This is a genomic window from Chryseobacterium taeanense (assembly GCF_900099685.1).
GTDB classification, from domain to species: domain Bacteria; phylum Bacteroidota; class Bacteroidia; order Flavobacteriales; family Weeksellaceae; genus Chryseobacterium; species Chryseobacterium taeanense.
The window spans coordinates 230,685-346,027 of record NZ_FNDW01000002.1 but is presented as its reverse complement, the minus strand read 5'-3'; the positions used below and the strand labels follow the sequence as shown (position 1 = coordinate 346,027).

Below are 115,343 nucleotides of genomic sequence, written 5' to 3'. Positions count from 1 at the left end.
CCTGTGTATCTATAAGCAATTCTCTCTGCCCGATTCCCACCATGGCATCAGTAATAGAAGCATCGCCGTGCGGGTGATATTTCATCGTGTTTCCTACAATATTGGCTACTTTATTGTAACGTCCGTCCTCCAGCTCTCGCATAGAATGCATTATTCTTCGCTGAACGGGTTTAAAACCATCATATACAGACGGGATCGCACGGTCTAAAATTACATAAGAAGCATAATCCAGGAACCAGTCTTTGTACAGGCCGGAAACTTTTTTTAAGCTCTCCCCTTCATGCGGGTGTTCTTCTGTTATCATTTATATATTAACGCTTTTCTCTTTATTAGTTTTGATGACCTTATTCAAGGAAAATCTCAAATCTTTGATTTCTTTTCTTGTAAGGTAGGAAATTTCATATTTCAGCAATGTCATCCCATTGTTTTTACTGGAAATCTTAATATACAGTCTTTTCATAAAAAACATATTAATGATCTCGAATTTAAGCAACTTATATTTTGGAAACTCATCACTCAGCGGTTTCTGCAGAAAAGGAATAATATTTCTGTTTCTGAAATGAAGAGCTTCGCCATCACTGTCGTATTCAAAAATCTGCCTTCCGTTAAGATAAAACAACAGTATCAAAAAAGCCGGTACTGCAATTAATAAAAACCTTTCTTTTCCTAAAATATTAAATCTGTATTTCTCTAAAAAATAGGCTCCAACTCCTGCTATAAGGAAAAAAATTAGCAGTGTGTTGATAAACCCGTAAACAGATGTTTTATTACGGTTGCTAAGTCTCATAATTTTTTTTTATTGTGTTTTTTTAATTCAATTAATTTTCATCTGTTATTTCACTCAGTACTTCTTTTTTATTAATATCAGGGTCTTCCACTACAAGATTTTCAAGAATAAATACCTGGCGGTCAGGAGTATTTTTACCCATATAAAACTCCAGCAGCTGATCTATCGTCTGATCTTTTCCTACTACTACCGGCTCCAGGCGGATATCTTTACCAATAAAATGTTTAAATTCATCCGGTGAAATCTCTCCCAACCCTTTAAATCGGGTAATCTCAGGATTTTTCCCCAGTTCATTCAGAGCTTTTATTCTTTCAGCCTCAGAATAGCAGTATCTGGTTTCTTTTTTATTTCTTACCCTGAACAAAGGAGTCTGAAGAATATACAAGTGTCCGTTTTTAATAAGATCCGGGAAAAACTGTAAAAAGAAAGTAATCATCAACAGGCGGATGTGCATTCCGTCAACATCGGCATCGGTTGCGATAATGACCTGATTATACCTGAGATCTTCGAGACTTTCTTCAATATTCAGAGCAGCCTGAAGGAGATTAAATTCTTCATTTTCGTAGACTACTTTTTTTGTTAATCCATAGCAATTCAAAGGCTTACCTTTTAATGAAAATACAGCCTGCGTTTCTACATCCCTCGATTTCGTGATAGATCCGGATGCCGAATCTCCCTCTGTGATAAAGATCTGGGTTTCTCCTTTTCTTTCATTTTTCTGATCGTTGTAATGCTGCCTGCAGTCACGAAGCTTTTTGTTATGAAGAGATACTTTTTTGGCTCTTTCTCTTGCCAGCTTCTGGATTCCGGAAAGCTCTTTTCTTTCTCTTTCTGAAATTAAAATTTTCCTCTGAATGGCTTCAGCAACTTCAGGATTTTTATGTAGAAAATTATCTAATTTGCTTTTCAGGAAATCGATTACGAAAGTTCTCACTGTTGGCCCATTCGGCCCGATGTCATTAGATCCTAGTTTGGTCTTGGTCTGAGACTCAAAGACAGGTTCTTCAACATTAATGGAAATGGCTGCAACAATAGATTTCCTTACATCTGAAGCATCGAAGTTTTTATTGAAAAATTCACGGATTGTTTTTACATATGCTTCGCGGAAGGCATTAAGATGTGTTCCTCCCTGTGTTGTATTTTGTCCGTTTACGAAAGAAAAATACGTTTCGGTCTGCGATTTATCCGTATGCGTAATTGCAACTTCAATATCATTGTCCTTTAAATGAACAATCGGATATAAGGTTTCATTTTCAAGTTCTTCATCAAGCAAATCCTTTAATCCGTTTTCGGAAAAGAAAGTTTCACCGTTGAAAAAGATTTTCAACCCGGGGTTAAGATATGCATAATTGCGGAGCATTCTTTCGATATACTCTTTTCTGAATTTAAAATTGAGAAAAATATCAGCATCGGGAATGAAAGAAATTTCAGTTCCGTTTCGGTCTGAAGTATCTTTTTCATCATAGTTTTCTGTAATAATTCCTCTTGAAAACTCAGCCACCTTCATCCTGCCGTCACGAAACGAACGAACACGGAAATAGTCTGAAAGCGCATTTACCGCCTTCGTACCAACCCCATTCAGACCGACGGACTTCTTAAAGGCTTTACTGTCGTACTTTCCACCGGTATTCATTTTCGAAACAGCATCCACCACTTTCCCAAGCGGAATACCACGGCCAAAATCACGGATCGTAACTTTGCCGTCATCGAGTTTTATTTCAATTCTTTTACCTGATTTCATTCTGAACTCATCAATGGAGTTGTCCAGAATTTCTTTAAGTAAAATATAGATCCCGTCGTCAGCGGAAGATCCGTCTCCCAGCTTCCCGATGTACATTCCGGGTCGCAAACGGATGTGCTCCTGCCAATCGAGGGTTCTGATATTATCTTCGGAATAGATTGGATTTATTTCTTGTGACATATATTATTTCAGCAAACATACAAAAATACGAAATTGAGCAAAATTATCCGAATGTTTTTAGTTCATTTTTTATTAATATTATATCGGGTATTGGATTATCAGACCTGAAATTTTATATTTACATTATTCAATACAAAGTGAAAATAATTGCTTATTTTTAACATTAACTAAGTGAAATTCAATTATTGATAAATTATTTTTAAATAAAATATCTAAAATTAGCATTATGATGACAGTCTACTAAATAAAAACTGAAACTAAAAACCAAACTCACACCATGAAAAATAAATTGCATGCCTGCATCATTGATGACAATGACAGCGAATCCATTTCCCTATTATTAAAAAAAGAATTTCCTGAATTCGAAATTGATTTTCAAACGAACAACATTCAGTTTGCTTCCGATTATCTCAGTAAAAACTCGGCGGATATCTTATTTGTTGATATCCAGCTTTCCGATGAAACTGCGCTGAATACGTTGTCTAAATTCAGACAAAATCCCTATTCTCCTATTATTTTTATTGCCGATTCTGAAATATCTGCCATTCGAGCCATAAAAGAAGGGATTACAGACTATCTACTCAAACCGGTTACAAATCTTGAGTTTGTGCTTACCGTTAATAAAGCTATTGAAAAGTTTAAGAAAAACAAACTCAACCTTATTCACCACTACCAGAACAAAATTAACCTTCCTACTTTACAGGGTTTTAAAAGGGTAAATGTTGATGAAATTATCCGTTGTGAGGCAGATTCTAATTATACCTTCATATACCTGTTGGACAAAACTAAAGTTATGGTTTCCAAGACACTTTATGATTTTGAAAAGAATCTTTCAGAATATAATTTTTTCAGAATCCATCACAAGCATCTTATTAATCTTGAACATTTAAAAGAATATATTAAAGGAAAAGGCGGACAGGTAATAATGACCGACAATTCTGTACTGGATGTTTCCATACGTCGTAAAAATGAATTTTTACATAAAATGATTTAGTAATTCACATTTATTTGAAATAGCAATACACTTACTCATTTATTACCTTCGTTTAATCATTATTAATAGACTGGTATTGAATACTTTGATACTTTTGGAAAACAACAATCCAAAAATTTATTATGAAATCAAAAGTATTATCTTTGAAAAGTATCGTTGCAGCTGCGATGATTTTTTCAGCAGCAGAAGCAAATGCTCAGTCATGGCAAGTGTTAGGGAACGGTGGCATTACATCATCCAATTATGCAGGAACGGTAAATGCCGTACCTTTCTATCTTAGAACAAACGGCTCCAGCAGCAATCCCGGGCAGGCAATTTTGAACGAGGTGGGATCGTTCTTAGTAGAAAGTGTAAATAATTCTAATGTTGCAAAAACAAAAGGAAGTATCATTGCCGGGTCAAGCAATATTTTAGGCAGTAATGCCAACAGTTGTATGGTGAGCGGATGGCAGAATGATTTATCGGATGCAGGAGGTGCTAATATTGTGGCCGGGCAGGCAAACCGTGTGTTTAAACAGGCAAGCAAATCGGTCGCTTTGGGATGGGCCAATACAATTACAGCTTCTAATCAGTTTGCCGTCGGAGTAGGTGTTGAACTGTCATCTGAATATTCGGGAGGCTTCGGAATAGATCTTATTGCAACAGGAAATCGTTCATTTGTATTCGGCGCTGGAACAGGAGGAGGGTCGAAACTAACCAACAACATTCCTTCGTCGCTGATGTTCGGAGTTTCTTCAACACCGACGATGCTTATCCAGGATCAACGCGTCGGTATCGGTACTGTTGCTCCTACCGCAATCCTTCATACAAACGGAAGAGTGAGAATGCAAAATCTCCCGAGTGGAAGCGGAAGGGCTTTGGTAGTGGATGCTAATGGAAATGTAATGGTGGCTAACACTGTCATCACAAAAATGGCAGCAGAAAAAGAAACAGATTTTCAGAATCAGATTGATGAGCTTAAAAATGAAATCACGGAACTTAAAGAATTATTAAAACAAAATAAAATAACCATTGACCTGAGTTCAGATAGCAGCTCTCCGAAATTATACCAGAACACTCCAAATCCGGGAAGAGGAGAAACAACCATTAAATATTACCTTCCAAAAGATGTAAAGGATGCTTCAATCGGAATTTATAATATTTCAGGGCAATTAATTAAAACAGTTTCTTTAAAAGAAAAAGGAAACGGCAGTATAAATATTTCAGGCATAAGAGGAGGCAGCTATGTGTATAACCTGAATATTGACGGTAAAAATATTGATTCAAAAAAAATGCTGATTCAGGATTAACAGAACTTGATTTTCAATAATTTGATATTTTTCGCAGCTTTCATTCAATATAAGCTCACATATCCCAAAGACCATCCGAAATCGGATGGTTTTTTTATGAATATTTTTACCCAAAATTAATTACATCAAAAATTTTATGATTGCAGAAAATAATCTAAATTCGATATTTCAAAACTCTTTTAATGATACAACTTCCTTTATCTAAACTTTCCAATGTCGGAACTACCATTTTCAGTCAGATGACGCAGCTGGCCAATGAAAACGAAGCCATTAATTTATCTCAGGGATTTCCAGATTTTATGCCGGATTCCGAACTGCTGGATCATGTTAATCATTTCATTAAAAAAGGATTTAACCAATATGCTCCCATGGCAGGAATGATGGTTTTAAAGGAACAAATTGCCGAAAAAATCGAAAATTCCCACCAGGCAATTTATCATCCAGATTCTGAAATTACTATTACTGCAGGCGGTACACAGGCGATTTTTACTGCTATTGCCAGTTTTATAAAGAAAGACGATGAAGTAATTATTTTTGAACCTGCTTACGATTGCTACGAACCGACAGTCGAACTTTTCGGAGGAATTGTAAAACGTTTTGAAATGAAAGCTCCCGATTATGAAATTGACTGGAATATTGTAAAAAGTTTAGTTTCAGATAAAACCAAAATGATTATTCTTAACAACCCGAATAATCCTGCTGGAAAGGTTTTAAAGGAAAATGATATGGAGGAACTGATTAAGATTGTAAAAGGGACTTCCATCCTTATTTTGAGTGACGAAGTATATGAAAATATTGTTTTTGACGGAAGAAGACATTTAAGCATCTGCAGATATCCTGAATTAAAAGAGAGAAGTCTTCTTGTGGCATCTTTCGGAAAATTATTTCATGTGACCGGCTGGAAGATTGGTTATTGCGCTGCTCCTGAGAATTTAACCCATGAATTCAGGAAAGTTCACCAGTTCAATGTTTTTTCGGTGAATACGCCAATGCAACTTGCTTTGGCAGAATACATGAAAAATCCCGATCATTACAATTATCTAAATTCCTTTTTCCAGGAAAAGAGAGATTTTTTAAGACAAGGACTCTCAAATACTTCCTTTGAATTGCTGGATTGTGAAGGAACTTATTTTCAGGCATTAAAATACGATAAGATATCCGATAAGAGTGATCTTGACTTTGCACGTGAACTTACCATTTCCCATAAAGTTGCGAGTGTTCCTTTTTCATCGTTTTATAAAAATAAACTTAATGAAAATGTGATCCGTCTGTGCTTTGCCAAAAAACAGGAAACCCTGGAAAAAGCGATTGAAAATTTGTCTAAAATATAAAATAAATCCCGGTGGCTGAGCGGAGCCGAAGCCACCGGGATTTATATCCTGTACATATCAGTTTAAAATAGTGTTGCAATTATTATAAAAACATTCCGCCGGAAGCTTCAATCCTTTGTCCGTTGATCCAACCTGCATCTTCTGTACAAAGGAAAGCAACAATACCACCGATATCATCCGGAAGTCCTGCCCTTCCTAAAGCTGTACTGCCTGCCACCATCGCATTGATATGCTCATCATCTCTGGTTCTTCCTCCACCAAAATCCGTTTCTATTGCGCCGGGCGCAATTACATTGGCTTTGATTTTTCTTGGACCTAATTCTTTTGCCATATACCGGGTAAGCATTTCCACTCCTGCTTTGATCGATCCATATACTGAAGATCCTGGTAATGCAAACCTTGCCAATCCTGAGGAAATATTAATAATTCCGCCATTGTCATTGATAAACGGCAGGAATTTCTGAGTCAGGAAAAAAACTCCTTTAAAATGAATATCTACCACATCATCAAGTTGCTCTTCCGTAACATCGGGAATCGGCGCATACAGTGCGGTTCCTGCATTATTGATAAGATAATCAATATTTCTGCTACCGGTATTTTCTTCCAAATGATCTCCTACTGTTTTTACAAAAGCATCAAAGCTTCCCGTTTCTTTTGTATTAAGCTGATAAGCAATCGCCTTTCTTCCCAATGCTTGGATTTCAGCTACAACTTTATCGGCTTCTTCTTTATTGCTGTTGTAGGTGATGATTACATCCAGTCCTTTCTGTGCAATTTTCATTGCTGCGTTTTTTCCTAAACCACGGCTTCCGCCTGTAATTAATGCAATTTTTGTTCTTGCTTCCATTTTTTCTGTTTTTTAATGAAGCAAAGTTCATCTATTATCAGTCATTAATGTTTGCTATAATCAAACCTAAATTTGCAAAATTCAAATCAAGCACGAAATTCCAAAGGAGCGAGCGATGTCTTTTTCTTAAAAAAATTAGAGAAATGGGCAATCTCTTCAAATCCCAAGGCGTATGATATTTCAGAGATATTCCATTTTGTTTGCCTGAGTAAAATTTTTGCTTCCTGTACAATTCTTTCCGCAATAATTTCCGTAGTGGTTTTCCCGGTACTTTCTTTGAGCTTTTTATTAAGATAATTCACATGAACTGCTAATCTATCTGCATAATCTTTTGCTGTTTTCATTTGTAATCTCTGTTCAACAGATTCTATCGGGAACTGCCGTTCCAACAATTCAATAAACAAAGAAACAACGCGCAGAGAAGCATCATTGGAAGCAGAGAGTTTAGATGCAGGCTGCAATTTCTGTCCGTAATGAATAAGTTCGAGAACATAATTTCTAATGAGATCATATTTAAAAACATAATCTGAATTGATTTCTTTGTTGATTTTACGGTAAAGCTGCTCTATTTCGTCAGCAAGCTCATCGTCAATTTCAAATAAAGGAATATTACCCGGCTGGAAAATAGGCAAGTCTTCAAGACTGTTATACGACTTGTCCCGGATTAAAAAATCTTCTGTAAACACGCAGAAACTCCCCGACTGATTCGGTTCCTCGGGAATCCAGTGGTAAGGAACTTTAGGCGTGGCAAAGAGCAGCGCATTCTTCTGTATCTGGATAATTTTATCGGCATATTCAGCTCTGTTGCGTCCTCTTATCAGACTGATTTTATAATACTTTCTCCTGTTGTACGGCATTTCGTCCGTCAGTTTAGCTTTTTCTATAGTCTGCGCAATATCGAATACATTAAAATGTCCGATGTCTTTATGCAGTCCTTTGGGAAAGATGCTTTCAATATCGGTTCCGAGCTTGGAAGTCATTTCGCGGTAGAAATCTTCCAGTGATGAATAGGAAGTATGTGTTGTTTTTTCCATACCTAAGTTTGTAAAATTCAAATGTACGACTTTTGCTAATCTGAGTTAATAAAATTTTTATCAAAACCATGTGATTTATTAAAAAATATTTTATAACTTAGTATATATCAAATCAAAAAATTAGTATTATGAAAAATTTAAATCTGAACAACGGAAGAAAATTGAACAAAAAACAGTTGAGATCGGTGACAGGAGGTAAAGAAATCTGTGTTGATCCTGGAACTGGTGAATGCAGAAAATTTGGGATAGGCTGTGTGGAATTAAAATGCCAGCTTATTGATTAAGTTTAAGTAGTAAACATTTTATATATTATTTCAAAAAGCGCTCCCAAAATCAATCGGGAGCGCTTTTCTATTACAACTAACTTTAATATTTTTCTTATACGTTGAATCTGAAGTGCATGATGTCGCCATCTTTTACTATATATTCCTTACCTTCTACAGAAAGTTTTCCGGCTTCTTTTACCTTCGCTTCGGAACCGTAGTGGATATAATCATCATATCTGATTACTTCCGCACGGATGAATCCTTTTTCAAAATCGGTGTGGATTACTCCTGCAGCCTGAGGTGCCGTCCAGCCCTGCCCGATTGTCCAGGCTCTTACTTCTTTAACACCAGCAGTGAAATAAGTCTGAAGCTTCAAGAGGTCATAAGCCTTTCTGATAAGACGATTTACTCCCGGTTCTGTAAGCCCAAGTTCTTCAAGGAAAATTTCTCTTTCTTCAAAAGTTTCAAGTTCATTGATATCCGCCTCGATCTGAGCTGCTAAAACAACCACTTCTGCTCCTTCATTTTGAGCCATTTCCTCGATTTTACCTATCCATTCGTTGCCGTTTTTAATGGAGTTTTCATCAACATTACAAACATACAATACCGGCTTGTTGGTCAATAGCTGTACGTCACTGATAATAGATTTCGTAGTATCATCTGTTGCAAATTCTCTTGCATTTTTACCGTCTTCCAGGAACTTCTGAAGATTCTGAAGAGTCTCATATGTAAGAATATCTTCTTTTTTGCCAGATTTAATGAACTTCTTTGCTTTTTCCACTGCTTTACCTACAGTTTCCAAATCTTTCAGCTGAAGTTCGATATCAATAATTTCTTTATCTCTTAAAGGATCTACTGAACCTTCAACGTGAACAATGTTTCCGTTATCAAAACATCTTAAAACATGGATGATCGCCTCGCACTCGCGGATATTCGCTAGAAACTGATTTCCCAATCCTTCTCCTTTGCTAGCCCCTTTCACAAGACCTGCAATATCAACAATTTCTACAACCGCAGGCAAAACCCTCTCCGGTTTTACTATTTTTTCCAGCTCAAAAAGTCGCTGATCCGGTACAGAAACCGTTCCCAAATTGGGTTCGATGGTACAGAAAGGATAGTTGGCAGACTGTGCTTTTGCGTTGCTCAGGCAATTAAAAAGAGTTGATTTACCTACATTCGGTAAGCCTACGATTCCACATTTCATAACGTTAGATTCAAAGTTTAATGTTTATTGTTCAAAGTCTGATTATGATTAGAACCCTGAACTTTCAGCGTGCAAAGATAGTGATTTTAAAGAGAGTTTCATAATAAAAAAAATCTGCCAAATATAGCAGATTTCTAATAATTCAATTCAGCGAACTGGGTTTTTATGGGTTGTCTCCTGTGGCTTCCTGCGCCAGAGGAACATCGTTAGGTGTATTTTCTAATGTTTTATCTAAAGTAAATAACGACTCATCTGTCGCTCTGTCGCCTCCTGCAATTTTCAGTTTGTCAAGTAGATCCATCGCAAGTGTTTCTTCTTCTATCTGTTCCTGTACGAACCACTGCATGAAATTCCATGTTGCCCAGTCTTTCTCTTCAAGTGCCATATCTACCAGTTTGTAAATGGCAGTTGTATTATCCACTTCGTGTTTAAACACCCCTTCAAAGCAGGCAGTCAGAGATTCAGGATCGGCGGGTGGTGCTGGTATCGCTTCCACTTTTGGTTTGCCTCCCCTATTCAGAACATATTCCATAAATTTAATTGAATGGTTTCTTTCTTCCTGAGCGTGTCTGTATAGAAAGTTGGCAATTCCCTGATATCCTTTATCATCTGCCCATATTCCATAAGATAAAAAAACGTGTGCAGCGTGAATTTCTTTATTCATCTGGTCACTGAGCGCTTTTTCCATCGCTTCGGAAAGTCTTTTGGTATTCATAATTGATATTTTTTAGTGATTATGGTTGAATAAGATGCAAAAATGATTCCGAGAAGATTTTTAATACGAGTTCTTGAAATCAGCCAATTTATAAGCGACTGAAATTCTTTATTTTAAGTTGATAATTTATAGTTATTCTAAACTTCTATACTCATAAAACAGCAGTTTAAACTCAAAGGATATTCAATTTTTCAGAAGCTTTTTGACTATGTCGAATTGCTTCTATTTATTTTTTATAAGAAGCAATTTCCCGCTTTCCGTTGCAATCTTTTTTCTCCGCACCTAAATCCCTCTCTTCGGGAGAGGGATTTTCAACAGCAAAAAAAGGATTTTCACTGCAATCGGGGCTAGGGGTGACAGTCTTTCATTTAAAAGTGAGACAAAGTTTTCACTATTGACTATCTATAAACCACCCCGTCTAAATTTTCCCTGAAAATTTATCCACCCCTCCAAAGGAGGGGAATTTATTCAAGTTAAGGAATCAATACATTGATTTTTATTAAATGTTGTAAGTTAAGGTGCTTAATTTCTTAATGCTAAAAATACATTATAAATTTAAGATAGATTACTTTACCTTTTTTGCCATATAATCACTTTCGTTTCCTAATCTGTCGATGGCTTTGATGGCAACTGCATTCAGAGTTCTTCCGTCTTTATATTTCGGAATTTCTTTTGAAAGCTGATCCAGTGTAAGGATTTCAGTTTCCCAAACCCCGTTATACTGCGTGAAAAGCACCCACTGAAAAACCTCTCCTATATTTTTGGTGCTCCAGCTTATCTGTGCAAAACTTCCGTTATCATTAATAAATAAAGTCGGGGTTTGCAGAGTTGCAGCTTTTATCCAGGGCGTTTTAGGCACTAATGCTTTTTCTTTATAAGGTCCATTTTTTAAAGTAGGAAGCATCGCTGCATTTTTTGTTAGTCCTGCAATACTCCAGTGTATTTCTCCAGCATCATTTCCCAGAATCTGTCTCGAAATCTCAATCTGACTTCTGATTTCTGAAGGGCGGTCTGAAACTCTTATTTCAACCGTATTTAATCCTGGCCACAGATGACGATTTAAGGTATTTTCAGATTTCCACCAACGAAGCAGGGATTCAAAAGGTTGTCCTTTAGACTCCACAGGCCAGTATAATTGTGGCGAAAAATAATCTACCCAACCCTTATTTAACCATAATTTTGCATCGGCATACAATTCGTCATACTGCGAAGACCCCACCACTCCCTGCGGATAACCCGGTTTCCAGATCCCGAACGGGCTGATTCCAAAGCGTACATAATTTTTCTCTGCATGGATTTCTTTGTAAATTCTTTCTACAAATCTATTGACGTTATCTCTTCGCCAGTCTGCTCTGGAAAGCGTTCCTCCATTTCTCTGGTATTCATTCCATGTGGCATTATCAGGAAAATCAGCACCTCTGTTGTAAGTGGCATACGGATAGAAATAGTCATCAAAATGTACTGCGTCTATATCATAACGTTTCACAATGTCTTTAACCACATTAGAAACGTGTCCCTGTGTTTTAGGGTTGGCAGGATCAAACCAGTACATTCCGTTTTTTAATCTCACCACAATATCAGAAAGTTTATTTACCATCGACAATTTGTTTGGTGAGCCTCCGTTGGAATGATGTGCACGGTAAGGATTCAGCCATACGTGAAGTTCCAGTCCTCTTTTGTGTGCTTCATCGATCCAGAACTGGAGCGGATCATAATTCGGATAAGGAGCGGAACCGGTCTGCCCGGTCAGAAAATATGACCAGGGTTCTATATTGCTTGTGTATAAGGCATCAGCAGATGGCCGTACCTGAAAGATTACGGCATTGAAATTATTATCTTTTAGCATATCAAGCATGGAGATGGCTTCGGCTTTTTGCTGCTGAACGGATAAGTTGTTTCTTGAAGGCCAATTGATATTGGCTACGCTGGCAACCCAAGCTCCGCGAAATTCTCTTTTAATCTCGGGAAGATCTGTTCTGAAAGTTTCTTCGGGCGGAATCATAGCAATAGGTTTTGGACCCGGCGGCGGCGTTGTATTATTGTTGGTCTTTGCTGTGTTTTTTGTGGGGGTGGAAGCTTTTACGGCATTGCCTTGGGTTGAACAGGAAATGAATGATGTAAAAGCTCCTGATAATATGATTAGTTTTAAGTAATTTATTCTCATAGCTGCAAAACTACATTAATTTATTTTGTTGATTTAAATTACGAGAATAAAATGAAATAAAGTAATATTTTCACGCAAAGGTCGCGAAGATTTTTTTTAATTACTAGCTGTTTTTTAAGTTCGCAAAGGTGAAAAGGCTGAATGGAGTAATGTAATGCTTTTTTTACATATTATATCTTATCATGAGGTTGTCATGCTGAAAGCATCTTCATATCAAATTATATTTTTAGCGCAAAGACCGCGAAGATTTTTTAAATACTAAGTGTTTTTTTAAGTTAGCTAAGGCGTTTCACTCAGCGAAAAGTTGGATTAATCAAGGTAATTCTCTTTTTACTTTTTTAACGAAAAGCTTTGTTTATCATGAGTTTGTCATGTTGGAAACATCTCGATACCGCAATATATTCTTAAACGCAAAGAACACTAAGAGTTTTTTGAATACTGCTGATTTTAAGTTCGCTAAGACATTTCATTAGCCAAGCTCACAAAGAATTTCTATGAAGTCATGTTTTATTCTCTCGCTGATTTCACGGATAGTGCAGATCTCATTCTGCAAACTGTTTCAAGGTTTGTATATATTATTTAAACACAAAAAGCTCCGAATGATCGGAGCTTTGTATTTATAAAGGGTTGATTACGCTTTCGCTGATCTTTCCACTCTTTTTCTTTCTTCTTCGGAAAGGATTTTCTTTCTCATACGGATAAAGTTCGGGGTTACCTCAATGGCTTCATCACCCTGGATATACTCCATACATTCTTCAAGAGAGAATAAGATCTTCGGTGCTACACCTGTATCTTTATCTTTTCCTGCAGCTCTCATATTGTTCAGCTGTTTTGCTTCAACGATGTTTACAACAAGATCTCCAGGTTTATTCTGCTCACCAATAATCATCCCTGCATAGATTTCTTCTCCCGGATCTACGAAGAACTTACCTCTGTCCTGTAGTTTGTTGATTGAATATTCCGTAGCAGGTCCCTGAGTTTTACTGATTAATACCCCATTGTTTCTTCCCGGAATAGCTCCTTTGAAAGGCTTATATTCTGTGAAACGGTGTGCCATGATCGCTTCTCCCGCAGTAGCTGTCAACATCTGAGAACGCAATCCGATCAAACCTCTTGAAGGAATCTCGAATTCCATGTGCTGCATTTCTCCTTTGGTTTCCATGATGTGAAGGTCTCCTTTTCTCTGCGTTGCCAAATCGATTACTCTTGAAGCAAATTCTTCAGGAACGTCAACAACCAAAGATTCATAAGGCTCTAATTTCTCCCCGTTTTCATCTTCTCTCAAGATAACCTGTGGCTGACCGATTGTCATTTCATATCCTTCTCTTCTCATCGTTTCAATTAGAACTGACAAGTGAAGAATACCTCTACCGAAAACCAAGAAAGTATTAGCATCATCTGTCTGCTGAACTCTTAATGCTAAGTTTTTCTCTAATTCTTTGGTTAATCTTTCTTTCAGGTGGTTTGAAGTTACATATTTTCCGTCTTTCCCGAAGAAAGGTGAATTGTTGATCGAGAACGTCATGTTCAGCGTAGGCTCATCAATTGCCGTTCTTTCCAATGGTTCAGGATTTTCAAGATCTACGAAAGAATCTCCGATCTGGAAAGCATCGAAACCTACTACAGCACAGATATCACCTGCCTGAACTTCAGTTACTTTTTTCTTTCCTAATCCTTCGAATACGTATAATTCTTTTACTTTTCCTTTTACAATTTTACCGTCTGCCTGAGCAAGTCCGATCCATTGAGATTCTTTAAGTTCACCTCTTGTTACTTTTCCGATAGCGATTCTTCCTAAGAAAGAAGAATAATCTAGGGAAGTAATCTGCATCTGAAGATTACCCTCTGTTACTTTAGGTGCCGGAACGTATTGTAAGATACCATCCAATAACGGTAAAATATCTTCAGTCTGTTCCAAAGAAGTGTTGAACCAACCTTGTTTTGAAGATCCGTAGAACGTAGGGAAATCCAATTGCTCTTCGGTAGCTTCAAGGTTGAAGAACAAATCAAATACCTGATCGTGAACTTCATCCGGACGACAATTTGGTTTGTCTACTTTATTGATAACCACCAATGGTCTTAGTCCCAGCTCCAAAGCTTTCTGAAGTACGAATCTGGTCTGTGGCATTGGTCCTTCGAAGGCATCTACCAGAAGGATTACCCCGTCTGCCATTTTCAGTACTCTTTCTACTTCCCCACCGAAATCGGCGTGACCTGGTGTATCGATTACGTTAATTTTCGTGTCTTTATAAGTAACAGAAATATTCTTGGATAAGATCGTGATCCCTCTTTCTCTTTCAAGATCGTTATTATCCATAATTAATTCTCCACTCTCCTGATTTTCTCTGAAAATATTGGTAGCGTGAATGATCTTGTCAACCAGAGTCGTCTTACCGTGGTCAACGTGTGCGATGATCGCAATATTTCTAATGTTTTGCATAAAAGATTTTTACGGGTGCAAAAGTAATGATTTTTAATGAAATACTCACCAATAAGTTTTGTTAATTAACAAATTCATAATGAGAGTTTTAAATAAAAACTTAGAATAAACCTTTATCATTGAGACAATTGTCCTGAATATCTAAACAAAAACTTCCAAATAACTGTTTTGTGTTTAAACAATATTTTTAAGAGTATTTTCCATACAGATAAATGAAAGCAGCCTGAATCAAAACAATGAATCCGAACTTTATTAAAAAGTTTCTTTTTGATATTTTATGCCTGAACACAATCATTCCCAGCAAAGCTCCCAGAGTTCCGCCTAAGAAGGTAAATGATAACAGAGTAGATTCGGGAATTCTTCGCTGGTGTTTTACCGCCTTACGCTTATCAATCCTGAAGAGAATAAAGTTGATGATGTTGATGAATGCTATTACATAAAACATAACCGAAAATCTAACACAAAAAAATGATCCGGAATTTTTACCTTTGCGGTAAATATCATCCATGACCATACAGGATCTCGCAGGAAGCTATGCCATTCAGGGCAGCAATCAGGAAGAAAATGACAACATTTCTTATCAGGGAATCCTGACCTTATCTCTTGACGAAAATAACCGCATTATCGCCGAATGGTTGATCGGTGATCACGAACAGCGCGGCACCGGCTTTTATAAAGACGGCATTTTGGTCATCAACTTCCGGTATGAAGGCGGCGATCAGGAAATTTATAAAGGCGTTGCCGTCTACCGCTGGATCAGCAAAGATGTACTTGATGGCTTCTGGTCCGAGAAGCACGGAGATCCGAGGTTTTTAGGGAGTGAGTATGCGGTGAGGATTTCTGGTGGCGGAGTGGTGAATTGAAAAGTCATTGCGAGCGAAGCGAAGCAATCTCAAATAAATATTTTCAATATTCTATCTACTTTATAGTCGGTAAACTTATCCCTATTTTATAAACTTTATGATAGACACTAACTTCATCCCATTTTAATTCACCTAGATTTAAATTATTATTACAAATACCATCAATTGGTTTTGGATAAATAATCAGGCATTCTATTTCTTCATTTAATTGAGGAGATTGATTTTTTACTTTTTTTAATCTTGCATAACCTGCAACCTGTCTTATATCATTATGAACCTGACTGTAATTATAATGCAGTTTATATTTAGCGTCCACCACAATTTTTTTATCACCGCTGCAAATCAAAAAATCCAAAGCATTCCCATGGGTTGAAAACTGATAATTGAAGTTCTCTGCTTTAAGTTCAGGATTATCTTTCAATAATTGGGCATAGACATACAGCTCGAACATTTTCGGCATATCAATCCAAAACGGAGGAGTAGAGATTTTTTCTTCAGTCGTTTTGGTAATATTGTAAGAAAACCTTTTTAAAATCTGTTGCCCGACTTTGATGGCATCTTTGTATTCTTTGAAAAAAGGATTATGCTTATAATTTTTGATCTCATGAATATTAATCTCTGATCCAATATGCTCGAACGACGGACGAATATAATTGATTAACCAAAAAATTTCATTTTCGTCTTTAAAATAAATCTTATTGTTCTCCACATAATTGGTACAAAAAATAAATACTTTATTCAGAAAACGATTTTCAAGCGAATCTTCTCCGAAAACCTGGTATTCGCAAAATGTGTTTGTCAGTCTGTTTTTAAAAACGTTCTGTCTGATCTGTTGCCCGACTAAAATTTTACCTTTAACTCTGTTTCTGAGATTTTTCTGTTCTTTATAGTATGATTTTTTTAAACCTTTTCTAGTGATGTCTTTTAACAGATTAAGAAATTTAACCACCAGAAAAGGAGTTAATAAATCCTGCTTCTGATTAATTAAAATCTCATGATCCTCCCAATCGACAAGTAATAAATTTTCAGTATGTCTGGATACTTCGGAGTGAGACATGATCTGCATGAGCATTTCGATTACATTTACTTCGTATTCATTACCTGAAGTCTCAATCTCATCTTTAGTTTCTTTATCCCATTGTTCTATTTCTTTTTCAGAAATATCTTCATTTTCGATATCAGAAACTTTTTCAAAAGATTCTACAACTTTGTCATTAAGCTTTGGTTCTACCTGAATAAAGCGGCTTTTGTCTGTAGTGAGCCAGTCAATCCCCACAAAATAATCAGAGCTAATCTTAATTTCTTTTTCGGAAATATTCTGCTTTTTAAAACACAGGTATTCTTTGCCACGCTCTTTTTTAAAGACACGTGGCAAGATTTCCGGTAAGTGTTTTGGAGAAGCAAGCAAATGCTCTTTTTTATTTAAATTAAATTTTTTTTCTTCTTCAGTAATAATTAATTTATACTCAATATGTTCTTTCAGAATGATGCCCATCGTTACTCAATTTTTAAAGTAAATTGATTTTCAATTTCATTAATTTGTCCCAAAGCATCAGCTTTTAAAACTCCATCTCTTACATACTCCAGAAGGATAGGTTTAATTTCGTAATTCCAGCGTACTTTCATCTCTCCTCCTTCTTCTGATTTATCAATAAAGTAAGAGTGTCCTAAAGCCACATCTTTTGGTTCAAATTCCTGAGAAATAAAATCTGATTTAGTCTCATACTCATTTTCTGTGAAAAGTGCTTTTACAGCAGAAAACAGATCTGTATAAAATTTTCCTTCTTCCATTTCTGATGTTAAATCTTTTGGTATAATATCCACAAAAGCAAACCTTCTTCTGATGGCATAATCAATATGTCCTACACTTCGGTCTGCGGTGTTCATGGTTCCAATGATGTATAGGTTTGGCGGAAGGATCAGTTTATTTTTCGTTAATGAATCATCTACCGAATACATGCTTTCAACTTCTTCTCCACGATATTCTAATGCGTAAATTAATTCGCCTAAGACTGATGAGAGATTGGCACGGTTGATTTCGTCGATGATAAGAATGTAGTTTTTTTTCTCTATTTTTTTAGTCTCGTTTGTAGTACTATACTGCAAATTGTTTTCATCCAGATATTTTTTAAACTTTTCTACCAGGTTTTGGTAAAGATAATACATTCCGCTTCTTGCAGATTTAGACAACAATTCATTGTTTCTGATCTTACTTGTCATTTCGGATAAATACAACCCTATATAACCATTAATAATATCCGAATCCTTAACCAGAACAGAATCGTTTTCGTTACTGTAACGATTCACTCTCAGGGAATCATCTTCAACAAAAGTAATCTTTGGTTTTGTTCCTTCTTTAATCAATACTTCATTATCCGTCTCAATTTCTTTCTGTATACTTTCTTTAAATTTAACATACTGAGTATTTACCCAGTTTTCTTTTGAAACCTGTTCCGGGATTTTCTTTGAATCTAAATAATTTTTTAACGCTGCATCAGCAAACTCCCCTAAAATTTTATTTACATTTTTATATTCAATTTTATCACCTTTTGATTCTGCAACAATTCCTCTAACAAAATCTTCATAGGTGTAGCTCGGGTGAAACTGGATGATTTTAAATTGTTCGCTTTTTTGAAGTTCCTTTTCATCAAGTCCTAACATATTTTGTGCAATTGATTTTGCTTCTCTTGTTTTTCCCGTTCCGGGAGGCCCCTGTAAGATGATTTGCTTTTTGTATTGCAGCAAATTTATAATATGCTCATTTTCATACTTTGTTAAATTGTTATCCATCATTGAAAGTAAATATTCATAATATTTTTTGCCATCATCTAACCCGGAGTCGTAACCAGTAATATCAGTTAGCGTTTTTACAACCATGTGTTGATCTATATTCCATTCTCCTTTCTTTTTCCATTCAACTTTTCTGGCGTGTTTATAATCTTCTCTGTCTGCATCATAATAGTAATCTGAACTAACCTCTCCAAATCCCATCAGTTGTTTTCTTCCTTTTTTAACGATAATGATATCACCGATATTCATCGAGTTGATAAATTCATCATTTGCAATGGTAGCATTAGACTTATTTTCATTACCTCCGTAGGCATCATACAAAGCTTTTTTAATTTCATCTCCATTTGAATAGCTGTTCAGATCCTGGAGTTCATCCCATCCTAAAGCCATAATTCCGAGATCATAAAATTCATCCCATTTATAAGCAGATTCTCCCGGGGAATAGAGCCAATATCTTTTTTCGGAAGTATGATTGTAAGTAACCGAACAATACATGAAATCCTGAATCAGCAAATGCAAAGATTCATCTGTATAAAGATTGTTTTCGGTATTGTATTGCCGATACTGCTGAATGAATGGATCAGAAAGTATTATTTCTTTAATCTGATTGAGAATTTCAAGATAGATGATATAATTATGGTTTTGTCCTTTTCTTATAAAGCCCATACCCAACTGATCTGCAAAATTTTTAACAAAGCTGAATTTAAAAAGTGAATACTTTGATGGGTTTTGCAAAAACAGATAAAGCGACATTGACCGGATGTCCTGACTGTGATAATTGAGTTTTTTATCCGGATATTTATCCTGAAGTAATGTAAGCTGATTATCAAAATACTTTTTGAAATCATTCAGACGTGTAAGCAGGTCTGTCTCTTCATTAAACAGGTTTTCAAAGGCGGCCAATGTTTCATCCGGAAAGTCATTGAAAAACCAGGTAGCCATTGTGGTCGGGTAATAGTTGATACTTGTCCACAGATTATTCCTGCCCTTTACTTCAAAAGCTTCTTTAAACATTGTGATTTTATCATCAACATTCCAATTCCATTTATCTGAAACCTGCTTTAAAACGTCCCATTTGTATTTTTCGTCGTATATCGAAGAATCTTTAAAAAATTCTTCTTTGTATTGATTCCATTTTTTTTGAAAAAGTTCTTGGTTCATAGGTTATAGTTATTAATTTTTTTATAGTTAGTTTTTTATTCCACCTTTACCTGCCCATTCATCAGCATGGGCAAGAGCCAGTCTCGTAAGGCAGAGAGTTCTTGGTTTTGTTTTTCAAGATTATTAATTTTTTTGAAAATTATATCTATTTTTCTATTAAATGCTGATAATATACTTTTTTCAGGAATGCTAATTATTAAATTATTTAGTAATTGTTGATTAACATTTTTCATAATTGTTCCTCCTGAACCATTTTTAATTAATTCTTCTAAAGATTTCAAATAAAAAAAGACTTTATTTTTGAATAATGGATTATAAATTTCATAATGAATTGCAAAACCACAGTAAAGTGTATTTTCTGAAAAATCCGATATTAATCTCGTAGCTCCAGGAATTCCACTTCTTGCCACTATAATACTATTTTCATTTACAGAATATTTTTTAACATCATTTTCATTTAAATATATAATATCTAAATCTTCATTCTTAATAAAATAACTGGAACCACTAATATTTCTTACATTAATTATAGGACACGGTATATTACCCGGATTTGATGGATTGTAATTAACTCCATTTTTAAAATTACCTAATTCTTCAAGCTTTTTCACCTCCCACCCTTCAGGGATTTCTCTTTTTAGCGTTTCGTTGTACACCATCTTTCCACCGGAAGATTTGTAGCCTCGACTCCGCTCGGCTACCATAACTCCTTTACGCTCGACTACATTATTTCTTTCACGCTCGGCTACCGATTGTTGGCTGAGCGGAGTCGAAGCCAAGGTACCGGAAACCGGAAAATCAAACTGTACAAACCAATAATCATATAGTGTTTTTGCCATCGCTTCCAATTCTGTATTAATGCGGTCGTTGAGTTCTATTTTATCATCTAAAGCGGATAAGACAGATGCTATTTTTTGTTGGGTGATTAAATCAGGTAATTCAACTGGAACTTTTCTAATAAAATTCATTGGAGGAAAGTTAGGAATTGTTGAATCTCCACTACCTCCTATGATTCTTTTAGAAATAAGATTTTCAAATAAATATATAAAATATTTATCATCAACAATATCTGTATTTAATCTAATTCTTAACAGTGCTTGATTTATTACACCAACTTCAGAATTTTCAGGTAACTGGTATATTGCTCCATAATTAACACCTGAGCAGGACACTAAAATATCTTTTGGATTAGCAACAAATCTATACATAGACTTATCAAAATATTCTTTAGTAATATAATAATTACCTAATCTTGAATCTTTGTTTAGAATGACTCCTTGTTCATATACTTTATAAGTATTTGAAGATTTATCAACAAAGATGTCCTTTTTTAATGCTCCTCCAAAAGGTCCTCTTAAAAAACCATCATTTTTACTAACAATATCTTCAAAAAAATACTTAATCATACTTCAACCCTTTTAAGTTCTCCAAAATCTTTTTGTCCAACTCATTTCCTTCTGCAAACAATTGACTCAAATTGCTTTCGTAAGTTTGCATTTTCTGCGCAAATTCTTCTGCGGTAATTTCTACATATTCTATCTTCACTTCAAAATATTGCCCCGCAGAAAAGCTGTAATTTTTGGCGATTACCTCTTCTTTGGTTACCAATACAGAAAAATCGTCCTCTGCATTCTTTTGGTTCATGGCATCAATAATGCGTTGTTCTTCTAATGGAGTAAGGACGGTTTTTTGGTTTTTGCCTTCTTTAATGTTTTTTCCCAGTTTAGAAGCATCTACCAAGACTATCTTTTCGCTGTCGGCTTCTTTGTCTATAAATACAATAGAAACATTGGTTCCTGTACTCGCAAAAATATTGCTCGGCATACTTACCACGCCACGCAGCCAGTTGCGTTGTATTAATGCTTCCCTTATTTTTCTTTCGATCCCGCTTTGTGCCGTGATAAATCCTGTAGGAACAACAATTGCGGCTTTACCTTTGGTATCCAAACTGTACATAATGTGCTGAATAAACAAGAGGTAAATCGCCATTTTATCTTTATCCTTGTTTGGAATCTTAGGAACGCCTGCAAAAAATCTTTCTTTAAAACTGTCTTTGGTAAGGTCTGCCTGATAATCTGAAAAATCCAGTTTAAACGGAGGATTGGAAACAATATAATCAAACTTCCGGTCAAGATGGGCCGGCTGTAAAATGGTGTTTCCTTTAATGATATTCGGGATCGAGTGCTGAAGGTTATTCAGAATTAAATTTAATCTCAGCATATTTGCAGACTTTTGAGAAATATCTTCCGAATAAATGGTACAGTTTTTTTCACCAATGGCGTGGGCGATATTCATCAGCAATGTTCCGGATCCCGCACTGGGGTCATAAACTTTGGCATTATTCGCCTCACCGTTTACCAAAATCGCCGCCATAATTCTTGCTACCGCATGAGGCGTATAATATTCGGCATACTTACCGCCACTGTCGCTGTTGTAATCTTTAATCAGATATTCAAAAATCGTGGCAAAGAAATCGTATTTCTCAGTGAACATTTTTTCAAAACTTACGTTCACCAGTTTGTTGAGTAAAGCACGACAAAAAGCATCACGCTGCGAAGCATCTCTGATAAAAAGACTGATATCATCAAACATTTTATCTTTTACGCCGGTTGCAGAACTCACCGAATAAATATCTATGTTTTCTGCGCTGATGGTTCTTAACGTACCGTCAAAAATGGCTTCTCCGAAATTGGGCTGGTTAGAATTGTTGAACAGGTAAGCAATCAGCTGATCCGGTTTAAGTTTTGCTGCTTTGTTTCCTATTCTTGCCAGAAGAAACTGTTTTTTATCATCCGGAAGGTTTTCATAGGCCGACTGAAAATCTTCTGCCTGAGACAATTCAGGTTCTATTTTTTTGGCTTCGTATATAAATTTGTCATTGAGGTATTTGTAAAGAAATACCTGTGAAATAATATTGAATTCGCTGGCATCATTTCCTAATCCGTAGTTTGCGCAAACACTTTTTAGTCCGTCTATTAAGGTTTTGGTCTGCGTGATAAACTGTATCTCCGTCATTTCTGTTTAACTGTGGGTATATTGTTGTTTATATTCTTTTACAATAAGATCATTAATATTTTTCGTAGTGTCAAAATCCAGGTTCATGCGTTGGGAATCTATGAATTGCTGGATCACAATACTCATCACTTCCTGATTGAAATAGGTTTCATTTTTCACCAGTTCTATATTGCGGAGGCAAATATCGTCTATTACCGTTTTAGTTCCCAATAAAGCTTCATAAATTTGTATTTCTTTAGCATTGAGGGCCGGATTATCTACCAATCTTTTATGGATTCTGGTGTACTTTTCGTCGTTTTCATATTTTGCTCTCAGCAAAGCATTTCTACGGTTAAGTTCCTTTACCTCACTGTAGATTCTGCTTAAAATATGGATGTTATCCCGCATATCTTCCTGGTTGACTTCGTCCAGATTTTTATTTTTAAAAATACGCTCCAGTTCTTCCCGTAAAGTAACAAATTCAGGATCTGCAGGATCAATATTCCGCTGCAGTTCTTCACGCGTTTGTCTCAACTGATTTCTGAGCTGATCTGCCAAAATCATTTCCTCTTCGGAAATTTTGGTAAATTGGAAGAAAATATCTTCCAACGCAGTATTGATGAGGTTGGTATTATCCGTTTCATCGTTGATGCTCTCAATCAAATTTAAGGTATCCAGCCTTCTCTGAACTTCTTTCAGTAATTGATTAAGTTTGTAGAAATCTAAAAGATCAAGCAATTCATCATCTCCCTGCAAACGAATGATATTTTTCAGTTCTCTGGCATTTTGTAATGCTTTGATGAGTTCCGTCAAATGCTTTTTATCTTTAATTTCATCCATTTGCAGACGGAAGTTTTCAGCATTTTTTATATCATACTGAAATAGCTTTTCCTTGATTTCCAGTACATCATGTTCTATTTCTTCTCTGGATTTGAAAAGGTTGCTGTAATTCTGCATTTCATCACCCAATTCCTGTTGCAACTCCTGGAAATAGTTTTCGTTGGTTTCTTTAAACTCTTTGGTGATGTCTGCAAAATCGACTACAAACCCGAAACGGTGTTTTTTATACGGCCGGTTTACCCGTGTCAGAGTCTGTAATAAATTGTGATTCTTCACGACTCTTGCCAGATATAATTTTTTAAGACGAGGCGCGTCAAAACCTGTAAGCAACATATTGTACACAAATAACAGGTCGATATCTCCGTTTTTAAAAGCTTCAATCTCCTGTTTTCTGATGTCCTTAGAGTTGACATCATGTAAAATAAGACTGGCCTTTAAAGGAGTTTTGTTTCCATATTTAGCTCTTTCTTCGCGTACTACTGCATAATCGAATTCCTGTTTTCCATAGATTTTTTCAAACTGATGAAAGAGTTCCTTCGCCTGTTCCGATGTATCGCAAACTACCATTCCGCCAATAGCGTCGTCTTTTTTCCTGAAATCTTTTAAGTCATTCAGAATGTATTCAAGCATTGGTTCGGCAAATTTAGGATGAGCAAAGATTTCGCTTTTGGATATTTCACCTTTTAGTATTTTTATCTGCTCCATTACATCCTGCATCTGCATTTTGTATGTGGTGGCAATACCTTCTCTGATAAGCCTCAATGTATAACCATCGGCAATAGAACGGTTGTAATAATATTTATGAATATATTCTCCAAATAAAGCTTTGGAATCATAATCTTTGGCAACTTCTTTTAATAGAGGAGTTCCGGTTAAGGCAATTTTTACTGCATCTTTATCTGAACGCAGGAGGTTGATTAAATAATTCCCTTTAGGATTGTAGCTTCTGTGCGCTTCATCGATAAAATAAATTCTCTGAATGTTTAAATCGTAGTCGAAAGATTCTAAAACGGTGCTGTCATCAGAAAACTTTTGAATATTCACTATTGTTATTTCCTGCTCTCCGCTACTGTTTAAAATGGCACTTGCTTTTTTAATATCCTGAATAAATTCGGTTCTGGAATTAACCATTTTCACTGATAATCCTCTTGAACGGAACTCCGTTTGTGACTGTATTGCCAAATCTATCCGGTCTACAATAAAATAAAATTTAGCAATTGTATTTTTCTTCTGGTAATAATCAGTAAGATATTTTACATTATAAAATGCCAATGCCGTTTTACCGCTACCTTGTGTATGCCAAATGATTCCTTTTTTTATTCCTTCATCCAATTTCTGTGCAATAGCCTTCGAAGCAAAAAACTGGGGATAACGCATAATGTGTTTTTCAATAATAATTTTGCCTTCTCTATTAGTCCGCTCAACGTAGGTAATCCCGAATTGTAAAAAGAAAGCCAACCGTTCTCTTAAAAGCAGAGAAGTAATAATTCGGTTGGTCGGGGTTTCGTAATTCTTATTGATTTTAAATTCGTCTGTATATTTGATCGCAACGATATTATTGTCTTTAAGAATGAAATTTTCTAATTCTTCACTCTCAGATTTAAGAAGACGGGTGTAATTCAGCAGTTCTTCTTCACGGAAATAATTGAACATGACTCCATCCTTAGAAGGTGTTGCATAATAAGCTCCCATCACAGGCTCAACTACTCCATCTTCATACTCCATATTATTTGAAAATAACATGAGTTGAGTGATGTTGGTAAATGCTCTGAAATCTTTTAAAGCAAATCTTTTATTGATTCTATTTCTCTCTGCGATTACGCCTTCTCTATTGTTTGGTTTTTTAACCTCAATAAAAACCAATGGCATTCCATTAATTAAAATCGTGATATCCGGTCTGAATTCTTCATCACCCTTTCGATAAGTCAGTTCTGTAGTAACATGAAATTCATTATTACTGAAATTCTCAAAATCAATAAGTCTTAGTCCTGAAGTATTTATTAAGCTTCTGAAGAATTCCCTCCCTAAATCATCATCTTTAAGTTTTAAAGAAACATCAATTAATAAACGGTCTATATCATCTTTTGATATCCCATTATTAATCTTAGAAACGGAACGTTTAAAAATTTCAGTAAATATATTATTTTCTTCCAGTCTTTCCTGCTTACTTTTTGGAATATAGATATACCCCAATCTGCACAAATGTAATATTGCCGGAATTTTAACCCTCGAATCTTCGTTGAACATTATTAGTTTGTTATAGTTTTCAAAGATAGTTAAAAATGCTTCAGCAGTTTTTATTCAATTGAAATTTCAATATAAAATTCAATTAAATATCAAAATTCGGTACAAACACCTACACCCCATTTTGGTCATTTTTACGGATTCGAAAATCACCATTTATCCCGAACTTTACTTTGTTTTTGAAGAGACAAACAATCAGCACTTTTCCTGCAAAAACACGCCAACAACCAATAACTATAACACACCATGAACAATCCAAGTTTAGATGCTTATCAGCAGGTATTCGGAATGGCCTGCCTCGTAGGCCGCGCCGGCGGCTACAAAGGTACTGCCAGTGAATTGCAGGAACAGCTGCAGTATGACCTTTCTTTCTATCTGAATAATGTTCCGCCAGTGGCGGTGATGGGGCAGACCCAATCTTCAACCGCCGATCCTTCCGTGACACCGGTATTGGGAAACTGGAACCTGGTCTGGGGACCGGCTTTAGTGGAAATGAATCAGGATGGCGTTGCCGACAACACCGTATTTGTAGCGCAGTGTGATACCGTAGCATTTCCGGGAGGACCCGTGATGCCTGCTTATGTTGTAGCCATTGCTGCCACCAACCCAGATTCACTGTACGATTGGGAATCAGAAGACTTTGCCGTTTCCGAAGTCGTGAACTGGACGACTTATAATCCGTCAAGCTTCACGCCGGAGCCTTATCAAAACAATGTACCGTTTATTTCCAAAGGGACTGCGACAGGAATCAGCAACCTTATGGGACTCATCGCACCGGGAACAGCCGCCGCACCGGGCACGTCCCTCGAACACTTCCTGGGCAGCCTGAAACCTGATCCCAATACCGCAATCATTTTCTGCGGTCACAGCCTTGCCGGAGCCTTATCTCCTACCCTTGCGCTTTACCTGAAAGAGCAGAAAACGCTGAATGCTTTCGCTCTTACCCTGGTCTATCCTACCGCCGGGCCAACACCGGGAGAAGTTAATTTCGCCAATCTTTTCAATCAGACATTTCCGGCATTGCCATCCGGTTGGGAGCCACAGTCTCTCCCATATCAAAGCTGGAACACCATGCACTGGAATGATCTTGATGTCGTACCTCATGCATGGCAGAAGCAAGACCTGCAGATGGTTGCCAACCTGTACGGACATTCTCCGGATCGGTGGACGGCCTTTGCTTTAAATGCTCTTCAAACTTTTGCTCTTTATGATGCTTCAAAATCAGGGGCACCTTATACCAGAGTTCAAAATGCCTCGTTACCGGGAAAACTTCAGCATTCTAGTGGAACTTCTACCATCAACGTTCCTCCGCAGTCCATGCAGGATTATGTAGAGCAGCTTTTCATCCAGCATGTTGAAATTTACTCCGGGATTCCGGCCAATGGTTCAACCCCTGCTGTTACCGGACTTATCCTTCCGCAGCCTTTACCTAAAACGACGTTAGACAGGCTGGTACCGGGAGTATCCAAAATCACCAGAGATGAAATGATTGCAAGAATCATCGTGCAGATCATCAGCTGGATTTCGTCCCGTGCTTTAAGCGCCATGAAACCTATAATGGAGGAATAAAAAACAAAAGATATTTGATTTCATATAAAAACCACCTGTTGCAGCGCTGCTGGGGCAGGTGGTTTGGTGGCTTCGACTCCGCTCAGCCACCAATAATCATATGCCTTTTAAAGAACCTAACCTAATAATTCAAAACAGTTAGGAAACCATTGTCATATATAATGACTTTATCAATCAAAGATACACTGTTTAAACAACCCAGGTGGCTAAACAGAGCCGATTGGTAACTAGACAGAGTCGCTTGGTGGCTGAGCGGAGTCGAAGCCACATCACCCGCAAGCAGTCACCTAAGGCTCTTTTTTTAAAAACCGCGAATGCGTTTCATTTATACATTCTGCTGCTTTTTTAAGGGCTTCATCCCAGCCATTTATCAACGCTTCCTTCTTTTTCCGGCTCCAGCCCTGTACCTGTTTTTCACGGTAGAAAGCAAGATCGATACGGGGATATTCTTCATAATAGATGAGTTTTACAGGAAGCCGTTTTTTCGTGTGATTGGCTCCTTCGCCTATTTGGTGCTGGGCAATTCTGCGTTCGAGATTATTGGTACTTCCGGTGTAGTAACTGCCGTCGGCACAGAGGAGAATATACATCCATCCTTTCATCATTTGTATTATTTTAAAATTTAAAGATAAAAACTTTTTGGAATATTATGGGTTGCTCCGCCTTCGAGAGCCTCAGGCATCACTTTAATACAACTTAATATCCTCAAAGGTGGCTTCGACTCCGCTCAGCCACCAAGCGACTCCGCTCAGCCACCAACCGACTCAGCGCTCAGCCACCAATTGGTTACGCTCAACCACCACTGTCGGAATCTTGTTTAAATCACCCCGCTAAAAATTCAAAGAATTTGTCATTCCTCTGGAAGAGGAGATTTTACTTACTATTTTATCACCGGACTTTTGAGGTTGCCTTAACGGAGGAAGTTGAAGACCTCCGGTCAATGTTGGCTAAACAGAGTCGCTTGGTGGCTGAGCGGAGTCGAAGCCACCGGTTACAAAAAATCTCCACCGATATGGTGGAGATTACATAACATCAAATCATGGTGTGGGTACCGAGGTGGGCGCTGTTGGAGGCTGAGGTTCCCTTTTCATTATGAAGGTAGCTCCAGACCTGAACCTCTTTTCCCATGTACGCTGCGGGAAGTATTACATCTTTCGTCAGATCGGCGCGGATCGCTACGGATTCGAAGATTTCAAAGCGGTCAAGCTCTTCGCAATAGCAGATCACATTGACCTGGTCGGTTTCGGAAGCGTTCCCCTGCGTGGAATTATTCTCCCAGCTCAGCCGGATGATATTTCCCGTTTGCGGAACTGCTGCCACATTCTGAAAACCGGTAAGATCTCCTTTGGTAATCAACACCTTATTGTACATCAATTCGGGAACATCGCCTGTCATCTGTATCGCCTCACTAATGGTGTAGGATACCGCCATATTCACCCTGGATTTTGAACCGCTCCCCGATCCGAAATACTTCGTCTGAATACTTTTGAGCGGCTGGAGAAAGGCGATGACTGTTTTAAATTTCTCCTGCTGAAGCTGCTGCTTCTCACTCGGCGGCCTGTTGCTTGGTTTAGGAATGCTCCTGATGATGTCCTGTCCGCGCCAGTTGGCCCCTACGATTGTTCCTACTTTTCCTGAAAATCCTCCCAAGATTCCTTTGGTTATTCTTGCCATTTCTTTGCATTTTTAAAATTAACAAAACGAAGATAGAACGGAATTTTCCATTTTCAAGCACCTGTGAAAACTGTGACGTGATTTGACGCGTTTTGACGGGATTTGACGGGATTCCGGGGTACTTTCTTCGGGTCTTCTTCGGATCACCTTCGGGTCGGCTTCGGAAAAACGGTACTTTTTCTGAAGAGCTTCCGAAGAACGCTCGAAGGATTCTGGGAAAAAATGACGGGTTTTGACGGATATTTTTTTAGAATTTCGCTAACAGGCATAAAAAATGCTTTCATTTTCTGAAAGCATTCTTAGAACCTGTTTAAGTGTGCAATTTATTTCTAACATTAAGAAATTAAGCATCTAAACTTAAGATACTTAATAAAAATAAATGTATTGATTTCTTAATTAAAGCAGAGTTTAATTAACTGAAATTGACTACGCCGAACCTTCTGTTTGCGGTTATGTAAAAAGTTCAAAGACTTATTGTTGAAAGATATAAAAAAATGCTTTCATTTTCTGAAAGCATTTCTGAATTGAGCATCAATAACCCATTTGGGATAAAATATCTTCCGTCCGATCCTGATATGCGGAATTTCCTCTGATCGCCTGATTCGCAGCAACGTGCTGTCACTGATGTTCAGTATTCTTTTGAGATCCGCATTGTCGTAGTACGGCGATTCATGGGTGCCGGATTTCTGAAGGTGAAACAGGATTTCTGAGAAAATGTCGAAAATAGCCCTCAGGAGCTGCTCCTCGTTCATCGGAGCGTTTGATTTTTTTTTCATATTGCGCTTAGTTGGTTATAAAATAAATTTTGTCTTTTTTTAACTCAAACGTACGGGAGATATTTTTATTATCTGATGCTCGTTATGGATGGAATGACAGAAAAAAAATGCGTTTTTTAAATTTAACCTGTTCCTTTTTATGCCAGATTTATTTTCGTTAAAAATCCTTGTATTCATAATAAAAATAACCGTAATGTTTTATATTGGAAATATTATTCACGATCATTTTTTTACTGTTTTTTTTGATAATATTAATTTTTAACAATGTATCATTGTTTTTTGATTTTTTTTCCTAATTTCGCGGCAGATGTAGAGAAAAACGTTTCATTTTGAAAAAAAACGGATCTCTGAAAATTATACGACACGGTTTGTCGTCTTTGAGGAGTAGTTTTGCCAAGATTGAATCTGATCTTTACCTCTGAACATTTAAAAAAATTAAACCATGACCATAATTCCTTTTCAGGCAATTCCTCAATATGAATACAGACATCTTTTAAAGATGTGGTTTTCCTTATTTTCTTAAGATAAAACCTTTCTATTTTCGCCAAAATAATTACAACAATAATCATTCAACACTACGTATGAAAAGACTCTATTCCAGCGCATTGGCATTATGCGCCATTCTGAGCGTTTCTGCCCAGGAAGTAATCTGGCAGAAAGACATTAAATCTTCCACGCAGGATTTTTTAAGCCAGATTACCACAACCATCGACGGACAATATCTGATAACCGGAAGCACTATCCAGTCCAACAACAAACAACCGTCAACCATCAACCAAAATAACGGCTACGACTATCATTTGATTAAGTTAAACCAGCAGGGTGAAGAGGTTTGGGAAAAATATTTCTCGGGACAGAATCATGATTTTCTCTCCGCTACGGTGAATACGCAGGAAGGAGGGTTTTTATTAGCCGGAACCTCATTCAGCGCAAAAGGTTTGGATAAAAAGGAGGATTCCAAAGGAGGATCTGATATCTGGCTCATTAGAATCAATGAATTTGGGGATGAATTGTGGCAAAAGACGATTGGCAGCACTTCGGATGAAGAAGCCAAAGCGGTAATTCAGACGACGGATATGGGATTTTTTGTGGCGGGGAATGTTGCCTTCGGCTCTCTTCCCTTCGACTCCGCTCAGGGAACGAGAGGTTACGGATCGAAAGATGTTCTGGTAGTCCGGCTGGATAAAAACGGAAAGGAATTATCACAACTGGTGTTGGGAGGAAAAGGCTTGGATGAGGTGGAAAAGATGATTCCGACGAAAGACGGCGGAGCGTTACTGGGCGTATATTCGAGAAGTTCTGAGGTAAAGGCTGGAAGCTTGAAGCAGGAAGCCGGAAGTGGTAAAACCATCAACTATCAACCAAAAACCACCAACAACTACGGGGAGGGTGATTACTGGATCATCAAGCTGAATAAAGACGGAAAGGTGGAATGGGAAAAGAATTTCGGAGGTAAAGGAGACGATCATTTGAGAACGCTGGCGTTGACTTCTACAGGCTATTTAATCGGTGGAGAATCAAGATCGGAAAGATCAGGAAATAAAACCGTCGGCATCGAAGAAGGAACGGATCTGTGGTTGATATCCATCGATGAAAGAGGCGAAGAGATCTGGCAGAAGTCTTACAACTTTAAAAACAGAGATGTGTTGATGGGGATGAGTGTGATATCCTCCCCTAACCCCTCCAAAGGAGGGGGATCCGGCAACCTGACCAAAGGCATTTTGCTCGGAGGATACACGCAGGCGGAAGGACGAATTGAAGCAGATGATGAGACGTTTTGGATGCTGTACCTGGATCAGAACGGTAATGAGCAGTGGAGAAAACACGTTGCTGGAGACAAGAGACAAAGAGAAGAGAGACTTTCGGATATTAAGCTGAACAGAGACGGATCAATTGTATTGGCGGGAACGAGTGCTGAGGAACTGGGAAAAGAGAACTGGAAGATTGTGAAGTTGGGCGATAAGCAGATTGATCAGCTAATTGAGAAACAGGATATTAAGATTTATCCGAACCCGGTGAGTGATTATGCGTATGTGGAGTTAGGGTTGATATCCTCCCCCAACCCCTCCAAGGGAGGGGAGCCTTTTGAGGCGGAAATTACGATGTATGATATGGGTGGAAGGCAGCTGCAGAGTGTGAAAACGAAGAATAAAGTGACGAAGATTAATACGCAGGCTTTGGTGCAGGGGGCGTATCTGGTGAGCGTGAAAACTAATGATAATAAAACGGCGAGTGCTAAATTAATTAAGAAATAAAATTACAATAATGAAAAAAGTAATAGTAAGCTCTTTATTATTGACTGCTTTTGTAGCAAGCATCAATATTTCAGGACAAGATAAAGTAGGACTTTCAAAATATGATTACGTTACCAATGGTGATGCTAATATGTTTCAGGGAATTCCCAACATTTCTTTTCCATTATTTAATGTAGGAGTTCCTACAACAGGTGTCAATATTATCATATCTTTAAGCTATACTTCTGAAAGTGCTTCTGCATTTAGCCTTATCAGTGATATAGGAAAAGGTTGGAATCTTTCTAATATAGGAAGTATTGTCAGAAGTAAAACAAGATTCGAAAATGATTATTATACAGTAGGTTCGGAAGAAGCCTTTTCGGATGTTTATTACTATAGTTATCCGGGTGGAAGCGGGAAATTTTATATCGGAATGGATACTGTACATCATGATCTTTTAGGCGTTCATGTCTCTCCTTCTAATGATAAAATTTTCATTATCAAAGATGATACAAAACCAGGTAAAGTAAAATCATTTACCATTGTGGATACAAAAGGAAACCACTATGTATTTGATAAGATAAATATTAATAAAATCTATATTGGAGATGATCCTTTGGGAAGCAGTGCAGTGCAAATAGCTCAGCATACCAAATTTATAAACAGTGCATTTTATTTATCTAAAATTTTAAATGTAAAAAATGAAGTGGTCGCTTCAGTGGAATATACTACAACAACTCAGAACATTACCCAACCAAATGGAGTTCTACAAAATCAAAAAATAGGTAAAATACATGTAAACGGTATTGGTAGCATTGAGTACATATATGCCGGTAATCCTAATCCTATAAATCTTAATAATTCGGGAAATAATGATTGGTATACGCTAAATAAACTGATTCTTAAAAACACACAAAATCAGATTATTGATCAATACGCATTTACTCGTACAGGCAATCTAAAAGAACTTATCAACCAGGATAAATATAATATAACCATTCAGAAATTTTCATTTGAATATAAAAATGAAGACATTTCTCAAAATAATATGTACAATGATGGTTATGGATATCCTTGTCATTTTGAACCCTGTAATATTGATGAAGGAGAATTACGCACTCCTTTTCATACCGACCGAAACTCAGTAAGTAACGGAGCATTACAAAGAATCATTCTTCCTTCTGGAGGAGTAACGGAATACGAATTTGAGTCTCATTCAGTTCCATCCAATCCCTATGCGACTTGCGTAGGAGCCAATTGCTATTATGACAATTATGATTTTGATAAAATTTATACCTTAAATTTTGATACAAATATCTCCAGCCAATATACAGTTAATTTACCGACCGGATATCAGAGTGATTTATTTGTAAAATATAACTATACCCTCCATCCGGCACCTCCGGGAAATCCGGGAAGCTCCAACGAAATTAAATATACGATCAACAATCAGTCAGGAAATCCGTTTTTAAATCCCTTGAACAACGAGCAAGAATGCACCAATGGCATCAAAAGATTTGTAGCACAAGGAACCATTAATATTAAATTTACAGGATTAAAAAAGGGGTATGGTACCGTAGAAATATATGCGACCAAACAACAAAAAAGAGATAAGAATGATTATGGATACGGATTGAGATTGAAAAGCATGAAAAACTTCAATCCTGGTTCTACGACTCCTGTGAGTTATACTCAATATAATTACGATTCATTTACCGATTCTTTATTATCGAGTGGTGAAAATTTGGATTATTCAGAAAAAATATTATATACAGATTACTCTCCAAGGCCAAATGAACCTATTGGCTATAGCAATATTAAAGTGACCAATATGATTGATGGAAGCTACTCTAAATACTATTATAAACCATCGACTGATATAGTTTCGATAGGGAATTCTACTTTTCCGTTTTTAGACGATAGAAATATGAGCAATTACTTGATTTCATCAGGATTATTACAAAGAAAAGAAGACTATAGCTCTAATAATCAACTTTTGCAAAAATCTGAAATAAGTTATGTATTTAAAGAAGTTCCTTTACCAAATTTATCTTATAATGGAAATCCTGTAAAAAAGATGAATATTTCTAAACAGGTTACCAAAACAGAAACTTATATTAACGGAACATCTAAAAAGCTTGTCACAAGTTCTGAAAGTAATTTCGACGATACCTATGGACATATGACCTTTTCAAAAGAAACAACAGCAGACGGAACTGTTTTCGAGAAAACGTTGCTTTATCCTTCAGATAAAGAAAATCAAAAACTTTTAACAGCCAATATGGTAGATGTTCTTTTGGAATCAACAACCAAAAGAAACGGAAAACTGGTCGGAAAAGTAGAAACGAAATTCGATGATGTATCTCATATTTATCCTACCTCAGTTATTTCGTACGGGATGCAGACCCAGACTCCTGTTACTGCTACAACACTGGATATTTATGATTCTAAAGGAAATTTGCTACAGAGTACTTCCAAGAATGGAATTCCCACCACAACAATCTGGGGATATTATCAAACAAAACCGATTGCCGTAATTTCGGGGGCATCGTATGCTCAAGTTTCGTCACTGGCTTCAGTTAACGGGGCTATTGCAGCATCCAATGCAGATCATGATAATCCGGCAATGGAAACTCAGTTGTTAACTGCTTTGGAAAACCTTAGAAAAGATCCGGCATTGCAGAATTATACTATTACAGTAACCACCTATGACCCGATGATTGGCGTTACCAATTCTATTTCAGCCAATGGAATAAGAACGGTAAATGTATATGATACTGCCAACAGGCTGATTAAGATAACAGACGCAGCCGGAAAAACTTTACAGGAATACAAATACAACTATAAAAACTAGAAGGAATGAATGATGGAGAATTAAAAATGAAAAATGAGCATAAGAATGTGCTTAAAGAGAAGAGCTTTACTTTCAGAATAAATATTGTTGAGCTGAATAAGAAATTGGTTAATAACAAATTTGTCATGTCTAAGCAGCTTCTTCGAATCGGAATGGCCGTGGAAGCCATGATAAGAGAAGCCGAATTTGCACAAAGCAGACGTGATTTTATCAGTAAACTATACATTGCGTTGAAGGAATGCAATGAGTCTTATTATTGGCTGGAACTTTTACACCGCACGGGTTATACGGATGCGGCGAGCTTCAAAACACATTCGGATCAAAGCAATGATCTTATCAGTATGCTTGTGAACAGTATTAAAACCTCAAAAAAAACTAAACAAACATGGATAATGACAAATTAAGAACTAAAAATGAAAAAGAAAGAGGACAAAAATATTTTTCACTCTTCACTCTTCATTTTTCACTTTTCTGCCTTTTTTTTTCCGTAGCTGCTTTCGCGCAGACCAATTTAAGTGCGGATAAGAACTATATCTACACCAAGACCTGCCTGGATGCAGACTGTGTGAAAAAGGCAGAAATAGTGCAGTATTTTGACGGCCTGGGAAGGCCTGTGCAGTCCGTAGCCATCAAAGCTACCCCTCTCGGAAGAGATATGGTAACCCCGGTGGAATATAATAGTGTAGGGAAACAGGTGAAAGATTACCTTCCGATACCCCAGGCGGGGACATCGGGCGGAGCTTTTTACGATGCTCCTTTTGACGGAGTTCCAGCAGCATACGGAACCGAAAGGATCTACTCCGAAAAGATCTATGACAATGTCTATACCTACCGGGTAAAACAAGTGGTGTCCTTAGGAAATGCATGGACGCAGAAACCCGTTAACCTGGGGTATGATACCAACATCGCCGGTGAAGTAAAAAAATACGACATTATCACTGGCTGGGTAGACAAAAGAACCGACTCCCAGATCTTAGTTTCAGCACCCTACCCAGCCAATCAGCTGATGAAATCTTCCGTAATGGATCCCGATGGAAATACCACCACAGAATTCCAAAACGGCCAGGGACAAACCATCCTGGTAAGGAAAAATGACGGTTTACAGAATGTTGATACTTATTACCTGTACAACGAATACGGTCAGCTTGCCTATGTGATCCCGCCATTGGCTGTGAATACCACATTGGATCAGACCACCCTGGACAGCCTCTGCTACCAGTACCGTTATGATGAAATGGGAAAACTGGTAGAAAAGAAAATTCCGGGAAAAGGATGGGAATATTTTATATACGACCAACAAGACAGGCTTATCATGACTCAGGATGCCAACATGAGAAATAATACCAATACACTCTTGCCTCCAAGGTGGATGTTTACCAAATATGATAAATATGGAAGAGTGGTTTACACAGGCTTTTATAATTCGTCAAACAACAGGGCTGAATTACAAACCAATGTTAACAGCATTTCTGTAAATCCTGAAAACAATGAAGCCAGAACTTCAGATTCGTTTTCTGCAAATGGAATGGAGAACATATTTTACACTCAAAACGCATTTCCTTCAGAAAATATTACGGTATTAAGTGTTAATTATTATGACACATATCCAGCCTATGATTTCAATCCCGGTTTTCCGACATCAGTTTTCGGAAAACCTGTGATTACAGATGCGCAGAATGCTTCAATCAACACAAAAGCTTTGCCTACCATGAGCCTTGTAAAAAATATTGAAGATGATAACTGGACGAAAAGCTATATTTTCTATGACGAAAAAGCAAGACCCATTTCTACTTATTCCATCAATCATTTGGGAGGGTACACGAAAACGGAGTCTGATCTGGATTTTGCAGGCGTAGTAAAACAAACAAAGGCTTATCATAAAAGATTAAACTCAGATACAGAACATATCATTATACAGACTTTTGAATACGACAGCCAAAACAGATTAAAAAAACAGTGGCATCAGGTAGACAGCAGTCCTCAAGAATTGTTATCTGAAAATTCGTACAACGAACTTTCTCAGCTTTCTAATAAAAAGGTAGGAAATAGTCTTCAAAGTATTGATTATACTTATAATGTTCATGGATCATTAATTAAAGTTAATGATCCGGCAGATCTGGGAGCAAAACTTTTTGGATATGAGATTAAATATTTTAATCCGGAAAATACATCGGCTTCTACCGGAAAATATAACGGAAACATTGCTGAAGTAACCTGGAAAACAGCTGCAGATAACGTCAAAAAAAGATACAATTATCAGTATGATGCCCTGAACAGGCTCATAAAAGGCATCTATTCTGAGCCGGAAGTTTCTGTTCCCAACAATAATCTTTATAACGAAACGGTGAGCTATGATATCAACTCCAATATCATCTCGATGCAAAGGAATGCAAAAGGCTTTTCTGAAACAGCGGAACTCATCGACAATCTTGCTTACACGTATGCAGGAAACCAACTGATTTCCGTAAAAGACGAATCCGGAAATTATGCAGGATATCCTGATACTTCTGCAATGGAAATTTTGTATGACGACAATGGCAATATGAAGGATCATAAAGACAAGGGAATTCTGCAGATCGACTACAACATCCTTAATTTACCGGATCTGGTGAAGTTTGACCAGACTTATGTCCCAAGAGATGAAGACGGCATAAATGTAAACACAAAATATCTATACAGGGCAGACGGCACAAAACTGAAAAAAGTCTATACCTATGGCTTGGGAAAAGCTAATACACAGGCAAGTACCACTACAGATTATCTTGACGGGTTTCAGTATGAAACAAAATATTCCGGAAGTTTATCGAATCCGGTATTAAAATTTGTACCTACTTCCGAAGGGTATTACAATTTTGAAAATAATAAGTATATTTACAGCTACACGGATCATTTGGGAAATGTGCGTTTAAACTATACCAAAAATGGTTCGGGAACAGAGATCATTGAAGAAAACAACTACTATCCTTTCGGGATGAAGCATGATGCCAATTTTATTTCATCGGGAAATCCTTCTTCTTATAACTATCAGTACAACGGAAAAGAGTTTCAAAAAGAAACGGGCTGGAGCGATTACGGGGCAAGGATGTATATGGCTGATATCGGAAGATGGGGCGTTATCGACCCTTTAGCAGAGCAGTATAGAAGACTTACACCTTATAACTATGCAGCAAATAATCCGATTATGTTTATAGATCCCGATGGTAGAAAAATAAAAGCAGCAGGAGGTGAAGATATTGGAATGGGTGCCTATGCAGGAAGCAATGATAATGGAATGATGAGCTATATCGGACCAGGAAACAGAGCAGGGATTTTAGCTTTCCTGGGAATGGAAGACAGAATGGGTGAACTCAATGTTCTGTTAGAAAAAAGACGAGAAGATCAAAGTGGAGGCGGTGGTGGAAGTGGACCTACTCCAAAAAGCAGCACAGGAATCCAATTAGGACAAATACTTTCAAACTTTTTTGCTCGACTTTTTGGAACGGCTAAAAGCGATGCAAAGATCTCAACATTTTTGCCCGGTGCAGCAATAACAAGAGTATCACCTGTACAAGTAGGAACATTGGAAGGATCATTTGAAACAGCTCTAAAATGGGAACAAATTGCAGTAACTATAGGAGCAATTGCAAGAGCAGGACAATGGGGAATACCTCTTATGTTAAATGGTGACAGTTCTCATGCCCGTGGGTATGATATACCTATTACAGGAGCAACCGATATGCCGGCGGATGAACCTGAACAAAATTTATATTTATATAGAATTATGAGAAATGTAAACGGTCTACCTATGGTTGGAGCTGGTTTAGATAAACTAGGCTTAAGAGATAGGGATGTTAATAACCTTTCTAACTCTAGTAGAATAACAAATGTATTTGAGAATGGGTTATCTGTAACTGCAGGCTATGGTAATGTTATACCACCTAATGTTCCTGATTTTTCAGGAGGGAAAGGAACACTTTTTAGAATACAAGCAAGCTCTTTAATATCTTATGGTTTAGTAGGACTACCTGTTCCCAATTCTAATATTCCAAATTATGGACAAATACGACCTGCAGTTCCTATGACTGTAGGAGCATTTAGAGCATTAATTCAAATTACCGCGCCAGCTTGGCAACCTGTAAAATAATTAGATATATGGAAGAAAGAAATATTATTATAAAAAAAATTTTAGAAAAATTGTATATTGAATTCAATCCTGAGAATCTGTGTAAGTTAACTCTAGATCAATATAAAGATTTTTTCTTTTCAATATTTGAATATATAAACTTGTATAAAAATAAATATCATTTGATTGAAGAAGATTTTGTGGAATTTAGCAAAAATATTCATCATAAATATAATTATGATGAATATCAAGATAATTGTTGGGAAAGAGTAGCTTTTTTTATGGATGAGTTAATATTTCGTTTTTCTACACCTCCTCCATATTTTTTTCATTCCAATTTTGAAGATTTTAAAAATAAATTGAAAAGAGATTTTACAGAAGGTAATGGTTTGTAAGATGGTAATTTTGCAGACATCTTGATGTCTTTATTGATCGACATTAACGGAGAAAATCTTAAATAAGAAGATAATAAAAGGCAGATGGTCATTTAGATCATCTGTTTTATTTTATGTTAATACGAAAATCTTAAAATAATCTATATATTTACAGCTATACAGACCATTTGGATAGACAAGTAAAAGAAAAGCTTTTACGAAGGCTACGAACGTAGTTCAGTGCGTTTAAGCTACTTTAAAAACTCAAATGGCAGCGTAGAAGTTCTTGAAGAAAACAACTACTACCCTTTCGGGATGAAGCATGATGCCAATTTTATTTCATCGGGTAACTCGTCCTACAAATACCAGTATAACGGCAAGGAGTACCAGACAGAAACCGGATGGAGTGATTATGGAGCCAGAATGTACATGAGTGATATCGCAAGATGGGGAGTGATAGATCCATTGGCTGAAACGTCTACAAGGTTTAATCCTTATAATTATGCGTACAATAACCCTGTAATGTTTATTGACCCTGACGGAAGAAAGGCCATGGCTCCCGATACCTGGGAATGGAATATTTCAATGAGCGGAGCCTGGGGATATATGCTAGGTGGCGGATCAGCTACTTTTGGGTCATACTCGGAGTTTTTAGGAGAGGAAAACCCGTTGGCTAAGTTTAATAAGCAGGGAAGCAACGGCGGCGGCGGTGGTGGAAGTAGCATAAGCAGTGCAGCCCTAATGAACACCATGCTTAGCTTAGGAGAGGTCACATGGACAAACACCGGATACGGTTTTGAAAGTGGCAGCCACATCGCTCTAGGCTATGACGGAAGTTATCAAAGTCTGAATACAGCATTAGATATACTCATCCCTGAAATAATTATGAAAGGGGAAGGATCTGAATGGAATGGATCTTCTTATAACAAAGCTGTACTGAGCAGTAGAATTACAGGAGCATTAGGAAACTGGAACTATGATGTGAATAGTGGTAACATGGCTCAGTACATTATGAACTCCAAAGCATCTATGGAAGTTGCAGAGTTTGAAAAATTCCTGTTCTTAGAACTTCCTGCTTCTTTTGCCGGTGGAGAATTTATAAGCGCAGGTTGGAGAGCAGCAGGAGTTACCGGACGAATTGGTAATGCTTTGAGTAAAATTACAACTGCTGATGGATTTATGGGAGGCTCTATTGGATTTAAATTGCCATTTAATCTTAGAGTAGGCTTATATGCCTCTGAAAATACATTAAAATATGAAACCTTTAAATGGAGCACAATTGCTCCTAAAGCTTTAACAAAATATGAATGGTTTGGAAGAAATATGTTACAAATTACTCCAGAATTTCAATCAACATTGGGAAACTGGAGCACACAAGTCATTCCAAAAGGAACATATATCAGGATAGGACTTGTAGGACAACAGCCAGGCAATGCTTTGGGTACTTGGCTTCAATTTCATGCACCGGGAAGAGTACCCTTCGTTCCTTAATATTTTAAGAAAATGGAAAATATACAATTTAAAAACGCTGATCAAATAATTAATATGGGAGGACCCTGGATAGGAGAACTAACTATTGATGGAATTAAGATTGATGATAATATAATAATTGATAATTACGTGGAAAAAAAGGATTTCTATTATTTTATAAAATATTTTGAAATATCTAAAAAACAAAAAGATAGTTTTTTTTCAGTACTGCGTATTAATAAAAATAATATGAGTCATCAAATTTCAAAAGAAAAGTTTGAAAAAATATTTATTAAAAAAATAGAAAATGACACACTTTATTACTGTAAAGGATTTCATGGACAATTGCCAATATATAACATTCAAATAGAATTTGTGTGATATAAACAAATAATTAATAGAAAAATACATTAGATCATTAACTGATAGACATTAACGGAGAAAATTTAAAAACAGATGGTCATTTAGATCATCTGTTTTATTTTATGTTAATATAAAAATCTTAAAATAATCAATATATTTACAGCTATACAGACCATTTGGATACACGAGTAAAAGAGACGCTTTTACGAAGGCTACGAACGTAGTTCAGTTCGTTTAATCTACTTTAAAAACTCAAATGGCAGCGCAGAAGTTCTTGAAGAAAACAACTACTACCCTTTCGGGATGAAGCACGGTGCTAATTTCATTTCATCGGGTAATTCTTCTTACAAACACCGGTTGAAATGACTACAAAGCAAAGTAAACGGTATTGGCAAAAATATTCAAAACGTTTGTCCTTACTGTTTTCAAACCATCATATTCAAAATATCGGGATTGTCATTAAGATAAGATTTAAAATAGCCCAATTCCTGCATCCTTTGTTGTAAACCAGAAAATTCGGATGGGTCTGGTAATTCTATTCCGACAATTGCTAAAGCAGTTTCCCTGGAATTCTTCTTGGTGTATTCAAAATGAGTGATATCATCATTAGGGCCCAGTACATTCAATACAAAATCTTTTAAAGAACCCGGTCGTTGTGGAAACTTTACCATAAAATAGTGCTTCAGTCCATTGTAAAGCAAAGCACGCTCTTTAATTTCTTCCATCCTTGTAATATCATTATTACTGCCGCTAACGATACAAACTACATTTTTCCCTTTAATCTGATTCCTATATTGCTCCAGCGCTGAAATCGATAAAGCGCCTGCCGGTTCCAAAACTATCGCATCTTTATTGTACAACTGAAGAATCGTATCACAGACTCTGCCTTCATCTACAGGAATACAGCCGCTAAGTGCATTCTTACAAATCTCAAAAGTCAAATCCCCTACTCTTTTTACTGCGGCACCATCCACAAAACCATCGACTTCAGGCAATTCCGTATTAAGATTATTATCAATCGAAATTTTCATAGAAGGCGCACCTTTCGGCTCTACTCCGATCAATTGAGTATCTTTTGATAATTCCTGAAAAACCGTGGCAATTCCGGAAGCCAAGCCTCCTCCACCGATTGGCATAAAAATATAATCCAACATTTCCTTCTGCTGCTCAAGAATTTCCAGTGCCAGAGTCCCCTGCCCTTCAATAATCTGAACATCATCAAAAGGATGGATAAAAGCCGCTCCGAAAGCTTTCGCAAAGTCAAGAGCAGCATTTTTTGAGGCATCAAATGTGTCTCCCACCAGCCTGATTTCCATAAAGTTTCCGCCAAACATCTCCACCTGCTCAAGTTTTTGTTTTGGGGTTGTTACCGGCATAAAAACCGTTCCCTTTATCTGAAGCTGTCTGCACGAAAAAGCCACTCCCTGAGCATGATTCCCGGCACTGGCACAGACAATTCCGGCAGAAATTTCACCCTGGTCAAAAAGACTTTTGATTTTATTATAAGCCCCTCTTAATTTATAAGATCTCACCGGTTGCAGATCTTCTCTTTTAAGAAAAATATGGGCTTCGTACTTTTCTGACAGCCTTTGATTATACTGTAAAGGAGTGTAATTTACAACATCTTCAATATTTTTCCTAGCCTCTTTTACTGCTTCTAAGTTTGGGAATGTTAGGGTTTCGTTCATCTACATATATATTTACAGATTGGTTAATTTTTATTCTATTGATCCCTTCGGATAGATTTCATCGCTGTCATAGCTTTACGAAGTTTATGACCTACAATTTCTACAGGATGATTTCTCAAAATATCATTTACATAAACCAATTGTGCATTATCAGCCGAAGCATCTTTTCCTTCATTAAAATTTTTACCTGCTACATCAACATCCACTTTTTTCATAAAATCTGCCAGCAAAGGTTTACAGGCCTGATCGAAAAGATAGCAGCCATATTCAGCGGTATCGGAAATCACACGATTCATCTCAAACAGCTTTTTTCTCGCGATGGTGTTTGCGATCAGCGGAGTTTCGTGAAGAGATTCATAATAAGCTGATTCTGCTTTGATGCCTGCTTCTACCATCGTTTCAAAGGCTAACTCTACTCCAGCTCTGATAAATGCTGACATCAGAAGGTAATTGTCAAAATATTCCTGTTCTGCAATTTTTATATCGCCTGCCGGCGTTTTTTCAAAAGCCGTTTCACCTGTTTCAGCACGCCATTTTAAAAGGTTGGCATCGCCGTTTGCCCAGTCTTCCATCATGGTTTTGGAGAATTCGCCGGAGATAATATCATCCTGATGTTTTTGAAAAAGCGGACGCATAATATTTTTTAATTCCTCAGAAAGTTCAAAAGCTTTCAGTTTGGCAGGGTTCGAAAGTCTGTCCAGCATTCCGCTTACACCGCCGTGCTTCAAAGCCTCTGTGATAACCTCTACCCCATATTGAACCAGTTTGGAAGCGTAACCTGCATCAATTCCTTTTTCCACCATTTTATCAAACGAAAGAATAGAACCGGTTTGCAAAAGTCCACACAAAATCGTCTGTTCGCCCATCAAATCAGACTTCACTTCTGCCACGAAAGAGGATTTCAAAACACCTGCCCTGTGGCCGCCAGTACCAGCACAATATGCCTTTGCTTCTGTCCAGCCTTTTCCCTGAGGATCATTTTCGGGATGAACAGCAATCAGTGTAGGCACCCCAAAACCACGCAGATATTCGGCACGAACTTCAGAACCCGGACACTTTGGAGCGACCATAATCACTGTAAGATCTTTACGGATCTGCATTCCTTCTTCCACGATATTGAATCCGTGAGAATAGGATAATGTTGCCCCTTCTTTCATCAAAGGCTGAACCGCATTGATTACCGAAGTGTGTTGCTTGTCAGGCGTTAAATTGATGACCAAATCCGCAGTGGGAATCAGTTCTTCATAAGTTCCGACCCTGAAATTATTTTCGGTTGCGTTTTTCCAGGAATCTCTCTTTTGGTCGATTGCCTTCTGACGTAATGCATAAGAAACGTCCAATCCGCTGTCTCTGAGATTAAGTCCCTGGTTAAGTCCCTGCGCGCCGCAACCTACAATTACGATTTTCTTTCCTTTTAGTGCAGAAACACCGTCAGAAAACTCTGAACTATCCATAAATTCCGCCTGTCCTAACTGATGCAACTGGTCTCTGAGTGATAAGGTATTGAAATAATTTGCCATTATATTATAATTGATAAATGATTATTGATAATTGATTTTGTTTGAATTTTGAATATTTGCTCAAAACTATTTTGAATTATTTAATAATTACATTGTGAAAACGTCTTCCCGTTTATTGAGATATTCGTTTTCTACTATTTCAGCGGAAGGTTCTCTTCTTTCGAATTCGAGAACTTTTTCATGGATTCCGGCACTGTTTTTAATAATTGCGATTCGTGCTCCCCGTACAAATTCGATGAGTCCATATTTATTAAGTTCTTCAGTCAACCGGTCAATTTCTTCACGGTGTCCTGCTGTTTCAAAAACGATATAATCCTGACGAATCACCACCGTAGAAGCGCCGTACTGACGGAGTAATCTTTCTACATAAACTTTTTCTGTCACGACATTTGCCGGAACTTTATAAAGAGCCTGCTCCTGCCATACAATCTCATCATCGGTATTGAAATAGGCTTTCAGAACATCAATTTGTTTTTCTAATTGACGGCAGAGTTTTTTTACAACTTCTTCAGTTTCATTAATAAGAATTGTAAACCTGTGAATACCTTCCACTTCGGAAGGTGACGTGTTCAAACTCTCGATATTAATTTTTCTCCGTGAGAAAATTCCTGATATTCTGCCGATTAATCCGACTGAATTTTCGGTGTATAAGGTGATGGTAAATTCTTGTTTTTCCATAAATGTTTAAGTAAAAAGTTATAAGTAAAAATTCAAAATTTATAAATCTGAGCTTTTGTTCTTTATTATGCGTGCATAATCTATCTCTTGTATAAGAAAAATGATTTGTTTTGAAAACTGAAATGTTCTCTCTTTAATATCAAATATTTTATTACTCATTATTAATTTTGAATTATAACTTTTGAATTTTGAATTAAAATTATTTTAATCGAATTTCTGAAACCGAAGTTCCTTGGGCCACCATCGGAAAAACGTTATTTTCTTTTCCAACCATTACTTCCAACAGATAAGCACCATCATGCTTGAGCATTGTCTCTAAAGCCGATTTTAAATCTTTTCTTTCTGAGATTTTCTGTCCGTCGATGTAATAACCTTTTGCAACGGCTACAAAATCCGGGCTTGTGATATTTACAAAAGAGTAACGCCTGTCGTGGAACAGCTGTTGCCATTGTCTTACCATTCCGAGAAATTCATTATTGAGAATCAGAATTTTGACTTTAGCTCCGAATTGCATTATTGTTCCTAATTCCTGTAATGTCATTTGGAATCCACCATCACCAATGATCGCAACCACCGTTTTTTCCGGTGCGCCATACCAGGCTCCAATCGCAGCCGGCAAACCAAACCCCATTGTTCCCAACCCTCCTGATGTAACGCTGGATTTAGAATTATTGAATTGAGCATATCGACAAGCAACCATCTGATGCTGCCCAACATCGGTTGTGATAATGGCATCGCCATTTGTCAGCTCATTAAGAACTTTGATGACTTCTCCCATTTTCATTACATCAGTCGTAGGATTCAGTTCTTCTGTAATCACTTCTTTGATTTCTTCTTTTTCCAATTCCCGGAATTTTTCCAACCATTCTGAATGGTCATTTTCCTTAAGAAGAGCCGTTAACAATGGAAGTGTCTTTTTACAATTTCCCCAAACCGGAATGGTGGTTTTCACATTTTTATCAATTTCGGCCGGATCAATATCAAGATGAATAATTTTTGCCTGTTTCGCATATTTATCCAAACGACCTGTAACCCTGTCATCGAAACGCATTCCGACAGCAATCAAAACATCGCATTCGTTCGTCATTACATTTGGTGCGTAATTGCCGTGCATTCCCAGCATTCCGACGTGTAGTTTGTGGCTAGTTGGAAGTGCGCTCAATCCCATTACAGTCGCTGCAGCAGGAAGATTGATTTTCTCAATAAAAGCTTTGAATTCTTCTTCTGCTTTTCCTAAAATTATACCTTGCCCGAAAAGAACAAAAGGTTTTTTTGCCTGATTAATGAGTTCTGCGGCCTGCTCGATATATTCATTCCTGATTTCCGGTTCCGGACGATAACTTCTGATATGATTACATTTTTTATAACCGGAATACTCAAATAATTGTAACTGGGCATTTTTGGTAATGTCAATTAAAACCGGACCAGGACGACCTGTACTGGCAATATGAAAAGCTTTCGCAATTGCTTCCGGGATTTCCGTTGCATCAGTGACCTGATAATTCCATTTGGTAACCGGGGTTGTGATATTGATGACATCGGTTTCCTGGAAAGCATCGGTTCCCAAAAGCGAGGCAAAAACCTGACCTGTAATACAGACAATCGGGTTACTATCTATCATTGCGTCTGCTAAACCCGTTACCAAATTAGTTGCTCCCGGACCACTAGTTGCAAATACAACGCCTGTTTTTCCGGAAGTTCTCGCAAATCCCTGGGCCGCATGGATTGCGCCCTGCTCGTGTCGAACCAAAATATGTTTCAGCTTTTCAGAATAATCGTACAAAGCGTCATAAATTGGCATAATTGCGCCACCTGGATAACCGAAAACTGTGTCTACATTTTCCTGTAACAAGGCTTCTAAAACGGCTTTTGAACCGGATATTTCTACCGCTTTCTGCTTTTCAGCATCTTTATTTTTCTTTATTTCAAGCGTATTCATATTATTTTTCAATTTTACTTTTTAATTACAAATCAGTTACACAACCTTGTGATGCATCTGCCACAGATTTCGCGTATTTATACAACACACCGCTTTTTACTTTGTATTCAGGTTGTTGGAACTCAGCTTTTCTTTTGGTAATTTCTTCGTCTGACAACAATGCGTTAATGGTATTTTTTTCTGCATCTAACTCAATTACATCGCCATCTTTTATTAAACCAATCAAACCTCCGGCAAAGGCTTCCGGTGTGATATGACCGACCACGAAACCGTGTGTTCCACCGGAAAACCTTCCGTCTGTAATCAACGCAACATTTTTTCCTAAACCTGAGCCCATTAAAGCGGAAGTCGGTTTCAGCATTTCCGGCATTCCGGGTGCGCCTTTTGGACCTTCGTTTTTAATAACAACTACATTTCCTTCCTGTATTTTTTTATCTTCTATGCCTTTGATGAATTCTTTTTCACCATCAAAAACAATCGCTGTTCCTTTGAAATAAGCGCCTTCTTTCCCGGTAATCTTAGCCACAGAACCTTTCTCCGCAAGATTTCCATACATAATTCTGATATGTCCGGTTTCTTTGATTGGATTTTTGATATCGTGAATGATATTCTGCTGTCTGTCGATAATAGAAGTGACGTGTTCCAGATTTTCCGCAATTGTTTTTCCTGTAACCGTCAAACAATCACCGTGAAGCAAACCTAAATCTAACAGATATTTCATCACCGCTGGAACTCCGCCCACTTTGTGAAGGTCTTCCATCTGATATTTACCACTTGGTTTGAGGTCGGCTAAAAACGGTGTTTCGTCGCTGATTCTCTGGAAATCATCTAAAGTCAAATCGTAGCCGATGGATTTTGCAATGGCTATAAAATGGAGAACCGCATTGGTACTTCCACCCAGAATCATAATCAGCCTCAAAGCATTTTCGAAAGCTTTTGGCGTCATGATATCCGATGGTTTAATGTCTTTTTCTAAAAGAATTTTAATGTAATGCCCGGCAAACTGACATTCTTCTTTTTTTTCACGACTGAGAGCCGGATAAGATGAAGAATAGGGCAAACTCATTCCAAGCGCTTCGATTGCGGAAGCCATTGTATTGGCTGTGTACATTCCGCCACACGCACCCGCGCTCGGACAAGAATTCTGAATCACTCCCTGAAAATCTTCCTCGGAAATTTTGCCTGCGATTTTATTTCCCAACGCTTCGAAGGCTGAAACAATGTTCAAATCTTCACCTTTGTAATGTCCCGGCGCAATACTTCCGCCGTAAACCATTATCGAAGGTCGGTCGAGACGAGCCATCGCCATCAGAGAACCCGGCATATTTTTGTCGCAGCCTGGAACGGTAATCAGTCCGTCATAATATTGTCCTGCACAGACGGCTTCGATAGAATCTGCAATGATGTCGCGGCTTATGAGAGAATAGCGCATTCCGTCGGTTCCGTTGGTCATTCCATCACTGATCCCGATGGTGTGGAACATTAATCCCACCAAATTCTGGTCTTTAACTCCTTTTTTTACAATCTCGGCAAGTCCATTAAGGTGCATATTGCAAGTATTGCCGTCGTAGCCCATACTTGCGATTCCAATCTGTGCTTTGTCGAAATCTTCTTTCTGAAAGCCAATCCCATAAAACATAGCCTGCGTTGCGGGCTGTGTCGGGTCTTTGGTAAGCGTTTTGGAGTATTTATTTAAATTACTACACATATTTTTTCTGTGATATTTTTTGATAGGATTTCATCCTATCCTTTAGTAAGTCGTCCCTTCGGGACTCCATATTTATTTTTCTAAGATTAAATTTTCGGATTTCAGGTATAAATAATCTTCTTCCAGCACCAAATGACGATACGCTGTTTGAACTTTTGATGATAAACTGTCTTCCCAATTCAGTTTGAAAGGAATGTTATCCAAAGAATCCAATGCTACAATTTCGGCCGCGGTTCCACAGAAAAATCCGGCATCTGCGCCCTGCATTTCTTCTGGTTTGAAGAATTTTTCTTCATAAGAGATTCCAAGATTATCACAGATTTCAAAAACGGTTGCTCTGGTAATTCCTGGGAGAATATTGCCTTTTGCCGGTGTGAAAAGCTTACCATCTTGTTCGAAGAAGACATTAGCTCCGGAACTTTCTGCAACATTTTCATTTACATCCAGGACTAAGGCTTCATCAAAGCCTTTGTCTTTTGCTTCCTGACAAGCCAAAATGGAATTTACATAATGACCGCTCACTTTTGCTTCAACCTTGAACGCTTTTGGATTCGGGCGCTGGAAAGACGAAGTCATGATTCTCATTTTGTTGGTGAGATAGCCATTATCCCAGTTCCATACTTCGATTACCAGATAGCTTTTCTGTCCTTTTGAAAGGGACATATTCGGAGAAGAAATAACAATCGGACGAATATAAGCATTGCTTAGACGATTAATCTCTAAAAGTTTGTAGGTTGCTTCCACCATATCTTTAGTAGAATAGTCAAAAGGCATCATCATACTTTCGGCTGATTTACGAAGCCTGTCGTAGTGTTCCTCTGCTTTGAAAATTTTTATTCCGTTGGCTGTTTTATAAGATTTAATTCCTTCAAAAACCGAATATCCGTAATGTAAAGATTGACTGTACAAATCGGTTTTGGCATCTTTTGCTTTCACATATTCCCCATCAAAGAAGAGAACACTGTCGTCATTATAATACATTCTATAGTTATTTTAATTTTGTTCAGATTAGAAAATAAAAAAACCATTCCTTGATGAGAATGGTCTGTATTTTTTCATTACTTATCACAAGCCATACTCATCATCGGTAGCCGATAATAATAGAAATGACAATAATGATAATTGGGTTGTTCATTTTTTTATTTTACTATACAAATATATAAACTTTATTAACGGAATTTCAAAAAACAAGACGTAACTATACTGAATATTTAAAATATACGCATCATTTAACGATATCCAATAAAATAAAAACAATATGTAAAGTATTGATTATCAAATTATATAATTTGAAATAAATACGATGTCTAAAATTGTGTCTAAAGCTTTAATTTATATTTGCCAGCAGAGAAAAAAATGATAAAATCGATACGAATTTGTTGATTTAAACAAAAGAAATAAATCGAAATGTTAAAAGTTTTACAACTGAAGTAAAAAAATACGTCAAATGAAAGGTATCATTCGACGTATTTACGATAGAGAAAATCAATACTAAATCTATTCGACTCTGCCACCTAAAGCCTTAAACAGCAATACATTATTCCTTGTATTTTCATGCTGAAATTCTAGTAATGCCAGTTCTGCCTGAATCTTACTCTTCTGGGTATTAATTAATTCAAAATAATTGGCATACCCCGTAATGTAAAGATCATTGGAAACTTCTATTCCTTTATCCAGGAACTTTACTTCTTCCTGTTTCAAATCCAACACACGATGAAAAATTTTAGTTTGCTTCAGGATCGACTGAAGTTCATTGAATGCTGTGGTCACGCTTTTCTGATAGTTCAGAAATGCAATTTCCTGTTCGCTGTTGGCAATATTAAAATCATATTTCAATTGTCCTTTATTAAAAACAGGAACCATCAATCCTCCCAAAAGCTGTCCCGCCAAAGATGCCGGCTTAAACAGAGTTTCCGCAGAAAAAGAATTTAGCCCGAAGGTAGCGCCTACATCTATTCTCGGATAAAATGCTGCTCTTGCTGCTTTTGCATCTGCATGTGAAGCCTGTAAAGTATAATAATTTGAAACCACATCCGGCCTGGAATGGATTACGGCATCTACATCGATGTTTTTGTTGAGTATATCATAATTGGTATCCAAGAGTTTTTCACTTCTTTTGATATCATCTCCATAAACCCCTGTAAGCGTAGAAATTGCCTGCTTTACAGTCACAATCTCTACTTTTATATGTTCAATTTCCGCCAGCCAGTTGTTATTCTGTGCTTTAAACTGCTGTACTGCCAACTCGGTTACTTTTCCTACTTCTCTCTGCGCTTTGATGATTTCAAAGGCTCTTTTCTGCAAATTGTAATTATCCTGATAAATTTTAAGGCGCTTATCCAAAGTAATTAAATCATAATACAAATTGGCAATATCTGTAAAGAGGTCTGTCTGAATTAATTTTAGTCCTTCTTTTGAGGCTAAAAATTTGTTCTGTGCCGAAAGCTTTTTGTTTTTCAGTTTTCCCCATGCATCGATTTCCCAGTTACTTCTTGCGCCCATCCAGTAATTTGGCGTAAAATCCGTATTGATTTTCTGTTGTTCGGTAATGTTTGAGGAAAGGTTGGTATCATAGTTCCCCACTCCTTCCATTGTATATTTCCCGTAACGGTCGCCCGATATTACTGCGCCGACTTCCATCGAAGGCAGCAGCTGTGTTTTGGAACGTTTCAGGAAACTGTTGGCCATTTCAACTCTTTGCCGGGCAATTTTGAAATCAGGGTTTGCCCGTTTTACCTGTTCAAAAAGTTCCAGAAGATTCTCATCTGTGAAATATGTATTCAGATTAATTCCGGTAAAATCGCCATTACTGGGAATAGTTTCTGAAATATTAAGTGACGGAATTTCTTTTACTTCTTTTATAGTGGTTACTTTTGGAACGGCACAAGATGCTAATACTATTATTGCAGCACTCCAAAATACCGGTTTAAGTTTATTTCGTTTCATTCTTCTTTTTGTTTTCAAGGGTTGCGAAAAAAATATATAATCCTGGAATGATAATCAATCCGAAAACGGTTCCTATCAACATTCCTCCTGCAGCTGCAGTTCCGATGGATCGATTTCCAACCGCTCCGGCTCCTGAAGCAACACACAGCGGAATTAATCCTGCGATAAATGCAAATGAAGTCATCAAAATCGGACGAAGACGTTGTTTTGCTCCTTCAATGGCCGCGGGGATAATTTCATTTCCGTCTCTGTGGCTTGCGACGGCAAATTCTACGATCAGAATGGCATTTTTAGCCAGTAAACCAATCAACATCACCAATGCTACCTGTGCATAAATATTATTGTCTAATCCACAAACCAGTAATGCAAGGTAAGACCCGAAAATTCCTGTCGGAAGGCTTAATAAAACAGGTAGTGGAAGCAGGAAACTTTCGTATTGTGCCGCCAGCAGAAGGTAAACGAAAACCAGGCAGACCATGAAAATATAGACGGTCTGATTCCCTGAAAGGATTTCTTCTCTCGTCATTCCGGACCATTCAATTTCAAATCCTTTTGGCAGGCTTTGTTTTGCTACTCTTTCCACTGCTGCAATAGCATCCCCGGAACTGTAACCATCAGAAGCTTCACCATTAATCATTGCAGACATGTACATATTATACCGTGTTAATACCTCCGGTCCGTAAACTCTTTCGATGGTAATAAATGTTGAAAACGGAACCATTTCTCCTTTATCATTTTTTAAATATAAATTCAAAATGCTTTCAGGAGTGTCCCGATATTCCGGGCTGGCCTGAACCATCACTTTATACATCTGTCTGAATCTTATAAAATTGGTTGCATAATAAGAGCCCAACATTGTCTGTAGCGTCGACATCGCATTATCAACAGAAATGCCCTTTTTTGCTGCCATATCATAATCTATGTTCACCATATACTGGGGAAAAGTGGCATCGAAACTTGTAAAACTATTTTTCAGCTCAGGCGTTTCATTGAGTTTTTTTACAAAATCTTTCGTGATTTTATCTGTATTTTCGATAGTTCCTCCTGTCTTATCCAAAAGACGAAGCTCAAAACCACTTGTATTTCCAAATCCGGGAACCGTTGGTGGAGCAAAGACTTCAATTTCCGCATCTGAAATACCCTGAGTTTTTGCCGTCAGCTCTCTGATAAATTCATTTACAGATTTATTCCTTTCTTTCCAGTCTTTAAGATTAATCATGGCCATACCGTACGAGGATCCAGCAATTTCTGTTACCACACTGTACCCTGCAAGTGTTGTCACATTTTCTACTCCGTCTATTTTTTGAGCGATGGCTGTAATCTGATCAAGCACTTTTTCAGTACGCTCCACAGTTGCGCCTTGTGGCGTTGTCACACTTACATAAGCCATTCCCTGATCTTCCATAGGAATAAATCCTGAGGGCAAAAATTTGGATGCTCCCCAGGTTAATACAATAAATAATATCAGTAAACCAAAAGTTACGGTCGTTCTTGTCGCAAAGGTTGATAAAATTTTCACGTACCCTTTAGTTACTTTATCAAGTGAAGCATTGAATTTAATGAAAAACTTATCAGCAAGATTTTTCTTTTTATGATGTTTGAGAGGTTTTAAAAGTAATGCACACAAAGCCGGAGTAAGGGTTAATGCATTAATACCGGAAATCACAATACTGATGGCGAGGGTAAGTGAAAACTGGCGATAAAAAACGCCTACAGGACCATTCAGAAAGGCAACAGGTATGAATACTGCAGACATTACCAATGTAATCGCAACAACAGCTCCTGCAATTTCTTTTGTTGCAATGACCGTTGACTGTAAAGGGGTGAAACCTTCTTCCATTTTTACATGAACGGCCTCAACGACGACAATTGCATTATCTACAACAATACCAATAGCCAAAACTAAAGCGAAAAGCGTTAATAAATTTACCGAGAAATCAAGCATATTCATGAAGGCAAATGTTCCTATCAACGCAACCGGAACTGCTAAAACAGGAATTAATGTAGAGCGCCAGTCCTGAAGGAAAAGGAAAACTACGATCGCTACCAAAATGAACGCCTCGATTAATGTATGTAAAACCGCACTGATTGAAGCATCTAAAAACCTGGAAACATCGTACGCCAGATTGTAATTCATTCCGGGCGGAAAAGAATTTGCTTTTAGTTCAGCCATCTTATCTTTTACACTCTGAATAACTTCAGAAGCGTTGGAACCTGGCCGCTGTTTCAGCATAATAGAAGCGGAAGGCCTGCCATCGGTTTTTGAAACCATTCCGTATGTCATGGCACCAAATTCTACTTTTGCAATATCTTTCAGCTTTAAAATTGTTCCCTGCTCGTCTGCACGAATCGGTATTTCTTCATATTGTTTGGGTTCGAAAAATTTGCCTTTGTATTTTACAACATATTGCAGTTGTCCTGCTTTTTTTCCTGAAGATTCTCCTACTTTTCCCGGAGCGGCCGATATATTCTGCTTTTGAAGTGAAGTCACGATTTCATCTGCTGAAATATTGTACACTGCCATTTTCTGAGGGTCTAGCCAGACGCGCATTGAATATTCTTTCTGTCCCATAATTTCCGCCCGGCCTACTCCATCGAGACGTTTAAGCTCCTGCAGAACATTAATATCTGTAAAGTTGTAAATAAACTGCTCATCCTGACTGGTGTCTGCACTTGTAATGTTCAGATACATCAGCATACTGTTTACTTCCTTTTCGGTGGTTACTCCTGCTCTGATTACTTCTTCCGGCAGCTCATCCAGAATTGTTGTCACCCTGTTCTGAACATTCACTGCAGCTAAATCAGGATCGGTTCCTACTTCAAAGAATACCTGAATTAAAGTTAACCCGTCATTTGAAGTTACAGTCGACATATAGGTCATTCCCGGAACACCGTTGATGGCACGTTCCAATGGCAAAGCAACAGCATCTGCTGAAACTTCTGCATTGGCTCCTGTATATTTTGCGGTAACGGTTACTGATGGAGGAACTATATCGGGGAATTGTGTGATGGGCATTTTCGTAAGCGCCATAATTCCTACCAAAACAAAGACAATGGAAATTACCAACGAAAGTACCTTCCGCTTTATAAACATTTCTACCATAATTTGATTATCTAAGAATTAAAGCCTGTTTTTAATTTTGATTTCGTCACCATCTTTAAGCGATTGTGTCCCTTCATAAATGATAAGATCACCTTTTTTGAGTCCGCTTTCCACCAGATAAGAATCCTTAAGAGCGGTTCCTACCTTAATATTGGTCATTTTAACTTTATTATTTTTATCGACCAGGAAGATGTATGTTTTGTCCTGAATAGAAAAAGTAGATTTCTGTGGAATCATCAGTGCATTATTCTGCATTTCAGAGATTGTTAGTTTTCCGGAAGCACCGTGCTTAATTAAATGATCCGGGTTTGGAAACAGCACTTTATAACGGATTGAGCCTGTTTTTCTGTCAATCTCACTTTCAGCTGATTTTAATTTACCTTTATATTGATAAGCGACTCCATTGGGAAGTGTCAATTCAATTTTCTGGTGTTTTCCTAATTTATCATGAGCTATAAGTTCAAAATAGACATTCTCCGGGATTGAAAAATAGGCATACACTTCATCTAGCTGCGATAAAGTGGTAAGAAGAGTTCCGTTTGTCACGAGGCTTCCGTCTTTGTGCGGGATAACATCGAGAACACCATCAAATGGTGCTGTGACTGTTGTGAAACTTATCTTCTGCAGAACCGCTTTTCTTTCTGCATCTGCAAAGGCATTTTTAGCTTTCGCGGATGATAATTTTGCTTTTACAAGTTCAAGTTCATTATTAGCGACGAATTTTTTAGCATGAAGGCTTTCTATTTGTCTTAATTCAACCTCGGCTATCCGAACATCGGCCTGAGTCTGTTTAAGGGTAGCATTTGCTTTAAGAAGATCCATCTGTAATTCGGCATCATTAATCTTAAATAATGGCTGCCCTTTTCTTACCGACTGTCCTTCATTGACATATATTTTCTGGATAATTCCGTTCAGTCTTGAGCGGATTTCGACATTTCTTTTGGCTTGTATATCGGTAACAAACTGGTTGCTTACTGAAGTATTTTCTTGTTTGACTATATAAACGGGAACTTCTTTGCTGGTCTTATTTTTATTCTGTGTGTTTTTGCCACATGACATTGCGCATACTAATGCAAAAATGCACCAGATGGTACTTTTAATATTCATTATAGGGGATTTTATTACTAAAGGTTGACGAAAAATAAACTGAATATGGATCGTCTGATTTTAGAATAACTGAAGGAGATGGAGATAAGACTTTACAAAGCAATAAATTGTTTTAGAAAAAAAGTTCTTAACAATTATAAAGCTTTCAAAATAATGTCTGGAAGTTCTTTGACCGGTTTCTCCAATATCTGCGTGATTAAAAAACTTAGAAAAATTTTTGATATTGACCTGAACAGCCTTTACATTTTTGTAAGCTTTTGAAATAATATTATAGCCTTCCTGTGTTGAATATCTGGTAATCAGTACCTCCGCAATAGACATTTTAGTCCATTTCGAATTAAAAAGTGTAAAAAGTGTAAAAATATAAACAAATACTGAAGACCTAAATAATAACATTATACAGGATTTTGAAAGCTTTTTCTTTAAAAATGTGGATTTATACAAAGATAATAGGTTTAAATTTAATTTTTTTTTTATTAAAGTTAAATTTTTACTAAAATGTTTATTTGGTTTTTCTTGGAGAAAGTCAATTTAATCACATTGTATATTTTTAGACCAAAATATTCAGGAAAACATTGTTATGGTAAAACACCGATGCAGACGTTTCTAGATAGTAAACCTATGGCAAAAGAGAAATTATTAGAAACTCTTGCAGAGGAACAAAAAATCCTTACTTTTGGAAGTAAGGGAAATATTGGATAACGGACAATTATGACACTACCACAATTATTTTTAAACTTTAACTGTCAGATAAAGTCGTGGCTATTACATCTTATTCATATCATTATTTTATAGTACAATCATGAAGTTTGCACCAGCTAAGGATTTGATCGTTCAAAAAATAATGTTTTGAAAATTCTTCATAATCCATTACCTTATCTCCAGAATATATATGTTTCTCATCCATGCCGATTGAAGCCTGCCATTCAGATTTATTTCTTTGAACATTAACAACTTTAAATGAATTTATATCTGCGTTTAAAACTTCAATTCCTCTCCAATAAATTTTTTTGTTTATTTTCACATATGCTCCTCCAAGTATTTTATATTCATTTGCTTTTCCAATTTGAAAGAATTCTGGGGTTGGCAAATCATCTCTATATATATATATGTAGTTTCTATCTTTGAAATAATTATAAAAAGGATTGCTCAGATAATAAGGATTATTTATTTCTTTTTTTTCCCTTATATTAATTGGAATGAGAGCAAACGTTTCAATATCAATACTATTTTTAATTTCTGTCTCAATGTCATTAATTTTCACCGTTTTGAAAAAGACGGTATCATTTTTAACAAAAAAATTTTTCTCTCTTCTTTCTCCCAATAAAGATGGTAATTTAACAAAAACATTGTTGTTCTGTTTTAGAATAAAGTCATTTTTTTCTTGTCCTTTACAAGAAAAAATTAGAATTAGTAACACAAAATAAAATATTACTTTCTTTGAATTTTCCATAATATTGTTTTAGTGGAATCCCATTGTGTAGATTTTCCTGATTTAAACCTATTTAGACAAGTATTAGCAAAAGTCCAACTGGTTTGTTTTCTAAACCCTTCTGCAATATCACCGAACTTTCCATAAGAAGATGTAATGCCATGTTGGTCATAAATAGAATATTTGGCATCACAAGGGTTGGAATTGTCAATTAATAAAAGTAAAGTATGAAACCCATTAGTAACGGTAAAATAAAAAACATGAAATCCTATTTTATTACTAATAATATTTTCAAAATAACTGAATAACTTATTTTTACCGTCTGTATTAAAATTGATGATATCATATTTTACTTTACCATAACTTGCTGAATCTATAATTGATTTTCTTTTTGTATGATCAATAGAATAATCATTAAACTCAAGCTGACTTGAAACAAAACCATTTGCTTTGATTTTATTTCCCCTGTCTATAGCTGTTAAACTAGAAAAACCGATTCTATTTCTATGCTTATCCGTTCCTCTTTCTACGGAATAAAAGTCGGTATAATTTTTTAATAATTCTGATATTCCTCTCTCTGCCGCTTGCATACAATAATTCTCATCATATTCAGGAGCTGTTTCTGCATCAGCTTTTGGTTTTATATAATCTATCTCATCAATCAATCTTTTCGCTTCTGTATTAGAAAACACATCTTTATAATTTATGCATTTTACTTTAATTGTGTTAAGTGCTTTCCCTTCTACTTTTACCGTAATTATGGTATCTCCAATTTTTTTTCCTGTAATTTTAGTTTTTAACATCCATTCATTTTCAGCACTCCAGCTTGATGTAGACAAAGAAATATTAGAATTATTTAGTTCAAATTTTATATCCCTCTTTTCATCATCATTTTTTCCACCTACTTTAAATTTAACCTCTCTTGTTTCATTAAGAGCAATATTATACTCTACAATTTTAAAGCATTCAAAATTTACAGAAGTAGGAAATATTTCTCTTTTAACTGAAAACCAATTACCATAACTAACCCCGCCCATCTGCTTTTATCTTTTTTATAGAGTTAAACTCCAAATTATCTTCAATGGCATCAAAAATCATTTTTTTTTGAGTATTTATACTCAACTTCCCTATAATAACAACATCTTTTTTAGATGTTATTATTTTTATGTTTTTTGCTTGTTTTATAATAGCCATAATATTCTTGGTTAATGGTTAGTTCCTTTTTCTCCACTATTCATATGTACAGTTTTTGCACTCTGTATCAAAATATCTTCTTCAGAACTAATAGCTGTTATCTTTTTAGCAAAGATATCTGAAGTATCGGACTGTCTGGTGTAATCTTTTTGTACTATTTCTGTTCTATTATCCGAAATTTCCATTCTATTTCCCGTTGCGGTCTCCGTAATATCATTACCAGCAGTAACGCTAATGTTATTTCCTGCACTTGTAGAAATATTTTCTCCCACATTAATGTTCATATTTTTACAATTGAAAGTCATCGTTTCACGTGCGGTAATGGTAATGTTGCTTCCTGCCGTATCAAAAATCATCATATTTCCGCTTTTGTCTGTTAGGATAATGCTTTCGTCTTCTGTAAATTTCAAAATATGTCCGCTTCTCGTGTGGATGGCTTTTATGCTGTTATCAGACGTTCCGTACCCACTCAACTCACTTCCATTATAGTGCGCTCCCATTACAAAAGGTTTTTCTGCATTTCTACCTTCAAAACCAACCAAAACCTCTTCACCAATTTCAGGAATAAAATAAAATCCTTTTCCCGCTCCGGAATGTGGCTGTATAAGCCTTATCCAAGGTGTTTTATCTCCCCTTTCCTGCTGCCACGGAAATTGCACTCTTAGTCTTCCCATTCCCAGAGGATCGTTATTATCAACTATTCTAGCTGGCTGTTCTTCACCTTTGGGAGCAGCTTCCGTATCAATATAATGAGCAGCATTAAATAAATCCGGAATTCCGATAAATTCATTATAATAATCGTCACCGCCTTCATGTATGTGTCTGATCTCAATAATTCTGTATGTTTCCATAGCTTTGCCATTGATATCCGAAAGTTTTACCCTTCCTCCTATCTTCAGATCGGGATCTTTACTTTTACCTTTCACCTGTATTAAGTTCTCACGACGTTCTTTCTCCAGACGCACAGCTTCTTCCAGTTCTCTCTCAGCATCATTGCTGATTCCGGTATGATTAAAATGCATCTTAGGTTTGTTTGAAAAGATTTGCTTTGAAGTGTTAATTCCAATGGACTGGAAAAGATTTACCTTAAATTCAGATTGCTGTCTGCTGCTGTCTTTTTCTATTTTGGATCCGCTTTGGGCATCATATGAGGTATAAATAAAATCCTGAGCGCTCATTTTCATTTCAAATTCTACATCAATTAAATCAATATTTTCCTCAAGATTGACGAGTTGCTGAGTCATTGATCCGAAAATAAGATTTTCACCATCATAATAGAAAAACTCTCCATAACGTACTGCCAGTCTCCTGATTAGCTGATAATCAGATTCTTTATACTGTACAGTATAAGCTAAAATATGTTTAGTATTAAGAATATCCGTTTTTACTTTAGCTTCCTGAGGATAATTTTCGGTGACTTCTGCAATGATATCTTCCAGGGTTTTATCTTCAAAGCTTCGGCAGCACTTTCCGCTTTCCAGTAAAATACTCGGAGCATATCCTGTGATGGATAAAGTTCCGTAACCTCCGCCTTCATCTTTTCTGTTCCGGATACACCCCACGATTCCGGAAAACATCTGACAGAGTTTACCAAACCGCCAATAGGAAATATTGATATTTTTACCCAAAAGATTTTTAGAATGTTCCATCACATAACCTTCAAAACTATCCAAGGCATCGTCCGGAACTGTAATGGTAAAACAATCGTGATCTGCTGTTTTTTGATGAAGCTCTACAGTATAACTGTTTTTTGTAAGAAATTCCTTCCCATCAAGAGTTAGAATGCAATAAACCAAGGGATTTGCAGGATCATGAAGCCAGTCTTTGAAAGAGCGTGAAGTCCCGAAGACTGAATAATCTTGATTTTTCATATTTCATCATTTGTAAGTATGTTAAACGTACTGTAGGTGTAACTTATTTATAGAATTGTAAAATAAAATTCGACTTTCAGACAAATAGCTACAGGACAAATGTAAAAATATTTTTTTATCCCGAAAACAATTACAGAATCATAAGTTGCAATAAATCAAATTATTATAAATTTAAAATTTAATAATAAATCAAAAATAGAATTGAATTGCCTACATAAGATAAATATCTCTACATATTTCGCCATAATATATTATTACCATTACCATATTTACAAGCGAAAATTTCCAATAGAATTCTCACATTTAAAAATTTGCCATTAAAAATTCTAGTTCAACATTAAAATACTTGTAAAAACATTAACTGTAATTATTTCTAATAAGTTTTGAATTTTGATACTTAAAGGTTTTTACACTCATGAAAATTTAAAATTTATTAAAAATATATTCTTATAAAAACGAGTAAAATTCATTAATATTTAAGATATAAAAATATTCTGATTTTTATTAAAAAATCAAAAATTATACGAAATAACAAGCTAAAGTATGAAATGAGTATCTAATTTTCCATTAAATAACCAAATAAATTACCTTTTATTCAAACCAATCTATAAATTTGTTAAAGCTTTTTAAAATATTAAAATCACAATATAATTTAAATTCAATTAAAATTATAATTCAAAAAACTAACATTCATTAAACATTATAAAACTATGGTAAAAAACTCTTATTTTAATTTTAAAAAAGCTATTATTTTATTCGGACTAGGGCTAAATCTTTTTGCAAATGCCCAGTCATGGGATAATGTAGGTTCTTCGACAGTTGTTTCAGCAGGAAATTCAAGTTTTAATAACTTGTCAATTGATGCTTCCGGGAATTATTATATTTCATATTATGATGTATCTGTAACGAAAGGATCTGTGCAGAAATTCGACGGAACTTCTTGGTCATATCTGGGAGGATCACCGGGAATTACAACCAGCTTTGCAACTTATAGCGCATTGGCTTCTGATAATCAGGGGAACGTCTATTACAGCAATCAGGCCAGCTATCCGTCTACCGGTATGGAAGTCAGAAAATACAGCGCGGGATCATGGAGTTCTATGCCATCTTCTACCACTTCTAGTTTAACGTATCAGGCTTTGGCGGTTTCAGCTTCTAATACGCTTTTTGCCTATGGAGCAGACGGTTCCGGAACGGTAAGAAGATATAATAACGGTGTATGGGAACAGGTAGGAAATGCAGGTTTTGCAGGTGGAGCATTGTTTGCAGAAATGGCTATAGGCACAGACAATAAAATTTACACATGCCAGATAAGCAATGGTGGTGTAAATGTTTACAGCATAAATGCCAACGCCAGCTCTTCAGATTCATGGACTCAGGTTGGTGGTGCAAATGTAGGAAATGCTTATAGTTCAGACAATTCTTATTCGGATATTGCTTTATACAACAGTACGCCTTATGTAGTGTATGTATCAAGCACAGCTGAAGGAAGAAAATTAAATGTAAAGAAATTTGACGGTACGTCCTGGGTACAGGTTGGGAATGCAAACTTTTCTGATACTGTGGTCAACAATACAGCCATTGCTGTTTCGCCAAACGGAACTCCATATATAGTTGCCTGTATTTGGGACAGTTCTTTTTCGGATCATGGAAGAAACACTGTATATACATTAAATGCTTCTACAGGAAACTGGGAAAAGGTAGGTGGCGATTTTGTATCATCTGGAGTTTGTACTTATAACGATATCGCTATAGACCCAGTTAACAATTATCTTGTTCTTGCCTACTCTCAAAACGGAACTATTGTAAAAAGAATTTCATTGAATGCTTTAGCTGTAAATGATGTTAAAAACAACGATACATTCAGTGTATATCCAAATCCTACCCATGGAATTGTTACTATTAAAAGTGATAAAAAAATAAAAGCCGTTGAGGTTACAAGCATTTCAGGACAGGCTGTAAATTCAAAAATTATAGATCAGGGTGTTGATATCTCTGATGCTCCAACAGGTGCTTACTTGCTTAAAGCAACTTTCGACAATGGAAAAACTTCAGTAAAAAAGATTATAAAGCAGTAAGAAATTGATTAAATAAAAAAGTAAAAATTAGTAAAGATTAGTAAATTAGTAGATTGTCTGGGGACTTCGGAGAAGTTCTCAGGTTTTCTATTTTAGAATATAAATGATCTTTCATTTACATTCAATTAATTATAAATGAATTTATTATGATTCTACTCATAGCAGATCATGACTAAAGAGGTTATCTTTGTTTAACACCACAATATAAAACATATGAAACCGAAAAATATTCAGGGAATTCCACATCAGAAAAGCGGCGGATTCCATGATACTGAAAGCATAAGACAATATAATATCAATGAAATAGATGCTAAATTTAGTATTCTCAAAGAGCGTCTGTTCTCCATTAATAAATGGAAAAAATATTGTGGCAAAACATCATCCGAATTCAGACATTTCAGTAAATCCGGAGAGCCAATCGATAGAATTCCTCAAATGGGGGATCTTATAAGAATCGGAATTCCCGGTCCGGGTTCAAAAGAAGCTAACGGATACGACTGGGTAAAGATTACCAATATAATGCACAGGAAAAGAGATCAATACGAATCATATCTTATATTATGTCGCCCCACAAAAGTACCCGGTCAGCATGCAAGACATATTGCCCATTTTTACAGCCATTCTGCAACATCTGCTTTTATGATCGAAAAAGACGGAAACATGTTAAAAGCTGGAATTTATGGCCGTAATGAAAAACCTAATTTCAATGCCACTTTTATCGACAAAATCAGAAACTTAATAATTGCTTTGGGTGGAATATTCGGGTTTTCAAAAATACAATGGAAGGTGCTTACCGAAGGACTACTGGATTTCAAATAGATACATTCTTTAAATTTAATTCCGTAAGATTAATCTTTACATACCACATATAAACATTTTCGGGCAAGATGGTCTTATAGTTGTACATTCATTATCAAATCAAAAATCACTAAATATAATTTAATATGGAAACTAAAACACCAGCAAAAAAAGCAACAACTAAAACAAAATCATCTAAAACTACCGCAAAAACTCCTGCTAAAAAAAACGCAGCGAAAGAACTGAAAGATCTTTTTGAAGATTCATTGAAAGATATCTATTGGGCAGAAAAAGCATTGGTAAAAGCATTACCGACTATGATGAAAAATGCCACGGACGAAAAGCTGAAATCTGCCATTGAAGATCATCTCGGACAAACAGAAACCCATGTAGAGAGGCTTGAAGACTGTTTTAAAGCATTAGGTAAAAAAGCGCAGGCAAAAAAATGTGATGCCATGCAGGGACTTCTTGATGAAGGAAAAAGCATTATCGAAGAAACTGAACCGGGAACGGTAAGAGATGCAGGAATTATCGCAGCAGCACAAAAAGTAGAACATTATGAAATTGCTACGTACGGAACACTTGCCGCATTTGCAAAAGTCCTAAAAGAAGAAGAATGCCTGAAACATCTTCTGGAAACACTAAAAGAAGAGAAAAAATGTGACGAACTGCTAACAAAAGTAGCGGATACCAACCTTAACAGTAAGGCAATGTAAAAGACCATTGATATAATAAATTAAGGAAGCCGGTAAAGGCTTCCTTTTTTGTATCCGGTAATGAACTTATATTGAATTGATTTAACTATTCTAAATGGTCAGTCCGTATGTATTTTTTACCTGAGCCATCACAAAAGTACTGTGAGTGCTTCCGATGGAGGGAACCGCACCAAGGATATTGAAAACAAAGTTCTGATACTGCTTCATATCACGCACATAGACTTTAAGAAGGAAATCAAAATCTCCGGAAATACTGTAGCATTCAGCCACTTCTTCAATTTCCAGAATTTCACGTTCAAATTCTACGGCAAGATAGCTGTCGTTGCTTTTTAATTTCAGCTGACAATATACAGTAAATCCGAGGTTAAGTTTTTCAGCATCCAACACAGCTGCATATTTTTTTATATACCCTTCCTGTTCAAGTCTTTTCACTCTTTCAAAAACAGGTGATGGAGAAAGATTTACCTCTTTTGCCAGTTCTTTTACCGTTAATTTTGAGTCGTTTTGAAGCAATCTGAGAAGCTGTAAATCTTTGTCGTCAAGATGATCCATAGAATAATATTCTTTACATGTTATTAATAATTCAAATATAAAGTATTTTATTCTTTTATTGTAGTATTTTAAAGAATTATCCGCTTATTTTATAGCAAAATATTAATATAATTTTCTTTATCTCTATCTTTACTTAAAATAAAACGCTAAAAAACAATTCTATATTGTCTAAGCACTAATAAAAAGTAAAGGGAATATTTTATATGAGAGATGCTCCTATTTTGGGGCTCTCTTTTTTCAAAGAAGATATTAATACACGATAAAAATTTTTACAAATTAGTAAATTAATCTTAGGGGAAAACAGCTTTACAATATTTTGTTCAGCTGTTTTTTTATAATTAAATTTTTATCATTAAATCATTTTGGTAATTCCGGCAGAGAAATTTTCTTTGGTTTCGTAGATAAAGTTCTCAGGAAAGCTTCCAATTGATAGACCTCCTCATCAGACAGCTCGAGCATTCTTACCATTCCTGATTTTTCAGACCTTAATGTTACTTCTTCATATACTGTCAAACGTTTCTGAGCATATTCCGGATTACCTTTACTGTAGAATATTATCACTTCGTCAAGGGTTGTCATTGATCCATTGTGAAAGTAAGGTCCTGTACGGGAAACTTCTCTCAATCCAGGAACACGAAATTTCCCTGCATCTTCAGGATTTTTTGTAAAGAGATATCTTCCGGGATCCTGTCCTTTTTCACCCAGCAAAGCCGTCCCAATATTTTCAAATTTATTATTGGAAAAGTATCCCGAATTGTGGCAATTCATACACTGTGCCTTGGTTCTGAAAAGGTGAAGGCCCATCAATTCATCATCGGTATAAGCATCTGATTTGCCATCAATAAATAAGTCAAACTTACTGGCAGAACTTTTCACGGTTCTTTCAAAAGTGGCTATTGCTTTTGATATACGGTCTTTTGTAACGGTTTTATCCCCGAATGCTTGTTCAAACAACGCCTGATATCCTTTAATTCCGGCAATTTTCCCGGCTGCTACATCCATATGTTCACCCATTTCTCGCTGATCTTCAATCGGCATTCGTGACTGCTCTTCCAGCGATGCAGCCCTGCCGTCCCAAAACAAAGCTTTTGCATAAGCTACATTAAAAATACTAATTGCATTACGCGATCCTAGCTGCCGATCATGGCCGAAAGAGAACGTTCTGTTGTCGCACCATCCCAGTTCCGGATCATGGCAGGATGCACAGGCAATCTGGTTAGATTTTGAAAGACGAGGATCAAAAAAAAGTGTTTTGCCTAATAATTCTTTCTCAGCGGAGTATGGATTGTCTTCAGGAAAAGAAATATCGGGCAGATGACCGATTTCGGAAAATGTTGACAACGATTCGGGATCTAAAATAGGTTTAGGCCACTTTGAAGCATCACCTGAGGAATATAGTTTTCTCAGATGACTCATAAAATCAGTTTTTTTATTAATTTCTTTCTGAACCGAACTGTTCAGGCAATTATTCAAAACTGAAACAAGAATAAATAAAATAAGAATCCAGCTTAAGGTATTCTTCATCGTCACTTTAATTTCAACAAAAATATGATTTTTTAATTTTTGATGATTAAGCCTTTTATTTTACTTTAAAGATAATTAAGCCCTTTATAAATCAAGTGTTAATAAAAAAATGTTGTAGAATTAATTCTACAGATGTAACAATACAACACACTCAGGTGTCTTATACATAAAACTTAGTTGTAAATGAAAACCATTTTAACACCCATTGTCCTTTTAGCAGGCATTCTGACATTTGCTCAAACAGAAAAAGATACTATAAAATCTAAAGAGAAAGAAATAGAAGGAGTAACCGTAACTGTAAGAAAGCCTACGGTAGAATCTAAGGTTGACCGTACTGTATTTAATGTTTCCAACAGCTCGATACTGGCAGGGAATACAACCTGGGATGTTCTGAGAATGACCCCGCTGGTGAGTATCGATAATAATGATGCGATAAAAGCAGAAGGAGAATCAGTAACCGTATATATCAACGACAGAAAGTCTGTTTTTACAGGCAAGGAACTAAAAGAATATCTAAAAACAATTCCTGCTGATAATCTCATGAAAATAGAAGTGATTACCAGCCCGTCTTCACGTTATGAAGCTACAGGAAGCGTCATTAATATTGTTCTGAAAAAACGTGATGATGAAGGGCTAAAAGGAAGCGTAACTCTTAACAACAGGCAAAATACTAAAAATTCCCAGTACACAAATTTAAACCTGAATTATCATAAAAAAAACTTTACCCAAACACTTATCGGCAGCTATAGTGACAACACAAATGTGCAGAAAGACTCAAGTTTTTATTCTTGGTATGCCGATAGTTCTACCAATCAGATTGATAGCTATAACATAAGCAGGAGCAAAAATCCTTCGTTATCTTCGACATCAGAATTTGAGATTGACAATAAAAATACAATAGGTTTAATTCTTGAATATTATCAAAGCAATTATACTTCAGATGCCGAAGCCAACGGAAGCGATTATCTTAATAATGTTTTTAAGAGTTCTTTTGATCAGAACCAGAATTCAAACGGTCTCAACCGTAATTTGGGCACCAATATTTTTTATAAATGGTATGATAAAGAGAAAAATAGAATTCTGGATGTAAATCTTGGATCCAATTATTATGGGCAGTCAGAAGACAGTTATTTTATCAGAAACATCTTGTCGGCATCAGAGGGTCCGTCGAATCAGAATCTCGGTGTACTTACAGATACCGAAAACCGGAACTATTATGCAAAGATCGATTACACCCAGCCTTTAGGAAAATCGGGAGGAAACTTTGAAGTAGGAGCAAAAATAAATTTTAACAATAATGTTGTTCCTAATAATTTATATGGAAATATGCTGAGTGGCCTAAGTGACCATGATATTTTCCATTATGAAGATAATATTACATCTGTATATGCCAACTACAGCCGGACATTTTTTAAAAAGCTTGAAACGAGAATCGGACTTCGGTACGAGTATATTGATTACAAAATGCGCCAGGATATTGCAGGCGCTTCCAGAAAAGATTCTTATGGAAATTTCTTACCCAATATTTTGCTAAAATATACATTCTCCGATAAATATGATTTAAGCTTAACTTATAACCGTAATTTATGGAGACCGTGGTACGCAGAATTCAATCCTTTTATGACCCCGAATTCTAATGGTATTTACAGCCGTGGAAATATCGACTTAAATCCTAATCCCAGCGACAGATTATACATGAAGCTCGGTATTTTGAAGAAATATTTTATCTCCGCAAGATATATGTACACAGATCAGGATTATTGGACGGATTATCTGCAGGAAGAAATACCTGATGGCACCAAAACAAAAACAATTAATATTACCCAGCCTTCAAATTTCAACGGTAAAGTTCATAAATATTATCTTTACGCCAATACCAATCAGACGTTCTTTAAGAATAAATTCACAGTGAATCTAGGGCTTGGATGGTATTATATTGATAACAGTGATTTTAATGCAAAAAATAAAATTGAGGGTAATGCTTACATCAGCTATTTAAGTGCATCCACCAATCTTTCTTATACCAATCTTTTCAATAAAAACATCAATGTAAGTGCGTGGGTGGAAGTTTCTAATCAGAATAACGGAAATTCTACCACCAATAAAGCCAATGTATTTCATAATATTTCGGTGACGAAGATATTCCCTAAAACACAGATGGAGGTCAGCCTACAGCTGATGAATATTTTCCAGAGGCCAAATTACGATGCAACTACTTACAATCAACAGGGCTTTAAACGAAGTGTATCGACCTGGGACTGGTATGGGGCTTCCATATCTTTCGTAAAACGTTTCGGAAACCAGAAGGTAAAAGAAAATACAAAAACCGACGTTGAGAAAAACGGAGGTGGCGGTAAGTAAAATTTAACATTACTCATTAGCAAACGGATGATGAACATTCTATTTCATCATCCGTTTTTTTTATTTAATTAGAATAAATAATGATAAAATAGTAAAAAAAATCAGTTTTAAGTTAGTCATGGCACAATATTTTATGCTTATGAATAAATATTAATGATGATGCAAAATCAGGAAATTAAAAAATTGATCAGAAACTATTTAACCTCATGTGTTAAATCACAATTCGACATCGATATAGATTTAGAAAAAGAATATATGCTTACGGAAAATTTAGTTTCAAAAAAGACAATTATTGCACCTACTTTTACTGATGAAATATTGTCTAACGCAAATTTGAAATTATTTTTGACCTCGCTTGTTACCGAAATAAATAATGAAAAATGCAGTATCGAATTTATTAAAGAAAAGATGAGGTCTGCAAAAGAATCTGATTCTCAACAGATGGAAATGATATAACGAATCCCGGAAATAATAGCTCCGGGATTTTATTTTAAATAACGATAATTGTTTTATTTTAAAAACTTTGCCACCTTGTCTTCAAGATCTACGAGATTAAAAGGTTTGGCAACATAATCATCCGCCTGGGCTTGTTTTGCTAAAGCCACAATATCATTATTCGCCGTAACGTAGATAACGGGGATGTGTTTAAATTCTTCATGACTTTTCAGAAGTTTTGTCGCTTCCACTCCACCGATTTTAGGAATCCAGTTATCCATAAGAATAACATCAGGCTTGTAGTTCGCTACTCTTTCCAAAATATCGTGAGAGGTTTCCGAAATTTCTACCTGATAACCATTTTCTTCAAAAATGATGCTGATTACTTCGAGAATTGTTGTATCGTCATCAAAAATCAGGATTTTCTTTTTATTCATATTCTTATGTATTGTTAGGGATTTTCTTTATTTATTATAATTGGTTTATGTATTTCGGGAGATCTTCGGGTTTAATAATAAGATCATATTCTACGCTTTCAATAGCGTGTTTCGGCATATAATCGACCTCTGCAGTTTCGGGATCCTGAATCCAGACGGTTCCATTATTTTTTTTAATATAGGATAAACCTTCCACTCCGTCGGCATTTGCCCCCGAGAGAAGCACACCAATAAGGTTTTCGCCATAAATTTCGGCTGCCGATTTGAAAGTAACATCTATTGACGGCCGGGAATAATTCATCTTTTCGGAACTGTCTAATGACATTGTTTTTTTATCTTCAAAAAGTAAATGATAATCTGCAGGCGTAATATAGATTTTATTGGGTTCAATTTCCGTTTTATCATCTATTTCGACAACTTCCAAAGGCGAAAGCTGCTGAAGTAAAGCCTGAAGAACGTTATTGGAATGCGCCTTACGATGCAAAACCAGTAAAATAGGCGCGGCAATTTTATCATTCAGTTTTTTAATCATTTCAAGAATTACCTGAAGGCTTCCCGCGGAACCTCCGATAACGATTAACTCAATTGCTATGTTTCTTTCATTTAATATCATTAATTCCGATCCAGTTTTTTCCAGATTCTCTGATCGTCGATCTGGTGATAATTTTCATCTAATTTAGAAAATCTTAATGTTTCTTTCGCACCTAAAGCCAAAAAACCTAAATTTTCAAGGCTATTATCGAATAAACGAAAAACTCTTTCCTGAAGTCCACGGTCAAAATAGATCAGAACATTTCTGCATATAATCAGTTGAAAACTATTGAAAGAACTGTCTGAAACCAAATTGTGTGTAGACAGAATAAGCTTTTCCTGTAAGCTTTTATCAAATTTTACACTGTCATAATTGGCGGTATAATAATCTGAAAAATCTTTTTTTCCACCTGATAAAATATAATTCTCAGAATATAATTTCATCTGCTGCAGCGGGAAAACTCCTGACCTTGCCTTTTCTAAGACGGAAGGATTAAGGTCAGTACCGTAGATCAATGATTTATGATATAAGTTGGCTTCCTTCAGCAAAATAGCTATTGAGTAAGCCTCTTCTCCTGTGGAACAACCTGCCACCCAGATTCTTATCAATGGATACGTACCCAACTGAGGCAGTATTTTGTCTCTTAATGTTTTGAAAAACAGAGGGTCACGAAACATTTCTGTGACGTTGACCGTAATTTCCTCAATAAAACGTTTCAGGTATTCCGGATCGTTCACAATGGTATATCGCAGTTCGGCAAAGCTCGTAAAACGGTCTATGAGGCAGATGCGATTCACCCTGCGTTTAAACGATGCCCTGCTGTACTCGGAAAAATCGTAGCCATACATTTCATAAACATCTTTAATCAAGTATTCTACCTCTTCATCTTTTATGATACTAGGCTCCAGCATTTTACGTTAGTTTTTCAATAGCATTTATTAATTGGTCTACATCTATCGGCTTCGACACATAATCCTGTGCGCCGGCATCCAGACATTTCTGACGGTCTTCAGGCATAGCCTGTGCAGTAACTGAGATTACCGGAACTTCGCTGATAGAAGGTATACTTCTTATTATTTTTATCGCTTCATAGCCATCCATCTCCGGCATCATCATATCCATGAGAACGGCGGTGAACTGATTATCTTTCTTGAGAATATCAATAGCCTCCTGAGCCATTGTACAGCTTTCGATCTGATAGCCCCTGGATTTCAGTGTCAGTTTCAGGGCAAATATATTTCGCGGATCATCGTCCACAATTAAAACTTTTTTATTCATCAGAATTTTAGCTGTTTAAATTTCATATAACCAAACTCTAAGTAAGGATAATAGCTGATCTATATCTACAGGTTTCGAGATATAATCCGATGCTCCTGCGGTAATGCATTTTTCGCGCTCACCAATCATCGATTTTGCCGTAACCGCAATGATAGGAAGTCTTGTAAACATCGGCATTTTCCTAATCTGCTTTATTGTTTCGTAGCCATCCATTTCCGGCATCATCATATCCATCAGGATAACGTCTACATCTGGATGTTCTTTGATCTGCTGTAGCGCATGTTTTCCGTCCATGGCCACCACAACTTCAACTTTATATTTTTCCAATGCTTTTGTAAGAGAGAAAATATTACGCACATCGTCATCGGTAATCAGTATTTTTTTACCGCTTAAGACTTCGGTTAAAGATCCTAATGTTTTATTTCTTACCGTTTCAATAGAATTATTTTTCTCTTCCACAAGATGTAAAAACAAGCCTACTTCATCCAGAATTCTCTGATAGGAATGTGCGGTTTTCACAACGATGGAATCTGCATATTGTTTTATTTTTAATTCTTCTGATTTAGACAAATTTCGTTCCGTAAATATGATAATCGGAAGATTTTCCAAACCTTCATAACTCTTAATAGATTCAACGATCTGATATTCATCTCCTTTTAAAGATCCTATATCAAGGATAACACAATCTATATGATCCGTAGTCAGTGCTTTTACACTGTCTTCCACGTTATTTTCTACAGACAATGATATATTAAAATTACCCAGGAAGTAAGAAAGTGCGCTGGCATGCTTGGCATTTTCTTCAACAATTAAAACTTTCTGAGGCGATTTGCTGAGCACTTCTTCAATCTTTCTGAATACTTCAGTCATCTGATCCAGCGCTACAGGCTTGTTGATGAAGTCAATAGCACCTTTCATAAGACTTTCTTTCTTTACGTGCAGTACAGACATCATATGTACCGGAATATGTTTAGTTTCCGGGTTTGATTTAAGCTCATCCATAACCTGCCATCCGTCTTTTACCGGAAGCTGTACATCCAGCAGAATAGCGTGCGGACGGTACTGCAATGCAGCTGAAATCCCATGATCTCCTCTTACTGCTACTACTGCCTTATAATTCTGCATATGAGCATATTTTAATAAAGCTTTAGCAAAGTTGGTGTCATCTTCGATAATTAAAATCACTTTGTCACCGGCCTGAATATTCTTTCTGTCATCATCTACATCTTCAGGGATTTTCAGGTTATTGATGGTATTATAATACTCCTCTTCCCCGTCATCAAGAATATTTTTGATCTCCACTACATCTTCACGGATAATCTCCACGATATCCTGATCTGTTTCGATCTGCTCAATTTCCAAAACTGCCTTTACCGGAATAGTAAGACTGAATTCACTTCCTTCATCCACTTTACTTTCTAGGGTAAGCTCTCCTCCTAAAAGTCTCGCAATTTCCCTGCTGATAGACAATCCAAGACCTGTTCCTCCAAATTTTCTTCTCGTGGAACCATCTGCCTGCTGAAAAGCTTCAAAAATAATTTTCTGCTTATCTTCTGCAATACCAATTCCAGTATCTTTTACAGAGAAAATAATAAAATCTCTCTTGTTTGGATCTTTCTTAATGTTTAAGTTAATGCTTCCTTCCGTTGTAAATTTCAGAGCATTAGACAGTAAATTTCTTAATACTTGGTCTACTCTCAAACGATCGGTTTCGATGGCTTTTTGTAAATCTTTTTCGATCTCTACATTAAACTGAAGCCTTTTTTCCTGGAATACAGGATTGAAGAGGTTTTTTAAATCTTTTACAATATCTTCAACGAAAACCTGCTGATATTCTAAAGTCATTTTACCAGATTCAATTTTGGCAAGATCAAGAATTTCATCGATTAACGTCAGCAAACTGCTTCCCGAGCTCTGGATTACTTTCGCTGATTCTATCTGGTCTTCATTTAAATTTTCTTCCGGATTTTCGGCCATCAGACGAGATAAAAGTAAAATAGAATTGAGTGGTGTACGAAGCTCATGAGACATATTCGCCAGGAACTCTGATTTGTATTTTGTACTTAAAGCGAGTTCTTCTACTTTTTTCTGAATTTCATTATTTCTTTCGGCAATCAGGTGATTTTTTTCTTCCAGCAGCCTTGACCGCTCTTCGAGTTCAGCATTCGCCTGCATCAGTTCTTCCTGTTGTACTTTAAGTTCTTCCTCGGAAGCCTGTAGTTTCTGGGTCTGCGCTTCAAGCTCTGTGTTAAGGTTTTCAAGTTCAGAATGTTGTACCTGTAACTCTTCAGATTGAGCCTGGGTTTCTTCTAAAAGCTGCTGCTCTTTTTCACGGCCTTTGGCTGCACTTAATGCAACGCCTATATTTCGGGTACATTCAACAAAATAGTTTATCCTATTCTCATCAAAATTATTAGTAGATCCTAATTCCAGAACACCTATGATTTTTCCATCTGCAAAAACAGGGAGCAGTAATATTCCATAAATTTTTATCGTGCTGCTGGCAAATGTTACGACAAAATCGTCTTCATGAAGATTGTTATAAACCTGTGTTTTTTCGGTAATGAAGGTTTGTCCAACCATTCCTTCGCCAGGCTCAAAAATTCTTTTCATGTTGTTTTCCAGACCTAAAGCTGCTTTTAGTTTAAGCAATCCTTCATCGTAAAGGTAAATCGATCCGTTAATACATTTTCCATATTCAATAATCTGTTCCAAAGCATTATCTGAAACCTCCTGCACAGTCTTATTTCCCATCATTGATTCATTAAGTAGAGCAAGCCCTTTCTGGCGCCAATCGCTGGCATTAATTTTATCAAATGAAGTTTTAAGAGATTCCGTCATATTATTTAGAGATTCTGCAAGATCTCCAAGGTCATCCTCAGAATGGTCTACCGCTCTCTGGTCATAGTCTCCGTGGGCCACTCTGTTGGCTATATGCCTTATAGCACTTACCCTTCTGCTGATCTCAATATCTTTGGCCTGAAGTGCTTTTTCTAATTTATCTCTACGGATAAGGTCAGCTCTTAGTTTGTAGTAGAAATAAGCGGTCACAACAATCGCTCCGATCGCTGAAATAATAATAAATAGAACAGTCATATTGGAAGAACTGTTCAGATCATTGTTTTTCTTAGCAAGCTGAACTTCTTCATACTGCACAAATTCCTGAACGAGCTTACGGCATCTGTCCATATATCCCTTGCTCATAAGAACCTGTTGCTGGGTCATTGAAATGCCTTTCTTTCTATTGTCTACAAAATGTTTCAGATTTGAAATGTTCGTATTTACATTTCTTTCGAGTTCCTGTAACCGACTAATCTGATTTTTATCTGTAATATCTAAGTTTTTGGCTCCTTCAATCGCTTTGGGAAACTCAACAAGGCTTCTGTTAAAAGGCTCCAGAAAGCTTTCTCTGCCTGTAAGCTGATATCCTCTGTTACCTGTTTCTGCATCCAGCAAGGAGACTAAAACATCTTTTACTGCGGTAATGGCTCTACGGCTTTTTGAAAGGTTTTCACGGTTTTCCATCTGCTTCTGTATGCTGACATAAGATGCAATTGAACTCGCGATCAATATTATTAAAGAAAGCCCAACTCCAAACTGAAGATTTCGTATAATTTTTTTCGGCATTGAAAATTAATTTAATGGTAATGTGAAATAAAATGTAGATCCTTCGTCTACTTTGCTCGAAACACCAATGTTTCCGTGATGCTGTTTGATGATTTCTGAGCATATGAATAAACCTATACCCATTCCCTGAAACTGAAGAGAAGACTCTTCAACACGGTAAAATTTACGAAAAACAGCTTCCTGCTTAAAATCCGGAATGCCAATCCCAAAGTCGGTAACATTTACTCTTACTTCCTGTTCTTCTTCGTCAACAAAAGTAGTAACTACCACCTGGTTATTTTTAGGGGAATATTTAATAGCGTTTGTTAAAAAATTAATTAAAACCTGCTCAATACGAATTTCATCAAGCGGGATAAGAATATCCGGCTTCACGCCGTCCCTTTTTATTTTTACACGATTTTCATCATGAGTCTGAAGAATGGTATCAATTGCATTGCTGATAACATTTTCAAGATTGGTAGGTTTTTTATTGATTTTCAGTTTTCCGTTTTCTATTTTGGAAACATCAAGCAGATCTGTAATGAGTGTATTAAGCTTCTCGATCTGATCCTGTACTTTAGTCACAAATCCAGCCTCAGCACTTTCTTTATCCAACTTCAATTTCCTTTCCAAAAGCTGAACATAAGCTTTAATACTCGTTAAAGGAGTTTTGAGTTCATGACTTGCAATACTCAGGAATTCATCCTTTTCCTTTTCTACTTTTTTCTGGTCGTCGATATCTGTAAAAGTTCCGACCCAGTTTTTAATAGCATCTCCGTCATACACCGGAGTAACGCGAAGCAGATGATATCGGTAATTTCCGGATTCTATATTTTTAATTCTTACTTCAAGTTCCAGAGCAGTTCCTTTTTTTCTACACCGCTCAAATTCCTCCTGAATATTGAAGTCATCAGGATGAGTTTCCGGGAATTGTTTTGCAGATTTGCAATACTGATACCATTTACAGTTAACAAAATCTACAACTCCTTCTTTAGTCAATGTAAAAGCTATCTGCGGTAACGATTCCAGCATAAGATGAAAATGATCGATCTGAGATTTCAGTGTTACCTGAGATTCTCTTCTACCTTTCACTTCGAGTTCAAGGCTTTGCTGCGTTTTTTTCAGTGCAATATTCTGCTCCTGGAGGCTGTAAAAAGTTTTTACTTTGAGTAAAAGAATTTCCGGGTCTACGGGTTTTGTTACGTAATCTTTACCTCCTGATGCATAACCTCTTGTTATAAATCGTTTTTCGGTATTTACCGCAGACAAGAATATAATGGGAACTTCCTTCGTTTTACTATATCCTGCAAGGGTTTCCGCAACTTCAAAGCCATCCATATCAGGCATTTGCACATCTAAAATAATTAAAGCATAATCATTTTTCAATGCTTTCCCCAATGCTTCTTCTCCAGAACCTGCTGTATCTACCTGAAAGTCTTTAGATTCCAGCAATTTTTTAAGCGAATAGAGATTGCTTTGGTTATCATCAACAATTAAGATCATAAAAATATAGAATCAATAATTAATTATATTTAGTTTAACCTCAAAAATACTTACAAAATTCCGAAAATCCACTAATATTTTAATGATTATCAGCGTACATACCACATTAATGCAAATATATTTTTAAGGTGAAAAAAAATCTCTGAATACGTAGCAATATTTATTCCAGTAAATCAATGTATTAGAAATTAAATTAATAAAAAGGCGAATTTCGCAAATAAATTTTCTGCAAAATTCATAATTCACGGCACAGTGTTTGAATAATAGGAGACAACACTTTTTCACTTAAATATATACTTTCAATTTTTTAAACCCCTGTATTTTCGGGGGTTTATTGTTTTTATAAGGGAAATATCATTAAAGTGTACGGATTTTGCAAGGATGATTTTATCATAATACATTAAACGTTTATTATCAATATCGAAATTAAAATTTTACTATATGTTAATTGAAGAAAATCTCCTGCTATCCTACGGAGCACAACTGGAAAACTTTAAACCCTCTCATATTATATTTGAAGAAAGCAGTGTTCCCAAATATTATTATCAGATTGTAAAGGGAAGAATAAAACTTAATCATTATAATGAAGATGGAAAGGAGCTTATCCTCGCCATTTTGAATAAAGGGCTTAGTGTATGTGAATTATTATTATTTATTGATGAAACATATCCTGTAAATGCAATAGCTTTCGAGGAAACGACCGTACTGAAATTATCGAAAAGCAGTTTTGTAAAATTATTGGATGAGAATCAGGAGATCTCAAGAGATATCAATAAATTCTTATCAGAACGTCTTTATCAGAAGTATATCATGCTTGAAAATAATACTTCATTACGCCCCGACATTCGAATAAAGGGAGCTCTTAACTATCAGAAAAGCTTTAGCGACGACGAATCAAAATTCTCTTTCGAAGTCCCGCTTACGAGACAGCAGATCGCATCTATAACAGCTTTGAGGGTAGAAACTGTAATTCGTACCATTAAAAAACTTGAAAAAGAAGATTTTCTGAAAATCATCAACAGGAAAATTTATATATAAAACCTGAACAGACTTATTTTAAAATGTCCGGAAGTTTTAAGGTTGTAAAAGTAAAATTTGATTTTAAATTCTGAACTTTGCACCAGAAAATAAAAAATGAACTGGATTATCTTAATTATCGCTGGATTATTTGAAGTCGCCTTCGCGTCTTGTTTGGGCAAAGTGAAAGAAACAACGGGAACAGCCATGTATTTATGGTTTGCCGGGTTTCTAATTTCCCTTACAATAAGTATGCTTCTGCTCATTAAAGCAACGGAAACACTTCCTATCGGCACAGCATATGCAGTCTGGACGGGTATTGGTGCAGTGGGAACAGCGCTGGTAGGTATTTTTTTCTTTAAAGATCCCGTAACCTTTTGGAGAATTTTCTTTATTGTAACATTAATAGGCTCGGTTATTGGGCTGAAAGCTGTTTCTTCACATTAATTCGATCATACTAACAACAAAATAACAGAAATTTATAAAAGAATAATTGAATAAAAAGTAAAAACATCTCCTTATCTGAAGATGTTTTTTACTTACTTATTTGTAGACCAAAGGCAGAATTTCATTTTTCCGCAGTCCGTATTTTATAATTTCTTCATCAGAAAACACTTGAGAATAGAAATTTGCGTCTGTTCTAAAACCTGCTTTCTGAAGCCTGTCGAAATAATCCATTCCATACCAGCGAACGTGATCGTATTGCCCGAAATGTTTTTGACGTTCTTTAGGATCTTTAATTGTAAAATCTTCATAGGTTTTTTCCAGAGAATTCTTCATAGGAACCTGTAAAATCCCCCATCCTCTTGGTCGCAAGACCCTGTACAATTCACTCATCGCCTTTGAATCGTCTTCAATATGCTCCAGCACATGATTGCAGAAAATAATATCAAAACTTTCATCTTCAAAAGGAAGATCCAGAATATCCGCTTTTACATCCACAATCGGAGAAAACAAATCGGCAGAAATGTAATTCAGATTTCTCATCCGCTTAAATTTTCTGAGAAATTCCTGCTCAGGAGCAATATGCAGAACTTTATAATTCTTGATAAAAAAATCAGTTTCATTCTGAAGATACAGCCACATCTGGCGATGTCTTTCAAGACTTAAAGTTCCTGGCGATAAAGCATTTTCACGCTGTTTACCATAGCCATAAGGAAGAAATTTCCTGTAAGATCTTCCGTCAATAGGATCAACGAAACGGTCTCCTTTAAAGAGTTGATAAATAAGAGGTCTCGCCCAGATGCTTATCTTAATCAGCATAGGACGTGGAATTTTATTCAATAAAAGTTTGGCAACCTTTTTCATTAAAAATCCAATTGGAAAGCTTTTTCTTCATCACTTTCAATACCTAAAGCATCATAAATATACTGAAAAGTAGAAAGCAATACAGGTTTACCATTGATTACGGCAACGTCGTGTTCAAAATGCGCAGAAGGCTGATTGTCAAGAGTAGTCACCGTCCAGCCATCATTATGAAATTTCACTTTCTCTGTACCTAGATTAATCATCGGCTCAATGGCAATTGTCAGACCGTCTTTAATTACCTTTCCGCTTCCTTGTCTTCCGTAATTAGGAACCTGTGGATCTTCATGCATTTGCCTTCCGACACCATGCCCTACAAGTTCTCTTACAACACCATATCCTTCTTTTTCGCAGTGAGCCTGGATCGCATGAGAAATATCGCCTATTCTCTTCCCTCTGACGCATTGCTCAATTCCCTTGTAAAGAGATTCTTTAGCTACTTTCAGAAGTTTTTTGGTTTCAGGTTTTACTTCACCGATCTCAAATGTATAGGCATGATCTCCTACAAAACCGTTTAAAATTGCTCCGCAATCTACGGAAAGAACATCACCTTCCTTAATTTCCTCCTTACTTGGGAAACCGTGAACCACTTGCTCATTCGGTGAAATACATAAAGAATAGGGAAAACCTCCGTACCCTAAAAATGCAGGTTCAGCACCATGATCTTTAATAAAATCGTGTGCCAGTTTATCTAAATACAAAGTAGTAATTCCCGGTTTGATTTCTTTTGCCAGCATTCCTAATGTTCTGGAAACCAACTGAGCACTTTGCTTCATAAGACGTAACTCGTCTATTGTTTTTAATTGAATCATTTTTTATATAGATGTTAGATATTAGATGTTAGAAATTAGATTTACAATTAAATGAATACATTTTCCAATTCTAAACATCTTTACTTTTCTGGATAAAATGATTAAAAGTGATATTAGACTAATTTCTAATATCCAACTTCTAATTCCTATAATTCTACCAGAATAATCCTTTTTTCTTTTCTTTTTTAAGTTTTGAGTACGCCAAAACCTCTTTTCCTTCCACACGGAATTCTATTCTTTCCTGAATAATGTTATAGATCTCACCCCATCCCGGAAAGCCTCCTAAATTCCTGTCATCGATAAACCAATCTGCATCTATTTTTCTTGATTGGGTTTCAGAATCAAAAACTTCACCTTCAAAACTTGAATTTACGGCGTAAAATTCAATACCGTTCTTTTTACAAAATTCAACAGCTTCGTCCAGCGATTTCCCGTGACGATATGTCCAGAGAATCAATCGGTATCCTTGTGACTGAAGTTTCTTTAAAGTCTCAAAAGCAAAAATTTTTGCTTTACCTATCGCCGGATAAGCATCATCAACAATAGTTCCGTCGAAATCAACAGCAATTTTCTTATTATTCATTATGTGAATTTCTTTTTAAAAATGCAAAGATACAAATAAAAAGAGTGCCAGAAAATGTGGCACTCCTTACTTTTATAATTTCTTTGTTGTCATTTAACTTTTAACCCAACTAAACTGAAACTGCAGGTCAGGTGTTGAAATTCTGTCAGTAATTTTCTGAAGTCTTGACGGAAGTTTCATCAGGTATTCCTGTGCTTTCTCAGCTTTTTCATTAAGACCTTTTATATGTTCAATTTTCCATTCATCCAGAAGATCTTTCAGGATATTGATATAATCCTGTCCTGTGTACACCATGCATCTCTGTGCAGCATCAGAAAAATGTCCCCAAAGTTCTCCTGCTTTCTGGCCAGACTGTCTCATCATGTGAGCAGGCATTACGATTTTCTTACGCATCATATCCTCAAAGGCGAGAATCATTTCAGACGGATCAATCTCAAGGATTTTAGTTACAAAATGTTTATATGCTTTGGCATGTCTTGCTTCGTCTGCAGCGATTACACCACACATCTTAGCCAGCTTTCCGTTTCCGGACTGTTTTGCCAGCGTTCCTACTCTCCTGTGAGAAACATTAGTAGCGGTCTCCTGGAAGCTTGTGTAAACGAAATTTCTGTAAGGATCCATGCTTGTACCTAGATCAAAACCGTCATTGATAAGATATTGTGTTGTTACTTCCACCTCTCTCATATTCACTCTACCACACAGGTAAAGATATTTGCTTAAAAGATCACCGTGTCTGTTTTCCTCAGCTGTCCAGGCTCTTACCCAGTTGGCCCAGCCAATCTCTTTCTGTTCCTGATCTACTCCATCCACACCCATTAACCAGGATTCGTAAGAAGGTAAGGCTTCTTCTGTAATACAATCGCCGATCAATGTTACGAAAAGATCGTAAGGCATTTCGCGTGCAAAAGTTTGAATTTCTTCTAAATCATATTTAAAATCTGAGCTTGACGGATCCGGAAGATAATCTGAAGGCTGCCAAATTTTTTCAATTGGCGTTAAAAATTTATCCAGAAAAGAGCCTACTTCCTTTTCCAAAATTCCCATTACTTCTTTTCTTACAAGCTTTTGATACATTCTTTAAATTTAGGATTAATTTGCAAATTTAGAGTTTTATTTATTATTTAAAACATAATAACCTGTTAATTCTTCTGATATTCATCATAAAAAATTGCCGCTGTATAAAATACAACGGCAATTTTTACGTAATATTATTATTTTAGCTGATTAATATATCTCCTGTCATCATCTCAGGAATCTCTATATTCATTGCTTTTAAAATAGTCGGCGCTACATCTCCCAGTTTGCCAGGCTTTAAATTCCAGGTATGATCTTTATCCATTACAATGAAAGGAACCAGGTTGGTGGAATGCTGTGTGTTTGGTGTGCCGTCCGGATTTATCATGACATCAGAATTTCCGTGATCTGCAAGAATGAAAACCGCATAGCCGTGTTCGTAAGCAGTTGTTGCTACTTTTTCAATACATTTATCTACCGTTTCCGCAGCTTTTACAGCGGCTTCGAAAACACCAGTATGTCCTACCATATCCGTGTTGGCGAAATTTAAACAGATAAAGTCGGCAGTTTCATTTTCGAGTTCCGGAACAATAGCATTCGTAATATCGTAAGCAGACATTTCAGGTTTAAGGTCGTACGTCGGAACATCTTTCGGACTCGGGCAAAGCAATCTTTTTTCTCCGTTAAATGGTTCTTCCCTTCCTCCTGAAAAGAAGAATGTTACGTGAGGGTATTTTTCCGTTTCTGCAATTCTGATTTGGGTTTTCCCGTTTTTTTCCAGAATCTCGCCCATTGTTTCGTGCAGTACCTCTTCATCAAAAACTACGTGTACATTCTGGAAAGTTTTATCATAATTTGTAAGCGTAACGTAATACAATGGCAACTTTCTCATGAAAAATTCCGGGAAGTCTTTCTGAGAAAGAACTTCTGTAATTTCACGCCCCCTGTCTGTTCGGAAATTAAAACAGATGACCACGTCATTATCAACGATTTTAGCAACGGGAACAACATTTCCTGTTTGTGTAGAATCGATCATGACGATTGGCTTGATGAACTCATCCGTCACCTTATTATCATATGATTTCTGAATTGATGCCAGTGCATCTGTAGACTGTTCTCCTACTCCTTCTACCATGGCATCATAAGCCAGCTTTACACGTTCCCATCTTTTATCCCTGTCCATTGCGTAATATCTTCCGACAACTGTTGCCAATTTTCCGACAGTTTTTTCCATGTGATCCTGAAGATCTTCTATAAAACCTTTTCCGGAAAGCGGATCACAATCACGGCCATCTGTAAAGGCATGAACAAACACATTTTCATGTAAACCGAAGTCGTGAGCAGCTGTTAAAAGACCTTTTAGATGATTGATGTGTGAATGTACCCCACCATCAGAAACCAAACCGATAAAATGAACTTTTTTATTTTCTCTTTTAGCGTAATCAAATGCATCCTGAATGACTTTCTGTTGACCCAATGAACCATTTTCAACAGCCATATTCAGCTTCACAAGATTCTGATACACAACTCTTCCTGCCCCCAGATTCATGTGTCCTACTTCAGAATTTCCCATTTGCCCCGCAGGTAATCCTACTGCTAAGCCACTCGCTTCAAGCGTTGTATGTGGAAAGTTTTTAAGACAGTTATCTATAAATGGAGTGTTTGCTTTGTCAATGGCTGAAACGTCAGGATTCATTCCCAATCCCCATCCGTCAAGGATGGCCAATATTGCTTTTTTCGACATTTTGTATAAACTTTTGTATTACAAATTTATTTATTTTCAAATGAATTCGAGAACTTGCAGACTTAAAATTTGTTTAAAATTAAATTTTAGGTCTGAAGATTTAAAAATTTTGGAAAAATATTTTATTAATTTTGCTGTATGGATTTAAGAGATCAATTGAAAAACCTTTTTCCTGACCATGAAGAGCAGGATTTTGAAATACCCGAAGAAAAATTTAAGCAGAAAGAACCTTTACTATGCAAATTTGAAAAGAAAGGCAGAAATGGTAAACCCGTAACTATTGTTGAAGGCTGGGAAGGTAATGAGGAAGATCTTAAGAAGATATCAAAAAAAATAAAAACCACCTTAGGAATCGGCGGCTCTGAAAAGGATGGAACAATCATTATTCAGGGAGATAATCGTGATAAAATAATGAATATCCTCAAAGAAATGGGCTATAAAACCAAAAGAGTCGGCGGATAGTTCCCCTTAAATATTGATATTTTAAAACCTTAAATTTTAAAGTTTCTCTATCATTTGCTGAAATTCAAGTGATGAATTTGAATTGAATACTGTTTACCTTTTATATAAAAGAATTTTTATTAATTTTAAAACCCGAAATCATATTCATGACAAGCGGTCAGTTTCTTTTTCTGATCTTTTTAAATGATGAAGGATATTTGGGAAGGATTTAATACAAACTTTAATTCAAATAAAAACATAGTATGCTCAATAAACTTGCTGCTTCAGAACTTGTTCTGAACGAAGACGGAAGCGTTTACCATCTTAATCTTTTACCTGAAGATATCGCTGAAAAAATTATTCTTGTAGGAGATCCGGACCGTGTAGCGAAGGTTTCAAAATATTTCGACACTGTAGAAGTACGGAAAAATAAACGGGAATTCTATACCCATACAGGAACGTTACGCGGTGAAAGAATCACCGTGATGTCTACGGGGATCGGTACTGAAAATATTGACATTGTTATGAACGAGCTTGATGCTCTGGTAAATATCGATCTCAAAAATAAGGAGTTTAAAAAAGAACATTCGACGCTTCAACTGTTCAGAATGGGAACCTGCGGAAGTGTAAATCCGGATGTGCAGGTTGACAATATGCTGGTAACACAAAATGTGGTAGGACTTGACGGGTTGATGCATTTTTATCCTGATTATGAATTTGAGAACGATTTTTCAAAAAACTTTCTGGAAAAATTTCCATATTCTAAAATCAAACCTATGCTTTATTTTTCAGAATGGTCTGAAGAACTGGGAAACTTGTATAAGGATGCAAAATATCACGGGAATACCGCAACTTTCCCTGGATTTTATGCGCCACAGGGAAGACAATTACGTTTAAAATCTTTAGATGATAAATTCCTTGAGACTTTAAATGATCTTGGCGTAACCAATTTTGAGATGGAGACATCTGCAATTTATGCTTTTTCTAAGCTTTTAGGGCATAAAGCGATTACTGTAAATAATGTGATTGCCAACAGAAGACGCGGAGAATTTTCTGCCGATCATCATGCTTCTGAAAAGAAATTGATTGATTGGGTTTTGGATAGAATTATTAAATAAGTTTTACATTTACATATAAAGTAATAATGAAAAAGGATTTCAAATTGAAATCCTTTTTCTATTAACAACAAAACAAAAACAATTATTAACAGTAATCCTTCTAAAATTCATTGATTGTTATATAAAAATGTGCTGAATTTAAACTTTGTGCGTTGCCAGCAATATTTGTAAGATTAATGGTAATGTTGGAAGTCGATGTCAATCTTGGATTTGATATTGAAAAGGTAGAATTTCCGGCAAAGTCACTCGCAGGCGTTACAATAATTGTAGCTCTCGTAGAAGAAGGCGTAAAACCTGTCGGAACAGGAATATTCATCGTTGTTGTATTGCCCGCCGGGAGATTATTAATTGAAACACTTGGCCAAACTTCAAAACTGATCTGACTTTTCTGCACTGATCCGTTTATCCCTAATTTATATTGACCATTCACATCCAGCTTTACCGTAGTGTTTGGCGTACTGGTACCGATGCCAACATTGGCGTTGTTATCCCCTAAGACTATTGCATTAGATTGTGAGGTTGATGCATTATAGCCAATTGCTGTCGAGAATTGCGCCTGAGCTTTTGCCCCTGAACCTAAAGCGGTGGAGTTTTGTCCTGAAGTTTTAGTCTGAAAACCAACAGCAGTTTCATTATTAAAAGTCGTTTCCGCTTCAAAGCCTACTGCAAGAGACTGATAGCCATTTGCTTTTGCATTATTTCCCATGGCAGCAGCGCTTTGTGCTGCACCAGAAGATGAGCCGATTGAAACACCGTCCTGTCCGGCATTAGATAATTTGCCGAAACTTACAGAATTATTAACCCCCAACCCTCCTACAGTAGTAGAATTTACTTTAAAAATAAGATCATCATAAGCTGAAGTTCCAAGCGATAAATTAGTTCCGGAACCACTGTAATTTCCTATATTATTTCCAGAAGTGCTCCAGCTGCCGGAACTTGGCAATGCGGTAGAAACGGTAGCAATTTGATTCCATTTGGAATTACTCCAGAAATAAAATCCTGCTGCTGACAACCCTCCAAGTCCATTATTCCATATCAATAATCCGTTGGCAGGTGAAGGGATTGTAACTACGTCGGTTATGGAAGTCAAAGCTACTCTTGGAATAAGAATCCCTTTACTGCCCGAACTAATCTCAAGCATAGCTGAAGTGTTGGGAGATGAAGTACCTATTCCGACCTGGGCGAAATTAAGACTAAAATTAAATAATAAAACGGAAACAAATAATATCCGAAACTTGGTCTGTTTTTTCATCTTATTGTGTTTATAAGTATTTGTTTGTTTAGCAAATATAATAATTTCAATTAATTTCTAATCCTTTTTAAATCAATTATAATGGTAAGATAATTTAAAGTTTATTCATGAACTTATTTTTATGAAAATTTTAACATTGTTTTATTGTTTTAGGAATAGTTATTGGTTAATTACAACTATCACTAAAATATATATTATGAACAATTCAGAATACAACAAAGCAGAAAATGCAGTAGATAATACTGAGAACTCATTGAAAAATGCAGCCGACAAAACAAAGTGGAAAGTTGAAGAGCTTGCAGACAGAGCAAAAGATTATATCAACGAAAAAAGAGCTAATGATGAAGAAGCCAGACATGAAGATTGGCTGGACAGAGCAAAAAACAATGTATCTGACACTTGGGAAAATGTAAAAGATAAAGCCAATGATGCATGGGAAAAAACCAAAGATGCAGCAGAAGATGTAAAAGCAGAATGGAAGAAAAAAACGAATTAAGTTTCAGTCATATAAATATTTTCAAGAAAAACGGAGTCTTTTTATGGAAGGCTCTGTTTTTTATTATGTAATAAACACAAATATTGCTACATTTGTACATTAATAAACATTAAAAAATTATGTCATACGGTTTACTTAAAGGCAAAAAGGGAATTATATTTGGAGCCCTTAATGAACAATCGATCGCTTGGAAAGTGGCAGAAAGATGTCATGAAGAGGGTGCTGAATTCATCTTGTCTAATGCTCCTATTGCTCTTAGAATGGGAGAACTAAACGAATTAGCAGAAAAAACAGGTTCTGAAGTAATCGGTGCAGATGCAACTTCTGTGGAAGATCTTGAAAAACTTTTTGATGCTGCTGTTGCAAAATTTGGGAAAATCGATTTCATTCTTCATTCTATCGGAATGTCTATCAACGTAAGAAAAGGAAAACATTATACAGAAATGAACTATGACTGGTTGGAGAAAGGCTGGGATATTTCCGCGGTTTCTTTCCACAAAGTAATGCGCGTGGCATGGGAAAAAGACTGTATGAATGAATGGGGAAGTATTCTTGCACTTAGTTATATTGCAGCTCAAAGAACATTCCCTGACTATAATGATATGTCGGACAATAAAGCTTATCTTGAAAGTATCGCAAGAACTTTTGGAGGTTATTGGGGAGAAAGAAAAGTTCGTGTAAATACGGTATCCCAGTCTCCTACCATGACTACTGCAGGTAGCGGTGTGAAAGGTTTCGGAGGTTTCCTTGGATATGCTGAAGATATGTCTCCGCTAGGAAATGCTACGGCTTTGGAGTGCGCAAATTATTGTGTAACATTATTCTCTGATCTTACAAGAAAAGTAACGATGCAAAATCTTTTCCACGACGGAGGTTTCAGCAGTTCGGGTGTAACGCAGAAAGTAATCAGTAAATATGATTCTGAAAACAATTAAAAGTTGTTCTTAAAAATATTATAAACCGGAATGTTCTTCCGGTTTTTTTATTGTTTTAAATATAAAATAGTTTCGGCGGCATCTTCGATGCCGCCGAAACTTAAAAAAATAATGTTAATATGAAGTTTATAAAATTACAGTCTGTATGGAGTGTGCTGGAGCATTCAATTTAGCCGCCATACCCTCAATCCAGAGATTGGCATTAATATCAGTATCAGTATCATTCATAATTACCGTTACCAACTGCCCGTTTTCATTCATGAATGTGGTAGAGGTAAGTGCTATTCTGTTGGATGAGCTGCCGATTCTTTGCGCATTAGGCTTAATGAATTTTGAAACATGTCCCACATAATAATATTCATAGGTATAATGAACTTCGCCTGTTTTGGTATCGGCAATAATAGGAGCGAAACAGAAATTCCCGACGTGATTCGGTCCGCCGGTTTCGTCAAGAAGAACATTCCAGTCGGTCCATAGAGCAGTTCCTTTGTTGAAATCATTAATCATATTTCTACCATACAGTTCACCCAGTTTTACATCATAAATTCTAGACATATCAAACTGCTCTTTACAGCCTTCTGTAAATGCAAGGAATTTATCAGGGAAAGCTCTCTGTGTTTCCGCCAGATTATCAAAAAGCTGTGTTTTATTATTCCAGGTTTCATACCAGTGGTAACCTATTCCTGAAGCGTATTTAGATGTTTCAGGATCACTTAAAGTAGTGGTCGCTCTTTGATAAATCAGGTCACGGTTGTGATCCCAAATCATTACTTTTTTATCTTTAAATCCATTCTTCCAAAGTGTCGGACCTAAATTATTTTTAAGAAAATCTCCTTCTTCTTCCGCAGTATAAATACACGATTCCCAAGTTTGAGTGGCCATTGGCTCATTCTGAACAGTTAATCCCCAAACATTAATTCCTCTTTTTTCATATTCTTTTATGAATTTAACATAATAATCTGCCCAGGTCTGGTAAAAAGCATTTTCAAGCCTTCCGCCCTTCAGCATACTTTTATTCGATTTCATCCATGCAGGTGGACTCCACGGTGAAAAATAAAAGGTAAAATCCTTCCCTATTGCTTTCTGTGCTTCTTTAATCATTGGGATTTTATACTTTTCATCATGTGAGATATTAAAGGTTTTTAAAGAAGTATCATTATCCTGCACATAAGTGTACGAATCGCTTGAAAAATCACACGAATTCATATTAGTTCGTACAACAGTATAGCCCAGTCCATTCTTTCCGTAATAGGCATCAATGATTTCTTTCTGTTTATTTTTCGGAAGTTTATACAAAGTTTCTGCTGCTGCATCTGTAATGGCTCCACCGATACCGATGAGCTTCTGATATTTAAAATCAGGATCGACAAAAATACATGCATCAGTTTCTTTAGGCTGAACCATTTTTTCAAACTTCACGGTTCCTTTATCAATCATTTTTTCGTTGGACGATGCACTGGTGAAAATTATTTTTGCTGTTTTACCTGCATTTTTTTTCCAGTAATTTTGCGCATTTGCATTGAAAACAACTCCTACTACAAAACAACTTACAATTAATCTCTTCATTATTCTTTTCTATTTTATTTAAATTTTTCTCATCAAAAATTCTAAAGAATTTTATCCGTTAAAATTTGATTTGTCTTATTTATTTTGATAGACTCTAACGTAATCTATCTCGAACTTCTGAGGAAAAATGGTGTCGTCGATTCCTTCTTTTCCACCCCAAAATCCACCAACGGCAAGATTTAAAATAATAAAATAAGGTTGGTCAAAAGGCCACGCACCATAGGTTTTTTCTTTATTTTCATAAGTGAAAAATTTCTTATCATCAACATATATTTCAATCTTTTCAGGTGTCCAGTTTGCTTTGTAAACATGAAAGTTTTCACTGACATCTTTCACGAATATAGTATCCGTTTTCTGAGTATTAATCTTGTGATTATAATTCTTAGTGTGAGCGGAGGCGTGAATGAACCCTTGATTATAGCCAACATGCTCCATGATATCCATTTCACCGTCATCCGGCCATTTTTTCATATTTTCACTCATCATCCAGATGGCCGGCCAGGTACCGCGACCTTTAGGAAGTTTTGCCCTGACTTCAACAGTTCCGTATTCGAAAGAGAATTTACCTTTTGTGAGAAGTCTGGCAGAAGTATATTTACTTTCTTTCCAGTTTTCTTTTTTAGCTTCAATAACAAGATTTCCTTTTTCTACTCTCGCGTTTTGCAGACGATTTTTGGTATAAAACTGCGATTCTTCATTGCCAAAACCGTGGCCTCCAACGTCGTAATTCCATTTGGTAGAATCGGGTAATCCTTTATAATTAAATTCATCCGACCATATCAATTTCTGGCCAGTATGCTTGTTAGCAGTACAATTTAATAAAGAGAAAGCAAGACTTCCTCCAATGGCTACATTAAAAATATATTGAAGTTTAATTTTCATATTAAAAGTTTTGGTACAACATGATGCCTTTTACCACCAAAAGCGGGTTTTATCCCGCTATCAGTTTAGTAAACTTGTATTATTTAGACCAATTAATTCTTTTTGTCTGAACATCCTGTGAATTGGTTCCGGTCATAATGTCGAAGTCGCCACCTTCCCAGTCAAAATTTAATTCATCGTCATAAAACTTCAGATTTTCAGGAGTTAAAGTGAAATTTACCATTTTACTTTCCCCTTTTTTAATGAAAACTTTCTGAAAGCCTTTGAGTTCTTTCACCGGTCTCACCACTTTTCCAACCAAATCTCTTATGTATAACTGAACCACCTCTTCCCCATCGTAATTTCCGGTATTAGAAATTTTTACGCTGACATTTAAAGTCTGATTACCTTTAAGATTTGTTGAACTCAAATTCATATCTGAATAGACAAATTTTGTATAGCTCAAACCGTATCCAAATGGATATTTCGGGTCGTTATCCAAATCAATATAGGCCGAAACATAATTTCTGTCTGTATTGTTCTTCGCAGGTCGTCCTGTATTATAATGATTGTAATACACAGGAATCTGTCCTTCTGTTCTCGGAAAACTCATGGGAAGTTTTCCTCCTGGATTCACTGCTCCGAAAAGAACATCCGCAATAGAGTTTCCTGCTTCCGTTCCCAGCCACCACGTGTACACGATTGCCGGAATATTATCTGCAGCCCAGTCAAAAACCAAAGGCCTACCTGCATTAATCATTAAAACAATAGGTTTCCCTGTTTTAGCAATTTCTTTTAAAAGATCTTCCTGAACTCCTGAGAAATGGATATTGCTTCTGCTTTTTGCTTCACCGCTCATCGCATGCCCTTCCCCTAAAGTCATAATCACAACGTCTGCTTTTTTGGCAGTTTCTACAGCTTCTGCAAACATTGATTTGTCCTGATCATCAACATTCGCACCTTTTGCATATAATAATGTTGAATTTTTATCCAATTGATTTTTAATCCCGTCAAACTGCGTTACAATTCTTTGATTATCATCTTTAAATGCAACTGACCAGAACCCGTGATTGGCCGTAGTTTCTTTGCCGAAAGGGCCAATAAGAGCAATCGTTTTTGTTGATCTGGAAAGAGGTAGAATATTTTTCTCATTCTTTAATAAAACGATACTTTTAGAGCCAAATTCTCTTCCGAATTTTCTATTTTCACTATTGTTGGTCTGCTCTTTTTGTCTTTTTTCGTTGCTGAAACGGTAAGGATCATCAAATAATCCCATTTCAAATTTCTTAACTAAAATTCTTCTTGCGGCATCATCAATAAACTTAGGATCAACTTTTCCTTCCTGAACTAATTTTGGAAGTTCAGCCATATAAGCACGACTTTCCATATCCATATCGCTGCCTGCGGTAATTGCTTTTTTAGCAGCTTCTTTATTATTCTTTACATATCCGTGGTTCACCATTTCGCCAATGCTTCCCCAGTCAGAAACGACAAATCCCTGAAAGTTCCATTTTCCTTTCAATAAATCTCTTAAAATATACTTGTTGGCCGTTGCCGGTATTCCGTTAATATCATTAAAAGAGTTCATGAACGTTGCAACACCCGCTTCTGCTGCCGCTTTGAAAGGTGGTAAATAGGTTTCGTTTAATTGTCTTAAGCTCATATCTACCGAGTTGTAATCTCTTCCGCCCACAGCTGCTCCGTATGCAGCGAAATGCTTTGCGCAAGCCATGATGGCATCAAGATTTCCCAATCCTTTTCCCTGAAAACCCCGAATTCTTGCCAAACCGATCTGTGTTCCCAGATAAGTATCTTCTCCAGAGCCTTCCATTACTCTTCCCCATCTCGGATCTCTTGCAATGTCTACCATCGGCGCAAAAGTCCAGTGGATTCCGTATGCAGAGGCTTCGGTTGCAGCAATTCTTTCTGATTTTTCAATTAAATTTAAATCCCAGCTTGCCGCCTGTCCAATATTTACAGGAAATGTTGTTCTGTAGCCATGAATAACATCTAAACCAAATAACAATGGAATTTTCAATCTTGATTTTAATGCTAATTCCTGGAATTTTCTTGTTTCTTCTGCTCCCGCTACGTTGAGCATTGATCCTACTTTCCCTTGTTTTATTTCATTTAAAACATTTGCAGAGTTGGAATTCTGTGGCCCCGTCGCATATTCAAATCCGCTGTATTGAACCAACTGTCCCACTTTTTCTTCCAGCGTCATTTTCGACAATAAGTCAGAAACTTTCTGATCGATTGTCTTTTGTCCGAATGCATTGACTCCAAAAGCTGTCATTGCCAATAGGAAATAAACTCTTTTCATTTATAATTTTATTTTTGATTATCTGCTGTTTGCAAGTGTTTGAACGTGAAAATTGAGATAATCATATTAAACTTAAAAAACATAAGTCGCCGTTGAACTTGCCGGAATTGTAACCGGAGCTGTTTTCTGATTATATTTAATATTAAATGCTTTATCCGTTGAATTGCCATTTTGAACGATTAACACAGTTTTTCCTGCCGGCGTTTTGAAAGCTACTGTTGAAAGATTTCCTACTTGTGTAGATTCAATTCTCTGGGAATTTGCCGGTACAAATTTCGAAGCATGAGCAATGATATAATATGCAACATTTTTTTCATAATTACCAGATCCGTTTATGGTTACAGCGCCCTTACATTGTGTACATCCTCCAGGTGTATGTGGTCCGAATGATGCGTCATTTGCTACATTCCATTCTAATGCTGTACGGCTCCAGTTTCTCATTGATCCAATAATAACGTTTTTGGTGTGCCAATCCAAATCTCCACCGAAATTTCCTGTAGAACTTGTCCATTGTTCAGTAAAATATACATTCTTATTAGGGAATAAATTATGAACTGTACTTAAAGCCGAAATATCTCCTGCATACAAATGAAAAGCAGATCCGTCAACATATGGATTTGCAGCAGAATCATTTAAAACCGCCAATGGATAAGCCGGATTGTCGCAATTGTGATCGTAAGCGATGATCTTTGTGGTAATATTTGCAGCCTGAAAAGCAGGGCCCAAATTATTTTTAATAAAAGTTGCCTGCTGTGTAGCTGTCATATACATACTCGGATTATTTCCCGGATGCAAAGGTTCGTTTTGAGGCGTAATCGCATCAATTTTAATTCCCTGCGCCTGCATTGCCTGAATATATTTTACAAAATATTGTGCATAAGCACCGTAAAATTCAGATTTTAGGCTTCCTCCAACACTGTTTCCGTTATCTTTCATCCAAACCGGTGGCGACCACGGTGTTGCTAATATTTTAATATTTGGATTAATCAATAAAATATCTTTCAACATCTGAATTACCGCCTGATCTTTAGTTAAACTGAATTGAGCTAATGTAGGATCCGTTTGCCCCGCCGGCATATCATCGTAAGAGAAAACTTCACTGTTAAGATCGGAAGCTCCTATACTTATCCTCAGATAGCTGACACCAATACCTGAACTGCTGAACAGGTCGTTTAATAATTCTTGTTTTTTTACAGCACTTAACTGATTTATTACCTGTACACTTCCACCTGTCAGAGTATATCCGAAACCATCAATGGTCTGGAAAACTTGTGAAGCATTCACTTCAATGGATGTTCCAGAAACTGAATTGCCTGAAAAATATGCTGCATTCTGTAGTTGCAATTTTACGGACTGATCTCCTTTCGTAACCCAAACCTCTACAGGATCTCCGGAAGTATTTCCACTTCCATTATTTCCTGAATTATCGTTGCCCGCTAAGTCGGAAGATGTACTGCTGCAGTTTAAAAAAGAAAGAAGCGCTACACCGCAAAGTGCAGCACTTCTAAGTACGAAACTATATGAATATTGTGAATATTTTAATTTCATTAATTTAATTTAGGTTGATTAAGTAGTTTTTCTTATTTCAACTTTATCAACACTTAAGCTGTTGACTGTTTTTCCACCACATTTAATTACTAAATAGACGGTTCCAGTAGTTGTTGCAGTATAAACACCGCCGTTCTTACTGGCATTACAACCTATTGCAGAAACTTTCCCTCCAAATGCTGTTTTGCCACAACCATCCCAAGTATTAATATTTCTGTATACACTACCGCTCACATCATTTCCAGGTGCAGGTAAGCTGTTTAACATATAAACTTCAAACCATGTATCTTCCAAGCCTGTTGCAGATGAAGCTACCATATCTATAGCATACTTTTGTCCTGCTTCAACATTTACAGCCTGATAAAAAGCTTGCTGTTTACTATCTGAGGCAACAATTGTAGCTTTTCCATTGGCAAAAACCCATTGTGCACCGGTAGAGCTTATTGGAAAAATAGTCCATTTGGAAATTTCATCAGGAGTATCAAATCTTCCACCTTGAATAATATTTCCTGCAACAGGATCAGAAGTAGGAACGACGATGGTTTGACTTGTCATACCACCAGACTGTCCACCAATACCCACAGCACTATGCTGAATTACATAAGTACCGGCATCCGGCAGGAAAATATCCATTTCATTTTTTCCATTTACAAAACCATCACCATCAATATTCCATTGAGAATTTATAAAACCAACATTATTATCATTCACTCTTTTTAAATGATAGTGGTTTTCGCTTGTTTTAGTAATTGTAAACTTTGCATCAACGGCTGGCTGTGTCAATCCGTTTCCCTCTTCTACCGAATCAGGAGTACAAGCCGCCAGAAAAAAAGCTGCAGAACTTAGTAAAAGTCCTTTGTTGATATATTTAGTTATCATGTTTTTAATTTTATTAAATTAATATCCAGGATTTTGTTTTAAAATTGTTCCTGTTAGCTCCGTAAGAGGGATAGGCATAATTTCATTTTTTCCCGCTACAAAACCTTTTGAAGCTAGTTTTGTAGAAGCATCTCCCCATCTTACAAGATCAAAAAATCTGTGACCTTCACCTGCTAGCTCTCTTCTTCTTTCATCCTTGATAGCCTGTAAACTTACCGGTATAGATGCTAAACCAACTCTTGCTCTTACTGCATCTAACAAGGCTTGTGCCCTAGAGCCCGTACCATTAAGTGCTTCAGCTTCCATCAAATATGTATCTGCTAATCTTATAACAATATAATTTTGACGATAATTCAGTTCGGTAACGCCTAAAGTTGATTTTTTATCTGATGTAGGCATAAATTTATTAAGAAAATATCCAGTATCCTTATAAGCCGGTGCATAATCTGCTTTACCCTGCGCCTTTAATGCATTCATATTCAGAATAGTAGCGTTTACACGCGGATCACTCTGCATAAAGTTAAACAGATCTGTTGTAACTGTATTAAATGCCCAACCTGAGACGATATCTGGAGCATTATCAGCAGGATTTGTCTGACTAATTCTGTTATAAGATCTTGGTGCAGTCATCACGCAAATAGAATTCCCTTCATCTTTGCCTTGTCCCCAAAAGCCCCAATCAGATTTTCCCTGGTCACTATGGGATGCTTCAATAATAGATTCTGATGTAAACTCGTAAGGATCCGCAGTCCCACCTAGTGCTACTCCCGCTTTCCAAAGATCATCATAATTTGCCAATAGTTTATATCCGTATTGACTGGTTCCGCCGGGAGTTCCATTTACATCCGCAAATTGTGCAGCAGCTTCTGATTTTTTATTTTGATATAAATACACTTTGCCTAAAAGAGCTTTTGCCGCTCCTTGCGTTAATCTACCTTTTTCCTCTCCGCTTACGGTCATAGGAAGATTTGGCAAGGCTTCCGTCAGATCTTTTTCTATTTGAGCATATACTTGTGCAGGTGTAACTTGCGGAACATTATAAAAATCGTCTGTTGCTTCAAAAGGTTTTAAAATAAGAGGAATATTTCCGAAAACCCTCAGCAAATCAAAATAATATAGTGCGCGAAGAGTTTTTGCTTCCGAAATGAAGCGTTGCTTCAAAGTTTCATCCATTGATGCATTAGGAGCATTTAATATAAGGGCATTTGCTCTTGCTATACCTTGATAATAATCTTTCCAGTAACTTGCAGGCATTGTATTTGGATTAATTTGAAAACTTGATGCCCCTTGAATACCAGCTCCATCTGTAGCACTACCGCCTCCCGCATAGAAATCATCTGAAGCTGCATTGAAAAAAGTTACCATATTTTCAAATCCGCCTGCATATTTTCTCATAACGTCATACGTACCCACAAGACCAAAAAAGCATTCTTGCTCATTTCTGAAAAAGTTATCTCCGGCAAACGCTCCTTTGTATTCTTTTTCTTCTAAAGTGTCATTATTACAAGCTACATTAAGAGTGGATACACTCACTAAAAATGAAGCTGCTATTGATATTTTTAAAAATTTATTTTTCATTGTACTAAAATTAGAAAGTTATATTAGCTCCCAACATAAAAGTTCTTGCTTGTGGATAAAATGCTCTGTCTATTCCAAAAGAATCTCCAGCTGCAATTTCCGGGTCGTACCCGGTATATTTTGTAAAAGTAACCAGGTTTTCAGCAGTGATATAAAAGCGTAGTTTGTTAACTCCAAAATTTTGGGTAACATCTTGTGGAAGCGTATAGCCTAACTGAATCAATTTAATTCTAAAGTAGTCTCCTTTTTGTAGATACCAGTCAGATAACCTTGAATAATTTTTGTTTCCGTCTGCCCTTGTTAATCTTGGATTTTCGTTAGTAGAACCTTCTCCCGTCCACCTGTCTAAGATTTTAGTTTGATAATTAGCATCTAACATATCTAGTCTTCTTAAACCTTGGAAGATTTTATTTCCTCCAGCACCTTGTCCAAATACCATAAAATCCCAGTTTTTATAGCTTAAGTTTAGTGTAGCTCCGAAATTATATTTAGGAATTGAACTTCCCAAATTCACTTTATCTAAATCATCAATCACACCATCACCATTAGAGTCTGCCCAGATAAAATCCCCCGGTTTTGCATCTGTTTGAAGCATTTGCCCCTTAGAATTTACATAAGCATTAATCTGCGCTTGATTTTGGAAAACACCCAAAGTTTTAAAGCCATAGAAAGAATTATAAGAATCACCTACTACGATTCTCTGTATTGGTCCCATAGATTGGAAGCCAGCTCCATCCAAGTACTTCGTTCCTTGCTCAAGTGATAAAACTTCGTTTTTATTGTAAGCAAAATTAGTATTTACAGAAAATGTGAAATCATTCCATGTTTTTTTATAGCCTAATTCTACTTCTATCCCCTTATTGCTCATATCTCCAATATTGGCTATATAAGATCCTGTAACTCCTACATAACCCGGAATTTGAACAGGTCGTAGAATATCTGATGTTTTTTTGTCATAAACATCAACCGTTAAAGTAAAATTTTTGAAAAGTCTTAAATCTGCTGCAATATTGGTTTGTGTTGTCGTTTCCCATTTCAAATCTTTATTTTCCAGACCATTTTGCAAATACCCAATTAATACACCTCCTGATCCACTAGTATAGTTGGCTCCAGAAATATAGAATTTTGAAAATTTATAAGCTTCAATACCATCATTTCCTAAAGTTCCGTAACCTCCACGAAATTTTAAACTATTTATAACATTATTTTCCGGCCAGAAGTTTTCTTTATCTACATTCCACCCTAAAGAGAATGATGGGAATATCCCCCAATGATTATCTGCTCCGAACAATGATGATCCATCATATCTTAAGGTTCCTGTAAATAAGTATTTATTTTTAAAATCATAAATTAAACGCCCAAAATAAGAAGCTTTATTCCATTCCTGATTATCCCACGCTGAGGAAGTTTGGTTGGCCAAAGGAACTTCGAAGTTAAAAGATGCATCTTCATAATTACTGATTGGTAGCCCTTTATGTGTAACACTTTGCCCATCTCCAATATTGTAATCATAGTATCCTGTTCCTAAAAGCACATTCAAGCTGTGATCTCCAAATTTATTTTGATAATTCAACGTGTTTTCAAAACTCCATTCAAATTTGTTTTGAGTAGTGCGGCTCAAACTGTTTAGAAGTAAATTGCTGTACGTAGCACTTAAATAGAAAAGTGGAGTGAAATTTTGGTTTCCCCAATATGCTTTTTTACCATTTAGTGAAGATTTAAACGTAAAATGATCTAAAAATTTCACTTCCGCAAAAACATTGCCAATAAAATCGTCTGACCAGTTAGAGTTTCCTAACTGTGTATATCTAAAAGCTCTTGGATTAGACATTTCCTGATTTACATAAGGTGAAATTCCATATGGATTTCCATTTTCATCTCTTACAATATGCTCATTGGTATATAAGGCAGGATTTACCTGTGACCAATCTGTTACGACAACAGGGGTAATAGGATCCAAATTCACGGCAGAGCTTAACGGACCGCCAAACTCACCATTAGCATTAATCCCCTGATTTTTTTGATGGGTATACGCAAAAGTTTGTCCTACAGTCAACCAGTCCGTCACTTTATGAGTTGAATTTAAACGCCCTGTTAATCTTTTATAATAAGAAATATCACTCATTACAATACCTGTCTGATCGTAATATCCAAATGAAGCAAAATAAGTAGATTTTTCGTTTCCACCTTGTATACTGATCTCATGGTTCTGTCTTTCTCCTGTTCCGAAAATTTCATCCTGCCAATCAGTTCCTTTTCCAAACGATGCAGGATTTTGAAATCTTATAGCTTGTCCGTCATTTGCAAAACCTTCATTGATAACGGTAGCATATTCTGTAGCATCAAGAAGATCTAATTTTCTCGCAGCATTACTCACCCCGAAGAAACCGTTGTAGGATAAACTAAGTTTTCCCCTTTTACCTTTTTTAGTAGTTACCAAAATAACCCCTCGTGCTGCGGAAACTCCATAAATAGCAGAAGAAGCACCATCTTTCAAAACTTCAATGCTTTCAATATCACTTTGGCTTAACCAACCGATACCATCAACTACGATACCATCAACTACCCAAAGTGGATCATTGTTTGATGAATAACTGGTAACACCTCTTACCCTAATAGTTGCGTTTGATCCAGGTTGTCCCGAATTCGAAATAACATTGACACCGGCAGCTCTACCTTGTAATACCTGTTCCGGTTTTCCGGCTGGTATCGCTTCGATGTCACTGGCTTTAATACTTGAAATAGCTCCCGTCACATTACTCTTCTTCTGAGTACCGTAGCCGATCATTACCACTTCCTCGATTTTTTGCTCTTTCGGAAGGGTGTCACTCTTTGTGTTCTGGGCATTGAAGTTTGCAGTAAAATAAAGTACTGCAACCATACCCAAACTTCTAGATATTCTTACATTCATATACAGTTAGTTTTTTAATTCTCAAATTGAGACAATAAAAATATATTTTTTTTCTTTTATTTAACATTTTATTAATAATTATTTTAATTTTTCGTTTATTTTTGGGGGTTTAAAGGCATATTTTTTATCTTTATAACGGCTATTTTTCCTCAAAATTTAATGATAAGAGTCCCCGAAATGACAACCAAACTTTCAAAAATATCACTTCCCCTAAAACTTACTTTTCTTATTTTCTCAATGGTCTTAAATTGCATGGGCATTGTAATCCTTCAACTTTCGGAGGCAAAAATCACTTATGAAAAGCTTGGTTTTTTAGAATCATTTAAGGATATTCCGATTGCATTTATTTCACTTTTTGCGGTGAATTTTATTAGCAGATTCGGAACAAAAAAATCACTAATTCTGGCTTTAACAATTGTTGGGATTTGTTCACTTATTTTACCATTCGTTAAAGTTTTCTGGTTTTACAAATTATGGTTTGCTATTATCGGAACGTGTTTCGCCATAGGGAAAATTTGTGTTTTTGGAATTATCAGAAATAATATTTCCGACGAAAAAGCATTGGCAAAAACCATGAATAGTGTAGAAGCCTCTTTCATGATAGGAATTTTCGTTGTGAATATAGGTTTTGGATGGCTGATCTCAAGCCAATTCTCTGAATTCTGGAAATTTGGATTTCTATCAATTACAGTTTTGTCGGCAATAACAATTTTTCTGTTCTCAAAGCTTGTCATTTCAGAACCGGTAAAAAATAATGATGAAAATATTTTAAAAGATTTATCAATTCTTTTTAATCCTTTGTTAATCATTTTTTTAGCCATCATTTTCTCAATTGTTTTTGTAGAACAAAGTTTCAATTCATGGTTACCTTCTTTTTATAAAAATCATTTAAAGGTTAATTCATTTTTTGCATTGCAGGCATCTTCATTTTTAGCCCTATTTTCATATGTTGGAAGAACAATTACAGCAAACGTGATTCATCGGTTTTCATTATCGAAATACTATATATTCTGTCTGTCGCTCATTGTATTGGCGTTGGCGATCATCATTGGAATTCAGTTTTTTGATACCGACGACTCCAAATCACTGTTGTTTTTATTCCCGGTGATCGGTTTATTTCTGTCGCCACTTTACCCTGTCATCAATTCAAAAATGATTGCCAAGATTGATAAGGCAAAAGCAAACCTTTTTACATCACTTATTGTTATTTTCTCTTCACTGGGCAGTTCTGTAAGTTCAATTCTTATGGCAATCATATTCGGAAAACAACTTTTAAGTTTTTATCCAGTCTACATTTTATGTGCTGTTATTGTGATGTTTACAATAAGTTTAATTTATTTTAAATTTGCCGATAAAAAATTTAGAAAATAATTTTATTTTTACTGCCATGAAAATCAATACCGATAAAAATAAGGGAACACTACAGGAACTCATTGATACAAAAGACTTTGTAGCGCACGTATCTGTTGACTGCACCATATTTGGTTTTCATGACAATATCCTGAAAGTTCTGCTTTTAAAGTACCATGACCTGAATTTATGGTCTCTTCCGGGAGGTTTTGTATTCAACGATGAAGATCTGCGTGAAGCTGCCGCACGCGTTTTATACGAAAGAACCCATCTTAAAGATATTTTTCTTAAGCAGTTTCATACTTTTGGAAGAATTGACAGAACAGAAAATAATGTTCACCAGATTCTACTAAAAAATAAAGGCATTGAAGTTCCCAAAGATCACTGGATATTTCAGCGATTCATTACAGTGGGATACTGTAGTCTCATCGATTTTTCAATTGCCAATACTTTTCCTGATGCTTTTAATGAAACCTGTGAATGGGTTGAAGTCAACAAATTACCGAATATGGCTTTCGATCACGACAGAATTATTGAAACCGGTTTGGAGTATTTGAGAATGAACATCAATACAGAAGTTGCAGCCAGTAATCTTCTTCCGGAAAAATTTACAATGAAAGACCTTCAGTGTCTCTACGAGACGATTTTAGGAGAAAAATTCAGGAGAAATAATTTTCAGCGCAAAATATTAAGCTTAAATATTTTAGACAGACTAGAAAAACTGTATGACGGATCTGCCAATAAAGCGCCGTACTTATATAAGTTTAAAAACAGAATGTACAATCCAACCAATCAATACCCTATTTCAAGCGAAGACAATGAAAACTGATTTTGTTGTTTTGTCTTTTAGATTTTATTTAAAATATTAGAAATCAGCAGATAAAAAGACATTCAAAAAAATTTCTCTGAAATACTTTAAAAGTCTTATTTTTAGAAAAATTAAAATATAATGTCATATTATTCCCTTACAAGCATTCCCGATTATTACGGGATTGATTCCTTACTCACCGAAGAACATAAACTTATCCGTCAGTCTGTAAGAGATTGGGTAGAAAGTTTTGTGATGCCACAGATAGATCATGCAGCACAAAACCATACCGATATTCCTAATTTAATGAAAGAATTAGGACAGATCGGAGCTTTAGGTCCTTATATTCCTGTTGAATACGGAGGCTCAGGGCTGGATCAGATCTCTTACGGACTCATCATGCAGGAACTGGAAAGAGGTGATTCTGCAGTTCGTTCTGCCGCTTCTGTACAGAGTTCTCTGGTAATGTTTCCTATCAATGAATTTGGTTCTGAAGAACAGAAAAGAAAATACTTACCGAAACTCGCTGCCGGAGAAATGATCGGATCTTTTGGCTTAACTGAACCTAACCACGGATCAGATCCCGGATCTATGGAAACCAATTTCAAGGATATGGGAGATCATTATCTTCTGAATGGTGCCAAAATGTGGATTACAAACTCTCCGCTTTGCGATATTGCGGTAGTTTGGGCTAAAAATGAGGAAGGAAAAGTTCAGGGATTAATTGTTGAAAGAGGGATGGATGGTTTTACCACTCCTGAAACTCATAACAAATGGAGCTTAAGAGCCTCAAAAACAGGAGAATTGGTATTTAATGATGTGAAAGTTCCTAAGGAAAATCTGCTTCCTGGTGTTACAGGATTAAAAGGACCTTTATCTTGTTTAAATTCAGCCAGATACGGAATTTCTTGGGGAGTAATCGGAGCTGCAATTGACTGTTATTGCACTGCGGTTCAATATGCTAAAGAAAGAAAGCAATTCGGAAAACCGATCGGATCTTATCAACTTCAACAGAAAAAACTGGCAGAATTTTTAACTGAAATCACTAAAGCTCAATTACTTTGCTTACAGTTAGGTAACCTTAAAAATGCACATAAAGCAACACCTGCGCAAATTTCTATGGCTAAAAGGAACAATGTGAAAATGGCGATTGATATTGCGAGAGAATCTCGTCAAATCCTTGGTGGAATGGGAATTATGGGTGAATTCCCGATGATGCGCCACGCTGCAAACCTTGAATCTGTGATTACTTACGAAGGAACACACGATGTTCATTTATTGATTACCGGTTTAGATATTACCGGAATAAACGCATTTTAATATAAAATAATGGTGATTTCGAGAACGTTAATTGCCATTTAAATATATATGTGTATGAAAAAATTACAGAAAAGTGGCTTTGGAAACTTAGCCACTTTTTAATTGGAATATACTTTAATCTCTTCAATAAAATTAATATCAGGATTAAGGATTTCCTCAATCAGACTTTTGATAGATTTCATAGCATCCTCGATATTTCCTTTTTCAAATTGTAAAGAAACAACGCCTTTTTTTGCCTCTGCAAAGCTCCATATTCCCGTCTCAACAGGCATACCCCAGAATTCAGGGAGATTTTCCACAACATATTGGTAAATACAAAGCTGTAATGCCTGTTTTCTATCGTTATTATGAAAATATTCGTCGATTTTATCTTCGTCAATCTTTACAATAAGATTCTTTATTTTGGCCGTTTTATAATCTATGATTCTCAGCGTTCCGTTTAATCTGTCGATTCTATCAATAAAACCAAAAAAGGAGATTTTATCATTTTCATTAAGATAAAAATCAACATTTTCAAAACGTTTTTCGATATCAATAATTTCCAGTGTATTTCCATTTTTCACAAGTTCAAGGTCACGATTAAGGATGGTTTCTATTACTTTTTTAGCAATTGCTTTATGTATAAAATTCATTCCTTTTTCGTAAAACTCAGGCTGGTGTTTCAACTTCTCAATAGCTATATTTATATATTGATCTATAGCTTTAATTGAATTTTTTAAATCATTTTCTTTTAATATTTTACCTTTTAAAACTTCATACACTTCTTGAAGTGAAAAGTGAACAAGGTTTCCATAATTTTTCACTGACAATTCTTCTTCAATTTCATCTGCTTCAGAGGTATTCAGAATTTTGGAAAGATAAAAATCAATTGGATTGTAGAGATAGCTTGTAAGATGAGAAGCAGAAACTTTTGATTTCCATTTTTCAAGTCTTTCTAAAACGATTTCTGTTTTTTTAATTTCTATAGGTTGAGTAATAATTGGCTCAGACGAATTTTCAATAATCAAATGCTCAATCTGATGTGAGCTTTCCATCTCGATCTGGGTGATAAACCTGCTTTTTTCGCCCGTATTAACTCCTGAACTCAACGCATTGAATAATAAATGAACATTCTTTGAATCCTGAATTAATCGATAAAAATGGTATGCATAAATACTGTCGTTTTCCAGAAAAGTATGAAGATCAAAGAATTTTCTTACATCAAAAGGAATATACGTATTCTGTGAATTTCCAAGAGGAAGTTTACCTTCATTTACCGAAAGTAAAATAACATTTTTAAAATTCAGCAACCTTGTTTCCAAGAGTCCCATAATTTGTAGGCCTCTCAACGGTTCTCCCTGAAAATCGATACTTTCGGAATTAATATGTTGATTAATAAGAATCTCCAGTGTTTCCATTTTGATCTCAAACCGATACGGAGCCAGCTGGTTTTTAATAATCCTGAATGCATTTTCAAAGTGAGATACATTTTCATATTGAATATCATCGATTTCGAGCCATTTTATCTGTCTGCAAAACGCAATCAGGGCATCAAGATATTCGCCGGTAGAATTAGCTTTCTGAAGCAGATTAAAGTAAGAAAGATTCGACAAAAGCTCATTCATAAGCTTTTTAGAGATGTAAACTATATTTCTTTCTTCAATATTGGTTTTAAAATTATTGATAATCAACTCATCTTCAGTAGATTTCGGAAGTTCTTCAAGAATTGGAAAAATGTCGCGATAATAATAAGACGATTTATTTTTCTCCAATTGTTTCTGAAGATAAAAAAGTTGCTTAACCGCATTTGAAAAGGACAGATTCTTTAGGGGAAATCCCATCGTAATGTTTAGATTCTGAACACCATACATTACGTCTAAGCTTGCAGGCAGAAGATTTTCATCCAATAAAACCACAGCGGTATCAGAATAAGTTTTATCATCTATTTCTTTGAAAATTTCCGGTAAAATTTTGGTTTGGGTGATATTTCCTGAAACTTCGTAAACTTTTATATTTTTAGGCTGATTAAAATCATCTTCAATCCAATTAAAAACCCTGCTATCATTGAATTCTTTCCATGTTTTATGATTTCTGAGGAATTTTCCGGCCTCTTGTCTTTCATCGTCAAAATAATAATGATCTGCCTGAAAAAAACACTGTCCTTTATTCCATTGCAATAGATTTCTTACCAGTTTTTCTTCTACAGGCGTAAAAGCATTAAAGCCGCAAAAAACGAACTGTTCTTCAGTATTTTTGGCAAAATCATTAAGCTTAGCTTTCGCTTTTTCATGAATCATTCCGGAAGTTGCCCAGTTTTTTTCCTGCAGTTTCTGCTTCAATACAGGAAGGAAAACATTCATATTTTTCCAGAAATTAAGAAATTTTTTCCTGGGAACATCATCGTCTTCCCCAAGATTTTGTGCCCAGTCTTTTATCCTTTCTTCATCAAACATATAATGAAGAACTGCCTGATCGCTTTCTGAGAATTTCATCATATCGTCCCAGTCTTTCTGAAGCGTGGGAAACCATTTCAGGAAGTCTGAAAAATCATCATTAGGAATCAAATTAAGGCTTTTATAGACATCAAAGGAAAAGAGCCATAAAGAAATACCATCAATAAGCTGTTTATCAGCAATACGGTTGATTAATTCTTCAATGGTAAAAAAATTCGGAAGAAATCCGGAGTATTCTTTTTCTTTCAGAATTTCACGGATAAATACAACAGGTCTTTTTCCGGGTAAAATAATGTTAAACTCAGATAAATCAGGATTTTGCGCGAGCAATTCATTAACGACTTTGTTTAGAAATTTCAAGACGATGTATAGCTTTTATAATTTTCCAATTCTTCAGCAATAATACGATTATATTCCGACTGTTTATCTTCCAGCATCCCGTTTCTCGTTTCACCGTCATATTTCCTCTGAAAGTCCTGATATTCATTAAGAATTCTGTTATAAATTGTTTTAAAATATTTATCAAAATCTGACGAGGTCTTTATTTTCTCCGAAATCTCTTTGCGAAGTTTTCTTGCATATACTTCAGCCACATCAAAATGCTTCTGCTCGTGAAGAAGCACATAATCATTGATTCTTTTTACGTCTTTCCAGGATTTATCTTCATTAAAAACGGTACGGATTTCAATTTTTACCGGCACTTTCGGATTCGAGGATTTTACATAAGAATATATCCAGCCACAGTTTGTATAAGCTACAACATTATCACCCCGCTGATTATTTATTTTGCTTTTAAAGTTACTCCAGTTTAACTTCACATTTTCTGACCAGTATATCTTCTGACCGAATACTGCATTGGAAATCAGAAAACAGGCTAAAAAAATCCATTTCATTTTCTATTGAACTACAATTGTCCTGGTGATCCAGTTATTGCCACCATTCCAAAATTTAAAAGTATATGTACCAACCTGTTGCGGACTAAAATTAATTTGATTGGCCGATGTATAAGTTGACTGTGTACAAGGTCCGCTGGTGGTATATTTGTAGGCCGTAACTGTTCTTATTAAATTGTCACTGTGCACATAATCATATCCGTAAAATCCCTCACAATGAGATGAATAAGTTGAATATGTTTTAATACTCTGAACACTGAATACGTCCATGGTATCATTAATAACCTTCACACTGTCGATTTTTATTTTTTCAACAGATTCTATCGTATCATAATTGTCGTTATCGTCACAAGAAATAAAAAATAATCCTAAAAAAAATAAAGAAAAACCAAAGTGGAGAAAATTTTTCATAGCTACAAATTTTTGATTATCATTATATTTTCATCAAATAATATTCTTTAATGCTAAATTAAGAATTAAAATTGCCTTTTGATACATAAACCACTTTTTTTGTATCAAAAAATTCTTCATCAAAATAACTTTTAAGGTTAAAAATTTCACATTTGAGTCCGGCAAGCTCCTCTGCAAGATCTCCACCTTTTAAATATAAAATACCGTTATGCTTAGGGTTAAACTGTTCTTTTTCAAATTTACCTTTCAGCCATTTCAAAAATTCCGGCATTTGTGTCACCGCGCGGCTCACCACAAAATGAAATTTTTCTTTCAGCTTTTCCGCTCTTCCATGAATTGCTGTTATATTTTTCAATCCAACACCCTCAGAGACAGCATTTACCACAGTTATTTTCTTTCCGATAGAATCAATAAGCGTGAATTCTGTTTCAGGAAATAAAATAGCTAAAGGAATTCCCGGAAAACCACCGCCGGTTCCGATATCTAAAACCTTGGTTCCTGGAGCAAACTCCATCACTTTGGCAATTCCCAGAGAGTGCAGAATATGCTTTTCATAGAGAGATTCCATATCCTTTCTCGAAATCACATTAATTTTTTCGTTCCAATCTTTATACAGATCTTCCAGTTTATTAAACTGTTCGAGCTGTTTTTCAGTAAGATCCGGAAAGTATTTTAGTAGTAACGTTGTAGACATATGAAATATTATAAAACGCAAAAGTAAGTTTTTATTTCAATTTTTGAAGTATAAAGCCTGAAGATCGAACCTAAAAAGACGTACAGACTTCATCAACAAAAAATATTCGTACTCTTCAGCTTTTAAGTTTTTATTAAAAATAACGTTCTCCCGGGATTTCTCAAAGACTTGTTTTTTCATATATTTGTTAAAATTTGAAAATTACATGGAGAAACTTTCAGACAGAGTAAATAGACTTGGTTACTCGCAGACTTTTGTAATGTCGAATAAGGCTAGAGAAATGAAGGCCAACGGGATAGATGTCATTAGTCTTACCTTGGGCGAACCTGATTTTGATGTTCCTGATAATATTAAGCAGGCTGCTTTTGACGCTATTAATGAGAACTACAGTCACTACTCTCCTGTCCCGGGATTCCTGGAACTTCGTCAGGCAATTGCCCACAAACTAAAAAGAGACAATAATTTAGAGTATAAACCTTCACAGATCTGTGTTTCCAACGGTGCAAAACAGGCTATTATAAATGTTCTGGCAGCACTTCTGAATGACGGAGATGAAGTAATTCTTCCGAATCCTTACTGGGTAAGTTATGATGAAATGGTAAAAATGATGGGGGGAGTTTCCGTGATGCTTCCGACTTCGTATGTAACTGATTTTAAGATTACGGCAGAACAGTTGGAAAATGCTATTACCGATAAAACCAAAGCAGTATTATTCAGTTCACCGTGTAACCCTTCTGGCGGATATTACACATATGATGAATTAAAATCCCTGGCTAAAGTTATTGCCAAATATCCTCACGTAACGGTAATTTCTGACGAGATTTACGAATACATCAACTATGAAACAAAAACAACTTCAATTGCGCAGTTTCCTGAAATTTATGAACAGACAGCCGTAATCAATGGGATGTCTAAAGCTTTTGCAATGACAGGATGGAGAATAGGTTATTCTGCATGCCCGGAATGGCTGGCCAAGGCCTGCGAAAAAGTTCAGGGACAAATGACAAGCGGTGCCAATACGGTAGCGCAAAGAGCTTCTATAGTTGCTTTACAGGCTGACCCTTCAGAATATAAATACATGATTGATGCTTTCAAAACAAGAAGAGATCTGGTGTATGATTTAATCAAAGAAGTTCCGGGCTTCAAGGTATTGTTACCAAAAGCAGCTTTCTATTTCTTTCCTGATGTATCGCATTATATCGGCAAAACCCTGAATGGAACAGAAATTAAAGATTCTGATGATTTCGCCATGTTCTTACTCGAAAATGCCCATGTCGGATGTGTAGGCGGTGTATCTTTCGGAAGTCCAGAATGCATCAGATTTTCATATGCTGCTTCGGAAGAAGAATTAAAAGAAGCAATGAGAAGAATCAAAAATCTTTTAGATCAATTTAACTAAATAAAAAAACACCTATTTACCAATGAACTTTTTAAAGAGAATCACAATTGTAACATCCATCGCTGCTGCAAGTTACTGCGGATATGCTTATGGACAAGATTTCCAGTGGAAAGAAGCAAAATCAAACGGATACACTTATAAGTATGTAACCAATGATCCTACTTCTGCAAGATATTATACGTTAAAAAATGGTTTAACTGTAATTTTAAGTCCTACAAAAAAAGATCCGAGAATTCAGGTTTTCATTGCTACCAAAGCTGGAAGTAAAACCGATCCGGCAGATCACACAGGTCTGGCTCACTATCTTGAGCATATGCTTTTTAAAGGTACAGACAAGTTTGGTTCTAAAGACTGGGCAAAAGAAAAGCCTCTTCTGGATCAGATTGATGCTCTTTATGAAAAATACAATTCAACGAAGGACGAAGCCAAAAGAAAAGAAATTTATAAGGAAATCGATAAAGTTTCCGGTGAGGCTGCAAAATATGCCATTGCCAACGAATACGACAAAATGATGGCGGGAATGGGTGCTGACGGAACAAATGCCTTCACATCCTACGAACAGACGGTTTATACAGAAGACATTCCGGCTAATGTAACGGATAAGTTTCTGGCGGTTCAGGCAGAAAGATTCAGAGAACCTATTTTAAGGCTTTTCCATACCGAGCTTGAAGCAGTTTATGAAGAAAAAAACAGAGGTTTGGATAACGATGGAAGAAAAGTTTACGAAGCAATGTTTGCGGCCATTTTCCCGAATAACAATTACGGAAAGCAAACTACGATCGGGACGATTGAGCATCTGAAAAACCCTTCGTTAAAAGCCATTCGTGAATATTATAGTAATTATTATGTTCCTAACAACATGGGAATCATCATGTCCGGAGATTTTAATCCCGATGAAATGATTGCCAAAATCGATAAGGCATTCTCTTATATGAAGCCTAAAACAGTTCCTGAGTACAAAGTAGGTCAGGAAACCCCAATCACAGCGCCAATTACAAGAGAAGTTTACGGCCCTAATCCTGAAAACATCATGATCGGATTCAGATTTCCGGGCGCTACAACGAAGGATGCAAGAATGCTGAACTTTATAGGAAGCATGCTGACTAATGGACAGGCCGGTTTAATCGACCTTGATCTTATAAAAAAACAGAAATTATTAGCAGCTTATGCATATCCGTATGTACTGAAAGATTACTCTGTTCTTTTGCTACAGGGAAATCCGATAGAAGGTCAGTCGCTGGATGATGTAAAAAGCCTGTTGCTTCAGGAAATCGACAAATTAAAAAAAGGGGAATTTTCTGAAGATTTAATGCAGTCCATCGTTAATAACGAAAAGAAAAATGTTATTCAGAAATATGAAAAATATACTTCAAGAGCAGAATCTCTGATGGATGAATTCACCTCAGAAGTCGATCATAAAGCTCAACTGGAGTATATTGAAGAGATTTCAAAACTGACGAAAAAAGATATCATGGATTTCGCTTCCAAATATCTTAAAGACAACAGTTATGTAGCGGTTTACAAAAGAAAAGATGAAGATAAAAACATTGTAAAAGTAGATAAACCTACCATTACGCCTGTTTCCGTGAACAGAGAAGACCAGTCGCCATTCTTGAAAAAGATCGATGAGATGCCGGAAGCTCCGATCTCACCGGTTTGGGTGAATTTTGATAAAGATATTGCTAAAAGTAAAGTAAAAAGTGTAGATGTCCTTTCTGTAAAAAATACAGATAATCAACTATTCAGATTATATTATTACTTTGATTCCGGAAAATGGAATAATAAAATACTTCCTTTTGCAGCTGAATATTTGCAGTATTTAGGAACAAAAAATAAATCTTCGGAAGACATCAGCAAAGAATTTTATAAGTTGGCTTCAAGCTTTAATGTAAGTGCAGGAAATGAAGAAACCTATATCACGCTGGAAGGTTTAAACGAAAATTTTGATAAAACTGCCGCTTTATTTGAAGATTTAATTAAAAACTGTCAGCCAGATCAGAAGGCATTGGACGCTTACAAAGCAAGAGTGAAAAAATCCAGAGCAAATGCCAAACAAAACAAAGGAGCAATTATGAGCGGTTTGAGAAGCTATGCTCTGTACGGTCCGCAGAATCCTTTCAATAACGTATTAAGTGATGCAGAATTGGATGCTTTAAAAGCAGAAGATTTGGTGAATATGCTTCATGATTTATTCAATTTTAAACATAAAATACTTCACTACGGGCCAAAATCTGCAAATGAAGTCGCTTCATCTTTAACATTGATTCATAAAGTTCCGAATTCGCTGAAAGAAATGCCGAAATCCAAAACTTTCACGCAGATTGCTACCGATAAAAATAAAGTTTTGTTTGCTCATTATGATATGGTTCAGGCAGAGATCTTCTGGGTAAGAAATAGCGATCCTTATAATGTGAGCATCACACCGACCGTCAATTTATTTAATAACTACTTCGGAGGCGGAATGGGTTCTGTGGTGTTCCAGACGATCAGAGAATCTAAGGCTTTAGCCTACTCTACGTATTCTTATTTTTCACTTCCAGGTAAAAAAGAAGATAAAGACATGATTATGGCGTATGTAGGAACTCAGGCAGATAAATTCAACGAATCGACTACTGCGATGAACGAGCTTTTAACAACTCTTCCAAAATCTGACCAGTTGTTTGAAACAGCGAAAAGCGGATTGAAAAAATCTATTGCTGCAGAAAGAATTACCCAGGACGGAATTATCTTCACATATCTGAGAGCACAAAAACTTGGTAATAATACAGATATTCGTAAAAATGTTTACGAGCAGGCTCCGAAACTCACTTTTGCTGATATCAATAATTTCCACGACAAGGAAATGAAAAACAAAAACTACACCTATTGCCTAGTAGCTTCACAGGATAAAGTAAGTGAAGCGGATATGCAGAAACTCGGTGAAGTAAAAAAATTAAACTTAACTGAAATATTTGGTTATTAATAAACAAAAAAGTCCTGAATTCAGGGCTTTTTTTATTTCTATCAGATCAAAAATGATTATAGATTTTATTTATCAATATCAAATTGTTCGATAGATGAAATATTTCTATATTTGCATTACAAAAAATTTAAATAAAAAAACAAGAAATTATGTCTTTAGTAGGAAAAAAATTCCCGAATGTAACCATCGACGCAATGTCTGAAATGGGTGATGATCTTAGAATCAACGTTTTTGAAGAAGCTACAGCCAATCAGCAGAAAGTTCTTTTATTCTGGTATCCAAAAGATTTCACTTTTGTTTGCCCTACTGAACTTCATGCTTTTCAGGAAGCTTTAGGAGAATTTGAAAAAAGAAACACTAAAGTTATCGGTGCTTCTTGTGACACAAATGAAGTTCATTTTGCATGGTTAAATGTTTCAAAAGATAACGGAGGTATCGAAGGAGTTACTTATCCGCTTTTGGCTGATACACACAGACAGCTTGCCAATCTTTTAGGGATTGTTGATCAGGACTTTGAATACAATGACGAAGGTGAAGAAGTTTTTACAGGTTCAAATGTAACTTACAGAGCAACTTATCTTATCGACGAAACAGGAAAAATTTTCCATGAGTCTGTAAATGATATGCCTTTGGGAAGAAACGTAAAAGAATATTTAAGATTAATTGATGCTTATACGCACGTTCAGAAACACGGTGAAGTTTGCCCTGCAAACTGGGAAGAAGGAAAAGAAGCGATGAAAGCAGACAGAAATTCTACCGCTGAATATTTAGCGAAAAATTAATATAATGTGCTAATTTGAAAATGAGATAATTTGAAAATTAATCACATGATTATTTAAAAGTTATCTCATTTTCTATTTATTAACATTTTCAAATTTTCAAATTAAAATGTACACAGAATTAACAGAAGATACGCTGCAGAATATTGTAAGCGAAAATGAAAAAGTAGTCGTACAGTATGGCGCAACATGGTGCGGAAACTGCAGAATTATGAAGCCGAAATTTAAAAAATTAGCTTCTGAAAATGAAAATATTCCTTTTCTTTATGTAGATGCAGAAAAATTACCGGAAAGCAGAAAACTGGCTAAAGTTGATAATCTGCCTACTTTCGCGATTTTCAGAAACGGCGAATTAGTAAATCAGGTTCAGAGCAATAAGGCAGAAAGTTTAACCGAATTATTTAATGAATTATAATGAAGTTACCGATTATCAGACAGTTTTATCAGAATCAGAGTCCTGAAAACTTAGAAAAAACATTGGAAGTGCTGGAAAGTTTTTGCGAGTTTAGAGGAACAACTGAGGAAGACTTAAATGTTGCCGGAGAATTAATCACCAATATCTGTGGAGCACTTGAAGTTCACGCCAACGTACAAAACGGAATGAGTGAAAAAGATGCCTTAAATTCTTTTGCTCAAAAGGTTTTAGGATCTATTGACAAGTAAAATTCAATTGAAAGATTTAAAAATTGGTTTAATAGTCAAAAATAGTTGGTAAAATTCTTTGTATTGCCGATTGTTACTGATGATATAGAAAGTTTATTGAACTTTGTTTCAATAAACTTTTTTTATGGCTGAAAAATCAAAAAAAATCGTTGTTGGAGTTGCAAAAGTCTGGATGTGATTTCCTGGGGAAAGCAAAACGGTAAGCATCGTTTTAAATGTAAAAATTGCGGCATTTATTTTACTTCCGAAAATAAATCGGTGAGCCTTAAAAACAAAGAAATTTGGTTCAAAAAATGGATTGTCGGGAAACAGACTTATGAGCAGATTTCAGCAGAATCAGGATATTCGGTAAGTACTCTTCAGCGGTATTTTAATGTGATGCTTAGCAAAGCACCAAAACTCAGTTACAGCCAGAACAAAGAGGTTTATTTGTTAATTGACGGGACTTACTTCTCCAATGAAATCTGTTTGGTGGTGTACAGAGACAATGTTTTTAAGCAAACCCAACTTTACAGAATTACTGACGGAGAGCATTACGAAGAATTGAAAGAGGATCTGGAAAACATCTTGAATTTAGGAATAAAAATTGGCGGGATAACCTGCGATGGAGACAAATCTCTACTGAAAGCTATCCGAAAAGTCTGTCCCAAAGTTCCTGTTCAGAGATGTCTGGTACATATTCAAAGGATGTGCAAAATATGGCTTTAGGCTTATCCAAAGTCTGTAGCGGGTTTTGAGTTGCGTGAAATTGTCTGCAAGATTCATTTTATTGACAATGAAATTAAAAAGCAGTATTGGATCAAAGAATTTTTGGATTGGTCTGAGAAGCATAAAGATTTTTTGAATGAAAAATCATACAGCCAGGAAACCGGAAGATATTGGTACACGCACAAGATGGTAAGAAGATGTTTTTCAGTTGTCAGAAAGGCTCTACCCAATATGTTTATCTTCCTGCAAAATCCTAAAATTCCGAAAACAACCAACGGCATAGAGTCTTTTTTCGGTCATCTGAAAGGTAATCTCAATATTCATCGGGGACTTACCAAAAGCCGGAGAAAAAAGTTTATCCAATGGTATCTTTTTTATAAAAATCTAAAGTCGTAAAAGGTTTTTTAAGCCATAGGGCTGTTCCAATAATTTGCAAAAAAAGGATGGCAAAAGCCATCCTCTAAACTATTGTTTACAGCGTTGATGGTATTGCTGATGAGTTGCTCCTCAGCATTGCTCATTTCCTCTTCCCACCAAGACCTAAATATTACGAATTATTTTTCTGAAAAACACCAACTATTTTTGACCACATTACCTAAAAATTTCAATGAATATTTAATATAAATCTTGCGAAGTTTCCCTGTAAATTTCCAAAGAAAAATCCCGATGAAAAAACATCAGGATTTTTTGGGTTTATAAAATGAATTATAAAAATCATTAATTATAGTTTATAATTCATCACTAAAAAACTAGCTTCTTCTGCTCATCAAAATGCTTAAAATATACCAGAACAAAAGCATAATCGAAGCAAACAACTGTAAAGATGCTCCAACATACTGATTGGTACTGTAAGAATCTTTCAATTTGCTTGTCTGATAAAGAATTGTTGCAGAAGCAAGAATTACCATCCCTACAGAGAACCAAAGCCCCAGATTGAATGCGAATAACATTCCTCCCACGATCAATCCAAGAGAGATAAATCCTCCGATAACAATAATATTTCTAAGGAAAGAAAAATCTCTTTTTGAAGTAAAAGCAATAAATGAAATCCCTGAAAACATTGCAATCGTAAGCATGGCCGCCTGATAAATAACTTGAGGCCCCGCATATAGTGTTGCTATTTTAACCAAGGGAAGAAAAATAACAGCTTCCAATACAACATAAAATCCTAAACCAAAATACTGGGTTGATTTATCGAGTGATAGAGACCATTTCGTCGCCAAAATAGACGCCAGCCAAAACACTCCGATAATCAGTAACCAGATGTATCTTTGAGCAAACATGGCAAAGATCAGCTGATCCGGAACTATTTGTAATAAAACAGCTTCCACTCCAATAAAGGCAAGAATTGCCAATGCAACGTGCAAATACGTTTTCTTGTAAAAGTCGGCTTTCTCTACATCGGAAGAATGCGCAACTAAAACATCTGTCATCATAGTTTTCATTTATTTATTATATTTTTATAATTATTCTTTTATTAAAATTAGTAGTCATTATTTGCTGTAATCTGGCTTTACTCCAAGAATTTTTCCATCCTCTTCAAAGATTACGGTAATGATATCTCTCGGAGGCTCCTGTTTATCATCAGCGTATTTATATTGAATCGCAGGATACGTTTCATTTTTATCCAGCTGTTGGTACCCTGACTTATAAACTTCAAATTTTCTGTCAAAGCTTATTCCTCCGACTAAATTTCTGATAATATCGTCAGACACATAATATTTTATCTTGTCAGATATAAGCATTTTGAGTTTTTCTTTATCGGAAGCTTTCAATGCATCTACAAATTTCAGGAAAAACTGATGATACAAATCAATTTTATCCTTGCTCAGTTCAGAAGTAAGTTCAATTTTCTTGCTCTCAATTACTTTTATTTTACTCTGCTGAGAAAATGCCGAGTAAAAAGCGAAAATCGTACAGATCAAAAATATTTTTTTCATATAAATCATGATTGGTTGATAGCAAGATACGAAGAATTATATTACGGATAAAAATTTCATGGTATCAACATTGTCAGCATACGTGTCTAGTCCCGGATTTTGAGCTTCACCAAGAGCTACAGAACCTAATCCAAGCTCTTTTTTTGCCACAATACACTGAATATTTTCTTCATTTTCAGCAATAAAATTCTTTACTTCATCCAAAGAAGAATATCTGCTGAAATTAATCACCGAAAGCGGACTGAAAAGCTTTTCATCTTCTTTCAGCATGACAAAATTATTATCCCAGAATTTT

The 115,343-nt window shown here is 36.1% G+C and carries 94 protein-coding genes (2 of these 94 cut by a window edge); 34 read left to right on the top strand and 60 right to left on the bottom strand.

Translation table 11 applies throughout. The features are described from left to right. The 3 genes in view from BLR30_RS04535 to BLR30_RS04525 are tightly spaced (at most 31 nt apart) and all read right to left on the bottom strand, a layout consistent with a single transcriptional unit that may run on beyond the window. On the bottom strand, positions 1–304 hold the 5' portion of the coding sequence (locus tag BLR30_RS04535; protein ID WP_089855423.1) for a DNA gyrase/topoisomerase IV subunit A. Its footprint begins 2,282 nt before the window's first position; only the first 304 of its 2,586 coding nucleotides appear in the window; its start codon is at positions 302–304; its stop codon lies beyond the left edge, outside the window. Then, entirely contained in the window at positions 305–787 is a 483-nt protein-coding gene (locus BLR30_RS04530) for a hypothetical protein (protein ID WP_089855420.1), read from the bottom strand. It abuts the gene before it with no gap. Positions 788–818: 31 nt separating this feature from the next. Beyond that, positions 819–2,708: a DNA topoisomerase IV subunit B gene (locus tag BLR30_RS04525; protein ID WP_089855417.1), complete on the bottom strand. Its 1,890-nt coding sequence runs from the start codon at positions 2,706–2,708 to the stop codon at positions 819–821. Positions 2,709–2,985: 277 nt separating this feature from the next. On the opposite strand from BLR30_RS04525, the gene BLR30_RS04520 reads away from it, so the two are divergent. From BLR30_RS04520 to BLR30_RS04510, 3 genes are all read left to right on the top strand, one after another. Beyond that, positions 2,986–3,702: a LytR/AlgR family response regulator transcription factor gene (locus tag BLR30_RS04520; protein WP_089855414.1), complete on the top strand. Its 717-nt coding sequence runs from the start codon at positions 2,986–2,988 to the stop codon at positions 3,700–3,702. 122 nt (positions 3,703–3,824) lie between these two features. Further along, positions 3,825–4,991, top strand: coding sequence for a T9SS type A sorting domain-containing protein (locus BLR30_RS04515; RefSeq protein WP_089855411.1), 1,167 nt, complete (start codon positions 3,825–3,827; stop codon positions 4,989–4,991). 182 nt (positions 4,992–5,173) lie between these two features. Beyond that, positions 5,174–6,322, top strand: a complete 1,149-nt coding sequence (locus BLR30_RS04510) for a methionine aminotransferase (protein WP_089855407.1) — start codon at positions 5,174–5,176, stop codon at positions 6,320–6,322. A gap of 82 nt (positions 6,323–6,404) precedes the next feature. Here the strand turns inward: BLR30_RS04510 and BLR30_RS04505 are convergent, their stop codons facing one another. Both BLR30_RS04505 and BLR30_RS04500 read right to left on the bottom strand, forming a co-directional pair. Next, positions 6,405–7,169 carry an SDR family NAD(P)-dependent oxidoreductase gene (locus tag BLR30_RS04505; protein ID WP_089855404.1) on the bottom strand — a complete coding sequence of 255 codons (765 nt, stop codon included), beginning with the start codon at positions 7,167–7,169 and terminating at the stop codon, positions 6,405–6,407. Positions 7,170–7,255: 86 nt separating this feature from the next. Next, complete coding sequence (locus BLR30_RS04500) at positions 7,256–8,203, bottom strand: helix-turn-helix domain-containing protein (RefSeq protein ID WP_089855401.1); 948 nt, start codon at positions 8,201–8,203, stop codon at positions 7,256–7,258. Positions 8,204–8,331: 128 nt separating this feature from the next. On the opposite strand from BLR30_RS04500, the gene BLR30_RS17655 reads away from it, so the two are divergent. Next, positions 8,332–8,487: a hypothetical protein gene (locus BLR30_RS17655; protein WP_175443600.1), complete on the top strand. Its 156-nt coding sequence runs from the start codon at positions 8,332–8,334 to the stop codon at positions 8,485–8,487. Positions 8,488–8,581: 94 nt separating this feature from the next. Here the strand turns inward: BLR30_RS17655 and ychF are convergent, their stop codons facing one another. The 5 genes from ychF to BLR30_RS04475 form a co-directional block, all read right to left on the bottom strand. After that, entirely contained in the window at positions 8,582–9,673 is a 1,092-nt protein-coding gene (gene ychF, locus BLR30_RS04495) for a redox-regulated ATPase YchF (RefSeq protein WP_089855398.1), read from the bottom strand. A 163-nt stretch (positions 9,674–9,836) separates the two neighbouring features. Continuing rightward, complete coding sequence (locus tag BLR30_RS04490; protein ID WP_089855394.1) at positions 9,837–10,388, bottom strand: ferritin; 552 nt, start codon at positions 10,386–10,388, stop codon at positions 9,837–9,839. 565 nt (positions 10,389–10,953) lie between these two features. Then, entirely contained in the window at positions 10,954–12,552 is a 1,599-nt protein-coding gene (locus BLR30_RS04485) for a glycoside hydrolase family 10-like protein (protein ID WP_089855391.1), read from the bottom strand. 631 nt (positions 12,553–13,183) lie between these two features. After that, positions 13,184–14,992, bottom strand: a complete 1,809-nt coding sequence (gene typA / locus BLR30_RS04480) for a translational GTPase TypA (RefSeq protein ID WP_089855388.1) — start codon at positions 14,990–14,992, stop codon at positions 13,184–13,186. A gap of 187 nt (positions 14,993–15,179) precedes the next feature. Continuing rightward, entirely contained in the window at positions 15,180–15,437 is a 258-nt protein-coding gene (locus BLR30_RS04475; protein WP_089855916.1) for a DUF1294 domain-containing protein, read from the bottom strand. Positions 15,438–15,498: 61 nt separating this feature from the next. On the opposite strand from BLR30_RS04475, the gene BLR30_RS04470 reads away from it, so the two are divergent. Beyond that, entirely contained in the window at positions 15,499–15,855 is a 357-nt protein-coding gene (locus tag BLR30_RS04470; protein WP_089855385.1) for a hypothetical protein, read from the top strand. A gap of 55 nt (positions 15,856–15,910) precedes the next feature. Here BLR30_RS04470 and BLR30_RS04465 read toward each other — a convergent pair whose 3' ends face one another. Genes BLR30_RS04465 through BLR30_RS04445 form a run of 5 tightly spaced genes read right to left on the bottom strand, consistent with a single transcriptional unit; the run spans position 15,911 to position 25,887 of the window. After that, positions 15,911–17,350, bottom strand: a complete 1,440-nt coding sequence (locus BLR30_RS04465; RefSeq protein ID WP_089855382.1) for a 5-methylcytosine restriction system specificity protein McrC — start codon at positions 17,348–17,350, stop codon at positions 15,911–15,913. Between the two features lie 2 nt (positions 17,351–17,352). Further along, the gene (locus BLR30_RS17840) at positions 17,353–19,806 is read right to left on the bottom strand and encodes an AAA family ATPase (RefSeq protein ID WP_228400711.1); all 2,454 of its coding nucleotides are present in this window, start codon (positions 19,804–19,806) and stop codon (positions 17,353–17,355) included. A gap of 35 nt (positions 19,807–19,841) precedes the next feature. Beyond that, complete coding sequence (locus tag BLR30_RS17535; RefSeq protein ID WP_139164587.1) at positions 19,842–21,212, bottom strand: restriction endonuclease subunit S; 1,371 nt, start codon at positions 21,210–21,212, stop codon at positions 19,842–19,844. Further along, complete coding sequence (locus BLR30_RS04450) at positions 21,205–22,821, bottom strand: HsdM family class I SAM-dependent methyltransferase (RefSeq protein WP_089855379.1); 1,617 nt, start codon at positions 22,819–22,821, stop codon at positions 21,205–21,207. The genes BLR30_RS17535 and BLR30_RS04450 overlap by 8 nt, the downstream gene beginning before the upstream one ends. 6 nt (positions 22,822–22,827) lie before the next feature. Then, positions 22,828–25,887, bottom strand: coding sequence for a type I restriction endonuclease (locus BLR30_RS04445; protein ID WP_228400710.1), 3,060 nt, complete (start codon positions 25,885–25,887; stop codon positions 22,828–22,830). 243 nt (positions 25,888–26,130) lie between these two features. On the opposite strand from BLR30_RS04445, the gene BLR30_RS04440 reads away from it, so the two are divergent. Beyond that, complete coding sequence (locus BLR30_RS04440; RefSeq protein WP_089855373.1) at positions 26,131–27,453, top strand: lipase family protein; 1,323 nt, start codon at positions 26,131–26,133, stop codon at positions 27,451–27,453. A 287-nt stretch (positions 27,454–27,740) separates the two neighbouring features. Here the strand turns inward: BLR30_RS04440 and BLR30_RS04435 are convergent, their stop codons facing one another. From BLR30_RS04435 to BLR30_RS04420, 3 genes are all read right to left on the bottom strand, one after another. Next, a complete protein-coding gene (locus BLR30_RS04435; RefSeq protein WP_228400709.1) occupies positions 27,741–28,058 on the bottom strand; it encodes a GIY-YIG nuclease family protein in 318 nt (105 codons plus the stop codon). A gap of 427 nt (positions 28,059–28,485) precedes the next feature. Then, the gene (locus BLR30_RS04430) at positions 28,486–29,127 is read right to left on the bottom strand and encodes a DUF6266 family protein (protein WP_089855367.1); all 642 of its coding nucleotides are present in this window, start codon (positions 29,125–29,127) and stop codon (positions 28,486–28,488) included. A gap of 500 nt (positions 29,128–29,627) precedes the next feature. Next, on the bottom strand, positions 29,628–29,903 hold the full coding sequence (locus BLR30_RS04420; RefSeq protein WP_228400708.1) for a helix-turn-helix domain-containing protein: 276 nt from the start codon (positions 29,901–29,903) through the stop codon (positions 29,628–29,630). Positions 29,904–30,484: 581 nt separating this feature from the next. On the opposite strand from BLR30_RS04420, the gene BLR30_RS04410 reads away from it, so the two are divergent. The 7 genes from BLR30_RS04410 (at position 30,485) to BLR30_RS04380 (ending at position 41,318) form a co-directional block, all read left to right on the top strand. After that, the gene (locus BLR30_RS04410; RefSeq protein ID WP_089855358.1) at positions 30,485–32,158 is read left to right on the top strand and encodes a T9SS type A sorting domain-containing protein; all 1,674 of its coding nucleotides are present in this window, start codon (positions 30,485–30,487) and stop codon (positions 32,156–32,158) included. Positions 32,159–32,168: 10 nt separating this feature from the next. Continuing rightward, entirely contained in the window at positions 32,169–34,991 is a 2,823-nt protein-coding gene (locus BLR30_RS04405) for an RHS repeat protein (RefSeq protein ID WP_089855354.1), read from the top strand. Positions 34,992–34,996: 5 nt separating this feature from the next. Next, complete coding sequence (locus BLR30_RS04400) at positions 34,997–35,395, top strand: four helix bundle protein (protein ID WP_228400707.1); 399 nt, start codon at positions 34,997–34,999, stop codon at positions 35,393–35,395. Beyond that, positions 35,377–39,114: an RHS repeat domain-containing protein gene (locus tag BLR30_RS04395; protein WP_089855351.1), complete on the top strand. Its 3,738-nt coding sequence runs from the start codon at positions 35,377–35,379 to the stop codon at positions 39,112–39,114. The genes BLR30_RS04400 and BLR30_RS04395 overlap by 19 nt, the downstream gene beginning before the upstream one ends. 8 nt (positions 39,115–39,122) lie before the next feature. Next, a complete protein-coding gene (locus BLR30_RS04390; protein WP_089855348.1) occupies positions 39,123–39,488 on the top strand; it encodes a hypothetical protein in 366 nt (121 codons plus the stop codon). 219 nt (positions 39,489–39,707) lie between these two features. After that, complete coding sequence (locus tag BLR30_RS18020) at positions 39,708–40,958, top strand: RHS repeat domain-containing protein (RefSeq protein ID WP_317041385.1); 1,251 nt, start codon at positions 39,708–39,710, stop codon at positions 40,956–40,958. Positions 40,959–40,970: 12 nt separating this feature from the next. Next, positions 40,971–41,318 (top strand): hypothetical protein, encoded by a 348-nt coding sequence (locus BLR30_RS04380; protein ID WP_089855344.1) that lies wholly within the window; start codon positions 40,971–40,973, stop codon positions 41,316–41,318. Between the two features lie 407 nt (positions 41,319–41,725). Here BLR30_RS04380 and ilvA read toward each other — a convergent pair whose 3' ends face one another. The 14 genes from ilvA to BLR30_RS04310 all read right to left on the bottom strand — a co-directional run bounded on the left by ilvA (position 41,726) and on the right by BLR30_RS04310 (position 60,486). Then, positions 41,726–42,988 (bottom strand): threonine ammonia-lyase IlvA, encoded by a 1,263-nt coding sequence (ilvA, locus tag BLR30_RS04375; RefSeq protein WP_089855341.1) that lies wholly within the window; start codon positions 42,986–42,988, stop codon positions 41,726–41,728. Between the two features lie 35 nt (positions 42,989–43,023). Further along, positions 43,024–44,508, bottom strand: coding sequence for a ketol-acid reductoisomerase (ilvC, locus tag BLR30_RS04370; protein ID WP_089855338.1), 1,485 nt, complete (start codon positions 44,506–44,508; stop codon positions 43,024–43,026). An 87-nt stretch (positions 44,509–44,595) separates the two neighbouring features. Then, positions 44,596–45,186: an acetolactate synthase small subunit gene (gene ilvN, locus BLR30_RS04365; protein ID WP_089855336.1), complete on the bottom strand. Its 591-nt coding sequence runs from the start codon at positions 45,184–45,186 to the stop codon at positions 44,596–44,598. A gap of 199 nt (positions 45,187–45,385) precedes the next feature. Beyond that, positions 45,386–47,125: a biosynthetic-type acetolactate synthase large subunit gene (gene ilvB, locus BLR30_RS04360; protein WP_089855333.1), complete on the bottom strand. Its 1,740-nt coding sequence runs from the start codon at positions 47,123–47,125 to the stop codon at positions 45,386–45,388. A gap of 25 nt (positions 47,126–47,150) precedes the next feature. Further along, complete coding sequence (gene ilvD / locus BLR30_RS04355; RefSeq protein ID WP_089855330.1) at positions 47,151–48,833, bottom strand: dihydroxy-acid dehydratase; 1,683 nt, start codon at positions 48,831–48,833, stop codon at positions 47,151–47,153. A gap of 72 nt (positions 48,834–48,905) precedes the next feature. Beyond that, positions 48,906–49,814: a branched-chain-amino-acid transaminase gene (ilvE, locus tag BLR30_RS04350; RefSeq protein WP_089855326.1), complete on the bottom strand. Its 909-nt coding sequence runs from the start codon at positions 49,812–49,814 to the stop codon at positions 48,906–48,908. 516 nt (positions 49,815–50,330) lie between these two features. After that, on the bottom strand, positions 50,331–51,779 hold the full coding sequence (locus BLR30_RS04345) for a TolC family protein (RefSeq protein ID WP_089855323.1): 1,449 nt from the start codon (positions 51,777–51,779) through the stop codon (positions 50,331–50,333). Further along, on the bottom strand, positions 51,766–54,882 hold the full coding sequence (locus BLR30_RS04340; RefSeq protein ID WP_089855320.1) for an efflux RND transporter permease subunit: 3,117 nt from the start codon (positions 54,880–54,882) through the stop codon (positions 51,766–51,768). Before BLR30_RS04340 ends, BLR30_RS04345 begins: the two co-directional genes overlap by 14 nt. Positions 54,883–54,900: 18 nt before the next feature. Next, positions 54,901–55,989, bottom strand: a complete 1,089-nt coding sequence (locus BLR30_RS04335; RefSeq protein ID WP_089855317.1) for an efflux RND transporter periplasmic adaptor subunit — start codon at positions 55,987–55,989, stop codon at positions 54,901–54,903. A gap of 60 nt (positions 55,990–56,049) precedes the next feature. Next, positions 56,050–56,310: a hypothetical protein gene (locus BLR30_RS04330; RefSeq protein ID WP_089855313.1), complete on the bottom strand. Its 261-nt coding sequence runs from the start codon at positions 56,308–56,310 to the stop codon at positions 56,050–56,052. 463 nt (positions 56,311–56,773) lie between these two features. Further along, a complete protein-coding gene (locus BLR30_RS04320) occupies positions 56,774–57,442 on the bottom strand; it encodes a DKNYY domain-containing protein (protein WP_089855306.1) in 669 nt (222 codons plus the stop codon). After that, on the bottom strand, positions 57,421–58,458 hold the full coding sequence (locus BLR30_RS04315) for a hypothetical protein (RefSeq protein WP_089855303.1): 1,038 nt from the start codon (positions 58,456–58,458) through the stop codon (positions 57,421–57,423). The genes BLR30_RS04320 and BLR30_RS04315 overlap by 22 nt, the downstream gene beginning before the upstream one ends. Beyond that, the gene (locus BLR30_RS17650) at positions 58,445–58,615 is read right to left on the bottom strand and encodes a hypothetical protein (protein WP_175443599.1); all 171 of its coding nucleotides are present in this window, start codon (positions 58,613–58,615) and stop codon (positions 58,445–58,447) included. Before BLR30_RS17650 ends, BLR30_RS04315 begins: the two co-directional genes overlap by 14 nt. A gap of 11 nt (positions 58,616–58,626) precedes the next feature. Continuing rightward, entirely contained in the window at positions 58,627–60,486 is a 1,860-nt protein-coding gene (locus BLR30_RS04310) for a type VI secretion system Vgr family protein (RefSeq protein WP_089855300.1), read from the bottom strand. Between the two features lie 710 nt (positions 60,487–61,196). Here BLR30_RS04310 and BLR30_RS04305 point away from each other — a divergent pair. The 3 genes from BLR30_RS04305 (at position 61,197) to BLR30_RS04295 (ending at position 64,078) form a co-directional block, all read left to right on the top strand. Further along, positions 61,197–62,564, top strand: a complete 1,368-nt coding sequence (locus tag BLR30_RS04305; protein ID WP_089855297.1) for a T9SS type A sorting domain-containing protein — start codon at positions 61,197–61,199, stop codon at positions 62,562–62,564. 213 nt (positions 62,565–62,777) lie between these two features. Continuing rightward, positions 62,778–63,383: a hypothetical protein gene (locus BLR30_RS04300; RefSeq protein WP_089855293.1), complete on the top strand. Its 606-nt coding sequence runs from the start codon at positions 62,778–62,780 to the stop codon at positions 63,381–63,383. A gap of 125 nt (positions 63,384–63,508) precedes the next feature. Beyond that, positions 63,509–64,078, top strand: coding sequence for a YciE/YciF ferroxidase family protein (locus BLR30_RS04295; protein WP_089855290.1), 570 nt, complete (start codon positions 63,509–63,511; stop codon positions 64,076–64,078). A 90-nt stretch (positions 64,079–64,168) separates the two neighbouring features. Here BLR30_RS04295 and BLR30_RS04290 read toward each other — a convergent pair whose 3' ends face one another. Beyond that, on the bottom strand, positions 64,169–64,630 hold the full coding sequence (locus BLR30_RS04290; RefSeq protein ID WP_089855287.1) for an Lrp/AsnC family transcriptional regulator: 462 nt from the start codon (positions 64,628–64,630) through the stop codon (positions 64,169–64,171). Between the two features lie 357 nt (positions 64,631–64,987). Next, positions 64,988–66,154, bottom strand: a complete 1,167-nt coding sequence (locus tag BLR30_RS04285) for a cytochrome-c peroxidase (RefSeq protein WP_089855284.1) — start codon at positions 66,152–66,154, stop codon at positions 64,988–64,990. Positions 66,155–66,337: 183 nt separating this feature from the next. On the opposite strand from BLR30_RS04285, the gene BLR30_RS04280 reads away from it, so the two are divergent. Beyond that, complete coding sequence (locus BLR30_RS04280) at positions 66,338–68,515, top strand: outer membrane beta-barrel protein (RefSeq protein WP_089855280.1); 2,178 nt, start codon at positions 66,338–66,340, stop codon at positions 68,513–68,515. Positions 68,516–68,674: 159 nt separating this feature from the next. Further along, a complete protein-coding gene (locus BLR30_RS04275) occupies positions 68,675–68,971 on the top strand; it encodes a hypothetical protein (protein WP_139164586.1) in 297 nt (98 codons plus the stop codon). Positions 68,972–69,024: 53 nt separating this feature from the next. Here the strand turns inward: BLR30_RS04275 and BLR30_RS04270 are convergent, their stop codons facing one another. Genes BLR30_RS04270 through BLR30_RS04245 form a run of 6 tightly spaced genes read right to left on the bottom strand, consistent with a single transcriptional unit; the run spans position 69,025 to position 76,306 of the window. After that, entirely contained in the window at positions 69,025–69,387 is a 363-nt protein-coding gene (locus tag BLR30_RS04270) for a response regulator (RefSeq protein ID WP_089855274.1), read from the bottom strand. A 34-nt stretch (positions 69,388–69,421) separates the two neighbouring features. Then, positions 69,422–70,000 (bottom strand): chemotaxis protein CheB, encoded by a 579-nt coding sequence (locus BLR30_RS04265; RefSeq protein WP_089855271.1) that lies wholly within the window; start codon positions 69,998–70,000, stop codon positions 69,422–69,424. After that, positions 70,000–70,830, bottom strand: coding sequence for a CheR family methyltransferase (locus BLR30_RS04260; RefSeq protein ID WP_089855270.1), 831 nt, complete (start codon positions 70,828–70,830; stop codon positions 70,000–70,002). The genes BLR30_RS04265 and BLR30_RS04260 overlap by 1 nt, the downstream gene beginning before the upstream one ends. 1 nt (position 70,831) lies before the next feature. Then, entirely contained in the window at positions 70,832–71,197 is a 366-nt protein-coding gene (locus BLR30_RS04255; protein WP_175443598.1) for a response regulator, read from the bottom strand. Between the two features lie 15 nt (positions 71,198–71,212). After that, positions 71,213–74,824 carry a response regulator gene (locus BLR30_RS04250; RefSeq protein ID WP_089855264.1) on the bottom strand — a complete coding sequence of 1,204 codons (3,612 nt, stop codon included), beginning with the start codon at positions 74,822–74,824 and terminating at the stop codon, positions 71,213–71,215. Between the two features lie 6 nt (positions 74,825–74,830). Further along, complete coding sequence (locus BLR30_RS04245) at positions 74,831–76,306, bottom strand: hybrid sensor histidine kinase/response regulator (RefSeq protein WP_089855261.1); 1,476 nt, start codon at positions 76,304–76,306, stop codon at positions 74,831–74,833. 441 nt (positions 76,307–76,747) lie between these two features. Here BLR30_RS04245 and BLR30_RS04240 point away from each other — a divergent pair, with 441 nt between their 5' ends. Further along, positions 76,748–77,344 carry a Crp/Fnr family transcriptional regulator gene (locus BLR30_RS04240; RefSeq protein ID WP_089855258.1) on the top strand — a complete coding sequence of 199 codons (597 nt, stop codon included), beginning with the start codon at positions 76,748–76,750 and terminating at the stop codon, positions 77,342–77,344. A gap of 96 nt (positions 77,345–77,440) precedes the next feature. After that, positions 77,441–77,770 carry a DMT family transporter gene (locus BLR30_RS04235; protein WP_089855255.1) on the top strand — a complete coding sequence of 110 codons (330 nt, stop codon included), beginning with the start codon at positions 77,441–77,443 and terminating at the stop codon, positions 77,768–77,770. Between the two features lie 96 nt (positions 77,771–77,866). On the opposite strand, the gene BLR30_RS04230 is transcribed toward BLR30_RS04235, so the two are convergent. The 5 genes from BLR30_RS04230 to gpmI all read right to left on the bottom strand — a co-directional run bounded on the left by BLR30_RS04230 (position 77,867) and on the right by gpmI (position 82,781). Beyond that, the gene (locus BLR30_RS04230; RefSeq protein ID WP_089855254.1) at positions 77,867–78,631 is read right to left on the bottom strand and encodes a class I SAM-dependent methyltransferase; all 765 of its coding nucleotides are present in this window, start codon (positions 78,629–78,631) and stop codon (positions 77,867–77,869) included. Further along, positions 78,631–79,440, bottom strand: a complete 810-nt coding sequence (gene map, locus BLR30_RS04225; protein WP_089855251.1) for a type I methionyl aminopeptidase — start codon at positions 79,438–79,440, stop codon at positions 78,631–78,633. Before map ends, BLR30_RS04230 begins: the two co-directional genes overlap by 1 nt. Before the next feature lie 154 nt (positions 79,441–79,594). Continuing rightward, positions 79,595–80,026 carry a BT0820 family HAD-type phosphatase gene (locus tag BLR30_RS04220; protein WP_089855244.1) on the bottom strand — a complete coding sequence of 144 codons (432 nt, stop codon included), beginning with the start codon at positions 80,024–80,026 and terminating at the stop codon, positions 79,595–79,597. A 90-nt stretch (positions 80,027–80,116) separates the two neighbouring features. Then, positions 80,117–81,097: an acyl-ACP desaturase gene (locus BLR30_RS04215; RefSeq protein WP_089855241.1), complete on the bottom strand. Its 981-nt coding sequence runs from the start codon at positions 81,095–81,097 to the stop codon at positions 80,117–80,119. A gap of 142 nt (positions 81,098–81,239) precedes the next feature. After that, complete coding sequence (gene gpmI / locus BLR30_RS04210; protein ID WP_089855239.1) at positions 81,240–82,781, bottom strand: 2,3-bisphosphoglycerate-independent phosphoglycerate mutase; 1,542 nt, start codon at positions 82,779–82,781, stop codon at positions 81,240–81,242. Positions 82,782–82,919: 138 nt separating this feature from the next. Between gpmI and BLR30_RS04205 the strand changes: the two genes are divergently transcribed. Together BLR30_RS04205 and BLR30_RS04200 are read left to right on the top strand one after the other, a co-directional pair. Beyond that, a complete protein-coding gene (locus BLR30_RS04205; RefSeq protein ID WP_089855236.1) occupies positions 82,920–83,243 on the top strand; it encodes a translation initiation factor in 324 nt (107 codons plus the stop codon). A 242-nt stretch (positions 83,244–83,485) separates the two neighbouring features. After that, positions 83,486–84,340 carry a nucleoside phosphorylase gene (locus BLR30_RS04200; RefSeq protein ID WP_089855233.1) on the top strand — a complete coding sequence of 285 codons (855 nt, stop codon included), beginning with the start codon at positions 83,486–83,488 and terminating at the stop codon, positions 84,338–84,340. Positions 84,341–84,440: 100 nt separating this feature from the next. Here the strand turns inward: BLR30_RS04200 and BLR30_RS04195 are convergent, their stop codons facing one another. Then, positions 84,441–85,592: a hypothetical protein gene (locus tag BLR30_RS04195; RefSeq protein WP_089855229.1), complete on the bottom strand. Its 1,152-nt coding sequence runs from the start codon at positions 85,590–85,592 to the stop codon at positions 84,441–84,443. Between the two features lie 196 nt (positions 85,593–85,788). Between BLR30_RS04195 and BLR30_RS04190 the strand changes: the two genes are divergently transcribed. Next, a complete protein-coding gene (locus tag BLR30_RS04190) occupies positions 85,789–86,088 on the top strand; it encodes a hypothetical protein (RefSeq protein ID WP_089855226.1) in 300 nt (99 codons plus the stop codon). A gap of 119 nt (positions 86,089–86,207) precedes the next feature. After that, positions 86,208–87,023: an enoyl-ACP reductase FabI gene (locus tag BLR30_RS04185; RefSeq protein WP_089855223.1), complete on the top strand. Its 816-nt coding sequence runs from the start codon at positions 86,208–86,210 to the stop codon at positions 87,021–87,023. Positions 87,024–87,149: 126 nt separating this feature from the next. On the opposite strand, the gene BLR30_RS04180 is transcribed toward BLR30_RS04185, so the two are convergent. From BLR30_RS04180 to BLR30_RS04150, 7 genes are all read right to left on the bottom strand, one after another. Continuing rightward, positions 87,150–88,589, bottom strand: coding sequence for a glycoside hydrolase family 30 protein (locus BLR30_RS04180; RefSeq protein WP_089855220.1), 1,440 nt, complete (start codon positions 88,587–88,589; stop codon positions 87,150–87,152). Positions 88,590–88,664: 75 nt separating this feature from the next. After that, the gene (locus tag BLR30_RS04175; protein ID WP_089855217.1) at positions 88,665–89,471 is read right to left on the bottom strand and encodes a glycoside hydrolase family 16 protein; all 807 of its coding nucleotides are present in this window, start codon (positions 89,469–89,471) and stop codon (positions 88,665–88,667) included. A gap of 79 nt (positions 89,472–89,550) precedes the next feature. Next, complete coding sequence (gene bglX / locus BLR30_RS04170) at positions 89,551–91,773, bottom strand: beta-glucosidase BglX (protein WP_089855214.1); 2,223 nt, start codon at positions 91,771–91,773, stop codon at positions 89,551–89,553. Between the two features lie 72 nt (positions 91,774–91,845). After that, positions 91,846–93,321: a glycoside hydrolase family 30 protein gene (locus tag BLR30_RS04165; protein ID WP_089855210.1), complete on the bottom strand. Its 1,476-nt coding sequence runs from the start codon at positions 93,319–93,321 to the stop codon at positions 91,846–91,848. Between the two features lie 18 nt (positions 93,322–93,339). Continuing rightward, positions 93,340–94,200, bottom strand: coding sequence for a hypothetical protein (locus tag BLR30_RS04160; protein ID WP_089855208.1), 861 nt, complete (start codon positions 94,198–94,200; stop codon positions 93,340–93,342). An 18-nt stretch (positions 94,201–94,218) separates the two neighbouring features. Further along, the gene (locus BLR30_RS04155; protein WP_089855206.1) at positions 94,219–95,778 is read right to left on the bottom strand and encodes a RagB/SusD family nutrient uptake outer membrane protein; all 1,560 of its coding nucleotides are present in this window, start codon (positions 95,776–95,778) and stop codon (positions 94,219–94,221) included. Positions 95,779–95,788: 10 nt separating this feature from the next. Further along, positions 95,789–98,689: a SusC/RagA family TonB-linked outer membrane protein gene (locus tag BLR30_RS04150; RefSeq protein WP_089855202.1), complete on the bottom strand. Its 2,901-nt coding sequence runs from the start codon at positions 98,687–98,689 to the stop codon at positions 95,789–95,791. 159 nt (positions 98,690–98,848) lie between these two features. Between BLR30_RS04150 and BLR30_RS04145 the strand changes: the two genes are divergently transcribed. The 3 genes from BLR30_RS04145 to BLR30_RS04135 all read left to right on the top strand — a co-directional run bounded on the left by BLR30_RS04145 (position 98,849) and on the right by BLR30_RS04135 (position 102,167). Then, positions 98,849–100,060: an MFS transporter gene (locus tag BLR30_RS04145; protein ID WP_394332365.1), complete on the top strand. Its 1,212-nt coding sequence runs from the start codon at positions 98,849–98,851 to the stop codon at positions 100,058–100,060. Positions 100,061–100,076: 16 nt separating this feature from the next. Then, entirely contained in the window at positions 100,077–100,868 is a 792-nt protein-coding gene (locus tag BLR30_RS04140; RefSeq protein ID WP_089855906.1) for an NUDIX hydrolase, read from the top strand. Between the two features lie 120 nt (positions 100,869–100,988). Continuing rightward, positions 100,989–102,167 (top strand): acyl-CoA dehydrogenase family protein, encoded by a 1,179-nt coding sequence (locus tag BLR30_RS04135; protein ID WP_089855193.1) that lies wholly within the window; start codon positions 100,989–100,991, stop codon positions 102,165–102,167. Positions 102,168–102,265: 98 nt separating this feature from the next. Here the strand turns inward: BLR30_RS04135 and BLR30_RS04130 are convergent, their stop codons facing one another. The 4 genes from BLR30_RS04130 to rsmG are packed head-to-tail and all read right to left on the bottom strand — an operon-like array spanning position 102,266 to position 106,597. After that, the gene (locus BLR30_RS04130; RefSeq protein WP_089855190.1) at positions 102,266–104,959 is read right to left on the bottom strand and encodes a PD-(D/E)XK nuclease family protein; all 2,694 of its coding nucleotides are present in this window, start codon (positions 104,957–104,959) and stop codon (positions 102,266–102,268) included. Continuing rightward, entirely contained in the window at positions 104,956–105,492 is a 537-nt protein-coding gene (locus BLR30_RS04125) for a DUF922 domain-containing protein (RefSeq protein ID WP_089855186.1), read from the bottom strand. The genes BLR30_RS04130 and BLR30_RS04125 overlap by 4 nt, the downstream gene beginning before the upstream one ends. 3 nt (positions 105,493–105,495) lie before the next feature. Continuing rightward, positions 105,496–105,903, bottom strand: coding sequence for a hypothetical protein (locus BLR30_RS04120; RefSeq protein WP_089855183.1), 408 nt, complete (start codon positions 105,901–105,903; stop codon positions 105,496–105,498). 58 nt (positions 105,904–105,961) lie between these two features. Beyond that, positions 105,962–106,597: a 16S rRNA (guanine(527)-N(7))-methyltransferase RsmG gene (gene rsmG / locus BLR30_RS04115; RefSeq protein WP_089855180.1), complete on the bottom strand. Its 636-nt coding sequence runs from the start codon at positions 106,595–106,597 to the stop codon at positions 105,962–105,964. Positions 106,598–106,802: 205 nt separating this feature from the next. Here rsmG and BLR30_RS04110 point away from each other — a divergent pair, with 205 nt between their 5' ends. The 7 genes from BLR30_RS04110 to BLR30_RS17825 all read left to right on the top strand — a co-directional run bounded on the left by BLR30_RS04110 (position 106,803) and on the right by BLR30_RS17825 (position 113,504). Beyond that, a complete protein-coding gene (locus tag BLR30_RS04110; RefSeq protein ID WP_089855177.1) occupies positions 106,803–107,996 on the top strand; it encodes a pyridoxal phosphate-dependent aminotransferase in 1,194 nt (397 codons plus the stop codon). A 22-nt stretch (positions 107,997–108,018) separates the two neighbouring features. Beyond that, positions 108,019–110,958, top strand: coding sequence for a M16 family metallopeptidase (locus tag BLR30_RS04105; RefSeq protein ID WP_089855174.1), 2,940 nt, complete (start codon positions 108,019–108,021; stop codon positions 110,956–110,958). A gap of 149 nt (positions 110,959–111,107) precedes the next feature. Beyond that, on the top strand, positions 111,108–111,740 hold the full coding sequence (locus tag BLR30_RS04100) for a peroxiredoxin (RefSeq protein WP_089855172.1): 633 nt from the start codon (positions 111,108–111,110) through the stop codon (positions 111,738–111,740). Between the two features lie 106 nt (positions 111,741–111,846). Next, positions 111,847–112,152 (top strand): thioredoxin family protein, encoded by a 306-nt coding sequence (locus BLR30_RS04095; protein ID WP_089855169.1) that lies wholly within the window; start codon positions 111,847–111,849, stop codon positions 112,150–112,152. Then, positions 112,152–112,400, top strand: a complete 249-nt coding sequence (locus BLR30_RS04090; protein ID WP_089855166.1) for a DUF6952 family protein — start codon at positions 112,152–112,154, stop codon at positions 112,398–112,400. Before BLR30_RS04095 ends, BLR30_RS04090 begins: the two co-directional genes overlap by 1 nt. A gap of 135 nt (positions 112,401–112,535) precedes the next feature. Continuing rightward, a complete protein-coding gene (locus tag BLR30_RS17830; RefSeq protein ID WP_449390416.1) occupies positions 112,536–113,108 on the top strand; it encodes an IS1/IS1595 family N-terminal zinc-binding domain-containing protein in 573 nt (190 codons plus the stop codon). A gap of 30 nt (positions 113,109–113,138) precedes the next feature. Continuing rightward, the gene (locus BLR30_RS17825) at positions 113,139–113,504 is read left to right on the top strand and encodes a hypothetical protein (RefSeq protein WP_228400705.1); all 366 of its coding nucleotides are present in this window, start codon (positions 113,139–113,141) and stop codon (positions 113,502–113,504) included. 353 nt (positions 113,505–113,857) lie between these two features. Here the strand turns inward: BLR30_RS17825 and BLR30_RS04080 are convergent, their stop codons facing one another. The 3 genes in view from BLR30_RS04080 to BLR30_RS04070 are tightly spaced (at most 57 nt apart) and all read right to left on the bottom strand, a layout consistent with a single transcriptional unit that may run on beyond the window. After that, positions 113,858–114,544, bottom strand: a complete 687-nt coding sequence (locus BLR30_RS04080; protein ID WP_089855904.1) for a Bax inhibitor-1/YccA family protein — start codon at positions 114,542–114,544, stop codon at positions 113,858–113,860. Between the two features lie 57 nt (positions 114,545–114,601). Beyond that, entirely contained in the window at positions 114,602–115,048 is a 447-nt protein-coding gene (locus BLR30_RS04075) for a peptidylprolyl isomerase (protein WP_139164585.1), read from the bottom strand. 36 nt (positions 115,049–115,084) lie between these two features. After that, positions 115,085–115,343 carry the 3' end of an acyl-CoA reductase gene (locus BLR30_RS04070; protein WP_089855160.1) on the bottom strand. It continues 776 nt past the right edge of the window, so the window shows 259 of its 1,035 coding nt (coding positions 777–1,035); its start codon lies off the right edge, out of view; the stop codon is at positions 115,085–115,087.

What these genes read in the sequence shown, in the direction of transcription:
- BLR30_RS04140 (WP_089855906.1), top strand. Translation starts at nt 100,077, where the DNA reads ATGAAAATCAATACCGATAAAAATAAGGGAACACTACAGGAACTCATT.
- BLR30_RS04310 (WP_089855300.1), bottom strand. Translation starts at nt 60,486, where the DNA reads ATGAAAAATCAAGATTATTCAGTCTTCGGGACTTCACGCTCTTTCAAA.
- BLR30_RS04335 (WP_089855317.1), bottom strand. Translation starts at nt 55,989, where the DNA reads ATGAATATTAAAAGTACCATCTGGTGCATTTTTGCATTAGTATGCGCA.
- BLR30_RS04235 (WP_089855255.1), top strand. Translation starts at nt 77,441, where the DNA reads ATGAACTGGATTATCTTAATTATCGCTGGATTATTTGAAGTCGCCTTC.
- ychF (WP_089855398.1), bottom strand. Translation starts at nt 9,673, where the DNA reads ATGAAATGTGGAATCGTAGGCTTACCGAATGTAGGTAAATCAACTCTT.
- BLR30_RS04190 (WP_089855226.1), top strand. Translation starts at nt 85,789, where the DNA reads ATGAACAATTCAGAATACAACAAAGCAGAAAATGCAGTAGATAATACT.
- BLR30_RS04395 (WP_089855351.1), top strand. Translation starts at nt 35,377, where the DNA reads ATGGATAATGACAAATTAAGAACTAAAAATGAAAAAGAAAGAGGACAA.
- BLR30_RS04505 (WP_089855404.1), bottom strand. Translation starts at nt 7,169, where the DNA reads ATGGAAGCAAGAACAAAAATTGCATTAATTACAGGCGGAAGCCGTGGT.
- BLR30_RS04515 (WP_089855411.1), top strand. Translation starts at nt 3,825, where the DNA reads ATGAAATCAAAAGTATTATCTTTGAAAAGTATCGTTGCAGCTGCGATG.
- BLR30_RS04305 (WP_089855297.1), top strand. Translation starts at nt 61,197, where the DNA reads ATGGTAAAAAACTCTTATTTTAATTTTAAAAAAGCTATTATTTTATTC.
- BLR30_RS04100 (WP_089855172.1), top strand. Translation starts at nt 111,108, where the DNA reads ATGTCTTTAGTAGGAAAAAAATTCCCGAATGTAACCATCGACGCAATG.
- BLR30_RS04470 (WP_089855385.1), top strand. Translation starts at nt 15,499, where the DNA reads ATGACCATACAGGATCTCGCAGGAAGCTATGCCATTCAGGGCAGCAAT.
- BLR30_RS04095 (WP_089855169.1), top strand. Translation starts at nt 111,847, where the DNA reads ATGTACACAGAATTAACAGAAGATACGCTGCAGAATATTGTAAGCGAA.
- BLR30_RS04120 (WP_089855183.1), bottom strand. Translation starts at nt 105,903, where the DNA reads ATGAAAAATTTTCTCCACTTTGGTTTTTCTTTATTTTTTTTAGGATTA.
- ilvA (WP_089855341.1), bottom strand. Translation starts at nt 42,988, where the DNA reads ATGAACGAAACCCTAACATTCCCAAACTTAGAAGCAGTAAAAGAGGCT.
- BLR30_RS04485 (WP_089855391.1), bottom strand. Translation starts at nt 12,552, where the DNA reads ATGAGAATAAATTACTTAAAACTAATCATATTATCAGGAGCTTTTACA.
- BLR30_RS04510 (WP_089855407.1), top strand. Translation starts at nt 5,174, where the DNA reads ATGATACAACTTCCTTTATCTAAACTTTCCAATGTCGGAACTACCATT.
- BLR30_RS04175 (WP_089855217.1), bottom strand. Translation starts at nt 89,471, where the DNA reads ATGAAAATTAAACTTCAATATATTTTTAATGTAGCCATTGGAGGAAGT.
- BLR30_RS04230 (WP_089855254.1), bottom strand. Translation starts at nt 78,631, where the DNA reads ATGAAAAAGGTTGCCAAACTTTTATTGAATAAAATTCCACGTCCTATG.
- BLR30_RS04245 (WP_089855261.1), bottom strand. Translation starts at nt 76,306, where the DNA reads ATGATCTTAATTGTTGATGATAACCAAAGCAATCTCTATTCGCTTAAA.
- BLR30_RS04445 (WP_228400710.1), bottom strand. Translation starts at nt 25,887, where the DNA reads ATGTTCAACGAAGATTCGAGGGTTAAAATTCCGGCAATATTACATTTG.
- BLR30_RS04300 (WP_089855293.1), top strand. Translation starts at nt 62,778, where the DNA reads ATGAAACCGAAAAATATTCAGGGAATTCCACATCAGAAAAGCGGCGGA.
- BLR30_RS04380 (WP_089855344.1), top strand. Translation starts at nt 40,971, where the DNA reads ATGGAAAATATACAATTTAAAAACGCTGATCAAATAATTAATATGGGA.
- BLR30_RS04215 (WP_089855241.1), bottom strand. Translation starts at nt 81,097, where the DNA reads ATGTATCAAAAGCTTGTAAGAAAAGAAGTAATGGGAATTTTGGAAAAG.
- BLR30_RS04150 (WP_089855202.1), bottom strand. Translation starts at nt 98,689, where the DNA reads ATGAATGTAAGAATATCTAGAAGTTTGGGTATGGTTGCAGTACTTTAT.
- BLR30_RS04275 (WP_139164586.1), top strand. Translation starts at nt 68,675, where the DNA reads ATGCAAAATCAGGAAATTAAAAAATTGATCAGAAACTATTTAACCTCA.
- BLR30_RS04255 (WP_175443598.1), bottom strand. Translation starts at nt 71,197, where the DNA reads ATGAATAAAAAAGTTTTAATTGTGGACGATGATCCGCGAAATATATTT.
- BLR30_RS04240 (WP_089855258.1), top strand. Translation starts at nt 76,748, where the DNA reads ATGTTAATTGAAGAAAATCTCCTGCTATCCTACGGAGCACAACTGGAA.
- ilvN (WP_089855336.1), bottom strand. Translation starts at nt 45,186, where the DNA reads ATGGAAAAACAAGAATTTACCATCACCTTATACACCGAAAATTCAGTC.
- BLR30_RS04405 (WP_089855354.1), top strand. Translation starts at nt 32,169, where the DNA reads ATGAAAAAAGTAATAGTAAGCTCTTTATTATTGACTGCTTTTGTAGCA.
- gpmI (WP_089855239.1), bottom strand. Translation starts at nt 82,781, where the DNA reads ATGTCGAAAAAAGCAATATTGGCCATCCTTGACGGATGGGGATTGGGA.
- BLR30_RS04400 (WP_228400707.1), top strand. Translation starts at nt 34,997, where the DNA reads ATGAATGATGGAGAATTAAAAATGAAAAATGAGCATAAGAATGTGCTT.
- BLR30_RS04500 (WP_089855401.1), bottom strand. Translation starts at nt 8,203, where the DNA reads ATGGAAAAAACAACACATACTTCCTATTCATCACTGGAAGATTTCTAC.
- BLR30_RS04135 (WP_089855193.1), top strand. Translation starts at nt 100,989, where the DNA reads ATGTCATATTATTCCCTTACAAGCATTCCCGATTATTACGGGATTGAT.
- BLR30_RS04435 (WP_228400709.1), bottom strand. Translation starts at nt 28,058, where the DNA reads ATGATGAAAGGATGGATGTATATTCTCCTCTGTGCCGACGGCAGTTAC.
- bglX (WP_089855214.1), bottom strand. Translation starts at nt 91,773, where the DNA reads ATGAAAAGAGTTTATTTCCTATTGGCAATGACAGCTTTTGGAGTCAAT.
- BLR30_RS04165 (WP_089855210.1), bottom strand. Translation starts at nt 93,321, where the DNA reads ATGAAATTAAAATATTCACAATATTCATATAGTTTCGTACTTAGAAGT.
- map (WP_089855251.1), bottom strand. Translation starts at nt 79,440, where the DNA reads ATGATTCAATTAAAAACAATAGACGAGTTACGTCTTATGAAGCAAAGT.
- BLR30_RS04345 (WP_089855323.1), bottom strand. Translation starts at nt 51,779, where the DNA reads ATGAAACGAAATAAACTTAAACCGGTATTTTGGAGTGCTGCAATAATA.
- BLR30_RS04260 (WP_089855270.1), bottom strand. Translation starts at nt 70,830, where the DNA reads ATGCTGGAGCCTAGTATCATAAAAGATGAAGAGGTAGAATACTTGATT.
- BLR30_RS04330 (WP_089855313.1), bottom strand. Translation starts at nt 56,310, where the DNA reads ATGTCTATTGCGGAGGTACTGATTACCAGATATTCAACACAGGAAGGC.
- BLR30_RS04080 (WP_089855904.1), bottom strand. Translation starts at nt 114,544, where the DNA reads ATGATGACAGATGTTTTAGTTGCGCATTCTTCCGATGTAGAGAAAGCC.
- BLR30_RS04490 (WP_089855394.1), bottom strand. Translation starts at nt 10,388, where the DNA reads ATGAATACCAAAAGACTTTCCGAAGCGATGGAAAAAGCGCTCAGTGAC.
- BLR30_RS04155 (WP_089855206.1), bottom strand. Translation starts at nt 95,778, where the DNA reads ATGAAAAATAAATTTTTAAAAATATCAATAGCAGCTTCATTTTTAGTG.
- BLR30_RS04250 (WP_089855264.1), bottom strand. Translation starts at nt 74,824, where the DNA reads ATGCCGAAAAAAATTATACGAAATCTTCAGTTTGGAGTTGGGCTTTCT.
- BLR30_RS04340 (WP_089855320.1), bottom strand. Translation starts at nt 54,882, where the DNA reads ATGGTAGAAATGTTTATAAAGCGGAAGGTACTTTCGTTGGTAATTTCC.
- BLR30_RS04525 (WP_089855417.1), bottom strand. Translation starts at nt 2,708, where the DNA reads ATGTCACAAGAAATAAATCCAATCTATTCCGAAGATAATATCAGAACC.
- BLR30_RS04145 (WP_394332365.1), top strand. Translation starts at nt 98,849, where the DNA reads ATGATAAGAGTCCCCGAAATGACAACCAAACTTTCAAAAATATCACTT.
- BLR30_RS17655 (WP_175443600.1), top strand. Translation starts at nt 8,332, where the DNA reads ATGAAAAATTTAAATCTGAACAACGGAAGAAAATTGAACAAAAAACAG.
- BLR30_RS17650 (WP_175443599.1), bottom strand. Translation starts at nt 58,615, where the DNA reads ATGGCTATTATAAAACAAGCAAAAAACATAAAAATAATAACATCTAAA.
- BLR30_RS04280 (WP_089855280.1), top strand. Translation starts at nt 66,338, where the DNA reads ATGAAAACCATTTTAACACCCATTGTCCTTTTAGCAGGCATTCTGACA.
- BLR30_RS04530 (WP_089855420.1), bottom strand. Translation starts at nt 787, where the DNA reads ATGAGACTTAGCAACCGTAATAAAACATCTGTTTACGGGTTTATCAAC.
- BLR30_RS17535 (WP_139164587.1), bottom strand. Translation starts at nt 21,212, where the DNA reads ATGATTAAGTATTTTTTTGAAGATATTGTTAGTAAAAATGATGGTTTT.
- BLR30_RS04440 (WP_089855373.1), top strand. Translation starts at nt 26,131, where the DNA reads ATGAACAATCCAAGTTTAGATGCTTATCAGCAGGTATTCGGAATGGCC.
- BLR30_RS04185 (WP_089855223.1), top strand. Translation starts at nt 86,208, where the DNA reads ATGTCATACGGTTTACTTAAAGGCAAAAAGGGAATTATATTTGGAGCC.
- BLR30_RS04270 (WP_089855274.1), bottom strand. Translation starts at nt 69,387, where the DNA reads ATGAATAAAAAGAAAATCCTGATTTTTGATGACGATACAACAATTCTC.
- BLR30_RS04110 (WP_089855177.1), top strand. Translation starts at nt 106,803, where the DNA reads ATGGAGAAACTTTCAGACAGAGTAAATAGACTTGGTTACTCGCAGACT.
- BLR30_RS04315 (WP_089855303.1), bottom strand. Translation starts at nt 58,458, where the DNA reads ATGGGCGGGGTTAGTTATGGTAATTGGTTTTCAGTTAAAAGAGAAATA.
- BLR30_RS04450 (WP_089855379.1), bottom strand. Translation starts at nt 22,821, where the DNA reads ATGACGGAGATACAGTTTATCACGCAGACCAAAACCTTAATAGACGGA.
- BLR30_RS04465 (WP_089855382.1), bottom strand. Translation starts at nt 17,350, where the DNA reads ATGGGCATCATTCTGAAAGAACATATTGAGTATAAATTAATTATTACT.
- BLR30_RS04265 (WP_089855271.1), bottom strand. Translation starts at nt 70,000, where the DNA reads ATGATATTAAATGAAAGAAACATAGCAATTGAGTTAATCGTTATCGGA.
- BLR30_RS04125 (WP_089855186.1), bottom strand. Translation starts at nt 105,492, where the DNA reads ATGAAATGGATTTTTTTAGCCTGTTTTCTGATTTCCAATGCAGTATTC.
- BLR30_RS04475 (WP_089855916.1), bottom strand. Translation starts at nt 15,437, where the DNA reads ATGTTTTATGTAATAGCATTCATCAACATCATCAACTTTATTCTCTTC.
- typA (WP_089855388.1), bottom strand. Translation starts at nt 14,992, where the DNA reads ATGCAAAACATTAGAAATATTGCGATCATCGCACACGTTGACCACGGT.
- BLR30_RS04420 (WP_228400708.1), bottom strand. Translation starts at nt 29,903, where the DNA reads ATGAAAAAAAAATCAAACGCTCCGATGAACGAGGAGCAGCTCCTGAGG.
- BLR30_RS04180 (WP_089855220.1), bottom strand. Translation starts at nt 88,589, where the DNA reads ATGAAGAGATTAATTGTAAGTTGTTTTGTAGTAGGAGTTGTTTTCAAT.
- BLR30_RS04390 (WP_089855348.1), top strand. Translation starts at nt 39,123, where the DNA reads ATGGAAGAAAGAAATATTATTATAAAAAAAATTTTAGAAAAATTGTAT.
- BLR30_RS04290 (WP_089855287.1), bottom strand. Translation starts at nt 64,630, where the DNA reads ATGGATCATCTTGACGACAAAGATTTACAGCTTCTCAGATTGCTTCAA.
- ilvE (WP_089855326.1), bottom strand. Translation starts at nt 49,814, where the DNA reads ATGTATTATAATGACGACAGTGTTCTCTTCTTTGATGGGGAATATGTG.
- BLR30_RS04295 (WP_089855290.1), top strand. Translation starts at nt 63,509, where the DNA reads ATGGAAACTAAAACACCAGCAAAAAAAGCAACAACTAAAACAAAATCA.
- ilvC (WP_089855338.1), bottom strand. Translation starts at nt 44,508, where the DNA reads ATGGCAAATTATTTCAATACCTTATCACTCAGAGACCAGTTGCATCAG.
- BLR30_RS04105 (WP_089855174.1), top strand. Translation starts at nt 108,019, where the DNA reads ATGAACTTTTTAAAGAGAATCACAATTGTAACATCCATCGCTGCTGCA.
- BLR30_RS04160 (WP_089855208.1), bottom strand. Translation starts at nt 94,200, where the DNA reads ATGATAACTAAATATATCAACAAAGGACTTTTACTAAGTTCTGCAGCT.
- BLR30_RS04205 (WP_089855236.1), top strand. Translation starts at nt 82,920, where the DNA reads ATGGATTTAAGAGATCAATTGAAAAACCTTTTTCCTGACCATGAAGAG.
- BLR30_RS04075 (WP_139164585.1), bottom strand. Translation starts at nt 115,048, where the DNA reads ATGAAAAAAATATTTTTGATCTGTACGATTTTCGCTTTTTACTCGGCA.
- ilvD (WP_089855330.1), bottom strand. Translation starts at nt 48,833, where the DNA reads ATGTGTAGTAATTTAAATAAATACTCCAAAACGCTTACCAAAGACCCG.
- BLR30_RS04090 (WP_089855166.1), top strand. Translation starts at nt 112,152, where the DNA reads ATGAAGTTACCGATTATCAGACAGTTTTATCAGAATCAGAGTCCTGAA.
- BLR30_RS04200 (WP_089855233.1), top strand. Translation starts at nt 83,486, where the DNA reads ATGCTCAATAAACTTGCTGCTTCAGAACTTGTTCTGAACGAAGACGGA.
- BLR30_RS04320 (WP_089855306.1), bottom strand. Translation starts at nt 57,442, where the DNA reads ATGGAAAATTCAAAGAAAGTAATATTTTATTTTGTGTTACTAATTCTA.
- BLR30_RS04195 (WP_089855229.1), bottom strand. Translation starts at nt 85,592, where the DNA reads ATGAAAAAACAGACCAAGTTTCGGATATTATTTGTTTCCGTTTTATTA.
- BLR30_RS04430 (WP_089855367.1), bottom strand. Translation starts at nt 29,127, where the DNA reads ATGGCAAGAATAACCAAAGGAATCTTGGGAGGATTTTCAGGAAAAGTA.
- ilvB (WP_089855333.1), bottom strand. Translation starts at nt 47,125, where the DNA reads ATGAATACGCTTGAAATAAAGAAAAATAAAGATGCTGAAAAGCAGAAA.
- BLR30_RS04410 (WP_089855358.1), top strand. Translation starts at nt 30,485, where the DNA reads ATGAAAAGACTCTATTCCAGCGCATTGGCATTATGCGCCATTCTGAGC.
- BLR30_RS04285 (WP_089855284.1), bottom strand. Translation starts at nt 66,154, where the DNA reads ATGAAGAATACCTTAAGCTGGATTCTTATTTTATTTATTCTTGTTTCA.
- BLR30_RS04520 (WP_089855414.1), top strand. Translation starts at nt 2,986, where the DNA reads ATGAAAAATAAATTGCATGCCTGCATCATTGATGACAATGACAGCGAA.
- BLR30_RS17840 (WP_228400711.1), bottom strand. Translation starts at nt 19,806, where the DNA reads ATGAACCAAGAACTTTTTCAAAAAAAATGGAATCAATACAAAGAAGAA.
- rsmG (WP_089855180.1), bottom strand. Translation starts at nt 106,597, where the DNA reads ATGTCTACAACGTTACTACTAAAATACTTTCCGGATCTTACTGAAAAA.